Origin of the sequence: Actinobacillus delphinicola, assembly GCF_900638385.1 — a bacterium.
GTDB classification, from domain to species: domain Bacteria; phylum Pseudomonadota; class Gammaproteobacteria; order Enterobacterales; family Pasteurellaceae; genus Actinobacillus_C; species Actinobacillus_C delphinicola.
In genome coordinates this window covers 1-115,343 of sequence record NZ_LR134510.1, presented here as the reverse complement: position 1 = coordinate 115,343, position 115,343 = coordinate 1, and the positions used below count along the sequence as shown (strand labels likewise).

The 115,343-nt window shown below is 37.0% G+C and carries 108 protein-coding genes, 2 tRNA genes and 1 other RNA gene (1 of these 111 running past the window's edge); 65 read left to right on the top strand and 46 right to left on the bottom strand.

Features of this window, described 5'->3' with window-relative positions; all coding sequences use genetic code 11:
* The 3 genes in view from folE to moaE are tightly spaced (at most 55 nt apart) and all read left to right on the top strand, a layout consistent with a single transcriptional unit that may run on beyond the window.
* A protein-coding gene (folE, locus tag EL259_RS00550) for a GTP cyclohydrolase I FolE (protein WP_126598009.1) crosses the window boundary here: on the top strand, positions 1 to 51 show its 3' portion. 609 nt of this gene lie to the left of the window's left edge; 51 of the gene's 660 nt are visible here — the last part of the coding sequence; its start codon lies beyond the left edge, outside the window; it ends in the stop codon at positions 49 to 51.
* 55 nt (positions 52 to 106) lie between these two features.
* The gene (gene moaD, locus EL259_RS00545) at positions 107 to 352 is read left to right on the top strand and encodes a molybdopterin synthase sulfur carrier subunit (protein ID WP_126598007.1); all 246 of its coding nucleotides are present in this window, start codon (positions 107 to 109) and stop codon (positions 350 to 352) included.
* A gap of 1 nt (position 353) precedes the next feature.
* Entirely contained in the window at positions 354 to 812 is a 459-nt protein-coding gene (moaE, locus tag EL259_RS00540; RefSeq protein WP_126598005.1) for a molybdopterin synthase catalytic subunit MoaE, read from the top strand.
* Positions 813 to 869: 57 nt separating this feature from the next.
* On the opposite strand, the gene tldD is transcribed toward moaE, so the two are convergent.
* Complete coding sequence (gene tldD, locus EL259_RS00535; protein ID WP_126600787.1) at positions 870 to 2,318, bottom strand: metalloprotease TldD; 1,449 nt, start codon at positions 2,316 to 2,318, stop codon at positions 870 to 872.
* Between the two features lie 64 nt (positions 2,319 to 2,382).
* A complete protein-coding gene (gene rng, locus EL259_RS00530) occupies positions 2,383 to 3,858 on the bottom strand; it encodes a ribonuclease G (protein WP_126600786.1) in 1,476 nt (491 codons plus the stop codon).
* 115 nt (positions 3,859 to 3,973) lie between these two features.
* On the opposite strand from rng, the gene cmoB reads away from it, so the two are divergent.
* The 7 genes from cmoB to glmS all read left to right on the top strand — a co-directional run bounded on the left by cmoB (position 3,974) and on the right by glmS (position 12,069).
* On the top strand, positions 3,974 to 4,960 hold the full coding sequence (gene cmoB / locus EL259_RS00525) for a tRNA 5-methoxyuridine(34)/uridine 5-oxyacetic acid(34) synthase CmoB (protein ID WP_126598003.1): 987 nt from the start codon (positions 3,974 to 3,976) through the stop codon (positions 4,958 to 4,960).
* A 132-nt stretch (positions 4,961 to 5,092) separates the two neighbouring features.
* Positions 5,093 to 6,127, top strand: a complete 1,035-nt coding sequence (locus tag EL259_RS00520; protein WP_126598001.1) for an OmpA family protein — start codon at positions 5,093 to 5,095, stop codon at positions 6,125 to 6,127.
* Between the two features lie 377 nt (positions 6,128 to 6,504).
* Positions 6,505 to 7,530 carry a porin OmpA gene (ompA, locus tag EL259_RS00515; protein WP_126597999.1) on the top strand — a complete coding sequence of 342 codons (1,026 nt, stop codon included), beginning with the start codon at positions 6,505 to 6,507 and terminating at the stop codon, positions 7,528 to 7,530.
* Positions 7,531 to 7,739: 209 nt separating this feature from the next.
* Entirely contained in the window at positions 7,740 to 8,993 is a 1,254-nt protein-coding gene (locus EL259_RS00510) for a peptidoglycan DD-metalloendopeptidase family protein (protein ID WP_126597997.1), read from the top strand.
* Between the two features lie 92 nt (positions 8,994 to 9,085).
* Entirely contained in the window at positions 9,086 to 9,676 is a 591-nt protein-coding gene (locus tag EL259_RS00505) for a YjaG family protein (RefSeq protein WP_126597995.1), read from the top strand.
* Between the two features lie 148 nt (positions 9,677 to 9,824).
* Positions 9,825 to 10,097 (top strand): HU family DNA-binding protein, encoded by a 273-nt coding sequence (locus tag EL259_RS00500; protein WP_126597993.1) that lies wholly within the window; start codon positions 9,825 to 9,827, stop codon positions 10,095 to 10,097.
* A gap of 139 nt (positions 10,098 to 10,236) precedes the next feature.
* Positions 10,237 to 12,069 (top strand): glutamine--fructose-6-phosphate transaminase (isomerizing), encoded by a 1,833-nt coding sequence (glmS, locus tag EL259_RS00495; protein WP_126597991.1) that lies wholly within the window; start codon positions 10,237 to 10,239, stop codon positions 12,067 to 12,069.
* Positions 12,070 to 12,151: 82 nt separating this feature from the next.
* On the opposite strand, the gene rbsD is transcribed toward glmS, so the two are convergent.
* On the bottom strand, positions 12,152 to 12,571 hold the full coding sequence (gene rbsD / locus EL259_RS00490; RefSeq protein ID WP_126597989.1) for a D-ribose pyranase: 420 nt from the start codon (positions 12,569 to 12,571) through the stop codon (positions 12,152 to 12,154).
* A gap of 237 nt (positions 12,572 to 12,808) precedes the next feature.
* Between rbsD and rpiA the strand changes: the two genes are divergently transcribed.
* Entirely contained in the window at positions 12,809 to 13,465 is a 657-nt protein-coding gene (gene rpiA, locus EL259_RS00485) for a ribose-5-phosphate isomerase RpiA (RefSeq protein WP_126597987.1), read from the top strand.
* Positions 13,466 to 13,512: 47 nt separating this feature from the next.
* Here rpiA and dnaX read toward each other — a convergent pair whose 3' ends face one another.
* The 9 genes from dnaX to seqA form a co-directional block, all read right to left on the bottom strand.
* Positions 13,513 to 15,537, bottom strand: coding sequence for a DNA polymerase III subunit gamma/tau (dnaX, locus tag EL259_RS00480; RefSeq protein ID WP_126597985.1), 2,025 nt, complete (start codon positions 15,535 to 15,537; stop codon positions 13,513 to 13,515).
* Between the two features lie 36 nt (positions 15,538 to 15,573).
* Positions 15,574 to 16,113, bottom strand: a complete 540-nt coding sequence (apt, locus tag EL259_RS00475) for an adenine phosphoribosyltransferase (protein ID WP_126597983.1) — start codon at positions 16,111 to 16,113, stop codon at positions 15,574 to 15,576.
* A 68-nt stretch (positions 16,114 to 16,181) separates the two neighbouring features.
* Positions 16,182 to 17,135 (bottom strand): lauroyl-Kdo(2)-lipid IV(A) myristoyltransferase, encoded by a 954-nt coding sequence (gene lpxM, locus EL259_RS00470; RefSeq protein ID WP_126597981.1) that lies wholly within the window; start codon positions 17,133 to 17,135, stop codon positions 16,182 to 16,184.
* Positions 17,136 to 17,145: 10 nt separating this feature from the next.
* On the bottom strand, positions 17,146 to 17,928 hold the full coding sequence (locus EL259_RS00465) for a TSUP family transporter (protein ID WP_126597978.1): 783 nt from the start codon (positions 17,926 to 17,928) through the stop codon (positions 17,146 to 17,148).
* A gap of 8 nt (positions 17,929 to 17,936) precedes the next feature.
* Positions 17,937 to 18,791, bottom strand: a complete 855-nt coding sequence (gene mepA / locus EL259_RS00460; RefSeq protein WP_126600784.1) for a penicillin-insensitive murein endopeptidase — start codon at positions 18,789 to 18,791, stop codon at positions 17,937 to 17,939.
* Positions 18,792 to 18,844: 53 nt separating this feature from the next.
* Positions 18,845 to 19,921, bottom strand: a complete 1,077-nt coding sequence (aroC, locus tag EL259_RS00455) for a chorismate synthase (RefSeq protein WP_126597976.1) — start codon at positions 19,919 to 19,921, stop codon at positions 18,845 to 18,847.
* Between the two features lie 10 nt (positions 19,922 to 19,931).
* Positions 19,932 to 23,300 (bottom strand): mechanosensitive channel MscK, encoded by a 3,369-nt coding sequence (gene mscK / locus EL259_RS00450; RefSeq protein WP_126597974.1) that lies wholly within the window; start codon positions 23,298 to 23,300, stop codon positions 19,932 to 19,934.
* A gap of 8 nt (positions 23,301 to 23,308) precedes the next feature.
* Positions 23,309 to 24,766 (bottom strand): o-succinylbenzoate--CoA ligase, encoded by a 1,458-nt coding sequence (gene menE / locus EL259_RS00445; RefSeq protein ID WP_126597972.1) that lies wholly within the window; start codon positions 24,764 to 24,766, stop codon positions 23,309 to 23,311.
* 16 nt (positions 24,767 to 24,782) lie between these two features.
* Entirely contained in the window at positions 24,783 to 25,364 is a 582-nt protein-coding gene (gene seqA, locus EL259_RS00440; RefSeq protein ID WP_126597970.1) for a replication initiation negative regulator SeqA, read from the bottom strand.
* 82 nt (positions 25,365 to 25,446) lie between these two features.
* On the opposite strand from seqA, the gene EL259_RS00435 reads away from it, so the two are divergent.
* The 4 genes from EL259_RS00435 (at position 25,447) to fur (ending at position 27,687) form a co-directional block, all read left to right on the top strand.
* Positions 25,447 to 26,238 (top strand): alpha/beta fold hydrolase, encoded by a 792-nt coding sequence (locus tag EL259_RS00435; protein WP_126600782.1) that lies wholly within the window; start codon positions 25,447 to 25,449, stop codon positions 26,236 to 26,238.
* A 133-nt stretch (positions 26,239 to 26,371) separates the two neighbouring features.
* On the top strand, positions 26,372 to 26,656 hold the full coding sequence (gene ybfE, locus EL259_RS00430; protein WP_126600780.1) for a LexA regulated protein: 285 nt from the start codon (positions 26,372 to 26,374) through the stop codon (positions 26,654 to 26,656).
* Positions 26,656 to 27,180 (top strand): flavodoxin FldA, encoded by a 525-nt coding sequence (gene fldA / locus EL259_RS00425; RefSeq protein ID WP_126597968.1) that lies wholly within the window; start codon positions 26,656 to 26,658, stop codon positions 27,178 to 27,180. The genes ybfE and fldA overlap by 1 nt, the downstream gene beginning before the upstream one ends.
* Positions 27,181 to 27,228: 48 nt before the next feature.
* Positions 27,229 to 27,687, top strand: a complete 459-nt coding sequence (fur, locus tag EL259_RS00420; protein WP_126597966.1) for a ferric iron uptake transcriptional regulator — start codon at positions 27,229 to 27,231, stop codon at positions 27,685 to 27,687.
* An 88-nt stretch (positions 27,688 to 27,775) separates the two neighbouring features.
* Here fur and uspA read toward each other — a convergent pair whose 3' ends face one another.
* Entirely contained in the window at positions 27,776 to 28,198 is a 423-nt protein-coding gene (gene uspA / locus EL259_RS00415) for a universal stress protein UspA (protein WP_126597964.1), read from the bottom strand.
* 138 nt (positions 28,199 to 28,336) lie between these two features.
* Between uspA and mazG the strand changes: the two genes are divergently transcribed.
* A complete protein-coding gene (gene mazG, locus EL259_RS00410) occupies positions 28,337 to 29,125 on the top strand; it encodes a nucleoside triphosphate pyrophosphohydrolase (RefSeq protein ID WP_126597962.1) in 789 nt (262 codons plus the stop codon).
* 48 nt (positions 29,126 to 29,173) lie between these two features.
* Here mazG and EL259_RS00405 read toward each other — a convergent pair whose 3' ends face one another.
* A complete protein-coding gene (locus EL259_RS00405) occupies positions 29,174 to 29,716 on the bottom strand; it encodes a DJ-1 family glyoxalase III (RefSeq protein WP_126597960.1) in 543 nt (180 codons plus the stop codon).
* Between the two features lie 169 nt (positions 29,717 to 29,885).
* On the opposite strand from EL259_RS00405, the gene EL259_RS00400 reads away from it, so the two are divergent.
* Positions 29,886 to 30,293: a hypothetical protein gene (locus EL259_RS00400; RefSeq protein WP_126597958.1), complete on the top strand. Its 408-nt coding sequence runs from the start codon at positions 29,886 to 29,888 to the stop codon at positions 30,291 to 30,293.
* An 80-nt stretch (positions 30,294 to 30,373) separates the two neighbouring features.
* Here EL259_RS00400 and mpl read toward each other — a convergent pair whose 3' ends face one another.
* Complete coding sequence (gene mpl, locus EL259_RS00395) at positions 30,374 to 31,732, bottom strand: UDP-N-acetylmuramate:L-alanyl-gamma-D-glutamyl-meso-diaminopimelate ligase (RefSeq protein WP_126597956.1); 1,359 nt, start codon at positions 31,730 to 31,732, stop codon at positions 30,374 to 30,376.
* A gap of 115 nt (positions 31,733 to 31,847) precedes the next feature.
* Between mpl and fbp the strand changes: the two genes are divergently transcribed.
* Positions 31,848 to 32,849, top strand: coding sequence for a class 1 fructose-bisphosphatase (gene fbp, locus EL259_RS00390; protein ID WP_126597954.1), 1,002 nt, complete (start codon positions 31,848 to 31,850; stop codon positions 32,847 to 32,849).
* A gap of 233 nt (positions 32,850 to 33,082) precedes the next feature.
* On the opposite strand, the gene ssrA is transcribed toward fbp, so the two are convergent.
* Positions 33,083 to 33,448, bottom strand: a transfer-messenger RNA (tmRNA) gene (ssrA, locus tag EL259_RS00385).
* A 166-nt stretch (positions 33,449 to 33,614) separates the two neighbouring features.
* Here ssrA and trpR point away from each other — a divergent pair.
* Positions 33,615 to 33,908: a trp operon repressor gene (gene trpR, locus EL259_RS00380; protein WP_126597952.1), complete on the top strand. Its 294-nt coding sequence runs from the start codon at positions 33,615 to 33,617 to the stop codon at positions 33,906 to 33,908.
* A gap of 109 nt (positions 33,909 to 34,017) precedes the next feature.
* Here the strand turns inward: trpR and EL259_RS00375 are convergent.
* From EL259_RS00375 to ribD, 4 genes are all read right to left on the bottom strand, one after another.
* A tRNA-Gly gene (locus tag EL259_RS00375) sits at positions 34,018 to 34,093 on the bottom strand.
* 17 nt (positions 34,094 to 34,110) lie between these two features.
* Positions 34,111 to 34,186: transfer RNA gene (locus EL259_RS00370), tRNA-Gly, on the bottom strand.
* 432 nt (positions 34,187 to 34,618) lie between these two features.
* The gene (gene degS, locus EL259_RS00365; protein ID WP_126597950.1) at positions 34,619 to 35,662 is read right to left on the bottom strand and encodes an outer membrane-stress sensor serine endopeptidase DegS; all 1,044 of its coding nucleotides are present in this window, start codon (positions 35,660 to 35,662) and stop codon (positions 34,619 to 34,621) included.
* Positions 35,663 to 35,721: 59 nt separating this feature from the next.
* Positions 35,722 to 36,849: a bifunctional diaminohydroxyphosphoribosylaminopyrimidine deaminase/5-amino-6-(5-phosphoribosylamino)uracil reductase RibD gene (gene ribD / locus EL259_RS00360; protein ID WP_126597948.1), complete on the bottom strand. Its 1,128-nt coding sequence runs from the start codon at positions 36,847 to 36,849 to the stop codon at positions 35,722 to 35,724.
* Positions 36,850 to 37,043: 194 nt separating this feature from the next.
* On the opposite strand from ribD, the gene tehB reads away from it, so the two are divergent.
* Positions 37,044 to 37,907: an SAM-dependent methyltransferase TehB gene (gene tehB, locus EL259_RS00355; RefSeq protein ID WP_126597946.1), complete on the top strand. Its 864-nt coding sequence runs from the start codon at positions 37,044 to 37,046 to the stop codon at positions 37,905 to 37,907.
* A 91-nt stretch (positions 37,908 to 37,998) separates the two neighbouring features.
* On the opposite strand, the gene hfq is transcribed toward tehB, so the two are convergent.
* The 7 genes from hfq to sfsA all read right to left on the bottom strand — a co-directional run bounded on the left by hfq (position 37,999) and on the right by sfsA (position 45,065).
* Complete coding sequence (hfq, locus tag EL259_RS00350; protein ID WP_126597944.1) at positions 37,999 to 38,274, bottom strand: RNA chaperone Hfq; 276 nt, start codon at positions 38,272 to 38,274, stop codon at positions 37,999 to 38,001.
* 90 nt (positions 38,275 to 38,364) lie between these two features.
* Positions 38,365 to 39,300, bottom strand: coding sequence for a tRNA (adenosine(37)-N6)-dimethylallyltransferase MiaA (gene miaA, locus EL259_RS00345; RefSeq protein ID WP_126597942.1), 936 nt, complete (start codon positions 39,298 to 39,300; stop codon positions 38,365 to 38,367).
* On the bottom strand, positions 39,297 to 41,171 hold the full coding sequence (gene mutL, locus EL259_RS00340) for a DNA mismatch repair endonuclease MutL (RefSeq protein WP_126597940.1): 1,875 nt from the start codon (positions 41,169 to 41,171) through the stop codon (positions 39,297 to 39,299). Before mutL ends, miaA begins: the two co-directional genes overlap by 4 nt.
* 11 nt (positions 41,172 to 41,182) lie before the next feature.
* The gene (locus tag EL259_RS00335; protein WP_232019052.1) at positions 41,183 to 42,382 is read right to left on the bottom strand and encodes an N-acetylmuramoyl-L-alanine amidase; all 1,200 of its coding nucleotides are present in this window, start codon (positions 42,380 to 42,382) and stop codon (positions 41,183 to 41,185) included.
* A 5-nt stretch (positions 42,383 to 42,387) separates the two neighbouring features.
* Positions 42,388 to 42,855, bottom strand: a complete 468-nt coding sequence (gene tsaE, locus EL259_RS00330) for a tRNA (adenosine(37)-N6)-threonylcarbamoyltransferase complex ATPase subunit type 1 TsaE (protein WP_126597936.1) — start codon at positions 42,853 to 42,855, stop codon at positions 42,388 to 42,390.
* A gap of 34 nt (positions 42,856 to 42,889) precedes the next feature.
* Positions 42,890 to 44,083: a tyrosine--tRNA ligase gene (tyrS, locus tag EL259_RS00325; protein WP_126597934.1), complete on the bottom strand. Its 1,194-nt coding sequence runs from the start codon at positions 44,081 to 44,083 to the stop codon at positions 42,890 to 42,892.
* A gap of 250 nt (positions 44,084 to 44,333) precedes the next feature.
* On the bottom strand, positions 44,334 to 45,065 hold the full coding sequence (gene sfsA / locus EL259_RS00320; RefSeq protein ID WP_126597932.1) for a DNA/RNA nuclease SfsA: 732 nt from the start codon (positions 45,063 to 45,065) through the stop codon (positions 44,334 to 44,336).
* A 277-nt stretch (positions 45,066 to 45,342) separates the two neighbouring features.
* On the opposite strand from sfsA, the gene pntA reads away from it, so the two are divergent.
* Positions 45,343 to 46,878, top strand: coding sequence for a Re/Si-specific NAD(P)(+) transhydrogenase subunit alpha (pntA, locus tag EL259_RS00315; protein WP_126597930.1), 1,536 nt, complete (start codon positions 45,343 to 45,345; stop codon positions 46,876 to 46,878).
* A 15-nt stretch (positions 46,879 to 46,893) separates the two neighbouring features.
* The gene (pntB, locus tag EL259_RS00310) at positions 46,894 to 48,267 is read left to right on the top strand and encodes a Re/Si-specific NAD(P)(+) transhydrogenase subunit beta (RefSeq protein ID WP_126597928.1); all 1,374 of its coding nucleotides are present in this window, start codon (positions 46,894 to 46,896) and stop codon (positions 48,265 to 48,267) included.
* Positions 48,268 to 48,438: 171 nt separating this feature from the next.
* Here pntB and ansB read toward each other — a convergent pair whose 3' ends face one another.
* From ansB to potA, 7 genes are all read right to left on the bottom strand, one after another.
* Entirely contained in the window at positions 48,439 to 49,485 is a 1,047-nt protein-coding gene (gene ansB / locus EL259_RS00305; RefSeq protein ID WP_126600778.1) for an L-asparaginase 2, read from the bottom strand.
* 36 nt (positions 49,486 to 49,521) lie between these two features.
* Positions 49,522 to 50,283 carry a glucose 1-dehydrogenase gene (locus tag EL259_RS00300; protein ID WP_126597926.1) on the bottom strand — a complete coding sequence of 254 codons (762 nt, stop codon included), beginning with the start codon at positions 50,281 to 50,283 and terminating at the stop codon, positions 49,522 to 49,524.
* A gap of 3 nt (positions 50,284 to 50,286) precedes the next feature.
* Positions 50,287 to 51,390 carry a linear amide C-N hydrolase gene (locus EL259_RS00295; RefSeq protein ID WP_126597924.1) on the bottom strand — a complete coding sequence of 368 codons (1,104 nt, stop codon included), beginning with the start codon at positions 51,388 to 51,390 and terminating at the stop codon, positions 50,287 to 50,289.
* A 110-nt stretch (positions 51,391 to 51,500) separates the two neighbouring features.
* A complete protein-coding gene (locus tag EL259_RS00290) occupies positions 51,501 to 52,577 on the bottom strand; it encodes an extracellular solute-binding protein (protein ID WP_126597922.1) in 1,077 nt (358 codons plus the stop codon).
* A gap of 105 nt (positions 52,578 to 52,682) precedes the next feature.
* Entirely contained in the window at positions 52,683 to 53,459 is a 777-nt protein-coding gene (gene potC / locus EL259_RS00285) for a spermidine/putrescine ABC transporter permease PotC (RefSeq protein WP_126597920.1), read from the bottom strand.
* The gene (gene potB, locus EL259_RS00280; protein WP_126597918.1) at positions 53,459 to 54,319 is read right to left on the bottom strand and encodes a spermidine/putrescine ABC transporter permease PotB; all 861 of its coding nucleotides are present in this window, start codon (positions 54,317 to 54,319) and stop codon (positions 53,459 to 53,461) included. Before potB ends, potC begins: the two co-directional genes overlap by 1 nt.
* Entirely contained in the window at positions 54,303 to 55,421 is a 1,119-nt protein-coding gene (gene potA, locus EL259_RS00275; RefSeq protein ID WP_126597916.1) for a spermidine/putrescine ABC transporter ATP-binding protein PotA, read from the bottom strand. The genes potB and potA overlap by 17 nt, the downstream gene beginning before the upstream one ends.
* A 438-nt stretch (positions 55,422 to 55,859) precedes the next feature.
* On the opposite strand from potA, the gene proQ reads away from it, so the two are divergent.
* The 3 genes from proQ to EL259_RS00260 all read left to right on the top strand — a co-directional run bounded on the left by proQ (position 55,860) and on the right by EL259_RS00260 (position 59,582).
* Positions 55,860 to 56,546: an RNA chaperone ProQ gene (gene proQ / locus EL259_RS00270; protein ID WP_126597914.1), complete on the top strand. Its 687-nt coding sequence runs from the start codon at positions 55,860 to 55,862 to the stop codon at positions 56,544 to 56,546.
* Between the two features lie 40 nt (positions 56,547 to 56,586).
* Positions 56,587 to 58,632, top strand: a complete 2,046-nt coding sequence (prc, locus tag EL259_RS00265) for a carboxy terminal-processing peptidase (protein WP_126597912.1) — start codon at positions 56,587 to 56,589, stop codon at positions 58,630 to 58,632.
* 176 nt (positions 58,633 to 58,808) lie between these two features.
* Entirely contained in the window at positions 58,809 to 59,582 is a 774-nt protein-coding gene (locus tag EL259_RS00260) for a (S)-acetoin forming diacetyl reductase (protein WP_126597910.1), read from the top strand.
* A gap of 137 nt (positions 59,583 to 59,719) precedes the next feature.
* Here EL259_RS00260 and EL259_RS00255 read toward each other — a convergent pair whose 3' ends face one another.
* The gene (locus EL259_RS00255; protein WP_126597908.1) at positions 59,720 to 60,490 is read right to left on the bottom strand and encodes a TOBE domain-containing protein; all 771 of its coding nucleotides are present in this window, start codon (positions 60,488 to 60,490) and stop codon (positions 59,720 to 59,722) included.
* Positions 60,491 to 60,626: 136 nt separating this feature from the next.
* On the opposite strand from EL259_RS00255, the gene modA reads away from it, so the two are divergent.
* The 8 genes from modA to EL259_RS00215 all read left to right on the top strand — a co-directional run bounded on the left by modA (position 60,627) and on the right by EL259_RS00215 (position 70,024).
* A complete protein-coding gene (gene modA, locus EL259_RS00250) occupies positions 60,627 to 61,388 on the top strand; it encodes a molybdate ABC transporter substrate-binding protein (RefSeq protein WP_126597906.1) in 762 nt (253 codons plus the stop codon).
* A gap of 170 nt (positions 61,389 to 61,558) precedes the next feature.
* The gene (gene modB, locus EL259_RS00245; protein WP_232019051.1) at positions 61,559 to 62,296 is read left to right on the top strand and encodes a molybdate ABC transporter permease subunit; all 738 of its coding nucleotides are present in this window, start codon (positions 61,559 to 61,561) and stop codon (positions 62,294 to 62,296) included.
* Entirely contained in the window at positions 62,283 to 63,350 is a 1,068-nt protein-coding gene (gene modC / locus EL259_RS00240) for a molybdenum ABC transporter ATP-binding protein ModC (RefSeq protein ID WP_126597904.1), read from the top strand. Before modB ends, modC begins: the two co-directional genes overlap by 14 nt.
* Positions 63,351 to 63,541: 191 nt before the next feature.
* Positions 63,542 to 63,841 (top strand): preprotein translocase subunit YajC, encoded by a 300-nt coding sequence (gene yajC, locus EL259_RS00235; protein WP_172594197.1) that lies wholly within the window; start codon positions 63,542 to 63,544, stop codon positions 63,839 to 63,841.
* A 36-nt stretch (positions 63,842 to 63,877) separates the two neighbouring features.
* Complete coding sequence (gene secD, locus EL259_RS00230) at positions 63,878 to 65,728, top strand: protein translocase subunit SecD (RefSeq protein ID WP_126597902.1); 1,851 nt, start codon at positions 63,878 to 63,880, stop codon at positions 65,726 to 65,728.
* A gap of 11 nt (positions 65,729 to 65,739) precedes the next feature.
* Complete coding sequence (gene secF, locus EL259_RS00225; RefSeq protein ID WP_126597900.1) at positions 65,740 to 66,708, top strand: protein translocase subunit SecF; 969 nt, start codon at positions 65,740 to 65,742, stop codon at positions 66,706 to 66,708.
* Between the two features lie 90 nt (positions 66,709 to 66,798).
* Positions 66,799 to 68,835: a transglycosylase SLT domain-containing protein gene (locus tag EL259_RS00220; RefSeq protein WP_126597898.1), complete on the top strand. Its 2,037-nt coding sequence runs from the start codon at positions 66,799 to 66,801 to the stop codon at positions 68,833 to 68,835.
* A 91-nt stretch (positions 68,836 to 68,926) separates the two neighbouring features.
* Positions 68,927 to 70,024, top strand: coding sequence for an LPS O-antigen chain length determinant protein WzzB (locus EL259_RS00215; protein WP_126597896.1), 1,098 nt, complete (start codon positions 68,927 to 68,929; stop codon positions 70,022 to 70,024).
* Positions 70,025 to 70,093: 69 nt separating this feature from the next.
* On the opposite strand, the gene dolP is transcribed toward EL259_RS00215, so the two are convergent.
* Genes dolP through EL259_RS00195 form a run of 4 tightly spaced genes read right to left on the bottom strand, consistent with a single transcriptional unit; the run spans position 70,094 to position 73,730 of the window.
* Complete coding sequence (gene dolP / locus EL259_RS00210) at positions 70,094 to 70,678, bottom strand: division/outer membrane stress-associated lipid-binding lipoprotein (protein ID WP_126597894.1); 585 nt, start codon at positions 70,676 to 70,678, stop codon at positions 70,094 to 70,096.
* Between the two features lie 32 nt (positions 70,679 to 70,710).
* Entirely contained in the window at positions 70,711 to 71,298 is a 588-nt protein-coding gene (locus EL259_RS00205; protein ID WP_126597892.1) for a D-sedoheptulose-7-phosphate isomerase, read from the bottom strand.
* Positions 71,299 to 71,335: 37 nt separating this feature from the next.
* Complete coding sequence (locus EL259_RS00200) at positions 71,336 to 71,713, bottom strand: YraN family protein (RefSeq protein ID WP_126597890.1); 378 nt, start codon at positions 71,711 to 71,713, stop codon at positions 71,336 to 71,338.
* A 37-nt stretch (positions 71,714 to 71,750) separates the two neighbouring features.
* Positions 71,751 to 73,730: a penicillin-binding protein activator gene (locus tag EL259_RS00195; protein ID WP_126597888.1), complete on the bottom strand. Its 1,980-nt coding sequence runs from the start codon at positions 73,728 to 73,730 to the stop codon at positions 71,751 to 71,753.
* Between the two features lie 81 nt (positions 73,731 to 73,811).
* Between EL259_RS00195 and rsmI the strand changes: the two genes are divergently transcribed.
* The 5 genes from rsmI to lolE all read left to right on the top strand — a co-directional run bounded on the left by rsmI (position 73,812) and on the right by lolE (position 78,949).
* On the top strand, positions 73,812 to 74,657 hold the full coding sequence (gene rsmI / locus EL259_RS00190) for a 16S rRNA (cytidine(1402)-2'-O)-methyltransferase (RefSeq protein WP_126597886.1): 846 nt from the start codon (positions 73,812 to 73,814) through the stop codon (positions 74,655 to 74,657).
* A 129-nt stretch (positions 74,658 to 74,786) separates the two neighbouring features.
* Positions 74,787 to 75,731 (top strand): 2-hydroxyacid dehydrogenase, encoded by a 945-nt coding sequence (locus EL259_RS00185; RefSeq protein ID WP_126597884.1) that lies wholly within the window; start codon positions 74,787 to 74,789, stop codon positions 75,729 to 75,731.
* 60 nt (positions 75,732 to 75,791) lie between these two features.
* The gene (locus EL259_RS08555) at positions 75,792 to 77,000 is read left to right on the top strand and encodes a lipoprotein-releasing ABC transporter permease subunit (RefSeq protein ID WP_172594196.1); all 1,209 of its coding nucleotides are present in this window, start codon (positions 75,792 to 75,794) and stop codon (positions 76,998 to 77,000) included.
* 9 nt (positions 77,001 to 77,009) lie between these two features.
* On the top strand, positions 77,010 to 77,699 hold the full coding sequence (gene lolD / locus EL259_RS08550) for a lipoprotein-releasing ABC transporter ATP-binding protein LolD (RefSeq protein WP_172594195.1): 690 nt from the start codon (positions 77,010 to 77,012) through the stop codon (positions 77,697 to 77,699).
* Complete coding sequence (gene lolE / locus EL259_RS00175; RefSeq protein ID WP_126597882.1) at positions 77,696 to 78,949, top strand: lipoprotein-releasing ABC transporter permease subunit LolE; 1,254 nt, start codon at positions 77,696 to 77,698, stop codon at positions 78,947 to 78,949. Before lolD ends, lolE begins: the two co-directional genes overlap by 4 nt.
* Before the next feature lie 82 nt (positions 78,950 to 79,031).
* Here the strand turns inward: lolE and EL259_RS00170 are convergent, their stop codons facing one another.
* Positions 79,032 to 80,489, bottom strand: a complete 1,458-nt coding sequence (locus EL259_RS00170) for an aminoacyl-histidine dipeptidase (protein ID WP_126597880.1) — start codon at positions 80,487 to 80,489, stop codon at positions 79,032 to 79,034.
* A 137-nt stretch (positions 80,490 to 80,626) separates the two neighbouring features.
* Between EL259_RS00170 and gpt the strand changes: the two genes are divergently transcribed.
* The 5 genes from gpt (at position 80,627) to artM (ending at position 84,103) form a co-directional block, all read left to right on the top strand.
* On the top strand, positions 80,627 to 81,091 hold the full coding sequence (gpt, locus tag EL259_RS00165; RefSeq protein ID WP_126597878.1) for a xanthine phosphoribosyltransferase: 465 nt from the start codon (positions 80,627 to 80,629) through the stop codon (positions 81,089 to 81,091).
* 175 nt (positions 81,092 to 81,266) lie between these two features.
* Positions 81,267 to 82,007 (top strand): arginine ABC transporter ATP-binding protein ArtP, encoded by a 741-nt coding sequence (gene artP / locus EL259_RS00160; protein WP_126597876.1) that lies wholly within the window; start codon positions 81,267 to 81,269, stop codon positions 82,005 to 82,007.
* A gap of 9 nt (positions 82,008 to 82,016) precedes the next feature.
* Positions 82,017 to 82,736, top strand: a complete 720-nt coding sequence (locus EL259_RS00155) for a transporter substrate-binding domain-containing protein (RefSeq protein WP_126597874.1) — start codon at positions 82,017 to 82,019, stop codon at positions 82,734 to 82,736.
* A gap of 3 nt (positions 82,737 to 82,739) precedes the next feature.
* Positions 82,740 to 83,414: an arginine ABC transporter permease ArtQ gene (gene artQ, locus EL259_RS00150; RefSeq protein ID WP_126600772.1), complete on the top strand. Its 675-nt coding sequence runs from the start codon at positions 82,740 to 82,742 to the stop codon at positions 83,412 to 83,414.
* Positions 83,415 to 83,425: 11 nt separating this feature from the next.
* Positions 83,426 to 84,103 (top strand): arginine ABC transporter permease ArtM, encoded by a 678-nt coding sequence (gene artM / locus EL259_RS00145; RefSeq protein WP_126597871.1) that lies wholly within the window; start codon positions 83,426 to 83,428, stop codon positions 84,101 to 84,103.
* A 73-nt stretch (positions 84,104 to 84,176) separates the two neighbouring features.
* Here the strand turns inward: artM and yfbV are convergent, their stop codons facing one another.
* Positions 84,177 to 84,626 (bottom strand): terminus macrodomain insulation protein YfbV, encoded by a 450-nt coding sequence (gene yfbV, locus EL259_RS00140; protein WP_126597868.1) that lies wholly within the window; start codon positions 84,624 to 84,626, stop codon positions 84,177 to 84,179.
* Between the two features lie 219 nt (positions 84,627 to 84,845).
* Here yfbV and EL259_RS00135 point away from each other — a divergent pair, with 219 nt between their 5' ends.
* The 6 genes from EL259_RS00135 to EL259_RS00110 all read left to right on the top strand — a co-directional run bounded on the left by EL259_RS00135 (position 84,846) and on the right by EL259_RS00110 (position 93,489).
* Entirely contained in the window at positions 84,846 to 86,042 is a 1,197-nt protein-coding gene (locus tag EL259_RS00135; protein WP_126597866.1) for an acetate kinase, read from the top strand.
* A gap of 63 nt (positions 86,043 to 86,105) precedes the next feature.
* Positions 86,106 to 88,247: a phosphate acetyltransferase gene (gene pta / locus EL259_RS00130; RefSeq protein ID WP_126597864.1), complete on the top strand. Its 2,142-nt coding sequence runs from the start codon at positions 86,106 to 86,108 to the stop codon at positions 88,245 to 88,247.
* A gap of 209 nt (positions 88,248 to 88,456) precedes the next feature.
* The gene (locus tag EL259_RS00125; protein ID WP_126597862.1) at positions 88,457 to 89,440 is read left to right on the top strand and encodes an HlyD family efflux transporter periplasmic adaptor subunit; all 984 of its coding nucleotides are present in this window, start codon (positions 88,457 to 88,459) and stop codon (positions 89,438 to 89,440) included.
* A gap of 2 nt (positions 89,441 to 89,442) precedes the next feature.
* On the top strand, positions 89,443 to 91,251 hold the full coding sequence (locus EL259_RS00120) for an ATP-binding cassette domain-containing protein (protein ID WP_126597860.1): 1,809 nt from the start codon (positions 89,443 to 89,445) through the stop codon (positions 91,249 to 91,251).
* Complete coding sequence (locus EL259_RS00115; protein ID WP_126597858.1) at positions 91,245 to 92,369, top strand: ABC transporter permease; 1,125 nt, start codon at positions 91,245 to 91,247, stop codon at positions 92,367 to 92,369. The genes EL259_RS00120 and EL259_RS00115 overlap by 7 nt, the downstream gene beginning before the upstream one ends.
* Before the next feature lie 13 nt (positions 92,370 to 92,382).
* The gene (locus EL259_RS00110) at positions 92,383 to 93,489 is read left to right on the top strand and encodes an ABC transporter permease (protein ID WP_126597856.1); all 1,107 of its coding nucleotides are present in this window, start codon (positions 92,383 to 92,385) and stop codon (positions 93,487 to 93,489) included.
* Between the two features lie 96 nt (positions 93,490 to 93,585).
* Here the strand turns inward: EL259_RS00110 and EL259_RS00105 are convergent, their stop codons facing one another.
* The gene (locus EL259_RS00105; RefSeq protein WP_126597854.1) at positions 93,586 to 94,149 is read right to left on the bottom strand and encodes a superoxide dismutase family protein; all 564 of its coding nucleotides are present in this window, start codon (positions 94,147 to 94,149) and stop codon (positions 93,586 to 93,588) included.
* A gap of 24 nt (positions 94,150 to 94,173) precedes the next feature.
* On the bottom strand, positions 94,174 to 94,731 hold the full coding sequence (gene pgsA / locus EL259_RS00100; protein WP_126597852.1) for a CDP-diacylglycerol--glycerol-3-phosphate 3-phosphatidyltransferase: 558 nt from the start codon (positions 94,729 to 94,731) through the stop codon (positions 94,174 to 94,176).
* Between the two features lie 200 nt (positions 94,732 to 94,931).
* On the opposite strand from pgsA, the gene sohB reads away from it, so the two are divergent.
* From sohB to EL259_RS00060, 8 genes are all read left to right on the top strand, one after another.
* Positions 94,932 to 95,981 carry a protease SohB gene (sohB, locus tag EL259_RS00095; RefSeq protein WP_126597850.1) on the top strand — a complete coding sequence of 350 codons (1,050 nt, stop codon included), beginning with the start codon at positions 94,932 to 94,934 and terminating at the stop codon, positions 95,979 to 95,981.
* Positions 95,982 to 96,124: 143 nt separating this feature from the next.
* Positions 96,125 to 96,937 (top strand): OmpA family protein, encoded by an 813-nt coding sequence (locus EL259_RS00090; protein WP_126597848.1) that lies wholly within the window; start codon positions 96,125 to 96,127, stop codon positions 96,935 to 96,937.
* A gap of 60 nt (positions 96,938 to 96,997) precedes the next feature.
* Positions 96,998 to 97,501: a CvpA family protein gene (locus EL259_RS00085; RefSeq protein ID WP_126597846.1), complete on the top strand. Its 504-nt coding sequence runs from the start codon at positions 96,998 to 97,000 to the stop codon at positions 97,499 to 97,501.
* Positions 97,502 to 97,567: 66 nt separating this feature from the next.
* A complete protein-coding gene (gene topA / locus EL259_RS00080) occupies positions 97,568 to 100,165 on the top strand; it encodes a type I DNA topoisomerase (RefSeq protein ID WP_126597844.1) in 2,598 nt (865 codons plus the stop codon).
* Between the two features lie 179 nt (positions 100,166 to 100,344).
* Positions 100,345 to 101,616 (top strand): serine/threonine transporter SstT, encoded by a 1,272-nt coding sequence (gene sstT, locus EL259_RS00075; protein ID WP_126597842.1) that lies wholly within the window; start codon positions 100,345 to 100,347, stop codon positions 101,614 to 101,616.
* A gap of 86 nt (positions 101,617 to 101,702) precedes the next feature.
* A complete protein-coding gene (locus EL259_RS00070; protein WP_126597840.1) occupies positions 101,703 to 102,302 on the top strand; it encodes an NAD(P)H-dependent oxidoreductase in 600 nt (199 codons plus the stop codon).
* Between the two features lie 3 nt (positions 102,303 to 102,305).
* Entirely contained in the window at positions 102,306 to 102,866 is a 561-nt protein-coding gene (locus tag EL259_RS00065; RefSeq protein ID WP_126597838.1) for a TorD/DmsD family molecular chaperone, read from the top strand.
* Between the two features lie 166 nt (positions 102,867 to 103,032).
* The gene (locus tag EL259_RS00060; protein ID WP_126597836.1) at positions 103,033 to 103,629 is read left to right on the top strand and encodes an NAD(P)H-dependent oxidoreductase; all 597 of its coding nucleotides are present in this window, start codon (positions 103,033 to 103,035) and stop codon (positions 103,627 to 103,629) included.
* A gap of 30 nt (positions 103,630 to 103,659) precedes the next feature.
* Here EL259_RS00060 and EL259_RS00055 read toward each other — a convergent pair whose 3' ends face one another.
* The gene (locus EL259_RS00055; protein ID WP_126597834.1) at positions 103,660 to 104,265 is read right to left on the bottom strand and encodes a DedA family protein; all 606 of its coding nucleotides are present in this window, start codon (positions 104,263 to 104,265) and stop codon (positions 103,660 to 103,662) included.
* Positions 104,266 to 104,557: 292 nt separating this feature from the next.
* Here EL259_RS00055 and EL259_RS00050 point away from each other — a divergent pair, with 292 nt between their 5' ends.
* The 8 genes from EL259_RS00050 (at position 104,558) to EL259_RS00015 (ending at position 111,708) form a co-directional block, all read left to right on the top strand.
* Positions 104,558 to 105,391: a DNA/RNA non-specific endonuclease gene (locus EL259_RS00050; RefSeq protein WP_126597832.1), complete on the top strand. Its 834-nt coding sequence runs from the start codon at positions 104,558 to 104,560 to the stop codon at positions 105,389 to 105,391.
* Positions 105,392 to 105,556: 165 nt separating this feature from the next.
* The gene (locus EL259_RS00045; RefSeq protein ID WP_126597830.1) at positions 105,557 to 105,979 is read left to right on the top strand and encodes a hypothetical protein; all 423 of its coding nucleotides are present in this window, start codon (positions 105,557 to 105,559) and stop codon (positions 105,977 to 105,979) included.
* 157 nt (positions 105,980 to 106,136) lie between these two features.
* On the top strand, positions 106,137 to 107,258 hold the full coding sequence (locus EL259_RS00040; RefSeq protein WP_126597828.1) for a bifunctional tRNA (adenosine(37)-C2)-methyltransferase TrmG/ribosomal RNA large subunit methyltransferase RlmN: 1,122 nt from the start codon (positions 106,137 to 106,139) through the stop codon (positions 107,256 to 107,258).
* Between the two features lie 19 nt (positions 107,259 to 107,277).
* Entirely contained in the window at positions 107,278 to 107,850 is a 573-nt protein-coding gene (locus EL259_RS00035) for a type IV pilus biogenesis/stability protein PilW (protein ID WP_126597826.1), read from the top strand.
* A gap of 170 nt (positions 107,851 to 108,020) precedes the next feature.
* Complete coding sequence (locus tag EL259_RS00030) at positions 108,021 to 108,629, top strand: helix-turn-helix domain-containing protein (protein WP_126597824.1); 609 nt, start codon at positions 108,021 to 108,023, stop codon at positions 108,627 to 108,629.
* Between the two features lie 59 nt (positions 108,630 to 108,688).
* Positions 108,689 to 109,792, top strand: a complete 1,104-nt coding sequence (gene ispG / locus EL259_RS00025; RefSeq protein WP_126597822.1) for a flavodoxin-dependent (E)-4-hydroxy-3-methylbut-2-enyl-diphosphate synthase — start codon at positions 108,689 to 108,691, stop codon at positions 109,790 to 109,792.
* Between the two features lie 10 nt (positions 109,793 to 109,802).
* The gene (gene hisS, locus EL259_RS00020) at positions 109,803 to 111,080 is read left to right on the top strand and encodes a histidine--tRNA ligase (protein ID WP_126597820.1); all 1,278 of its coding nucleotides are present in this window, start codon (positions 109,803 to 109,805) and stop codon (positions 111,078 to 111,080) included.
* A 19-nt stretch (positions 111,081 to 111,099) separates the two neighbouring features.
* The gene (locus EL259_RS00015; RefSeq protein ID WP_126597819.1) at positions 111,100 to 111,708 is read left to right on the top strand and encodes a YfgM family protein; all 609 of its coding nucleotides are present in this window, start codon (positions 111,100 to 111,102) and stop codon (positions 111,706 to 111,708) included.
* 141 nt (positions 111,709 to 111,849) lie between these two features.
* Here EL259_RS00015 and EL259_RS00010 read toward each other — a convergent pair whose 3' ends face one another.
* Together EL259_RS00010 and mrcB are read right to left on the bottom strand one after the other, a co-directional pair.
* Positions 111,850 to 112,821, bottom strand: a complete 972-nt coding sequence (locus tag EL259_RS00010) for a calcium/sodium antiporter (RefSeq protein WP_126597817.1) — start codon at positions 112,819 to 112,821, stop codon at positions 111,850 to 111,852.
* Between the two features lie 167 nt (positions 112,822 to 112,988).
* Positions 112,989 to 115,343 carry a penicillin-binding protein 1B gene (gene mrcB / locus EL259_RS00005; RefSeq protein WP_126597815.1) on the bottom strand — a complete coding sequence of 785 codons (2,355 nt, stop codon included), beginning with the start codon at positions 115,341 to 115,343 and terminating at the stop codon, positions 112,989 to 112,991.

The following is a 115,343-nucleotide window of genomic DNA, read 5'->3' as shown; positions in this document are numbered from 1 at the left end:
AATGATCGTGAAGAGCGTAAAGAGTTTTTAGCTTGCGTTCGTCATAAATAAAAAATTTCCGAGAAAATCGGGGCGTGATTTTAAAAATTAAAAAAGAGAGAGCGATATGTTAAAAGTTCTATTTTTTGCACAAACGAGAGAACTCGTAAACTGCGATAGTTTAGAAATGCCCGCTGAGTTTGCAGATGTAGAGGCTTTGCGCCAAGCACTTGCACAAAAAGGAGAAAAATGGGCATTAGCGTTACAATCTGGCAAATTACTTGTCGCTGTAAATCAGAAACTAACAGGATTTGATACTGCATTACAAGACGGCGATGAGGTTGCCTTCTTCCCGCCTGTAACAGGAGGCTGATATGGCAGAAAACAATACAATTATCCTTGTTCAAGAGGCAACTTTCCAACAACAAGATACTTATCAATGGTTGTCTGAACCTGCAAATGTCGGGGCAACTGTGATGTTTGTTGGAAAAGTGCGTAATCTTAATATGGGCGATAATGTATCAGGATTACATCTTGAACATTATCCCGAAATGACCCAAAAATCATTGAAGGATATTGTTGAACAAGCCCGTGCTCGTTGGGATTTAGAGCGTGTAGCCGTGATTCATCGTATTGGTTCGCTTAAAATTAATGATGAGATCGTGCTGGTGGGAACCAGTTCTATGCACCGAGAAGATGCCTATCATGCCAATGAATTTATTATGGATTACCTAAAAACCCGAGCGCCTTTCTGGAAGAAAGAGCAAACCGATAACGGTGAGCGTTGGGTCGAAGGGAAAGATAGCGATCAGGAAGCAGCAGCTAAATGGTAATTCCGACTATTTAGAAGATAATAAAAAGGCGAGTAATAGTAACTCGCCTTTTTTTATTTAATCGGTTCCGCCAACGGTAATTTCATCAATTTTAACCACGGGTTGACCTACGCCAACAGGCACAGATTGTCCTGCTTTACCGCAGATTCCAATACCATGATCAATTTCAACATTTTTTCCAACCATTGAAATTTTGCTCATAATATCAATTCCTGAACCAATTAAGGTTGCACCTTTGATAGGATGAGTAATTTTACCGTTTTCAATTAAATAAGCTTCTGCGGTTGAGAAAGTGAATTTACCCGATGTGATATCTACTTGACCACCGCCAAAGTGCGAGGCAAAGACACCATAATCAACGCTTTTAATCATGTCTTCAAAATCACTTTCACCTGCTTGCATATAGGTATTCGTCATGCGTGGCATTGGTAAGTGTGCATAGCTTTCACGGCGACCATTTCCAGTCGGTGCGACACCCATTAAGCGTGCATTCATTTTATCCTGCATGTAGCCCTTTAAAATACCATTTTCAATTAAAGTATTACATTGTGTCGGTGTGCCTTCATCATCAATATTCAATGAGCCGCGGCGATTTGGTAGCGTTCCGTCATCCACAATGGTGCAAAGAGGGCTTGTGACTAATTCGCCAATTTTCCCTGTGAAAACAGAGCTTTCTTTGCGGTTGAAGTCGCCTTCTAAACCATGCCCAACCGCCTCATGTAATAAAACACCTGGCCAGCCTGCGCCAAGGATTACAGGCATTGCGCCTGATGGTGCGGCTTTGGCTTCGATATTAATTAAGGCTTGGCGGACAGCTTCTTTTGCGAAAAAGACCGCACGTGGTATGCCTTGGAAATCGGCAAGGAAGTAATCCAAAGGTAAACGACCGCCCACGCCACTACGACCGACTTCACGTTTTCCATCTTTTTCAACTAATACAGAAATAGAAAGGCGAATTAATGGGCGAATATCTGCCGCCAAGGTACCATCTGTCGCTGCCACTAAAATTTCTTCATAAACGGCACTGAGGTGTGCATTCACTTGAGTAACATAAGGACTTTCTGCCCGTGCGGTTTGATCGACTAAACGGAGGAGGGCAATTTTTTGTTCTTTTTCTAAACTTTCAAGTGGATTGAAAACTGCATAGCGTGCTTGAATTTTCGGAGAACGGTAACGAGGCGGAGTAATTTTGACATTCTCTGCCTGTGTTGCAATACCTTTAACCGCATTCGCACATTGGATAAGGTTAGCGAGATCAATTTGATCGGCATAAGCAAACCCTGTTTTTTCACCGCTTACAGCACGCACACCAACACCACGATCAATGTGGAAACCGCCTTCTTTGATGATGCTATCTTCAAGTGACCAACTTTCATCTTGGCTTAACTGGAAATACAAGTCAGCATAATCCAATTGGCGTTGTGACATAGCATCAAAAACCTTATTTAAGGCATTACAATCAAGTTGACTTGGAGCTAAAAGCGAGTCAGATACTTTCTGTAAAATCATATTTTTTCCTATTAAACGTCATCGTTTAGATAAATTTTTCTGAAAATCGGGGCGTGATGAATTAAATCACGACGACATCAAATTGTTCTTGCGTATAGAATTGTTCCGTTTTAATTTGGATTTGCTTACCAATGAAAACCTCTAGTTCGGCAAGTAGTCCGTGGCATTCTTCTGTAATCAAATATTCCGCTACTGCATGCGATGCGTACACGATAAATTGTGTAGATTTGTATAAACGATTAACACGGATAATTTCACGACTAATTTCATAACAAACTGTTTCAACACTTTTTACGCTACCACGTCCTTTACAAGATGGACATACGCAACAAAGCACATGTTCAAGGCTTTCACGGGTGCGTTTGCGTGTCATTTCCACTAAACCAAGTTGTGTAAAACCATTAACGTTAGTTTTGACACGATCTTGGGCAAGTGCTTGTTTTAGTGCTTCTAGAACACGTTCTCGATGGTCATCAGATTGCATATCAATAAAATCAATCAAAATCATGCCACCTAGATTGCGTAATTGCAGTTGGTGGGCGATCGCTTTGGTCGCTTCGATATTGGTATTAAAAATGGTTTCTTCAAGGTTACGATGACCAACGAAAGCACCTGTATTGATATCAATTGTAGTCATAGCCTCGGTTTGCTCAATAATGAGGTAGCCACCAGATTTTAAATCAACACGAGGTTGTAAGGCTTGTTGGATACCTGACTCCACACTATGCAAATCAAACAAAGGTTTTTCGCCTTTATAATGATAAAGTTTATCCGTAAGTTGTGGCATAAAACTACGAGTAAACTTTTGTACATCAGTAAAACATTGTTGAGAATCGATGTAGATGATATCGAATTTTTTTCCAATAAAATCACGTAATAGGCGTTGGGTAGGGGCAAGTTCCTCGTAAAGAACCGCAGGCGCAGTCTTACGGGCTTTACGTTCTAAGATTTTTCGCCAAAGACGTTTTAAAAATTCTGCGTCTTGAATGAGTTCTTCTTCGGTAGCGCCTTCAGCTGCTGTGCGTACAATAAATCCCCCTAGCTCATCGCACAGGGGTAAAACAAGTTCTTTTAATCGATTACGTTCTTCTTCGCTTTCAATACGTTGCGATACGCCGACGTGACTATTTTCTGGCATAAAAACGAGATAGCGAGAAGGTAGGGTAATATCCGTGGTGAGTTTTGCCCCTTTTGTCCCGAGTGGATCTTTTACGACTTGGACTATAATGTCTTGCCCTTCGCGCACGAGTTCACTGATATCTTTTGCTACAAATTGTTTTTTTTCATTTTCATCAACGCATTCAGTATGTGAAACAATATCGGATACATGTAAGAAACCTGCTTTATCTAGTCCAATATCAACAAAGGCGGATTGCATGCCAGGCAAGACACGCATGATTTTACCTTTATAAATATTGCTCACGATACCAAGTTTAGCGGTGCGTTCGATATGAATTTCTTTGAGTGTTCCTGCTTCAACAAGCGCAAGACGTGTTTCATTTGGGGTAACGTTTACCAATAATTCAACAGTATTCATCATTTTTATTCTTTTAAATTTAAAATTTTATCGTCTTAGTCTAACTAAAAGGGAAATAGAATAACAGGAATAAATATTGTAGAATTCGGGTTTTTTATCATCTTTAAGTAATTTTATGACAAATAAACCAATTGATTTTAGACATTTTTATCAGCAAATTGCATTAAGTCCGCTTTCACACTGGTTAGAAACGTTACCAGCTCAGCTTCAGCAATGGGAAAAGCAACCTCATGGCGAATATGAAAAGTGGCAGAAAGTAATTGATTTTCTACCTACGCTTGACATTGAGGACGTGGATTTAAAAAATGCGGTAAAAGTGACTGGGAAAGCGCCATTATCTTCAGGCGAGAAACAACGCATTATTCATCATTTAATGCAACTAAAACCTTGGCGAAAAGGTCCTTATCATTTACATGATATCCATGTGGACTGCGAATGGCGGAGTGATTTTAAATGGGATCGCTTATTGCCCCACCTTGCACCATTAAAAGATCGCTTAATTTTGGATGTTGGTTGTGGTAGTGGTTATCACATGTGGCGAATGGTAGGGGAAGGCGCAAAAATGGTGGTGGGAATCGATCCGACAGCTTTATTCTTGTGTCAATTTGAGGCAATACGTAAATTTTTAAACAATGATCGTCGTGCAAATTTAATCCCATTAGGCATTGAGGAAATGCAACCACTTGGTGTATTTGATACTGTCTTTTCAATGGGTGTGTTATACCATCGTAAATCTCCACTCGATCATTTAACACAATTAAAAAATCAGCTTGCGAAGGGCGGAGAGTTGGTATTAGAAACCTTAGTGGTTGATGGTGATGAGAATACAGTGCTTGTGCCAATGGATCGCTATGCCAAAATGAAAAACGTTTATTTCATTCCTTCTGTACCTGCTTTAATAAAATGGTTAGAAAAAGTGGGCTTTACAAATGTACGTTGTGTAGATGTAGCGGTTACTACGACGGAAGAACAACGTAAAACAGATTGGTTAGATAATGAGAGCCTATCTGACTTTCTTGACCCAGATAATAGCCAATTAACTATTGAAGGGTATCAATCGCCAAAAAGAGCCGTTATATTAGCTAATAAGGCTAATAATTAATAGATTTTTATATAAAAAATGATCTAAAAGGGGTTTTATTTTGTAGAAATTTGAGTAGAATCTGAGGTGCACGTAACGTGTATTGTCTAATTCATAAACAGTAATTTCTTAATTATTTAAGAGGAAACTAAAATGAAAAGAACTGCAATCGCATTAGCATTAGCAACTATTGCTACTGCATCTGTACAAGCTGCACCTCAACCTAACACTTTCTATGTTGGGGCTCGTGCAGGTTGGGCTTCTACTCATCATGATGTAAAAAAACTTGCTCAAGCATCTGAAATGGATGATGGTTATAATGACGCAGGTTTTCATCGCAATAGCTTTACCTACGGCTTATTTGGCGGTTATCAAATCACTGATAATTTCGCAGCTGAATTAGGTTATGACTATTTTGGTGGTGTGAAATTCCTTCATCAGGGTAGTACCGCATTCAAAATGCATAACCATGGCGCTTCTTTGAGCTTAAAAGGTAGCTATCCAATCCTTGATAACTTAGATGCATATGGTCGTATTGGTGCAGCATTAGTTCGTTCTGATTATAAAGATAAAGATCATGGCGACGTAACTTATGAAACTCACAGCTTAAAAGTTTCTCCAGTGTATGCTGCGGGTTTAGAATATGCACCAATTCCAGAACTAGGCTTACGCCTTGAATATTCTTGGTTGAATAATGTAGGTAAATTCCGCAATGAAGCAGGTGAACGTGTTCACTTTGCTCCGAATATTGGTGCGGTTACCTTTGGTGCATCTTATCGCTTCGGTCAATCTGCACCAGTTGCACCAGTTCAAGTATCACAAAGCTTTGCTTTAAATAGTGATGTGACATTTAGCTTTGGTCAAGCGCAGTTGAAACCAGATGCAAAAGTGATTTTAAATGATGTTTCTACACAACTAGCAAATTCTAATGTGAGTAATCTAAATGTAGCAGGCTATGCAGATCGTATTGGTCCTGAAAAATACAATATGAAACTCTCAAAAGAACGTGCTGATGCTGTTGCAAAATATTTAGAAAAACAAGGGGTTTCTTCAAATATTATCCATACGGCAGGTTATGGTTCAGCAGATCCAATCGTTCAATGTAATGATAAAACTGGGCAAGCATTAATTAAATGTTTAGCACCAAACCGCCGTGTAGAAATTACTGCTGATGGTATGGCTAACTAATCGTAATGCCATCACTGTTATTAAATTAAATGTTAAATAAGGTTCTAAGGTACAAATTAGAACCTTTTTTGTATATATGAAAGCTATTTTTTTATTAATTTAAAAAAGATTTTAAACATAAAAAAGAATGTATCAGGATGATGATTAATTAGGGTTATTTAGTAAAAAAATAATTATTATAAGGTAAGTTATATATAAAAGAGAAGTTATTTTATATCTTTAGATTGAAAAATATACGAATAATTAATAAAAAAAGGATTTTTAACTGATTCTATTTTTTTTTTATTTAAAATGAGTAGAATAAGAGTTGCACATAGAGAGTGTAACTGTTTCTCAAGAAACAAAAAATTTCTTTATTTTTACTAGAGGAAGATAATATGAAAAAAACTGCAATCGCATTTGCTGTAGCTGCTCTAGCTACCGCTGCTGTGCAAGCTGCACCACAAGCGAATACTTTCTACGCTGGTGCGCGTGCTGGTTGGGCTTCAATGCACAACGATGTTAAAAAACTAGCTGATCAAATGCAAGATCAAGATGAACACCTTGGTATTCATCGTAATAGTTTTACTTACGGTTTATTCGGTGGTTACCAAATCACTGATAACTTTGCGGCTGAATTAGGCTATGATTATTTCGGTGGCTTAAAATATAAATCAGAAGGTCATACTGTGTTTAAAATGCATAACCACGGTACTTCTTTAACCTTAAAAGGTAGCTACCCAATCATTGATGGTTTAGATGCTTATGGTCGTATCGGTGCTGCATTAGTACGTTCTGACTATAAAGTAAAAGACGAAGGTAAAGTAACTTACGAAACTCACAGCTTAAAAGTTTCTCCAGTATATGCTGCAGGTTTAGAATATGCACCAATTCCTGAATTAGGTTTACGTCTAGAATACTCATGGTTAAATAACGTAGGTAAATTACGTGATGAAGACCACAACCGTGTTCACTTCGCTCCACACATTGGTGCAGTAACATTCGGTGCATCTTACCGTTTCGGTCAAGAAGCTCCAGTTGCTCCAGTACAAGTTAGCCAAACTTTCGCTTTAAACAGCGACGTAACTTTTGGTTTCGGTAAAGCAACTTTAAAACCACAAGCTGAAACTGCATTAAACGACATCTATGCTCAAATCGCTAGCGTTCATGCTCAACAAGTAACAATCAACGGTTACACTGACCGTATCGGTTCTGCAAAAGGTAACTTACGTCTTTCTAAAGAACGTGCTGAATCAGTAGCAAAATACTTAGAAGGTAAAGGTCTTCCAGCAGATATCGTTGCAGTAAATGGTTACGGTTCAGCAGATCCTGTTGTTCAATGTGCTAAAGAACACGGTAAAGCATTAATCAAATGTTTAGCGCCAAACCGTCGTGTTCAAATTTCTGTTAATGGTACTAAATAATCGTCATTTTATAATGGCAATTTAGTAAAAGCACCCCGTAATTTTTAAGAGTTACGGGGTTGTTTTTTATGAGGTAAAGGAATAAATTTTACTATTTTTATTAATATATTCCCTACTAATTTTATGTTAGAATGTGGAATAGATCATAGGAATTATCTTATTACCGACTGAAGGAGTATATAAGCTCCTTAGTTACTGGAGAAAAATCGATGAAGAAATTATTTATTTTACCTATTGCTGCAACGGTACTTTCTGCTTGTTCAATGCAAAAACCTGCTCCTGTTGTGAATGTAGGTAGCGGCGATCAAGGGTTAAACAATCCGGCTACAACAAATAGTCAAATTATAGATACTCGCTGGAATGAAGAAGTGAAGCAGTTGCCAATGGCAGATAATATGCCAACAGATGTGGCATATAATAAAATGAGTTCTTCTCGTAACGATTTGATTTTAGATAATAATTTCTATATTCCTCGTACTGTACAAGGAACACCGAATTATAACAAATTAGTGAAAGGCTCATATAAAGCTCGTCAATATCAAGTTAAACAAGGTGACAGCTTATTCTTAATTTCTTATATCTCTGGTATCCCAGTCGATCAAATTGTTAAGCTAAATCATTTACCGAAGCCTTACAGCTTACATGTGGGACAAGTATTAATGTTAGCACCTAATGAAAGTCACGTGACTGACAAAGATGTGGCATCTGTTCAACCTATAGCCGATAAAAAAGTTTACATTCCTCGCAATCCTCGTACAAATAAACCAGAATATAACCGTATGACGAAAGGTTTTTATCATGGGAACACTTATACTGTAAATAAAGGTGATACGTTATATCTTGTATCCTACATTTCAGGACAAGATGTTAAAGAGATTGCACGCCTTAACCATTTACGCCCACCGTATGATTTACATGCTGGACAAGTAATTAAGCTATTACCAACCTCTGGAAATTATCGTCCAGTGCCAGAATCATCAGTTGAAACTCGTCGTGAGGAAGTCCGTCATCATGTAGCACCTGCAATTACACATTCCGCACGTGTAGCACAAACTACGAAGAACACATCTCAACAACACTTCATGAATACGTTATTATGGCAATGGCCAACAACGGGTAAGATTATTGATTCTTACTCTTATGCTGATGGCGGTAATAAAGGGATTGATATTGCAGGACAGTTGGGGCAACCTGTTCGTGCAGCAGCAGCAGGACAAGTTGTTTATGCAGGTAATGCATTACAAGGTTATGGTAATTTAATCATTATTAAACATAATGATGATTATCTCAGTGCTTATGCTCATAACCAAAAAATATTAGTTAAAGATAAACAATGGGTAAAAGCAGGGCAAGAAATTGCAACAATGGGGGATTCAGGATCTAACCGTGTAGAACTTCATTTTGAAGTGCGTTACAAAGGACAATCTACCGATCCAATGCGATATTTACCAAAACAACAATAGTGAATTGATAAATAAAAAGCGATAAAATTATTTATCGCTTTTTAAATTTTGTAGGATAGAAAAGGGCTCTATCCATTTAGATAAGGAAAATTATGCGTAATCCTATTCATAAACGTTTAGCAAATTTATCGCCATGGAAACAATATACTTTTATGGCTTGTCTTTGTGAAAGAATGTATCCAAATTTTTATTTTTATTGTGATTTAGAAAATAATCACACTTTTGCTAAGCGATATAGAAATATTTTAGATTTAGTTTGGGAATTTTTAACAGTAAAAAATGCTAAAATCAATTTTGATAATCAATTAGAAAAATTAGAAAACATTATTCCACAGGTTGAAGATCCAAAAAATTATGCGATTTTTCCTGCAATTGACGCATGTAGAGGTCTTGCGGATCTTTTGCATAGTATTATTGCGGGTGAAACATTAGATCAAGCTATTTCTATTAGTCAATTAAGTTTAAAAACAATTGTTGAATTGTTAGAAACACAATCAGAAAAAACATTTAATGATGAAGAATTGAAACATCAACCATTAATTGAACAAGAACTTGATGTGCAATGGGAAATTTATCGAGTTTTAAAAGATTGTGAAAAGCATGATGTTGAACTTATTTTAGATTTAAAAAATGAACTAAAAGAGGTTGGAATATCGAATATTGGAATTGAATTACGCAAATAATGTGATTTAAAACACAAAAATATAAGATAATACTTTGTAAATTTCCTAATTTAGGTTATCTTTGTAACGGCTGTAATAACAGTTTTTTTATAAAAAAATAAAAAATGTTTTTTACCATTTAAATCAAAAAATATAGAGGAATTGATTTATGAACAAGACAGATTTAATCGATGCAATTGCACAAAAAGCAGGATTATCTAAAAAAGACGCTAAAGCAGCATTAGAAGCAACTTTATCTTCTGTAACTGAAAGTTTACAAAAAGGTGATGCTGTGCAACTTATCGGTTTTGGTACTTTCAAAGTAAATGAACGTAAAGCACGTACTGGTCGTAACCCACGTACTGGCGAAACAATCAATATCGCTGCGGCTAAAGTACCTGCATTTGTTGCTGGTAAAGCATTAAAAGATGCGATCCAATAAGAAAGATTTTTTATGTAAGACCCTGTTTTTTAAACAGGGTTTTTTATTTTTTAATCTATTTTAAATTTTGTGCAAATCAAAGTATAATGCAATTTTTACAGTAGTATTTACTAGAAAATATAAAAAATAAGGATAAATTATGTGTGGAATTGTGGGTGCGGTAGCACAACGAGATGTAGCCGAAGTGCTAATCCATGGATTACAGCGACTAGAATATCGTGGTTATGATTCAGCTGGACTTGCAGTAGTTGATAAAGAACATCATTTAGAACGTTTACGTGCAGTGGGTAAAGTACAAGTTTTAGCAGATAAATTAGCAGAACATCCATTAGCAGGTACAACAGGGATTGCGCATACACGTTGGGCAACCCATGGCGTTCCAAGTGAAGCGAATGCTCACCCACATATGTCTGGTGATTTTGCTGTTGTACATAATGGTATTATTGAAAATTACCAAGAATTACGTGCGGAGTTACAAGCAAAAGGGTATGTCTTTACTTCTGAAACAGATACCGAAGTGATTGCACATTTAGTAAATGAGGAAATGAAAACTGCATCTTCATTGTTAGAAGCAGTCAAAGCGACAGTAAAACAATTACGTGGTGCTTATGGTATGGCTGTGATCAGTCGTCGCACTCCAGAACGCCTTGTTGCAGCACGTTCAGGTAGTCCTCTTGTGATTGGGCTAGGCGTTGGTGAAAATTTCTTAGCATCTGATCAAGTGGCACTTTTAAATATTACTCGTCGTTTTATGTATCTTGAAGAAGGCGATATTGCTGAAATTACTCGTCATCAAGTCGATATTTACAACGCAGAAGGACATAAAGTAGAACGTAAACTACATACTGTTGATACAGAATACGATGTAGCGGATAAAGGTCCTTATCGTCACTTTATGCAAAAAGAAATTTTTGAACAACCTGTTGCACTTGCTAATACAATGGAAGGTCGTTTAACGAATGATAGTGTATTAGTAAATAGTCTTGGACAAGGTGCTGAGGATATCTTCAAAAAAGTTGAGCATGTTCAAATCGTTGCGTGTGGGACTTCATATCATGCGGGTATGGTTGCTCGTTACTGGTTTGAATCTATCGCAGGTGTGAGCTGTGATGTGGAAATTGCATCTGAGTTCCGTTACCGTAAATTTGTAACTCGTCCAAATAGTCTTTTCTTAACCTTATCACAATCTGGTGAAACCGCAGATACGTTAGCAGCATTGCGCCTGGCTAAAGAAAAAGGTTTTATGTCAACAATGACAATTTGTAACGTACCAACATCATCATTAGTACGTGAATCAGATTTAGCATTAATGACCCGTGCAGGGACAGAAATTGGTGTAGCGAGTACTAAAGCATTTACTGCACAATTAGTGGCAATGTTAATGTTAGTGACCGCAGTAGGTAAATGTACAAATCATTTATCACAAGATGCAGAATCCAAAATTGTACATTCATTACACAGCGTTCCAGCACAAATTGAAAATGTATTAAGCTATAGCACGAAAGTTGAAAAATTAGCCGAAAACTTTAGTGACAAAAACCATTGTTTATTCTTAGGTCGTGGTGAATTTTATCCAATCGCTTTAGAAGCAGCATTAAAATTGAAAGAAATTTCATATATTCATGCTCAGGCATATGCGGCAGGTGAGTTAAAACATGGACCGCTAGCATTAATTGATTCTGACATGCCAGTGGTTGTGATTGCACCAAATAATGAATTACTTGAAAAAGTAAAATCAAATGTGGAAGAAGTACAAGCACGCGGCGGTGAATTATTCGTGTTCACTGATCATGAAAGCAGTTTTAAAACTGGCAGCAATATGACAATTGAAAAAATGCCAATGGTAGATGAAATTACGGCTCCAATCGTATATACCGTTCCAATGCAGTTACTTGCTTACTATGTTGCTTTGATTAAAGGGACAGATGTCGATCAACCACGTAACCTTGCAAAAGCGGTAACCGTAGAATAACTTTTACCCATTAAATAATATAACACGCCCCAATTTTCATAAAATTTTTCGAAAATTGGGGCGTTTTTATAAAGTTATCTTTTTAGAATGGTACACCTGAATATAAGATAATATTTGCAAATGGTGTAAATTCTCCCGTTCTTACAATCCCTTTACTTTGATTAGCAAGTTTTTTAAAGCTATCATGAAGAACATGGTCAATTTTGATTTGATTATTTTGTTGTTCAGACATTTTCTCTAGCCATTCAATAATGGTGGCATAAAGAGCAGGATTTTGCGTTTTGATTTCTACTGCAAGCACCGCACGTTCAATAAACATTTCGGAACCTACTGCTTCAAGTGTTTGTAAAAAACTAGGAATGCCTGCGCTTAAAGCGAGATCAATGCGTGTAGTGTCTTTGCTGATAGGTAAACCCGCATCGCAAATAGTTAAGCTATCGCCATGCCCTAAGCAGGCAATTTCATAGGAAAGTCTTCCATTTAATAATGCAATTTTTTTCATAGCGTCTCCCGAACTGAATAAAAATTTGAATTTCTTTATTGTGCATTGTTCTCTTCAAAAGGCAAGGGAAGGGATGAGAATTATCTTCAAATATGTGAATTTGATCACAATAAAGTATAAGAATTTTTGAAAAAAAAATGATGTAAAACTATTTTTTCATTGTGTTATGTATGAAAACTTTTACAATAAAACAGAGTTAATTAAGTTTATATTTTTATTTGTAAAAAGGAGTAGTCAATGAGTCAATTAGCAATGAAAAAAATGGCAGCGGAAGCCGCATTGGCTTATGTAAAAGATGATTCTATTATCGGTGTAGGAAGTGGCTCTACTGTAAATTGTTTTATTGAGGCATTGGCAACAATTAAACACAAAATAAAAGGTGCCGTGGCAGCATCTAAGGCTTCCGAACAATTATTAAGAAAGCAAGGCATTGAAGTTTTTTCAGCAAATGATGTAACAGAACTAGATATTTATGTCGATGGTGCTGATGAAATTAATCCTCAGAAAATGATGATTAAAGGTGGCGGTGCAGCACTAACTCGTGAAAAAATCGTTGCTGCTTTAGCAAAAACTTTTATTTGCATTGTTGATCAAAGTAAACAAGTTGATGTATTAGGATCAACCTTTTCTTTACCTATTGAGGTTATTCCAATGGCACGATCACAGGTAGCGCGTCAGCTTGTTGGATTAGGTGGTTTTCCTATTTATCGTGAGGGGGTAGTAACGGATAATGGCAATGTGATTTTAGATATTGCTAACTTTACTATTTTAGAACCGATGGCAATGGAGCAAGCGCTTAATAATATTGCGGGTGTCGTGACTAATGGGATTTTTGCTTTGCGTGGTGCAGACATTGTTATTGTCGGTACGCCAGAAGGTATCAAAACACTGTAATTTCTAATATTTCATAAAAAGCGGGATATTTCCCGCTTTTTGTATAATTAGACTGGACAAATACTATCGGTAATGAGCGTTGCATCAAACTCGGAAAGTAAAGTTGCTAACTTAGTATCGTTGTGTAAGTTTTGACGTGCCTGTTCGCATAATTCATCATAAATTTTAGTGCGATATTCACTTGGCGTTACCCATTGTGCATCACTGCTTTCTGTAACAGTAAGTGAGATATCCTTTTTATAGAAATCTCGAACCGCTTGTTGAAGAGCAGTAAAGTACTTTTCTTTCAAATAGGATTTTTCTGGACGGATGATTAATTGAATATTTTCATCATTTTCAGCAACCTTAGCAGTACTTAATGCCATCTCTTTTATAAATCCTTGGATCCCCATTTCTTCAATGATATTTGCCCAATTATCACGTTGCGTTACTTCTTGAATAACTCGTTTTTGTAGTGCAGGGGTAATGCGACGTGCTAAGGCTTGCTTAATATCAGAAAGCTTTGTTGTTCCTGAAAGATCTTCCGCCATTTCTGGATTAATCCACTGCCAGCGATAATCTTCAGCTTGAATTGGCTTTTCAACTTCAACTGTTTCTTGCTGATATTGAGGAACCATCGTTGATGGTTTATTCGGAACTGAAGTGCTAGTTCTCGGTTGAATGGCACTGTTTTGTGCTTCATTCAATGAACGGCGAAATGCCGATAATTCAGTTGTAGCTTGTTTGCTTACCGAGTTACTATGGGGCTGTGGCTTTTTTTTTTGCTCGCTAGCAAGCTGATTTAGCCTATTCATCATTTGTAATGATGACAAAGGATTTTCAGTCACTGTATTAGTTTTGGTATGGCTTGGTCTTGATACAGTAGTTTCCGCTGGAGATGCTACCTGTCTAGGCTTCGATAGGGGCGCTTGGACTGGCGCAACTTGTTGTACGGGAGTAGCCTGTTGTGTTTGAGGAATATGGTTAAATTGAATATTCTCATAAAAGTCAACTTGGCTAAATTTAGGATGAAAGGCCAATGCTCTTAAAAAGAGCATTTCTACTGCCATGCGCTGATTAGTAGCGTTCTTAATTTCATCTTTGCCTTGTAATAAAATTTGGTAAAAGAATTGGACATCTTGCGGAGCAATATTTTTAGCTAAGAATGCAATACGCTGTGATTCTTCCGCCGTTGTTGGAAGAAATTGTAAAATCGCAATTTTATGTAGATGTTCAATAACCGCCGAGATAAGCGCAAGCCAATCTACACCATTGTTACTTGCTTCTTGAATTGCATGCATAAGATCTTCGCCGTTACCTGCTTGGAGAGCTGAAATAATGGCGAGAGGCTGATTATCATCAAGTAAACCAAGCATATCTTTGACAATAGCATGTGTGACTTTACCATCACCAATAGCAATTGCTTGATCGGTAAGGCTTAAACTATCTCGGATACTTCCTTGGGCTGCAATAGCGAGATCGTCTAGTGCTAAAACTTCATAAGGAATTTCTTCAGCAGTTAATACATGTTGTAAATGCTGGCTAATTTCATCAGGTTGTAAGGCTTTAAGATTAAACTGCATACAACGTGATAAAATCGTAATAGGTAATTTTTGTGGGTCAGTCGTTGCTAGTAGGAACTTAACGTATTCAGGTGGTTCTTCCAATGTTTTAAGCAAAGCGTTGAAAGAATGGCGAGAAAGCATATGGACTTCATCGATGAGATAAACTTTATAACGACCTTGAGTGGGCTTATATTGAACATTATCAAGTAACTCACGGGTATCTTCGACTTTGGTACGAGATGCCGCATCGATTTCAATAAGATCAATAAAATGTCCATTCTCAATCGCAACGCAGTTTTCACAATGACCGCAAGGCTCAGCAGTGACACCATTTTCGCAATTAAGACCTTTAGCAAAGAGGCGTGCAATGGAAGTTTTGCCGACGCCTCGAGTGCCAGAAAATAAATAAGCATGATGTAAACGGTTATCTTTTAAGCCATTAGAAAGGGCAGTGAGAACATGCTTTTGACCCACTACTTCAGAAAAAGTCTTTGGACGATATTTTCTTGCTAAAACTTGATAACTCATTATTTTCCTTATTTATTTTTGTTTGTTATGAAAGGATTAGTGTCCTGCAAAATCAACTAAACAGAATGGTGTTACGCCCATTTCTTTAAGACGTTGTTCGCCACCAAGTTCTGGTAAGTTAATGATGAAAGCGGCATGTTTTACATCACCTTTTAAAGCACGAACTAATTTAACGGTTGCATCGACAGTACCGCCTGTTGCGAGAAGATCATCAATAATGAGAACATTATCACCTTCTACAATAGAATCGGTATGGATTTCTAAGGTATCTTGACCGTATTCTAACTCATAAGATTGAGCGAGGGTTTCACGTGGTAATTTACCTGGTTTGCGTACTAATACGAATGGTAAACCAAGCGCTAAGGCAACAGGCGCACCGAAGATAAAACCACGACTTTCAGTACCGATTACTTTGGTAATCCCTTTATTTTTAAATTCTTCAGTAATGATATTAATACAAGCATGGAAAGCTTCTGGCGTTTCTACTAAGCTTGTGATATCACGGAAAACGATCCCTGCTTTCGGATAATCAGGAATAGATTTAATTGATGATTTAATCAATTCTAATTTGTTCATGTTTATGACCTAATCGGTATTGTTAATTTAATAAAAAGCTTTAACGATTCTAGCATAAAAAATTTATGCTAACGATAAATATCTTCACCATCTTTGCGTGTTTTTAGTAGACGTAATATCCAAACGTACTGTTCTGGACGTGGGGTAACAAAATCTTCAATAATTTTGTTCATTGCACGAGCAGCTTGTTCTGGTTCGTCTGTTAGTTCTAATGCAGGACGAATATCAACGATATATTTTCCTTTTTCTGCATCGTAACTAGGAAACATCGGAATAACGACCGCTTTAGCAAATTTTGCCATTTTATTTAAGCCAGGTAGTGTGGCTTTATATGTAGCAAAAAAATCCACATAAACACTGAGTTCCTCACCGTGATCTTCATCAGGTAAATAATAACCAGCCTCACCGCTACGAACCTCTTTTAAGAAAGGTTTAATACCATTTTGGCGTGCGTGCGGCATACTCCCAAAACGTGAACGAACTCCAGTCCATAACCAATCGACTAAAGGATTACGGTGTGGATTGTACATAGCGGTTCCTTGTAAACCGAAACAGCGAAGTAGGATACCTGCTGTATCAATAGCCCAGCCATGTGGCACCATGAGAATAATATTTTTTCCCTCGTCTCGTGCTTGTTGGATATTTTCCCAACCAAGCAATTCACAACGATTTCTTAAATGTTTTTTAGAGAAAATTGCACTTTCACCAATCCCCAACATGACTTGAGTAACGACAATGAACATTTTATCAATTACGTCTTCACGTTGTTGTTCAGTCCAATCAGGAAAACATTGTTGTAAATTTACACGAGCACGGCGACGCTGTTTTTTTGCCTTGTTTCCAATAATAATACCAAGTTTTGCCGCAAATTTATCACGAAGACGAAATGGTATTAACCCTAGAATAAGTAAACAAAAAACGCCTACCCAAACGCCCCAATATTGGGGCAATAAAAAAGACCAGCGCCATTGTGGTTGATAACCTACACGCGCGGTTAAACGAGTATTTTTTTGATTTTCCATTGATAATTAATTATAAAATGTGTGATAAGTGATTAAACCAACCCTGATCATAAACTATTTTTAAGGTTAAGAGAAATGACATTACCACTACAAGCGGACGGATAAAGGTTTGACCTCGATTAACGACTAATTTTGCACCAAGACGTGCGCCGATTAATTGACCAGCAAGCATTGTAAAGCCGAGTGGAAAATACACTTCTTTGCCGATAATAAAGCAACAAAGTGATGCGAAACTGGAAGCAAAGTTTAAGACTTTCGCATAAGCCGTTGCTTTAGAGATGGAAAAACCAAGAAGGGTAATAAAAGCAAGGCATAGCATTGAGCCAGAACCCGCACCAAATAGCCCGTCATAAAATCCGATAGTTAAACTCATTGAAAATGCGAATGTTACATAGGATATGCGACGACGAGAAGGCTGTTGACCAATATTAGGGGTAAATAGAAAATATAACCCGATAATAAAAGTTAGGAATGGGAGTAAATTTTTAAGGATATCCGCATGAATAACTTGTACCAGCGTTGCACCACAGATACCTCCGACGAATGACATGAGAACGACTAATTTAATATCACGTAATTCAATCATACCAGAGCGGTAAAAATATAAACTAGCAGAGAAGGCGCCAGCAGTTGACTGGAGCTTATTCGTACCAAGTACCATTGAGGGTGGAAGTCCAGCCATAAATAATGCTGGAATAGTAATAAGACCGCCACCGCCTGCCATTGCATCAAGAAAACCTGCAAAGCAAGCGACGAAGAATAAAATAATGAAAATTTCTATACCAAATGACATTTTTTCACCTAAGGATTTTTCTTCAATTGTTCAATTTTTTTTGCCTGTTCATCAAGTAATAACTGACAAAGTGGCGGTGGGGGTGGAATTACCACAGGTTTTGGTTTTCCAGGTTTAGTTGGTTTAGGTTTCGGTTTTAACCAAGCATAAAGGCTTTGATCGCAACCATCACCAACTGGGATTGCCGCTTGGTTATGGCAATATTGTGCGCCTTTAGGGCAACTTAAACGTACATGAAAATGAGAATTATGCCCATACCATGGACGGATTTTGTGTAGCCATTGACGATCTCCTTTTACGGTCTGACAAAGATGAACTTTAATCAGAGGATTAACAAAAATACGTGCAACATGAGGATCACTTGCAGCAAGTTTGAGTAAAGTTTCTTGTTGATTTGTCCAATCTGATGTCATTTTTTTTGTCGTTGGATTTGCCATTAAATTAGCGAGTCCAGTCGAGTGATAAGCCTCTTTGGCAGTCAATTTGCCCATCCTAAACCAGATATCTACATCTAGCCCCATTTGATGGCTATGATGCCCGTCAACAAAGCGTCCTCCTGCTGGCATTGCGACATCACTAATTAACATGGCAGGCAAATGGGCAGCATGAAGTTTTTTACCAAGGTTTTGCAGATATTGTAACATTTCTGGGTGTGCGTAATAGCGATTTTTTTCTTGGCGAACGACTTGATATCCTACGCCATTAAATGGGACTTTTTCTCCCCCAATTAAACAACCATTTGTATAGTTACCGATTGGATTGGGTTTTCCTGCTACTGGTGCTTTAAAATTAAGCCATTCAGCTGGCGAATATGATGCCAACGCACTAGTTGCGGCAAGGGCGAAAATAAAACACGCCCCCATTTTCGAAAATTTTTTTGAAGAATGCCAAATTTGCATAATACAACCTAAATTTTTTATAAGCATTGTGCTTTATAACGTAAAAAATGATCCATTAAAACAATTGCCATCATGGCTTCCGCAATTGGAACAGCACGGATACCAACGCAAGGATCGTGTCTTCCTTTGGTGACAATTTCGCAATTTTCATTCGCAAGATTAATTGTCTGTCCTGGAATTTTGATACTAGAAGTAGGTTTTAGTGAGATGCTTGCCAGAATAGGTTGCCCAGTAGTGATTCCTGCTAAGATACCACCAGCATGGTTGGAAAGAAAACCTTGCTGGGTTATTTCATCACGATGTTGAGATCCTCGTTGTGAAACGATATCTATTCCGTCACCAATTTCAACGGCTTTTACAGCATTAATTGACATTAATGCGTAGGCAAGTTCTGCATCTAAACGATCGAAAACTGGTTCTCCTAAGCCAACTGGTACGCCTGTCGCGACAAGTTGAATTTTTGCACCAACCGAATCACCAGATTTTTTTAGTTCTCTGATTAAAAATTCGTAAGATTCTGCGGTTTTCTCATCAGGCGCAAAAAAAGGATTTTGATTGACATATTGCCAATTTTCAAAATCATTAACAGGGAGTTGTGGAGCTTTGATATTGCCCATCTGACTTAAATAACCACGGATTTCAATTCCAAGAACTTCGCGCAAATATTTTTTTGCAATGGCTCCAGCTGCAACACGAATTGCAGTTTCACGTGCAGAAGCACGACCGCCACCACGATAATCACGAATACCGTATTTCTTTTGATAGGTAAAATCGCCATGACCTGGACGGAATTTATCTTGAATATCACTATAGTCTTTAGAGCGTTGATCTTCATTTTTGATCAAAAGCCCGATACTTGTTCCTGTTGTTTTACCTTCAAATACACCAGATAAGATCTGAACCGCATCTGTTTCTCGACGTGCTGTCGTAAAGGGAGAATTTCCAGGTTTACGGCGATCGAGTTCAACTTGGATATCCGCTTCACAGAGCGGAAAATTAGGAGGCATTCCATCTATTACTCCTCCGAGGGCGATGCCGTGAGATTCGCCAAAGGTTGTGAGTTTAAATAACTGCCCGATACTATTTCCTGCCATATAAAATTCCTTATTTAGTTGGCATTTGTACTGATTTAGATTGGCTGCTTTCCTGCATTAAATCATAGGTTGCCACTTTGATTTCTTCATTGTTTTGAGTGTTTTTTATGTAAACATCCAATTGATTGAATGCAATGTCGATATTATGTTGGGCAAACAAGGCATTGATACGATGATTGATATAATCAATGCTTTTATTGCGATGTCCAATATCATTTACGTAAACCCTTAATTCATGATCAAGAGTACTTGCACCAAAAGTCATAAAATACACGGTTGGTTTAGGATCTTTAAGTGCATATGGACATTCGTCAGCAATTTGTAGCAAAAGTTTTTTTACAAGCTCAAGATCTGAGCCATAAGCAACACCAATAAAGACTTTTACTCGTGTGATAGAGTTGGATAGTGCCCAGTTTACGATACGCTCAGTTACGAACGCCTTATTAGGAACAATAATTTCTTTACGGTCGAAATCCACTAGAGTAGTAGAGCGGATACGAATGCGTGATACTGTACCTGAAAAATTACCGATAGTAATGACGTCACCAACACGTACGGGACGTTCAAAAAGAATAATTAAACCAGAAACAAAGTTTGCAAAAATTTCTTGTAAACCAAAACCTAAACCTACTGATAATGCGGCAAAAAGCCATTGTAATTTATTCCATGATAGCCCTAATGTTGCGAAAGCTAGGGCAGCCCCCATTGCAAAAATGAAATAGGTGGATAAAGTCGTGATCGTGTACGGGGTTCCCTGAGAGAACTTAATATGCGTAAAGAGTAAGACTTCTAGTACACCTGGTAAGTTTCGGATAAGTGCGTAAGTAGTCAAAATGATAATAAGGGCGACCATTAAATTCCATAACGTAACGGCCTGAAGTACTGGTCCCGTCGGTGTCATGGTAGTGTGTTGCCATAAATTAATACTTTCTAGATAGTAAGCAACAGTAACGAGGTCAGACCAAACCCAATATAAAAGGGTGAGGAGTGTTAAGAATAATCCAATATTCACAACCCGTAGAACTTGAGCTTTAATTTTTGATACGGCAAGTACTTCATCTTCTATCATTTGTGCTTGAATAAAGCTTTCATCATCAGCAGGAAGGTTTGCGCCTGTTTCGTCTTCGTGTTGTAATTTTTCTTGTTTCTCTAATAAACGGCGATATGACAAATGGCGAGAGAATACGAGCATGGCACGATAAGTAACGTCACGCAAGATACTCCATGAACCGAGTACAAAATAGGAAATAATCAAATGGTGCATCAAATTCAGCGCAGTGTAGTAGTAACCTAATACAATGAGAACCATTAATCCGATTGGTGCTAAATATGAAATAACAGCAATGATTTTGAATAAGATAGTGAGATTGCCTTCAGAATCAGAAGAAATTGATTCATAAAGGTGTAATGCTTTATGGATTTTAGGTGAACAATAAAATAATGAGAAAATAAGTATAATAATTGTCGCAAACTGCCCGATTACATCATTATTTACTCCACCATCTAAATGGGTAAAGATTGAGGCATTGATCCATAAGTAACTAACGATGATAAAACTTTTTAGAAAACGGGTAAATGCTTCTAAGTTATTCTTTTGTAATCCAAAATGGCGATAACCAATACTGTACGGATCGGGGGAGAGAATACGTAAAGTTGTTGCAAAGAATAGCCAATAAAGACTCATCTTCGTAGCCCAACCCCATACATATACAGGATTCTCAAACAGGAAAGTTGAAATAAGAATGAGGATCGCCAGTAAGAAAAAAGTACTTGGTAAAGATAATATCACTGTCCAAGCAAGCGCTTCTGGTGTAAAGCGTTGGCGATCTTTTTTCAATGTATTAACGCAATTATTAATATGGCGTAATCGTGAGTTAATTGTTTTACGTTGCCACTCAATTAAAAAACCGATAAAAGCTAATATGATACTGATTGCTGCCGCAGGGATAATATAAAAATGCCATCCAGTAAAATTGAATGTTCTATAAATATTACGGACTTCAATCTGAAATTTAGGGATAAAATTTGCAAACCAAGTTGTATTCATCGTTGGATTGCTTTTAACCCAAAAACTTTGTAGTTGCAGTTTATTTTGTAGTGCATCACTAATTGAAATCACTTGTTTTTGATTTAATTCAACATTGATCGCTAGATTAAGTTGATTATTTAATAATTCAATTTCATTAGAAATTAAACGATAACGTTCTTGTAAAATAGGTATAAGCTGAGCTCGTTCTTCGTCTGTAATAGGTTTATCATTATTTGATGAGAGTTTATCAATAAAACTGTTTACATCATATAAATTGTCACGGGTTTCGGTAAGATCAAAAATTTTGATACGAAGTGATGTAATTTGTTTTGATAAGCCATTGATTAAAGTATCTTCAGGAAGTAATTGTTTTTGTTTATTAATAATACGTGAGAGAACCAATGTCCCTTGGAGAGCACTAATTTGCTCATTAATATTACGTTCTGTTTGTTTTAAATTATTTAAAACAGCGGTAATACGTAGATTATCTTGAGTAAGATTATTTAAACTTGTTGTCTGTTTTATTAGCTCTTGGCTAATATTCAAGTTCATGGATTGTTGTTTTAAAACAAGGGGAGAAACGTTTTTATCTTTTTGTTGAGCTTGTTTTAATTGTTCTGCTTGTTGTTGTGTTTCTTCTAATTTTTTCTTATTAATAAGTTCTTGTAAGGTACTTTGTTTAAGTTGAAGTTGTTGTTGCTCAATATTTTTTTCTTCAAGTTGAACAGAGTAGAGAGATAATAAACTACTATCACCTTGTAGGAGGTTTTGATTATAGTCATTTTGTAGTTTAATCAGTGCTAGTTGAAGTGTAAGCTTTATTTTTTCAGAATGAGAAATTCCATCATTAAAGAGAGATTTTTCTAATTTTTGATATTGGATAAGATTATTACTTAAAATCTTTTGCGATTTTTCTGGCGTTGCACGTTGATTTACCAGTTGTGAATTGAGTACAACTAAATCAGTTTGTACCGTTTGTAATTGAGTTTGAATTTTATTTAATTGTGACTGTAATTGATCAAGATTAAATTTTGAATACTCGTTGATATCTAAGTTATTATTTTTCAAGGAATTAATATTATCACGAGTATGCGCTAGCGTTTTAGGTGCATTCGCAATGAGCTTGGTTAATGCCTCATTTTCTTTTTTTTGATTTGATATTTGATCTAGTAACTGTAAAGCCGTTGTTAAATTAGTTACGTCGGCTTTTGATGCATCACCTGATTTTTTTAATTGCTGTAATTGTGACTCCAAATTCGCTTTTGTTGGTAAATTTGTTGCCATAACATTGGCGGAAACAAAAATTAAAACAAAAGAAAGTACTAGGGATAGAATAAAATGACGTTTCATAATATTACCTAAATTAATTTTTCTAATTCTTTTTGTAATAGATTACGTGAAATTTTGATACTACCTTGACTCTGAAATTTTTCACTTTCTAATAAATAGTAGGCGATAGGGTGTTTGAATTTTTCCAATTTTCCCTTTAACCATGCTTTAATGATAAGAATGTTTTCTTCATTAAATTCTGTATTTAACTCTATCATTGCTACTGGGCGATGTCCAAACTCTTTATCCGCAATAGGCAATACGAATACTTGTTTAACTAAAGGATGTTCTTTTAAAATCGACTCAATTTCTTCGGGTTGAATATTTTCACCACCTGAAATAAATTGATTATCGACTCGACCAATAATAAATAACTCGTTATTTTTCCATACGCCTTTATCTTTTGTTGCAAAGAAACCATCGCCATTAGTTAGCGGATGAATTCCATCTTTTTGCCAATAGCCCAATGCGAGTCCTGCACCTTTTAAGCAAATTTCATCATTCACCAGTTTAAAGATACGTTTTGGTAAAGGTTGCCCAACACCAGAACTTGCATCTGCTTTTTTAGCAAAAATGGTTGAAGCCATTTCTGTCATACCGTATCCGCAATAGCTTTGAATATTTGCTTGGGCTAATGCCTGAGTGAGCGCAACTGGGATACTTGCTCCTCCTAATAGAAGATGTTTAGTTCGGTAAGTTTTTGTAGGATGTTCTACCAAATATTGTAAAAACCGTTGGGCTTGGGTAGGGACAAGCGAAGCATGAGTGACTTGACTTAAACTATCGTAAAAATCATCTTGAACAAAATGCAGTACAGCGCCACGTTGTAACCAGCGCCATATAATTCCTTGTCCAGAAACATGGTAGATAGGTAATGATAGAAGATAACTATCTGTTGCCTGGAATTGCATTAAATCACAAACGCCCGCTGCATTTTCTAAATGCGCTTGCAGTGAATGAACAACGGCTTTAGGTAATCCTGTTGATCCCGATGTAAGTGTCATCGTAATAGGTAAATGATGGTAATCATCTTCTGTAAAATTAGATATAGCTGTATTATCGGTGTTATCTGTAGGAGAAATGAGATCAAGATAAGGTGGTAAATTTAATTCCACGCCTCGATTTTCGTAAAATTTTTTAAGATCCTGTTGCAAATGGATAGCAGTTGGATCCAAATAATAGAAATCAATTTGACTATTTTCAAAAATAGAAGCACATTTTTGCGCTGAAAATGCGGGGTTTATGCCTAATGCTCTTGCACCTAGTTGAATTGTGGCAAGATAAAGAAATACAAGATTTTCACTATTACGTCCGCAAAGCGCTACACCAGAGCCTTTTTTGATCCCTTGTTGTTTTAATTGCTCTGCAAAGGTACTAATTAATCCAGTTACCTCTTTCCAAGAAAAAAGATTGCCTTGCGAATCTCGCAAAGCAATACGATTTTGGTTTTTTCCGCAATTAGCGAAATCTTGCCATAATAAATTCATTTATATTCTCGTGTGATTAGAAAAATTGACGGACTTTCTCGACTAGAGATTGAGGAAGTTGCATTTCAACCATCGTTCTTTCTAACATTAACATTTTACGCTGGCTATTGGTATTGGTAATTACCCAGAATGGACTTTCTGGAATTTGTTTTGGTTTAGTATGAGTACCATAACTTAATAAAGTTGCTTCATCACGAGCGAAGTAAACACGAGTGTGACCCTGTAATGGTTCTACAGCATTTGCAAAGCTCTCAGGGTTTGTACGGTATAGTACGCTTAAAACACGTAAGAAACGGTTGACCCCTTTTGTTTCTTGCAAAAATGTATCTGTTTTTAAAAGTGCTTCAACTTTTTGAGTTAGCTGCTGAACAGATTTTACGGGTTGTTTTTTTTGTTTAGGTTGTACAGGGGCTACGGTTTCATCAATAGCATCGAAAATAGAAATATTTTCACCAATGTGATCGGCATTAGGATCCATAGTACATTGTGGAAAATTTAAAAGGCGACGCAAGATGTCCGATGGACTTTCTTCACCAATTGCTGTCGTTTGGCTAGCAATATATTGATAAAGTTCGTCGTCAAGTTTCACTATTTTCATTGTTAATTATCCTTGTGGGTTGATCTAATTCAAATTTTGCCACATTATAACGGCTTATTTATAAATACTCTATGCAAAAATGATGTCTGAAAAAAATTTACTTAACTTTGCGTTCTCGAATGAACAAAAAGATCCAACATTACCTGTCCTTGTTTTTATGCATGGCTTATTTGGCGACTTAAATAATCTTGGTGTGATTGCACGTGCGTTTTCGGATCAATATCCTATTCTTCGAATAGATCTGCGGAATCACGGGCAAAGTTTTCATAGTGATGACATGAACTATGATTGTTTAAGCGAGGATGTGATTACTCTTTTGGATCATTTAAAGATCCAAAATGCGGTCCTTATTGGTCATTCAATGGGAGGCAAAACAGCGATGATGGTGGCAGGGAAACGTCCAGATCTCGTTTCTAAACTTGTCGTGATTGATATTGCGCCAGTAAATTATGGTGAACATGGACATCGTGAAATTTTTAAAGGCTTAAAAGCGGTGGCGGCAGCGCAAGTAACAACACGTCAAGAGGCAAAGCAAATTCTTGCTCAGTATGTTCAAAGTGATGCGGTACAACAGTTTATGCTAAAGTCTTTTGATGCTCAGTCACCACAACGTTTTCGCTTTAATGTAGATGTTTTAGAAGATAATTACTTGGCGATTATGGATTGGCAAGAGGTTCTATTTACTAAACCTACTTTATTTATTAAAGGTAACGATTCGGATTATATCTTACCGCAATACCAAGTTGCGATTTTACGACAATTCCCAAAAGCGAAAGCCTTTGTGGTACAAGGAAGCGGGCATTGGGTACATGCAGAAAAAACACAATCCGTTATTCGAGCAATTACGCAGTTTTTAACGGTGAATAAAAGTTAAACTTGAGTAAATAAATAAGGTTTTATTCGTGGGGGAGGCGTGTTATACTGCCTCCACTTTTGAACTTGTAGCTTATCATTCTCAATTAGAATGCTAACTTTGAATGAAACTACGTAAAATCAGTGATTTGACAATGGCGAAACAAGATGCAGATTGCATAACTCTAGATCTGTTCGCTACTACCTCTAAAATCGGACGCCCTCGGACAAATCCACTGAGTCGTGAACAACAACTTAGAATCAATAAACGCAATCAACTAAAACGGGATAAATCAAGCGGATTACGTCGCGTAGAGTTAAAGTTGCATAAAGATTTAGTCAAACAACTCGAAAATTTAGCGTCTGAACAGGCAGTTAGTCGTTCGGAAATGATTGAAAAAATTTTACAAAACTATTTTGCACTTCAAGGAAACAAATAATGGCAATTATTGGTTTATTTTATGGAAGCGATACAGGTAATACTGAAAATATCGCAAAAATGATTCAAAAAAATTTAGGAAAAGATGTTGTTGATATTTTTGATATCGCAAAATCAAGCAAAGAAGATATTCAAAAATATGATTTCCTTATTTTGGGTATCCCGACTTGGTATTATGGCGAAGCGCAATGTGATTGGGATGATTTCTTCCCAACTTTAGGTGAAATTGATTTCACTGATAAACTTGTTGCTATCTTTGGCTGTGGCGATCAAGAAGATTATGCAGAATATTTCTGTGATGCAATGGGCACGATTCGCGATATTATTGAACCTAAAGGAGCAATTATTGTGGGTAACTGGTCCACTGAAGGTTATAGTTTTGAATCTTCACAAGCATGTATTGATGAAAAAACATTTGTTGGACTTTGCATCGATGAAGATCGTCAACCAGAATTAACTGATGAACGTGTTGCAACTTGGTGTAAGCAGCTTCAAGATGAGATGTGTTTAGCAGAATTGGTCTAATCATTAACCAGATAACAATAACGAACTATGATGAAAGGGGAGCACATAATGTCTGAAGAAAATATTCAACGCTTAAAAAAAGCGGGTCTAAAAATTACGGAACCACGTTTAACAATTTTAGACTTAATGCAGAAGAATCGTGTTGATATGCAACACTTTACTGCAGAAGATATTTATCGTCTTTTGATTGAAGAAGGTGAAGAAATTGGTTTGGCGACAGTGTATCGTGTATTAAATCAATTTGATGAAGCAGGTATTTTAGTGCGCCATAATTTTGAAGGGAATAAGTCCGTTTTTGAAATTAACCCTACAGAACACCATGATCATATTATTTGTCTTGATTGCGGACAGGTATTTGAATTTAAAGATGAAGTGATTGAACAACGTCAACGACAAATCAGTGAGGAGCATGGGATCACTCTTGAGAATCATAGTCTTTATCTTTATGGCAAATGCAAAGATAAGGAAGCGTGTAAGGCTTATCAACAGCAAGCTAAAAAGAGATAATCTGAGAAAGGTAATGCGGTTTATTTAAACCGCATTATTTTTATGTAGATTAAGATAGGTTAAAACAATCTAATATACTTTTTATAAATTAGTCATCTAATGGAACGACAAGCATATCAACTTTGACATTATTCATCACTTGACGAGTAGATGACATTAATTTACTCCAGAAATCTTGGTGATGTCCTGTTACGAGTAAATCAATTTGATATTTTTCAACTGCATCTTCTAACGCTTGCACAAGATCACCATTACCGCTAAGTTCTTCTGTAACAGGATAATCGATAGATTGAGCAAGTTGTATTAATGCTTGATGACTTTCATCGTTAACACGTTCTTGCATTGATGTCATATTTACATCAATTAAACCGGTATATAAATCTGAAAAATTCACATCTACGTGAATAATGGAAAGTTTCGCATTATGTAGTTTGGCAATAGTTGCTGCTTTCTTTACCAGTATTTCGCTGTCTTCAGAAAGATCTACTGCAACAAGAATATGTTGGTACATCTTAATCTCCTTTAGGTTAGCTTAATTAACTTTCTTGAATCATATCAAACTGAATCATAAAAAACAGCTGGAAAGATCACATTTTTGATAAAATATTTTATAATTTTTAAAGAATTATATAAAAGCGTAGGAGATAAGATGCGGTATTCTATTCAAGATTTTATTCAAATTATTGCACAATTACGCAATCCAAATGGTGGATGTCCATGGGATTTGAAGCAGAATTTCAATACAATGATTCCACATTTATTAGAAGAAAGCTATGAAGTTGTTGAATCCATTGAAAAACAAGACATGGCTAATTTACGTGAGGAATTAGGTGATTTATTGTTACAGGTTATTTTTCTTAGTCAATTAGCCAAAGAAGAAAAGCTTTTTGATTTTGAGGATGTTGTTAATGATGTGAGTGAGAAAATCATTCGTCGTCATCCTCATGTATTTGGCGACCTACAGGCAAATAATGCCGAAGAAGCATTAGCTAGCTGGAACAATATTAAAGCTCAGGAACATAAAGAAAAAGGAACAGCATCTATTTTAGATAATATCCCGCATGCTTTTCCTGCATTGATGCGTGCTGAAAAAATTCAAAAACGTTGCGCTAAAGTAGGCTTTGATTGGCAAAATTTAGAACCAGTGGTGGATAAAGTAGAGGAAGAGTTGCAAGAAGTGAAATCTGAAATTGCACGCTCTCCACAAGATCAAAATGCCATTCAAGAAGAAATGGGAGATTTATTTTTTGCTACTGTAAATCTTGCTAGACATCTCAAATGTAAGCCAGAAGAAACATTACGTGCAGCAAATGCTAAATTTGAGCGTCGTTTCAGACAAGTAGAACATAAATTAACTCAGCAAAGTAAAAGCTTTAATGATGTCAGTCTTGATGAAATGGATGCGTTATGGGATGAAGTAAAAAAAGAGGAAAAATAAATAAAGAATGCCGTGAGAGATTCACGGCATTTTATCGGATTAAACCATTTAGAATAACAGACCATTTTTGACTTTAGTTGCAATCTCATCACCGACTAAATTTGCCAAAATTGCTAACGCAAATTCCATAGCTGTTGCTGGACCACGAGAAGTGATAACATTTTTGCAAATAACGACATTTTTATCGGTTTCATATCCTGGTTTCAACACTGTTTTTTCAAAGCCTGGATAACAAGTATAGTGAGATTTTAATACGTTAGCCGTTGCAAGCGCCCAAGGGGCTGCACAAATTGCAGCGATTAATTTTCCTTTTTGATCGAATGCTTTGAGAACACTTTGAAGTTCTACACTTTTTGCTAGGTGTTCACTACCTGGTAAGCCACCCGGTAGAATAATAGCATCAAGATTTTGCGGATCGATTTCAGTTAATAGGCAATCTGTGTGTAATTGGATTTGATGGGCGCCAGTGACAGGACGTTCCTTTAAGCCTGCAATAACCACTTCCACACCGCCACGACGTAGCACATCAATGACGGTAACTGCTTCAAGTTCTTCAAAGCCTTCAGCTAAAATAATTGTTGCTTTTTTCATATACATCTCCTTGGTGGATAGAACTTTTATAAACATGGTATTTTTATCGAAAAATTCAAGTGGACAGATTTAACTTGAGTTTAAATCCTACATAAATCGATCTATAATTACACAGCGTAACGAGGGTATCGTTATGTATTTAGTTTTAAGCTAAACTGGAGTTAATACTATGACACAAGAAAAAACAACCCCATCAACAAACTCTTCTGAAAATTCAAAAAAATGTTTTAAATCAAAAAGTTATTTTTGGATCATCTTATTTATTATTTTTATCGTCGTGATTTTCTATTATTGGTATAAATTACCTCATCCTACGATGGTAGAGCCAGTGGCTACCCAAAATGTCGTGGCTGAACGAGCGGTAACTACATTTGTAAATCATGATACATCTTCTCAAAAAGATGAGTTGCAATATGCAGAAACTAATCAAAATCAAGTCGTAAAACAAGTTACGCAAAATGCTACTCAGAACGATATGCCACTTCAAGGTGAGAATTTTAAGGTTCCTTCTGAAGAGGGAAATATTGCACAACCCGTCAATATTATTGCACCTGCTAAACAAGATGCACAAAAATAATTCATAGCAAAATAAATAATAACGCCCCAATTTTCGCAAAAATTTTTATGAAAATTGGGGCGTTTTATTTAAACAGTATTTTATTTAAGTAAATCAATAATTTTTTGATGAATTCCACCAAAGCTACCGTTAGACATAATCAGGATATGATCGCCTGCTTTAGCAGATTGTGCGACTTTTTGGGCGAGGGTATCAAGATTATCGCATGTAAATGCGGGTTGTTTACATTGTTTGGCAATGTCTTCTACTTTCCATGGAATCGTATCTGGTTGGAAAATAAAGACCTCATCGGCAATGGCAAGTGATGGCGCCAGAGTATCTTTGTGAATTCCCATTTTCATGGTGTTAGAACGAGGTTCAAGTACCGCTAAAATACGGTTATTACCAACTTTACCTTTTAATGCTGCTAATGTTGCTTGAATAGCTTCTGGATGGTGGGCAAAGTCATCATAAACAGTGATTCCGTTTATATTGGCTTTCACTTCTAAACGACGTTTTACATTTACAAAACTTGCTAATGCCTTGCAAGCTACATCAACCGGGACATCTACGTAACGCGCGGCAGCAATTGCCATTAATGCGTTATGCATATTATGTTCACCGACGATATCCCATTTCACTTCACCTGCCTTTTCACCTTTATAGAAAACTTCAAAATGACAATAATCTGCAGAAAGTGGTTTTGCGAACCAATCTTGATCTTGACCTAAAAATTGTGTGCGCGACCAAACGCCCATGGCTAGGGTTTGTTGGGCGGATAGTTCATTCTTTTGACTAAGAACTAAGCCATTTTTAGGAACAAGGCGAATCATATGATGGAATTGACGTTGAATAGCCGCTAAGTTTTCAAAAATATCAGCATGGTCAAATGAAATATTATTGACGATAGCAACATGTGGATTGTAATGCACAAACTTGGAGCGTTTATCAAAAAAAGCTGTGTCGTATTCATCAGCTTCAATGACAAAATAATCACTTTCACCTAAGCGAGAGGAGCATCCAAAATTACCTGATATTCCACCGATTAAGAAACCAGGGGCTTTACCTGCCTTTTCTAAGATCCAACTTAGCATTCCCGTTGTTGTTGTTTTACCGTGTGTACCTGCAACAGCTAAAACTTTACGTTTCCAAAGCAAATGATCATGCAACCATTGAGGACCAGACGTGAAAGGAAGGTTGTGTTCTAACATATATTCTACACAAGGATTACCACGTTTCATCGCATTCCCCACGATGATCAAATCTGGGTGTGAGTTGAGCTGTTCAATGTCGAAATTCGGAATGATTTCAATGCCATTTTCTTGTAAAAATGTACTCATTGGCGGATAGATTCCCGTATCGGCACCAGTGACTTTATATCCCATTTCTTTAGCTAACATAGCTAAACTACCCATAAAGGTGCCACAAATACCGAGGAAGTGAAGATGTTGTTGTTTCATAAGCGCAACCTTTCAAAAAAAATTAATAACTTAACGTTGTTAAATGGTGATGAAATATGTAAGTATAATAAAACAACTCAATTGGAGTGTAAATTCATAATGATAAGGAGTAAATGTGAAAACATTAGGGCAATTTATAATTGAGAAACAACATGAATACCCAGAGGCGAAAGGAGAGCTTTCTGGTATTTTGTCATCAATTCGCTTAGTTGCTAAGGTGATTCATCGTGATATTAATCGTGCAGGCTTAACGAATAATATTATTGGGGATTCTGGTGTTGAAAATGTTCAAGGTGAATGTCAGAAAAAACTGGATTTATTCGCCCACAATACGATGAAAGAAGCACTTATGTCACGAGAAGAAGTGGCTGGCTTTGCAAGTGAAGAAGAAGAGAATTTTGTCGCCTTTGATACAGAAAGAGGACGTAACGCTAAATATGTTATTCTAACTGATCCATTAGATGGTTCATCAAATATTGATGTCAACGTGGCCGTTGGGACGATTTTTTCAATTTATCGACGTATTACCCCTGTTGGTACCCCAGTTACGCTACAAGATTTTTTACAGCCTGGTCATCGCCAAGTTGCAGCGGGTTATATTGTTTATGGTTCATCGACTATGCTTGTTTATACGACAGGGAATGGTGTTAATGGATTTACCTATGATCCGTCATTAGGTACTTTCTGTTTATCGCATGAAAATATTCGTATTCCAGAAGACGGAAGAATTTATTCCATTAACGAGGGGCAGTATCTTAAGTTCCCATTGGGCGTGAAAAAATATATCAAATATTGCCAAGAAGATGTACCTGAAGAAAATCGCCCATACGTTTCCCGTTATATCGGTTCTTTAGTATCAGATTTCCATCGTAATATGTTAAAAGGCGGAATCTATATCTACCCAAGTGCAACGAATTACCCTTATGGTAAGCTTCGCTTAAATTATGAAGGTAATCCGATGGCTTTCCTTGTAGAACAAGCTGGTGGCAAAGCAAGTGACGGATTTACTCGCATCCTTGATATTCAACCAACTGAACTTCACGAACGAGTACCACTTTTCATCGGTTCTAAAAATATGGTCGAAAAAGCTGAAAAATTTATGCGTGAAAATATCTAGTTCCCTCTAATACGAAACCCCGCCAAGTGCGGGGTTTTTTATGAGTATAAAAAATAACTACGCATTTTATCTAACAAGGTCGTAGTTATTTTTGTAGTTCATTTTATAGATGTCCAGATTAAGAATGGGTGTATTTCATACATTATAAAAATAAATAGATTGAATTAACTTGTTGATTTTAATTGATTTATTATTTTTTTGAGATTTGTAGATTTAGATTGGAAAGGGGGTAGTGGTGGAGCTGGGGGGAGTTGAACCCCCGTCCGAAATTCCTCTACTGTCAGTACTACACGCTTAGTCTGTTTTTAAATTCATTACATCACTGCCAACAGACAGGCGCTGATGTAACTAGCTTGATTCAATTTAGTGCTTCGATCCACAAGCGGAGGCGTCCACACGATCTCGTTTGGGTTTGACTCCTCTTAATCCCCGTCTTACGAGCGGAAGCTAGGGAGAGAAGGCTCTGAGCAGGTTATTAAGCTGCTAGTGCGTATTGTTCGTCGTTTGCGACTATTATTTTGCGGTTTATTAACGAGGCCTACCGCACCTCGGCGTGCACTTCGAGCTTTGCTAATCTCGTCGAATCCAAAATCAGCCCCGAAATGTTTAGGCGATTATAACAAAAATTATAAAATAAAAAAGGAATTTTGTAGAAAAACAGCTTGGCAATCATATAGATGCTTAAAAAATAATAGAATTTTTCTATTTAGCAAAGTATAGCGACTTGCGGTAAAATTCTATAAGAAAAAATAACTGGGAAAAAATATGTATATTAGTAAAGATTTAGCCACTTGGCAGACATTATTAGATTTTGTAGAGCGTGCTAGTCACGAAGGTAAGTTAAGCGAAACATTGACGTTATTATTGACGCCAGATGAACGGGATACATTGAGCTTACGTTTACAGATTATTACAAAATTATTAGAAAAGAATGCTTCACAACGAGAAATTCAACAAGAATTAAAAACTAGTGTAGCGACGATTACACGTGGATCAAATATGATAAAAAGTATGCCACCTGAATTTTTAGAGTGGGTAAGAGAAACATTAAGAAAATAAAAATCACGCCTCAATATTCAGAAAAAATTATGAATGTAATGAGGCGATTGATATTTTTTCAAAAAAATAGAAATTAATAAATGAGAAGATAGTCTAAAGATTTAAAAAATGGAGCGGGAAACGAGGCTCGAACTCGCGACCCCGACCTTGGCAAGGTCGTGCTCTACCAACTGAGCTATTCCCGCGTATGAGGTTTTAAGATTGGAGCGGGAAACGAGGCTCGAACTCGCGACCCCGACCTTGGCAAGGTCGTGCTCTACCAACTGAGCTATTCCCGCTTTGTTTTCGTTGTTACGAAAGAACGAGGCGAATTATACGAATTTTTTAAAAGGGTGCAAGTCTTTATTTAATAAAAAAAATTGTTTGCTTAGATATTCAGCTAACTAATGAATATTTATGCTAAAATGAGGTAATTTTTAGGCATAAAAAAGCGTTCTTATGAAAGAACGCTTTTCTTTTATTTTATACATTATCCTTGATAGAAGATTGAGGCAGATAAAAATACCACAACTGCAAGAGAAAGGATTGTAATAATTAGTGAATAAGCAAAGGCTTGGTTCATAGCACCCTCCGATAAAAAACGATCTTATTCTTAGAAAGTTTAGTTAATTAGAGGTAAAATAAAAATACCTATCATTAGGTATAAAGTGATTTATTTTTGTCATTGAACAAAAGTGTAACTTTCTTCATACAATATTACTTATACAAAGTTAACCATTGTCAGTATTTAATTCACCAATCATCACAGGGAGGTCTAAAACTTTGCCCAAACGTCGAATTTGAATGTTTACTGTTGTATTTGGTCGAGTATCAATAACAAGTCGCATCAATTGAGCTGGCGACGTGATGTCAGTTTTACCATATTTTAAAATTACATCATTTGGCATAATATCCGCAACGGCTGCTGGACTTTGTGGAGCAATAGCGGTGACAAGTACACCTTCACTTTCTTTTCCTGTTCCGTTATTGAATAAAATATTACTTTGTACGCCTAAATAACCACGAATAACACGCCCATCTTTAATGATGTCACGCATAATGCGGGTTGCTAATTGAATAGGGATGGCAAAGTTTAAACCTTCAGCGAGATCTTGGGTATTTTTCCCAATGCTTAGGGTATTAATAGCAATCAGCTCACCGAGTGAATTAATGAGCGCCCCACCTGAGTTACCACGATTGATGGACGCATCCGTTTGAATTAAATCTTGTCGTCCTGCATAGTCACCAATAACATTGCGTCCCAATGCACTCACAATACCCTGTGATACACTTTGCCCTAAGTTATAAGGGTTACCAATGGCTAAAACAACATCTCCGACTTGTAAAGGACGGCTTGGATTTTGTGGAATAGTAGGCAATTTTGTTGTTGAATGGATTTTTAATACGGCTAAGTCGGTGAGAGAATCTGATCCCACGAGTCGAGCAGTAAAAATACGTCCAGATTGCAATGCCACAATAATTTGTTGTGCATTCGCAATAACATGCTTATTCGTTAAAATGTAACCATTTGGCGACATGATGACACCAGAACCAAGGTTGGTAATTTGGCTTTGGGGATCTTGTAAGTTTCCCTCAAAAGATTGGCTATAAACATTTACCACTGCTGGTGATGCAATGCGCACCGCTTGGTTAAACGACATGGGTTGCGGTGCGAATAGATTTTTAATGGCTAATTTATCTTGTGGGGATAAGGCGATTACGAGAGCTGCAGCAACGAGTCCTAAGATGATAGATTGTACAATTCTTTTCCACATAAGTTATCCCTACCTTATAAAATACGCCCTGATTTTCGTTAAAATTTATGATGAATTTATTACTTCGGATAATACGTTAATTTAATGTCACTGCCAAACGTTTCTATTTGTTTACATTCCCAATTTGATGCGTCTGCAAGATGAGTTAAATGAGGTAATTTACAAAATCCACGCGCCTTATCACCGAGAATTTTGGGTGCAAGGTAAACGATTAATTCATCAACGAGTTTATTTTCAATAAAAGCACCAGCAAGTGTTGCGCCTGCTTCCAGCCATAGAGCATTGATTTGGCGTTCTGCAAGAATACGAAGTAGGGCAGGAAGATCAATAAAATCATGATTCGGCACGATGATTTGATCGCAATTCGCGGGATAATCAGCTAAATCACGGGGGGTTGAACTGATTAACCAGACGGGTGCATCACATTCAAAAAGGCGTGCCGTTGGGCGCACTTTATGATGATTATCTAAAATAATACGGACAGGTTGACGCAATTTTTCTTGTGGATATTGGGCTTTTAAATCATCGGGAAACTGCTCATAGCGAACGTTCAGGCGAGGATCATCGTGTAATACGGTTGCACTCGTAGATAAAATAGCACAGCTTGCCGCTCTTAGTTTTTGGACATCGGCACGGGATTGCTCATTGGAGATCCATTTGCTTTCACCACTTGCCATTGCTGTACGGCCATCTAAGCTAATTGCCATTTTTAATTGTACGAATGGGCGGTTTTGGCGCATTCGCATTAAGAAAGGACGGTTGAGCAGCTCTGCTTGTTCGGATAGTAACCCCACCTGCGTTTCAATACCCGCATCTGCGAGCATTTTTAAACCTCGTCCTGCTACTTGAGGATTAGGATCTTGCATGGCCGCGACAACACGACTTACACCAGCATTAATAAGCCCAAGTGCACAAGGAGGGGTACGCCCATAATGCGAGCAAGGCTCAAGCGTGACATACGCTGTGGCACCTTTGGCATTTTCGCCTGCATCTTTTAATGCCATGACCTCTGCATGTCCTTTACCTGCTTTAGCATGGAAACCTTTTCCCACAATTTCACCATTTTTGACTAAAACACAACCTACTCGCGGATTTGGGGATGTGGTATAAATTCCTTGCTTGGCGAGTTCGAGTGCAAGTTGCATAAATTGTTGATCTTCTTTGGAGAATTGTGATGTTGTTGGCATAAATATTCCATAAATTTTTACGATTATTGTGGCGTCATTGTAACAAGCTCAACAAATTTTTGCGATTTTTTATCAAAAAAATCCGACTTAATTCGTCAATTAATATAAAATAGTTATAAATGTAAATCTTTGCATTGTAATCTAGGTAATGTAAATCTAGTATATTCATACTTTTATCATATTAGGAGAAGGCTATGTCATCAGATCTTATTTGTTATAAAAAAATGCCAGAATGGACAGCAACTACTCTGCCAGAAGGCTTTCAAACTAAACATAATACTCAGGCGGGGACTTGGGCAAAATTAACGATATTTTCAGGTGAACTACGTTTTTATTTATTAGATGATGATGGCAATGTATTAAGCGAACACGTTTATGACAAAGAACATCAACCACCAATGCTTGAACCACAAGTTTGGCATAAAGTGAAACCAGAAAGTTCGGATCTTCGTTGCCAATTATCATTTTATTGTGATAAGTCCGTGTTTTATACTAAAAAATATGCGTTAACTGCAACCCATTCCGAAGTGGTAGCAGCAAGTAAAATTATTGCACCTTGTAAAACATTGGACTTAGGTTGTGGGCGTGGACGTAATTCGCTTTATTTAGATTCATTAGGATTTAATGTTACATCTTGCGATCAAAATCAATTAAGTATTGATTTTTTACGTAATGTAATTAAAGAAGAAAAACTAAATATTAATACTTATGTTTATGATATTAATAATGCGGATATTCAAGAAAATTATGATTTTATTCTATCAACAGTCGTAATGATGTTCTTAAATCGTGATCGTTTACCAATGATTATTAATAATATGCAAGAACATACGAATGTGGGAGGTTATAATTTAATTGTTGTTGCGCTAGATGCGAAAGATTATCCTTGCACAATTGGTTTTTCTTCTCCTTTCCAAAGTCAAGAATTAGCGAATTATTATAAAGATTGGGAATTAATTAAATACAATGAAGATATTGGTGAATTGCATCGTACAGATGCGAATGGTAATCGTATCAAATTACGTTTTGCAACAATGTTAGCGAAGAAAATAAAATAATTTATAAATAAAAAGAGAAAGTTTAGACTTTCTCTTTTTTTGGTAACATTTCATGAGAATATTTTTTATTAAACGACAAAAGAATAAAAAATTATTCAGCAGAAATGGTTGTTTCCTGTTCCTCTGTTGAAGCATGCCCCGTAGCAGTCGTACTATGATGAGATACAGCACGAGCTGGTACAACGGTTGAAATTGCGTGTTTATAAACCATTTGATTAACAGTATTTTTTAATAAAATTACAAATTGATCGAAAGATTCGATTTGACCTTGTAATTTAATACCGTTAACTAAATAAATTGATACAGGAATACGTTCACGACGTAATGAATTTAAATAAGGATCTTGTAGTGATTGCCCTTTTGCCATTTTGATTTCCTTTTTTCGTTTATTTTATGATATGAGGAGACCTCATTGACTAAATATAACAATAAATTAGTTACTTGTCATTACTCAAATTTATAAATTTAAATATTCTATTTTTTGCGCAATAATATTACGAGCAATATCTGGGTGATTACTGTCTAGCCAAGTAAGTGGTGTATTCCAACCTCTTAGCCAAGTAATTTGGCGTTTTGCTAATTGTCTGGTTGCACAAATTCCACGGAATACCATTTCATCATGATTATAATCACCACGTAAATATTCCCACATTTGACGATAGCCTACACAACGGATGGAAGGTAAATTTTCATGTAAATCTCCACGTTGATAAAGTTTTTCTACTTCTGCCTGAAAACCTAGATCAATCATTTTATGAAAACGTTTTTCTATGCGGTCATGTAAAATATGGCGCTCTGGCGGTGAAATTGCGAACTGTAGAATATTGTATGGTAATTCTTCGCCTTTTTGTTGGCTAAGTTCTGTAAGTGTTTTACCGCTAATATAGAAGACTTCAAGCGCACGATTGATACGTTGGCTATCATTTGGATTAATGCGTTTAGCAGATACAGGATCAATTTCTGCCAATTTTTGATGAAGATGTTGCCAACCAAATTTTTCTGCTTCATGTTCAATTTCAGCACGAATATTTTCATCAGCAGAGGGGAGCGGAGAAAGTCCTTCTAATAAACTTTTGTAATACAGCATGGTTCCTCCGACAAGTAGAGGAATTTTTCCTTGTTGGGTAATCTCATGCATCTCATTTAATGCATCCTGACGGAAATCGGCCGCTGAATAAGTTTGTGCGGGATCTTTGATGTCAATGAGGCGGTGTGGCGCTTGTGCTAATTCTGCAGCGGTCGGTTTTGCTGTCCCGATATCCATGTCTTTATAAATTAAAGCAGAATCAACACTGATAATTTCTACGGGTAAATGTTTATAGAGATCAATTGCGAGATCAGTTTTTCCTGCCGCAGTTGGTCCCATAAGGAAGATACCTAAAGGTTTGTTCATAAATGTTCCAAATAAGGTTGTAAATCAATGGGAATAAGCAAGGACGTAAGAGATGATTTATCTTGCGTTAAATGCTGTTCCACATCACTTAAAATTCTGACACCATCACAAAATTGCGTAATTGGAGATAACGTTATTTGTTGACAGAGTGCTTGAATAAAATCATTAAAATTCTCAAAAGAATGGGAGAGAAGTTTTAATATGAGTTGTTGTAAGTTTTGTTGGCGTAAACTTTTAGGCACATGTGTAATGCTAATACGCTGTGCTTGTTGAGGGATAACGACAAAACCAATTTGATTAAAGAAGGTTTTTTGTAACTCCCAACATTGATGTTGTTTATTATCCAGACGCAAAGTAATTGGAATCAATAATGGAGTTGTTTCTACCTTCGCTTTTGACAATTGTAATTGGATATCAAGTTGTTGTAATTTACGGAGTGATAGTAAATAACAGGTTTCTTGCCATTGTAATAATAATGCACCAGAAATAAGCGTAAGTGCTTTTAATAATCCGTCAGCCTGTAAAGTAGAAATACTAGCGGTAGTTATGGTAGATGACGCTATTACGTCCGTATTCTTACTCTTTGTCTCGTTAATAACAGAGGTTTTTGGTTTTACCTCTTTGACTAATTCATTATAAAGCGTATTTTCAAGTTTTGTTGAAGAAAGTGATTTTTTCTCAAAATGATTATTTTGCACATCGGTAAAAATATTTTTACCTGCAGCTTGGCGATTCGTCGATTTTTCTACAAAAAGCGGAGGAGTGTGAGGATGAGTGGCGGTTTGCCATACTCCTTTTTGCTCATGAATTTCATTTTGACTACTTTCCATATCTTGTATTTGGGGTTGAGCAAGTTTAGTTGCTTCCACAAGCGATGGTTGCTGATTAAAGGCATCAGAAATGGCTTGATAAATGAAATCATGGATTAAACGAGCTTGATGAAAGCGTACTTCATGCTTGGTTGGATGGACGTTTACATCCACTTCAGTAGGATCAATATCCAGAAATAAAACAAATTCTGGTTGTTGTTCGCCTTGCATAAAGGGTGCGTACGCTTGACGAATGGCATGTAGAATGACTTTATCTTTAACCATACGCCCATTGATATAGCTATATTGAATTTCACTATTATTTTTTAATGGAATTTGGCTAATCCAACCGTGAATATGTAGAGGACCATGTTGCCAATCTAATTGCAACGCTTTTTTGACAAAATTTTCACCGCAAATTGAGGCGAGACGCTTTAAAATTTGTCTTTCATCTTGGGCTATTTTGTATTGGCGCAAAATCTTCCCATTATGAGTCAACTGAATACCAATACGGGGTTTAGCAAGTGCAATACGGCGAATCACTTCATCAATATGCCCAAATTCTGTTTTTTCAGTACGTAAAAATTTACGGCGTGCGGGCGTATTAAAAAAGAGGTTAGCAACTTCTATAGAGGTGCCGATAGGATGGGCGGCAGGCTCAATAATCGCATCCATATTCGGACCTTCGGTATGAACTTGCCACGCTTCTGATTGTGCCTCTGGACGAGAGGTGAGGGTAAGACGAGAAACGGCACTTATACTGGCTAACGCTTCACCACGAAAACCGAGGCTTAAAATATTTTCTAGATCATCTAAGGTATGGATTTTACTCGTAGCATGGCGGGCAAGTGCAAGGGCTAATTCTGCCTTAGGAATACCAAAACCATTATCACGCACTTTGATTAATCTTGCTCCACCATTTTCAATATCAATAAAAATTTGGCTAGCACCCGCATCTAAACTGTTTTCTACCAGTTCTTTTACTACCGACGCAGGACGTTCTACTACTTCGCCAGCTGCTATTTGGTTAGCAAGTTGCGGGCTTAATAATTTTATTGACATATTTTAAAATCCTATTGTAGATGTAAACGTTGACCAATAAATACCTTGCCATGACGACTATAAGGATTTAGTTTTTCAAGTTTACTTAACGGTACACCATATTTACGTGAAATTGACATCAAGGTATCGCCACGTTTAACAATATAAATATCCGGTAGTGTTTTTTCTTTTTGCATATTCAAAACAGAAAAAGGATCGACCAGTTCTTTTTTCACGGATTGTGACTGTGATGGCGATGTTTTATTTACAGGTGCTTTCGCTGGAATTTTAAGTAATTGTCCTACCCAAATATTTGGACGTTTTAGATGATTAAATTCTTGTAATGCTTGCACCGAGACATTGTATTCACGAGCAATAGACGATAAGGTTTCTCTCCGTTTTACACGGTGACGTTTTCCGCTATCAACTAGCGAACTATTGATACGGTTTTGACGCTCAAATCTTTCTTTTATTGCCATTTGTTGGTTGTAATATTGTGCAAGACTTTCATAAATCATGAAAGCAAGCTTTTTCCGATAGGCTAAAGAATTAAGTTGGCGTTCTTCTTGTGGGTTAGACACAAATCCTGTTTCAACGAGAATTGAAGGAATATCTGGAGAACGTAATACACCAAGGCTTGCATGTTGTGGTGTGTTACGGCTAAGTGGAGTAATTTTTTTAAAGTTTCTTAAAACAATTTGCCCTAGTTGATAACCAACACGTTGGCTGTGGCGGAATTGTAAATCTAGTACCGTTTTATTTAAATATTTTTCATTATGTGATGCTAAAACAGCACCTGCACCCCCTAAGAGTTCTGAACGTTTTTCATGATCTTCCAGCCAACGCCCCATTTCACTATTGGCACGGCGTGTTGAAAGCACCCAAACGGAAGCGCCTTTTGCGTGGGGGTTACGGGTACTATCCGCATGGATAGATACGAGATAGTTTGCTTTTGCTTTACGAGCAATTTCAGAACGTTCTGGGACAGGAATAAAATAATCGCCGGTACGTGTTAAAACGGGTTTAAAGCGAGGATCTTTATCTAATAACGCTTTTAACTGTTGTGCCACTGAAAAAGTGACATTTTTTTCATAAATATGTAAGCGTCGTCCAATTGCCCCAGGATCTTTACCACCATGACCTGGATCGATTGCAATCGTCCAAACATCAGCTGCCCAGACAGAGCTAGGCAGCATAATACAGAGTAAAAATAAGCGAATAAGGTTACGCATTGATCTCATCTCAATTGATTTAAAATATTATTTCCCATAGGGGTATTTGCACGTATAGCTAGGGAACGTGCATCATCGACATATTGAAGATCAATTACCAAATCCGCAGGTGGTAAAAAGCCTTGACCTTGAGAAGACCATTCGATTAAGCAGAGTGTATTAGCATTAAAATAATCCCGAATACCCATGAATGCGAGTTCCTCAGGATCGGCTAATCGATATAGGTCAAAATGATAAATAAATATTTCTGGAAGATCGTATTCTTCAACAAGCGTATAAGTTGGACTTTTTACACGACCTTGAAAGCCCAAACTTTGAATCATGGCACGACTAAGACACGTCTTCCCAGCCCCAAGATCACCATTTAGATAAATGACAACGCCCTGAGTGCGAGGGGTATTCAAAATTGCATGCATGAGTTTTTCACCCCATTGACGAAGTTGAACCTCACTTGGTAAATAAATATTTTCCATTCTTTTTTCTCTAAATAAGTCGTCTAATTTGGGGTTAGTTTAAGGTGATACGTGCAAATTTACGTTTACCAACTTGATAAACCGCAGTTCCTTTTGCTAAAGGTTGTTTTGCTTGTTCATCAGAAACTTTTTCACCATCAATTTTTACTGCACCTTGTTTAATCATGCGATTTGCATCAGAAGTTGAAGCAACAAGGTTTGCTTCTTTTAATACGTTTGCAAGCGGGAGTTCATGAGATAATGTTAATTCAGGCATTTCATCAGGAATTGCACCTTTTTGGAAACGATTAATGAAGTCTTGTTCTGCTGCGTCTGCTGCAGCTTCATCGTGGAAACGGGCAATAATTTCTTTGGCTAGAAGAATTTTTACATCACGAGGGTTGCGACCATTCGCTACTTCTTCTTTAAATTGAGCAATTTCAGTTAATGGGCGGAAAGAGAGTAGGTTGTACCAATCCCACATTAATTCATCAGAAATTGACATCACTTTGCCAAACATATCATTTGGTGCTTCATCCACGCCAATATAGTTACCTAATGACTTAGACATTTTTTTCTCGCCGTCTAAACCAACAAGAAGCGGAAGTGTCATAGCAACCTGTGGTTTTTGACCAGCAGCTTTTTGTAATTCACGCCCCATTAATAGGTTAAAGGTTTGATCGGTACCACCAAGTTCTACATCTGCTTCTAATGCAACGGAGTCTTGACCTTGTAGAAGTGGGTAAATGAACTCATGAATTGCGATAGATTGGTTGTTTGCAAAACGTTTTTTGAAGTCGTCACGTTCTAGCATACGAGCAACAGTGTAGTTAGACGCAAGACGGATCATGCCTACTGTACCTAATTCATTTAACCATTGTGAATTGAATACAACGTGAGTTTTAGCAGGATCTAAAATTTTGAAAATTTGTTCCTTATAAGTTTCCGCATTTTTTAATACGTCTTCACGAGAAAGTGGCGGACGAGTTGCATTTTTACCAGATGGATCACCAACAGTTGCAGTGAAATCGCCGATAAGGAAATAAACATCATGACCAAAGTTTTGGAATTGGCGAAGTTTATTAAGTACAACGGTATGGCCTAAATGAATATCAGGTGCTGTTGGATCTGCACCTAATTTTACACGGAGTGGGCGCTTTTCTTTTAGTTTTTCAATTAAATCATTTTCAGAGTAAATTTGATCAACGCCACGTTTAAGTTCAACGAGAACAGTTTCAATATCGGTCATTTAAAAATCCTTTATAATTTTTTTATATAAAACTGCCTCATTATAAGGATTATGATTAAAAATTAAAGATCTGAGTATAAGAAGTCTAATAAAATTATGTAATAGAGAATTTTTATAAAAAAGAACGCCTGACTATTGGGGGAGACAGCAGGCGCTAATATGGAGTGAGTGCTATTTGTATTTTCACTAACGAGGTTGGGATGCATTATATAAAATAAAAAATGCATGTCAATATTAATGATAATAATTATCATTTATTTTTGTAATTATTTATAACAGGGACGGTATGAGTGAGTTGCATACCTGTTGGGTATTGACCATCACGCATAAATTTACAAGCGTAAGCATAAACCTCAACACCTTTTGCCATAGCTTCCATTAAAAGAGAAGAATACTCAGGATCGTTTTGTATAGATGGCTCAAAACTTTCAATCCCTTCATGTAAACCGCAGAAAAAAACAATTGCACGATAACCCTTTTCATGTAATTCAATCAGTTCACGGAGATGTTTTTGATCACGAGTTGTTTCTGTATCAGGAAACATACCTGTATGGTTGTTCACTAAGGTGACAGACTTTACTTGCATATAACAATCGGGTTGGGGACCGTTAGTTAATAGTACATCAATTCGACTGTTTTCTATTCCTGATTTGACATTTGTAACAATATGTTCATAGCTATCTAATTCTGGCACTAAATGATTATGAATCGCTTCAATAGCCAAAGCATTTGCACGTTGCGTATTGATGCAGACTAAGTCACCATTATTTAGTTGTGTTAATTCCCAAGAACAAGGATATTCACGCGTTGTACTATGTGAATCTGAATACCAAATTGTATCTCCAGGATCGGCGCAACCTGTCATTTTCCCCGTGTTGGCGCAGTGTAGTGTCAGTTGAGAGCCATTAGGTAGCTCAACATCTGCCATAAATCGTTTGTAGCGGTGGATAAGCTTTGCTGATTTAAGTGAAGGAAATTGCATGTTAATCCTCCTTAGTAATAGAAAAATTACACAATTGTTGTATGTTTTTAAACCGTTTTTAAGCATAATATAAAAGGAATAAAAAAGCATGCTTTTATTATAAATTAAAGTATATTATTCATTTTAGAATGGAGAGGGTTTTTAGTTGACCTATTGAATAAATTGAATATTTTCCACTTTTTAATATTGGGAATTAAATGTATAGTAAGAATAGTTGACTAAACTCAATGGGGTAAGCGAATAGCTTATTTTTTATTAATTATTTTGAGGAAACATTATGCAAATTGGTGTACCTAAAGAAAGGCTAAAAAATGAAAATCGTGTTGCAGCCACACCAAAAACCGTGCAACAACTGTTGCAACTCGGTTTTGAAGTGATGATAGAAAAAAATGCTGGCTTAAATGCAGATTTTGAAGATAAAGCCTATGTAGCGGCGGGCGCGACTATTGAAAAAACCGCTGAAGTTTGGCAGTCAGATCTGATTTTAAAAGTTAATCCGCCAGAAGATGATGAAATTGCCATGATGAAAGAAGGTGCAACCTTAATTAGTTTCATTTGGCCAGCTCAACATCCAGAACTAATGCAAAAATTAAAAGATAAAAAAATCAATGTATTAGCAATGGATGCTGTTCCTCGAATTTCACGTGCACAATCAATGGATGCACTAAGTTCAATGGCAAACATTGCAGGCTATCGTGCAGTTGTAGAAGCCGCAAATCAATTCGGTAGTTTCTTTACAGGTCAAATTACTGCGGCAGGTAAAGTACCACCAGCAAAAGTATTAGTTATCGGTGCAGGTGTTGCAGGTTTAGCTGCAATTGGTACTGCACATAGCCTTGGTGCGATTGTTCTAGCTTTTGACTCTCGTCCAGAAGTAAAAGAACAAGTTGAAAGTATGGGCGCAAGCTTCCTTGAAATTAATTTCAAAGAAGAAGGCGGCAGTGGCGATGGTTATGCAAAAGTAATGTCAGATGAATTTAACCGTCGTGCTGAAGCACTTTATGCAGAGCAAGCTAAAGAAGTGAATATTATTATCACGACAGCACTTATTCCAGGCAAACCCGCTCCACGTCTTATCACTAAAGAGATGGTGGAAAGCATGCAACCAGGTAGCATTATCGTTGACCTGGCGGCTGCAACAGGTGGTAATTGCGAATTAACCAAAGCGAATAAAATTGTTACAACTAGTAACCAAGTAAAAATTATTGGTTATACTGATTTACCAAGCCGTTTACCGACACAATCTTCACAACTTTACGGTACAAACTTAGTAAATTTATTAAAACTACTTTGCCCTGAAAAAAATGGGGAATTAGTGCTTAATTTTGATGATGTGATTATTCGTCATGTTACCGTAGTAAAAGATGGTGAAATTACTTGGCCAGCACCACCAATTCAAGTTTCTGCACAACCAAAAACACAACCGCAAGCAGCGCCTGTTGCCAAAAAAGCAGAAAAAGAACCAATGAGTGCGAAGAAAAAATATGGATTAATGGCATTAGCTGCAATTATTTTCTTATGGATTGCGGCAATGGCGCCAATGGCCTTCTTAACACACTTCTCTGTATTTATTCTTTCTTGTGTAGTGGGTTACTACGTTGTATGGAATGTTAGCCATGCGCTACATACACCATTAATGGCGGTAACCAATGCAATTTCGGGGATTATTATCGTCGGCGCATTATTACAAATTGCACAAGGCGGATTCTTTATTAGTTTACTTGCCTTTATTGCAATTTTAGTTGCAAGCATCAATATTTTTGGTGGCTTTAAAGTGACTCAACGTATGCTTGCTATGTTCAAAAAAGGATAATAAGGAGAAACAAATATGTCATTAAGTTTTGTTCATGCGGCGTATATTGTTTCCGCATTACTTTTCATCATGAGTCTGGCTGGACTCTCTAAACACGAAACGGCGAAAGCAGGTGCGTGGTATGGGATTATTGGTATGGCAATCGCCCTGATTGTTACCATTTTCTCTCCAGAAAGTCGTGGAACCGTGTGGATCATTTTAGCGATGCTTATCGGCGCTATTATTGGTGTACGTAAAGCAATGAAAGTTGAAATGACAGAAATGCCAGAGTTGGTGGCAATTTTACACAGCTTTGTTGGTTTAGCAGCCGTTCTTGTTGGTTTCAATAGTTATGGTTTACACGAAACGATGGCACCAGCAATGGAAAATATTCACAATGTTGAAGTTTTCCTTGGTATCTTCATCGGTGCGGTTACTTTCACAGGTTCATTAGTGGCTTACGGTAAATTAAGCGGTAAAGTAAAATCACGTGCATTGATGTTACCACATCGCCATAAATTAAATTTAGCGGCGTTAATCGTATCAGCACTTTTACTTATCGTATTCGTTAAAGATCCAAGCAACTTGTTCCCAGTACTTTTAATGCTCATTATTGCATTAGCATTTGGCTGGCACTTAGTATCATCAATCGGTGGTGCAGATATGCCAGTGGTAGTGTCTATGCTTAACTCTTACTCTGGTTGGGCAGCGGCAGCGGCAGGTTTTATGCTAAATAATGACCTTCTTATCACAACTGGTGCGTTAGTAGGTTCTTCTGGTGCGATCCTTTCATATATCATGTGTAAAGCGATGAATCGCTCATTCATCAGCGTAATTGCAGGTGGTTTTGGTAACGATGTTCAAGTTTCAAGTGATGTTGAACAAGGTGAATATCATGAAACAAGTGCAAAAGATGTAGCAGAATTATTGAAAGATTCACAATCTGTTATCATCGTTCCAGGATATGGTATGGCCGTTGCACAAGCACAATACCCAATCGCAGATTTAACTCAAAAATTACGTGCAATGGGCAAAGAAGTTCGCTTTGCGATTCACCCAGTTGCAGGTCGTTTACCAGGACACATGAACGTATTATTAGCGGAAGCTAAAGTACCTTACGATATCGTTCACGAAATGGATGAAATCAATGAAGATTTCCCATCAACAGATGTTGTATTAGTTATCGGTGCAAACGATACCGTAAACCCAGCAGCGGCAGAAGATCCGAATAGCCCAATCGCAGGCATGCCAGTATTGGAAGTTTGGAAAGCAGCGCATGTTGTTGTCTTTAAACGTTCAATGGCAGTTGGTTATGCAGGGGTACAAAACCCACTATTCTTTAAAGATAATACTGAAATGCTGTTTGGCGATGCAAAACAAAGCGTAGAAGAAATCGTTAAAGATTTATAAAAATAACAAAAGGTCACAGCGATGTGACCTTTTTATTTTTACTTTAATGGGATACAAATTCAGACGACAGTTCAACTCCCCCCAGCTCCATCAATATTAATTAAATAAAAATTAATCAATCACGCCCCGAAAATCATAAAATTTTATGAAAATTGGGGCGTGATTTTTTATTTAATATTTATCAAAATCCTGTTGGATTTTTTGCCAATCATGGGTTTGGGTAAGGGCGAGTTGGAGGAGAATACGGGCTTTTTGTGGGCTGAGATCGCCAGCAGCTACCCAGTGTTGAGCTTTATCATCAACTTCACCTGATTTTGTAGTTGGACCACTTGGTACACGAGATGAGCGTACCACAACGATGCCGTCTTTGGTTGCTTTTTCAAGTGCCTTCCAAATATTTTTGTGGATATTACCATTACCCACACCAGCACTTACAATACCTTGATAACCTGCAGCAATAAGTGCATTCGTTTGTACGGCTTGTGCGCCTGCGTGATTATAGACGATGCCGACTTTCGGTAATTCAGTGATATTTGTGATGTTAAATGGAGCCGTTTCATAGAGACGAGCAGGTTGGCGCTCATAGTGGACTTTACCATTGATGATAGTCCCAAGCTTGCCGTAATTCGCACCTTTAAATGCATCAGTCTGTAATGTATTGGTTTTAATGACATCGCGGGCGCTGAGAATGATGTTATTCATGCTTACTACCACACCTTTGTGTGCGGTTTCTGGATCACTAGCTGTAACCACGGCATTGTAAAGATTACGTGGACCATCAGCACCAAGTGCGGTAGAAGGGAGCATTGCACCGACAAGGACAATAGGTTTTTGGCATTGCGTGGTAAGTTGTAGGAAATAGGCAGTTTCTTCCAGTGTATCGGTACCATGTGTAATTACAAAACCATCATAATCGCTACAATCACGATTAATCGTTTTGGCAAGTTCTAATTGCACATCATCTGTCATGTCTTGGCTACCGATTTGTGCGACTTGAATCGGGGTGATATCTGCTATTTTTGCAAGTGCAGGTACAGCAGTAACGAGGTGATTTACACTTAATTTACCTGCCGTATAATTGGATTGTGTTGCCGATTCTCCCGCGCCAGCAATGGTTCCCCCTGTGGCAAGGACGGCAATATGCGGAAGGGCGAGTGCATTAGCACTCGCTGTCGCAATACAAAGTGTGAAAAAAGTGGGTTTTATAAATTTTAACATCATAGACTCCTATATTATTTATTACCCTGAAATGATTTAATCTAAACTTTGACTACCGCCTCCATTTACGGCAAGAATTTGCCCACTTGTCCAAGCACTCATTGGGCTTGCGAAGTAAAGCACGGCATTAGCGATATCTTCGACATTACCTAACCGTTTTAGCGGAGTGTTGGTAAGCATTTTTTCTTCCATTTCTGGCGTTAAAACGGAGTTGAGGGCGTCCGTTTTGATTGCACCTGGGGCGATAGCATTTACACGGATGAATGGACCAAGGTCGACTGCCATATATTTGGTTAATTGATTGAGGGCTGCTTTCGAACTTCCGTATACACTCATATTGTGCGTCGCCATTTCACCTGCCATGGAGGTGATATTGATGATAGAACCGTATTCTGCTTTTTCCATATAAGGTGCGCATAATTGAGAAAGTTTGTAGATACTGAAAACGTTTAAGCGGTAAATTTTTTCAATATAATCTAAAGTAAGCCCCGCAAAATTTTCACGACCGCCACCGCCGCCTCCTGCGTTATTGACAAGGATTTCAACACTTCCAAAATTCGCAACGGCAGTTTTAACGAGATTTTCTAGGTCTTTTTCATTAGTGACATCGCATTGAACGCCACAAGCATGTACACCAAATTTTTCGGCAAGAGCCGCAGTTTCTTTAGCTGTTTCAATATGTAAATCACCACAAACAACATTGGCACCATATTTCGCTAAAATTAGGGCTGATGCTTTACCGATTCCGTTACCTGCCCCCGTAACGATGGCAGTTTTTCCTGTTAAATCAGTTAACATAATTTAGTCCTCATTTAGGTTTATGGAATGAAAAATTTTATCTTTATCTAACGGCAAGATTTTCGGAGAAATTTTTGCAAAATCAATTTTCTTCAAATCAACCATTTTAATTTCTGGGTTGTTCATGGATTTATAATAGAAAATATCATTAGACAAATCGCTCACCGTCGTCCACTGCGTTGCGGTTAGTAAATCTTTCGGAATATAGCGTTGGTGCGCATGGCTATATTCTACGCCGATTGGAATATCAAAGTTATTTAGAATATGGAAAGCGCTTAAAACACCTGATTCTGCGTTATTTGGAGTAGGGAGTGTTTTTACATAGAAAAATGCACGGACAAATCGTGATGGTGGCGTGATATCACCAGGTAAACCTAACATGCCAGTTCCTGCACCAAATGAGAAAAGTTGTTGGTTATCTTGTTTATAGTCTGGTGCATTGCCTGCGTAGAGGTTAATGTAGTTATTTAAGTTTTTGATTTGCCAATCATAATCTGGACTATTGGTTAGTACGCCAACTTTATTATCGTAAAAGTGGATTTGACCTTTATTTGTAATTTCTAAAACGACGTTTGCACCAGTCTTATCAGCAATGCGCCAGTGTCCAGTTGGCAGAGGTTCACCATTTTGTTCACCGAGGGAAATGATACGAATCTTTTTCAGCGCTTCTTTTACTTCTGCAACTGTTGCAAAATTTCCTAAAACCCATTTTACAAATTCCATATCAGAAAGGGAGCTACTTGCTAATTTAGACTGATAAGGAGCAAGACTGCCGTAATGCGGGAAGTAGAAAATACCTGCATTTAATCCCTTTTCATTTAAGCCTTCTCCAATAAAAATTGGGAACATCATTGAAATACCAACGTATCCATAACGGTTAACCCATTTCAAGCCATTCGGTTTTTTATCTGGTGTATAGGATTGGAACGTTTGTCCACGTGGCGTAATGATAAGCTCGCTATTAAGATGTCCCTCTCCGTATTCAACGGTACGTGCTTGGAGAAGATCATTTTGTGTGGTTTTAATGCTAATGCCAGTACATGCGAGTGAGGTAACAGCAAAAAAGATGGAGAAAGAGATGAGAAATTTTTTCGAGATTAATTTCATAAGCTATCCTTCAAAGTATGAGACTTTTTGCATACTAGCATAAAAAATAACAAAATAAATAGGGATAAAAGAAAAGCCAGTTTATTTAAACTGGCTTTTGATTAGGAAGATTATTCTGCGGCTTTAAGTTGTTGATAATAGTCTTCGTAGTAACGAATTGCATCACCTACATCTTCTTGCCAGTAACTATTTTTTAAGATCTCAGCTGGTGGATAAATTGCTGGATCTTCAGTAATAGATTTAGGAAGAAGTTTTAACGCTTCCATATTTGATGTTGGGTAGCCAATTGCGAGCGTAAGTTTGGCTGCTGCTTTCGCACCTAACATATAGTTAATTAATTTAAGTGCGCCTTCTGGATTTTTGGCTGTTTTAGGAATGGCAAGGGTATCTACCCAAAGTACAGGACCTTCTTTTGGATACACAAGATTAACTGGTGCACCTTCTTTTTTAGCAATACGGATAGATCCATTCCAAAGTTGACCTAACTCTACCTCACCTGAAATAAAAGAATTTGCAGGATTATCGGAACTAAAAGCGAGGACATTTGGACGAAGTTTTAATAGTTCTTCATAAGCAGCTTTAATAACTTTAGGATCACGTGTATTGGGATTTTCACCCATTTTTAATAGTGCAATATTAAAGACTTCACGTGCATCGTCAAGTAACTGAATTTTATTTTTATATTCTGGTCGCCATAAATCCCCCCAGCTGGTAAAGTCTTTACCATTATAAACTGTAGTATTGTAAGCGATACCTGGTGCACCTAATAATTGAGGAAGAGAATATTTGTTACCTGGATCGTAAGATTTGTTTAACCAATCAGGATTTAATTCTTTGATAACGGGTAATTTACTATGGTCAAGCGGTAAAAGCATACCTTCTCTTGCCATTTTAGAAACGAAATAGTTAGATGGTGCGATTACATCATAAGTTGCACTTTTGCCTAAAGTCTTGAGTTTTGCGTACATAGTTTCGTTGGATTCAAGACTAGATACGATAACTTTGATACCTGTTTGTTTCGTAAAGTCATCTAATAACCCATCAGGAACATATTCAGTCCAAGTATAAAGATAAACCGTATTGTTGGCAGGGGCGTTTGTTTTTGTCGTATCTTTGTCTTGGTCATTACAACCCGTTAAAGCTACAGCGATTAGCCCAAGACCACAAAGTCCAGCAATTTTTTTCATCGCTTTATTCTCCAAATTTTAATAAAAATAAAATATAAAAAAACGCCTCAATGAATCATTAAGGCGTTATGTATTTTAAGCTATCTCTAATGGTGTGTGAAGACTTTAGGCAACTTTATTTTTACGGCGTAAAATTAATTGACTTCCAATCACGAGTACGAGAGAAAGTACAATCATAATAGTTGCTAATGCATTTACTTCTGGTGTTACACCAGTTTTAACCAATGAGAAAATACGTAATGGTAAAATTTCGTAACTTACACCACTCACGAAAGATGAAACCACTACGTCATCCAATGAGATGGTGAAACTTAATAACCAACCAGACACGATTGCCGGTAATGCAAGCGGTAGAATAATTTTTCCTAAAATAACAGGTTCACTTGCACCTAAATCACGTGCTGCTTCTAACATTTTGTCATCAAAACCTTTCAAACGCGAAAGAATAGTGACCACAACATATGGTAAACAGAAAGTGATGTGAGCTAGCAATAAAGACCAAAAGCCTAAAGAGATGCCAACAATCATAAATAATGCAAGTAATGATACCGCCATAACGATATCTGGAGACATCATTACCACGAATAACATACCATTTACTGCTTGTTTACCATAGAAACGATAGCGATAGAGTGCGATAGCAGTTAAACCACCGACAATGGTTGCTAAAGTTGCCGCAAAGAATGCAATAGTCACTGAGTGAATGGCAGCTTGAATTAGGGTATCGTTATTCCATAAACGCTCATACCATTTAAATCCAAAACCTCGCCAATGCATCCCATAGCGATCAAGGTTAAACGAGTTAGTTACTAAAATAATAATTGGGATGTACAAAAAAGCGTACACCAAAAGCATAAAAGATCCGTGTAAAAAGCGACGCATTATTCAAGCTCCATTTTCTTATTCAATAATTTGCTGGTTTTCCAGTAAACTAAAATTAGTAATGCCATAAGTACGGTTAAACCGATACTGATTGCTGAACCGAATGGCCAGTTACGTGACATTAAGAATTCACTCTTAATGACGTTACCGACAAGTAATACTTTTGCACCACCAAGTAAGTCTGCTACATAGAACATTCCCATCGCTGGTAAAAGTACCAATAAACAGCCCGCAACGATGCCTGGCATAGTTAATGGCAGAATAATACGGGTGAAACGATGGAAACCGTTTGCACCTAAATCTTTTGCTGCTTCTAATAAACGACCATCTAATTTATCGATTGCACTGTAAAGTGGCAAAATCATAAATGGAAGTAATAAATATACTAAACCAATGATTACAGCAACCTCAGTATTTAATATACGTAGCGGTTTATCAATGATATGTGTCCATAATAAAAATTGGTTTAATAGTCCGCGTACCCCAAGGAAAATCTTTAATCCATAGATACGGATTAGAGAGTTTGTCCAGAATGGTAGTACTACTAAAAATAATAGTAACGGACGGTATCTTACAGGCATTTTTGTAACAAAAAATGCAAAAGGATAACCCACAATCAAGCAGATAATGGTTGCAATCCCTGCCATATAAAGGGAATTCCAAACCACTTGTGCGTAAAGTGGATCAAATAAATGTAAGTAGTTTTGTAAAGTAAATGGCATTTTATAAAAATTACTACCATCACTAGACATAAAACTTACAGCTAAAACTAAAATGTTGGGTACAAGAACGAAAAACAGCAACCAACCAAAAATAACTGCAACAGTTGAATGTTGAAATCTATTACTTGCTATTTTCATCTTTTAATACAACCTCCCAGCCTTCATACCAAGTGAGTGCAACACGTTGCCCCACATTGTGATCGATATTTGGATCATCTTCATTAAAGAACTCGCTTACTAAAACTTTTTGACCATTATGATCAAGTTGAACAGTTGACTCTAAAGTCATACCTTTATAACTACGATCAACAATATAGCCTACGATAGCTTTAGATTTTTCGTTTTCATCTAATTCTTCGATAACAATATCTTCAGGACGAAGAAGGATTTTTAATTTTTCGCCAGTTTCAACAGGAAGATCTGTTGTCACTTCGCAAAGTTTACCTTCAACGTTGGCTTTTAATTTATTTTCAGAGGTACGTTCAATAACAGTTGCATCAAATACATTGATTTCACCGATAAAGCGCGCAACGAAAAGATTTTTCGGATCTTCGTAGATATCACGAGGAGAGCCATCTTGTTCGATATTACCTTTATTTAATACGATAATTCGATCAGACATTGTTAATGCTTCTTCTTGGTCGTGAGTAACGAAAACGAAGGTAATACCAAGTTTACGTTGTAACGCTTTTAATTCATTTTGCATTTCTTGACGAAGTTTATAGTCAAGTGCAGAAAGAGATTCGTCCAATAATAAAACTTTTGGTTTATTAACAACCGCACGAGCAATTGCAACACGTTGTTGTTGACCACCAGAAAGTTGGTCAGGTTTACGCATTGCCATTTCTTCCAAACGCACCATTTTTAATGCTTCCATGACACGAGTCTTAATTTCAGCATTAGGCACTTTTTGCATACGCAGACCAAAAGCAACATTTTCAAAAATGGTCATATGCGGGAATAGGGCGTAACTTTGGAATACCGTATTAATATGACGAGCTTCCGCAGGAACATGAGTAACGTCTTTACCGTCCAAAATAATTGAACCTGAATCCAATTCTTCAAATCCAGCCATTAGACGTAAAACAGTTGTTTTACCACAGCCTGAAGGACCGAGAATTGTTAAAAATTCGCCGTGATTGATGGTTAAATTAAAGTTATTAATAATAGATTTACCATCAAATGATTTACTAAGAGAACGGAGTTCAATAACTGGTTTTTTTTGAATGGTCTTTTCCACTAGCTTTGGTTTTCTCCCTAAACATACCGGAAAGGTAATGATAATTAATACTTGCTAACCATAAGCAAGTCCCCAAAAATTTGAAGGGTAATGATAAAGGTATTGGGGGGGAATGAAAAGGAATAATTTCTTTTTTTGATTAATTTTTAACAATAAACAGAAATAAATTTATATTCTCTGATATTTTTGAAGAATATTTATACGTAACTGATTAAAAAAGAAAGAAAAATTGACATTATTTAATTTGTAGCTATTTGAGGGTAGTTAGGTAATATTTAAATGCAGTATAAAAAATAATCACAAAAAGGTCCGACATGTTGTTCTTCGCTTGACAAAGATTGCCAATTAAAAATTTTTTGCGATAAAATAGGATGAGCTTTTCTCAGCATTGTGAGAGAGATTTTTAAAATTTTATAACAAATGAACAGGAATAAACCTATGACAGAAATGGAAAAGATGGGAACCGTTGTGGAAAACACTGCTACCACCTCCTCCGAAAAATTTACTAATAACAAAGCAGTTTTGACTTATTTAGCGGAGAAATTTCCTCGCTGTTTCATTTTAGAAGGTGAAGCAAAACCTTTAAAAATTAATATTTTCCAAGATCTTGCTGCTAGATTAGCTGATGATTCTAAAGTAAGTAAAACACAATTACGTCAAGTATTGCGTGCATACACAACAAATTGGCGTTACTTACATGGTTGTCGAGAAGGGGCAGAACGTGTGGATTTAGATGGTAATCCTTGTGGCGTTTTAGATGCAGAACATGTTGCGTTTGCTGCACAACAATTAGCAGAAGCAAAAGCGAAGGTTGCAGAAAAACGTGCAGCAGAACGTAAAGCTGCTCAAGCGGAAAAAGCGGCAAAACGTAAAGTAGCACCATCTAAAACAAAACGTACACAATCTCAACATTCAAAAACACGTCAAAATCGTCAATTACCGAAACTAGAAGTTCTTTCTTTAGAAGCTATTTCACAATTAGAAAAAGGCAGTCTAGTCAAAGTTAAAGCAGGCGAAAAAGTGCAACAAGCAACAGTGCTTGAAACAAATAAAGAAGGAACTGTTCGAGTTGAATTTAGAAATGGCCTTGTTATGAGCGTAAGTGCAGATCGTCTTTTTGCATAATAAAATCTTCAGTAGCGATTGAGTGAATTTTTTAATTAATATGAAATTGAATTCTTATCGTAAAGTTATTTTCTATTCGATGTTAGGTGCAGTATTTGCTTCATTACCAACAGTAGGCTGGAGTATAGAGCCCACTATTAAAGAAGATGTAATACATTTACCACAACCAACAATGTCGAATAAAGTCGCAACGGCTCGTGTAACTCGACGATTAATGACGTTTCATTACGAGAAAATACATTTAGATGATGCTTTTTCTTTAAAAATACTGAATCGCTACTTAGATAATTTAGATTATAACCATGATATTTTCTTACAAAGCGATATCGATGCGATAAGAAAAGAATATGGTGACAAATTTGATGACGAATTGCCAGCAGGTAATTTACAAAGTGCGTTTGCTATCTATGATTTAATGGCAAAACGACGTTATGAACGTTATCAATATGCTTTATCCCTTTTAGCACATCAGCCTAATCTTAATAATAATGATAAAATTCAAGTGGATCGGACAAAAGCAGCGTGGCCTCAAACAGTTGCTCAAGCTGATATGCTTTGGAAAGAAAGGGTTGAAAATGACATCATTCTTCAAAAATTAAAAGGAAAATCGTGGCGTGAAATTAAAGCGAAATTAGAAAAACGCTATAATTTAGCGATTCGTCGATTAACTCAAACCTATCCTGATGATATTACTCAAACATTCTTAAATGCATTTGCACGTAGCCTTGATCCGCATACGAGCTATCTAGCTCCACGGGTAGCAAAAAGTTTCAACGAAACAATGAATTTATCCATTGAAGGCATTGGTGCAACATTACAAATGAATGATGATGAAACTGTTATTCGTACTATTGTACCTGGTTCCCCAGCAGCTAAAAGTAAACAACTGAGACCTGGTGATAAAATTATTGGCGTAGGGCAAGCTCGAAATAAGATTGAAGATATTGTTGGCTGGCGCTTAAGTGATGTTGTCGATAAAGTCAAAGGGAAAAAAGGAACGAAAGTTTATTTGGAAATCGAGCCAGAAAAAGGCGGTAAAACACACATCGTTTGTTTAGAAAGGGAAAAAATTAGATTAGCCGATCAGGCTGCGAAATTAACAGTAGATATCGTCCATGGCAAAAAAATTGGTGTTATTAAAATCCCAAGTTTTTATGTCGGTATCGCTCAAGACGTCCGTAAACTTCTCGCTGAAGCAAAGGCTAAAGGCATTCAGGCATTGATTATTGATTTGCGAGAAAATGGAGGCGGTTCACTTAGTGAAGTCATTGAACTTAGTGGATTATTCATTACGGATGGACCTATCGTACAAGTTCGTGGAACCGATCATCGTATTGATATTTATGAAGATCCTGATAGACAACTTGTTTATGATGGACCACTTTTCATTATGATCGATCGATTCAGCGCATCAGCATCTGAAATTTTTGCTGCGGCAATGCAAGATTATCATCGTGCGATTATTTTAGGGCAGAATTCTTATGGCAAAGGGACTGTTCAGCAAAGCCGACCATTAATTAATCCATTATTTGATGATCCGCTTAGAGTGAAACCTTTAGGAATTTTGCAATATACTATTCAGAAATTCTATCGTATTAATGGCGGAAGTACGCAAATTAAAGGGGTTACACCAGACATCTTTTTCCCCGCAATTATCGATGAAAAGGAATATGGTGAAAGTACTGAAAAAAACGCATTACCCTGGGATAAGATTTCTTCTGCATTTTATATGCAATTACCTTCATTGAAACCTTATTTGCCAACTTTAATTAAATTGCACCAAAAACGGATTGTAAAAAATCCAGAATTTAAGGCTATTGAAAATGACATCGCCCTTCAAGAGGCATTTAATAAAAAACGTTATTTATCACTTAATTATTCTGAACGTAAAAAAGAATATGATAGAATAGAAAAACGAGAATTAGATGAAATTAATGCTCGTTTTAAAAGAGAAGGAAAACCATTACTTAAATCATTGGATGATTTACCTAAAGGTTATGAGCCTCCTGATTTTTATCTGCAGGAAGCAGAGAATATCGCTGTAGATTTTTTACAGCTAACAAAAAAGAACGTAAATTTTTCTTAAAATTTATGAACTGGAAAACATGATTCTTGTCTAAGTTAATGTTGTGATAACGATAACTTTTTGTAATTATACAAAAGAATTGTTGTTTGTTATTATGTAAATGGAGAGTTTGTACTGAGTGTATGACTCGTATTACAATTTTTACTCATAGAGTAATAAATTTGGGAGAGACTAGTATGACCAAAAAAGTCGCATTTGTAACAGGTGGAGCACAAGGAATTGGTGCAGCAATTTGTCATCGTTTAGCCAAAGATGGTTTTGCCGTAGCGGTGGTAGATATGAATCTTGATGGCGCTAACAGCGTTGCTCAAGAAATTGTTAAAGCAGGAGGAACTGCAGCAGCTTATCAACTCGATGTAGCAAATCGAGATCAATTTTTCCAAGTAGTGGAAGAAGCGGCAAATAAATTTGGTGATTTTAACGTTATCATCAATAACGCAGGTGTTGGTCCAACTACACCAATTGATACTATTACACCAGAAATGTTTGATAAAGTTTATCACATCAATGTAGCAAGTATTATTTGGGGTACCCAAGCAGCGCATAAAATGTTCAAAAAATTTGGACATGGCGGTAAAATTATCAATGCAACATCACAAGCAGGTGTTGTTGGTAATCCGATGCTTTCTCTATACTCAGGTACAAAATTCGCCGTTCGTGGTATTACACAAGTAACTGCACGTGATTTAGCTCCAGAAGGCATTACTGTAAATGCATTTGCACCAGGAATTGTTAAAACACCAATGATGTTTGATATTGCTCATCGCGTTGGTGCTGAAGCAGGTAAAGACGATGAATGGGGAATGCAACAATTCTCTAAAAACATTGCATTAGGTAAATTGACTGAACCAGAAGAAATTGCAAACGCAGTATCTTTCTTAGCAGGTTCTGATTCTGATTGTATGACTGGCCAAACTTTAATTATTGATGGCGGTATGCAATTCCACTAAGAATTGATTGACCTAAAAAAACCGACACCGCATTTAAAGTGCGGTGTTTTTTTATTATTTTGAGTTGAGGTGAATGCTACGCCTCAATTTTCGGAAAATTTTATGACCGAACATCGATTAGAGAAGTAGCAGTACCGTTAAAGTAAACTCGCAATAATAATTTGATCTGGATCGATTGTGAAATAAACAATATCACCGACACGGTAGCCCGTTTCACGTAACCCTACAACACATTCCGTTGCTTGGCTTCCTTTACCAAATTCAATCACCATTTCATGATCATGAACAGATTTTACGATAGCTTGGAATTGGTTATATGGTGTATCAATTGGCGATTTGTGAACACGAATCCATGGCGCTTTCACCATAAACATGACATCTTTATCAAGTGATAGTTGTAAGCGGGCAGCACTTTGTGGGGTAATACAAGCACATAATTGCGTTTTTAAACCAGCAATATTAATTCCTACATAGTAGTGACCATTTTCTTTCTTCAATTCACTCACACGACCAAAAAATTGGTTTCTAGCACTCGTTTGTAAAGAGAATAGCGAGGTAGCAAAGAGTGGATTATCCAGCGGAATATCTTCTTTTTGTAGAATCTCAAAAGCAGTATTCTGCGTATCTTCTAGGAGTTGATAAAGTTTAAGTAAGCGATGAGCATAAGCGGTAAGTCTAGTACCACCACCTTTTTTCCCACCTGCATTTCTTTCTAGGAGTGGTCGTGGACTAACACGATCCATCATTTCAAGATGATCCCATGCACTTTTATAACTTACTTGTGCAAGTTTTGCACCTTGATTAATAGAGCCTGTTTCATCAATTGCTTTGAGTAGCCGAATCCGTTTTGGATCGACAAAGATTTGCTGATGTAATTTAATCGTAAGAAGTATTTCATTTACTGACATATGCAGTCCTATATTTGGAGTTAAGAGACAAGGTAATTCTACAAAAAAAAACAATTTTTATGTAGCTTTTTCCTTTACAAATGACATATAATTATTAAGCATTATGTAATGTTTTATATAAAATTTGGAGAAAAGTATGCCTTTCTTTAAAAAAACTTTAATCGCAGCAACATTTGCAGCGGTTATTTCTGTTAGTGCTCAAGCTAAAATTACGGTATTTGCTGCATCTTCAATGACCAATGCAATTGAAGAAGCTACATTAGAATTTTTGAAATCTCATCCAAAAGATCAAATTTCACTTTCTTTTGCATCTTCATCAAAATTAGCTCGTCAAATTGAAAATGGCGCGCCTGCAAATATTTATATTTCAGCTAACCAAAAGTGGATGAATTATTTACAAGATAAAGATGCGATTGTAAAAGATTCTCGTATTGATTTAGTAAGTAATTCACTGGTTATGATTGCACCAGAAAATAGTAAAGTTTCTAAGGTGGATTTAAAAAATCCTGCATGGGTAAAATTATTAGGAAACAGTTACTTAGCTGTAGGCGATCCAGATGCAGTACCAGCAGGTCGTTATGCTAAAGAAGCATTGACTTACTTAAAAGATTGGGATGCCGTGAAAGCTAAATTAGCACGTGCGCAAAATGTTCGTGTGGCGTTAGCTTATGTCGAACGTGGCGAAAGTCCACTCGGTATCGTATATGCGACAGATGCAAAAATGAGTAAACAAGTAAAAATTGTAGCGACATTCCCAGCAGAAAGTCATGCAAAAATTCTGTATCCAGCATCAATTATTAAAGGGCAAGATAATAAAGAAAGCCGTGAATTTCTTTCTTATTTAGCCTCTGCTGAAGGTAAGAAAATTTTTGAACGCTATGGTTTTGTAGCAAAATAAAATACTCCTAACATAGGATTAATCGTTAAGTAAATTTGGAGATAAAGGCTAATATAATGATCTTTATCTCTCTTTTATTTTATTTTGATTATATTCTTTGTATGATACGCCCACATTTTCAGAAAAATTTATGTTTTTTTACCTATAAAAAATTATTTTGAATCATTTTAATGTTTATGACACTTCAAACTTTTTATCATTCCCTTGCTTTATCTACTACTGAGTTAGATGCTATTAATTTGAGTTTAAAAGTAGCATTGACAGCAATGACGGTGAGTTTACCTTTTGCAATATGTGTCGCATGGTTATTAGCAAGAAAACAATTTTATGGAAAATCTATCTTAAATGGACTTGTGCATTTACCTTTAGTTTTACCTCCTGTTGTTGTTGGATATTTATTATTGGTAAGTATGGGGCGGAATGGTGCGATTGGGAAGTACTTGCTGAAATGGTTTGACTTTAGCTTTGGATTTAGTTGGTATGGTGCAGCACTTGCCTCAGCTATTGTTGCTTTCCCTCTAGTTGTTCGTTCTATCCGTTTAGCATTAGAACAAATCGATCAACGTTTGGAAGAAGCCGCTCGTACATTGGGAGCAAGTAATATTCGGACATTTTTTACAATTACGTTACCGTTATCCTTACCAGGCATTTTAGCTGGATTTGTATTGGGGTTTGCTCGTTCTTTAGGTGAATTTGGGGCAACTATTACCTTTGTTTCTAACATTCCTGATGTTACACAAACGATACCGCTTGCAATGTATTCATTAATTGAGACACCTGGGGCGGAAGGTGCTGCTGCGCGACTTTGTGTGATTGCTATTGCAATAGCACTAATTTCGTTAATTATTTCAGAATATTTAGCTCGCCAAACACAAAAAAAATTAGGACAAATTGATGTTAGAAATTAATGTAGAAAAACAATTAGGGCAGATGCAATTAAAGGCTAATTTAAATGTTCCTGCAAAAGGTGTGACGGCATTGTTTGGATTATCAGGATCGGGGAAATCTTCGCTGATCCAGCTTATTAGCGGTTTAACTAAGCCTGATCACGGAACGATTATCCTCAATAATCGGACTTTAGTTGATACAGATAAAAATATTTTTATTCCTGCAAACAAAAGACGCATTGGTTATGTATTTCAAGATGCACGTTTGTTTCCGCATTATCGTGTGTTAGGTAACCTCACTTATGGAATGCCCAAGGAAAATATTAAGCAAGTTGATTATATTGTTGAATTATTGGGTATCTCTCATCTCTTAAAACGTTATCCTATTACATTATCAGGTGGGGAGAAACAAAGGGTAGCAATTGGGCGTGCGTTGTTAACTTCGCCAGAAATTCTGCTTATGGATGAACCATTGTCGGCATTAGATTTACCTCGTAAACATGAATTATTAGATTATCTTGATACATTGGCTCAAGAGATCAATATTCCTATTCTTTATGTTACGCATAGCCTTGATGAATTACTTCGACTTGCTGAACGGGTAGTGTTACTTGAAAATGGTAAGGTCATTGCATATGAATTATTAGAACAAATTTGGCATAGTCCTGTTTTTTCAACATGGCAAAAAAATATGGAGCGGAGTAGTGTATTGGCTTTGCCATTGGCTCATGAGTTATCACATTCTGATACGATTGCTTTACGGATAGATGATCAATTGCTTTGGATTATTAAAGGCGATATTTCTCCCGCTGACCATGACAAAATCAGAGTATGTATTTTTAGTTCAGATGTAGCCATTAGCTTACAGAAACCATTAAGTAGTAGTATCCGCAATGTACTTTATGGGCAAATTTACGATATTGTTGAACAAAAACGCGGGTTAGTGGAAGTGTATGTGGCTGTTGGACAATATAAACTTTGTGCCAGTATTACTCGCTGGGCCTTAGATGAATTAGCTTTACATAATGGACAGTTTGTATATTTACAGATAAAAACGGCTTCAATCGTAAAATAAATTTTTTATAAAAAAGATTTTGTGATGATTTTAATTAACGTAGTCGAGTTTTATGCCAGTATAAAAACTTGAATATATATTAAACAATAAGGTGTTATCAGCTCTAAAAGGGTTTTCACATTTAGGTGGTTTTATGGTATGTTAACCGCCTAATTTTTCGCATTTTTCACTTAAATTTAAGAGGTAAGATTATGCAACAGCAAGGTAGTCCACTTTCAATGATTTTTATTTTTATCATCTTTGGGCTTATTTTTTATTTTATGATTTACCGTCCTCAAGCTAAACGTAATAAAGCACATAAACAACTTATGGCTGAATTATCAAAAGGAACTAAAGTTTTAACTTCTGGTGGGCTTGTTGGTCGTATTGTCAAAATTACCCCTGATAGTGACGATATCGTGATTGAGCTAAACGCTAATACTCAAGTAAGCATCAAACGTAATTTTATCGTTTCAATTTTACCAAAAGATCAACCAATCTCTGATCTTTAATTCACGTTTCTAATAATAATTCCACAAGGGAAATTTATGTTAAATCGTTACCCTTTATGGAAGAATCTGATGGTGATCATTGTGGTCGCCATCGGTGTGCTTTATTCTCTTCCAAATCTTTATGGCGAAGATCCTGCCGTTCAAATTACGGGTACTAAAGGTATTCAAGCCGACACAGCCGTTCTTGCGGATGTTCAACAAGTCTTAACTAAAAATCATTTAGACGCTAAGTCAATTTCTCTTCATGACGGCAATATCCTCGTTCGTTTCAAAAACACTGATGTACAATTGCTAGCAAAAGATGATATTGCACAAGCATTAGGTGATAATTACTCTGTTGCTTTAAATCTTGCACCAGCAACACCAAAATGGTTAGCCGATATTGGTGGTACACCAATGAAATGGGGGCTAGACTTACGTGGTGGTGTGCGTTTTCTTATGCAAGTTGATATGAATGCTGCTTTGAAAAAACATCAACAACAACTCGAAGATAGTTTACGCACTGATCTTCGTAAAGCGCATTTCCGTTATCGTAGCATTGTTCCTGCCGCTGATTTTAGTACAACCATTACGTTAGCAAATTCTGATAACCTTTCAGATGTAAAAGATTTACTTCATAAAAAATATCCAAATATGGATGTTAAAGTTTTAGGCGATGATCAATTATCCCTATCACTTTCTGAAAACGCATTAGTGGAAGAACGTAATCACGCAGTAGAACAAAACTTAAGTATTTTACGTCGCCGTGTTGAAGAACTTGGCGTTGCGGAACCTGTCATTCAACGTCAAGGTGCTGATCGTATTGTTGTAGAATTACCAGGTATCCAAGATACAGCGCGAGCAAAAGAAATTTTAGGTGCAACAGCAACGTTGGAATTCCATCTTGTGAATCAAAATGCGAATTTAGATGCTGCGCTACATGGATTAGTTCCTGCTGATTCAGAAATTAAATATGATAAGAATGGTCGTCCAGTTGTACTTTATCGTCGAGCAGTACTTGGTGGTGAGCATATTACAAATGCGAGCGCAGGTTCAGATCAACAAACTGGCCGTCCAGATGTAAATGTAACACTAGATAATGAAGGTGGTGAAATTATGGCAGAAACCACTAAACTTAATCTAGGTAAACCAATGGCAACGTTATACGTAGAGTATAAAGACAGCGGTAAAAAAGATGCATCAGGTAAGCCAATTCTTGAAAAACATGAACAAGTGATTAATGTTGCAACTATTCAAGGTCGTTTCAGTAATCAGTTTCAAATTACAGGTATTGATAGCCCTGCAGAAGCACAAAATCTTGCAGTATTATTACGTTCTGGCGCATTAACAGCACCAATTCAAATTGTTGAAGAACGTACAGTTGGACCATCACTTGGTGCACAAAACGTTGCTCAAGGTCTAGAAGCGGGATTATGGGGCTTAGGTATTACCATCCTCTTTATGTTGGTTTATTACCGTTTGTTTGGTTTATTCTCTGATCTTGCGCTAATTGCAAATATGGTGTTGTTAGTTGGTTTAATGTCATTATTACCAGGTGCGACTTTAACGATGCCAGGGATCGCAGGTATCGTATTATCAGTAGGGATGTCTGTGGATGCGAACGTACTTATATTTGAGCGGATTCGTGAAGAAATTCGTAACGGGCGTTCTGTACAACAGGCGATTAATGAAGGGTATAGCGGTGCATTCAGTAGTATTTTCGATGCTAACTTAACTACAATTTTAACCTGTGTAGTGTTATATGCGATCGGAACAGGACCAGTTAAGGGCTTTGCAATAACACTCTCTCTTGGTGTCGCTATTTCAATGTTTACTGCAATTACTGGTACGCGTATGCTTGCAAACTGGGTATATGGCGGTAAACGTGTTAAGAAATTATCTATTTAAAGGAATGTATCGTGGGCTTATTTAATCGCAATGAAGAAATTCATAGATATAAAGGGGTTGTTTTACCTTTTAAACTTGTGAATTTCATGAAATATAGAAAGTTTGCGTACGCTTTCTCAATCATTCTTACAAGTTTATGTGTTGTGTGTATGTGTGTGAAAGGGTTCAACTGGGGGCTAGATTTTACTGGCGGTACTGTTGTTCAAACGCAATTTTCACAACCTGCAAATTTAGAAAAAGTACGTACTATTTTACGTGATAATCGCATAGAAGGGGCTGTTGTACAGACAATGGGCGATGCAAAAAATGTCATGATTCGCCTACCAGCCTCTGCTGGAAATGCAAAAATTGGTAATCGTATTCAATTAATGCTCACTAATTTAGATCCGCATATCAAGATTGAAAGTGTAGCATTCGTTGGACCAAATGTGGGTAAAGATTTAACCGATAGTGCAATTTATGCGACTTTTGCAACGTTGTTAATGTTACTTGTATATATTGCAGTACGTTTTGAATGGCGTTTAGGTGCAGGAGCAGTAATCGCACTAGCACATGACGTTATCGTAACACTCGGGGTATTTTCATTCTTCCAAATTGAAATGGATTTAACCTTTGTGGCTGCAATTTTATCGGTGGTAGGTTATTCATTAAACGATAGTATCGTGGTATTTGACCGTGTACGTGAAAATTTCCGTAAAATTCGCCGTATTGATACGGTAGAAATTGTGAATGTTTCATTAACACAAACCCTCGCGCGTACGTTAATGACATCTATTACGACATTATTTACTGTTGTTGCACTATTCCTATTTGGTGGACCTTCTATTCATAGCTTCTCGCTAGCGTTATTAGTAGGGATTGCATTTGGGACTTATTCTACAATCTATGTTGCAATTAGTATTGCTTTAGATTTAGGATTGAAACGTGAACATATGCTTGTTCAGAAAGTTGATAAGGAAGCTATCGAGGAGTTACCTTAATCAAAAAATAGTACAAATAATCATTCGCTTAGCCATATTGGCTAAGCGAATTGTAGATAACCATCATGCTATTAGGAGGAATACTTAAAAATGAGTGTAGTAAAAAATCATTTCACGTTATCTGTTAAAATGCTTGCTCCTTGTTTAAGTTCGTTGTTCTTTTTTATTCCCGCTTTTGCTAATGAAGTTCCTCATCATTCATCAACTCACATTGTTAGTCATTCTCAATTAGCACTTTATCGACAACACTATCACGAATTAGAAAAATTGCTGACAACGCCTCAGAAAAAAGATGTCACAGCAAAAATTCAGCAATTATTAAATAGCATAAAAGGGTATGAGCTATATCCTTTTGCTGAATATAGATGGTTATTACAGAAACCAAATTTAACATTGCAAGAAATATCTGCTTTAAAGAAAAGACTGCCATCTTACTTGTCTATTAAGCCGATTGAACAACGTTGGCTAAATCAACAAGTTAAATATAAAAACTGGACAGCAATTTATGCCAATCGCGGAAATTTACCTAAAAATATCTATTCTCAATGTTTAGTATTGCAGGCTCAGCAACAAATGGAGCATACATTAACAGCTGGAATGATTGAGTCGTTAAATAAATTGTGGCTTACAGGGCATAGTTTACCAGTAAGTTGTGATCCTCTTTTATCAGCATGGACTCAAAATGGACACTTATCCGATCAACTTCTGTTAGAACGGGGAAAACGTGCATTTCAGTCTTATAATCAAGGGTTATTGCGTCATTTATTAAAACAAGCTAAATCGCCGCAAACAAAGAAAGTACTGAACCAATATTTGCAACTTGTACAAAATCCAATGATTTTGTTAAACACTAAAAGTGTATTAAGTGCTACCCAATTGATGAAAAATCCTGATCAAAATAAACATTTAATTTTGGTGATGTTTCCAAGATTAGTACGCTCATTATCAACGACACAACTCCCGCAAAATGTCACCTTTAATACATTTCAACATTGGGCGAAAGGTTTTAAATTAACGGATGCTGAGCAAAAATCGTGGGAGAAATTACTTGTTAAACATTTCTTTGATAGCACTGCTCCTGAGATTATGGCATGGCGAGATAAAACGTTATTAAAATTAAAAAATGATGCATTGTTTGAACGTCGCATTCGTGTTGCTTTACGTAATAACAATAATCCTTTGCCATGGATAGCACATTTATCGCCAGCAGTTCAGCATAAATCTGAATGGGAATTTTGGCGTGCTTTTGGCTTATTAAAATATAAAAATCAGCGCCATGAGGCACATAAAATTTGGTACCAATTAACAAAAAAACGTGGATTCTATCCAATGCTTGCGGCGCAAATGCTTGATATTACTTATCGTCCACCAATGGAACATTTTAAAGGAGAGCGTTTACATTTAAACCATCAGCAAGAAAAAGAATTAGGTGTCATTCGTGAATTACATCTAATGCAGGAAAATCATTTTGCAGCGTTGGCGTGGGCGAGATTACTTTCAAATATGCCTGCAAAAGAAAAACTCGCTATGGCACGTTATGCAGAAAAAGAAAAATGGTACGATTTACAAGTTGAAGCAACAATTCTTGCCAAAGCGTGGGGCTACTTACCACTTCGTTTACCTGAAGCTTATATTCCTTGGTTTAATCTTTATTTAAAAGATAAAAATATCCGTCGCACGTTTGCGATGGCGATTGCACGTCAAGAAAGTGCATGGCGACCACAAGTTAAATCACATGCCAATGCATACGGATTAATGCAATTGATTCCAAGTACCGCGAAGATGACGGCACAAAAGCAAAAATTGAATTACAGTTATCCGCAACAATTATTTGATCCAAAAACAAATATTATGTTGGGCGTGCAACATTTAGAGGATTTGTATAGTAAGTATGGCAATAATCGTATCTTAATTTCAGCCGCATACAATGCAGGGCCGCATCGTGTAGATAAATGGTTGGCTAAAAGTAATGGAAAATTGACCATGGCTGAGTTTGTTGCCACTATTCCATATCGTGAAACACGGAATTATGTAGAGAATGTTTTAATCTATGACTATTATCATCAAATTTTACAAAATTACCGTTTACAAAAATTTACTAAAAGCGAATATTCTCGTAAATATTAATAAAAAAGAGTGAAGTTCTAGTACAAAAAGTGGTAGAATTTTGCTCTTTGAGATTTTTTTATTTTTATTTTTTTATTAAGAAGGTGTGATAATGACCCAACAGAGCAATAATGTCGTTACTCAAGACGATGAAATTGATTTAGTTGCACTTATGTTTTCTTTATGGAAACGTAAATGGACGATTGTTTGGACTACAATTATTTTTGCAATTGGGAGTATTGGTTATGCGTTATTTGCTCCTCAAGTATGGACATCAACAGCAACGATAACGCAACCACAAATGAAAAATATTGTTAATTATTTAGGACAAATACAACAATATACCTCAATTGGTAACCAATATACTAAGATGCCTTCTTATCTATTTGATCAAAGTTGGCTATTTGATAAGTTTAAAAATGTTTTATTGTCTAGAGAATATCAAGCATTTTATTTAAAACAAACTGATTTCTATAAAAAAGCACTTCAGAGCGGGGAAAGCTCGCATCGAATCTTAAATACTTTGTTTAAAGATATCAAAATTAATAAATTTGATGCTAAAGATGCACCTGTGGCATTTAATGGTATTACAGTTTCTTTTAGTGGACCAACACCTGAATTAGCTCAAACCTTACTTAAAGGGCTGATTGAAAATGCGGATAATTATGCAAAACAGAATATTTTTGAAAACCAAGTCGCACGTGTGAATGATTTGCATGCTGGTTTAGAGTTAGAGCTCAATCGTATTCAAGAAAATGTTAAAGCAACAAAAGAAAATAAAATTCAAGTCTTGGAACAAGCTTTACAAATTGCGAAAAAAGCGGGCATTAAAGATTACCAACCTATTGAAGATGCTAACGGAAGATCTAAACCATCTATTAATGATAATTTACTTTTTATGTTAGGTGAAAGAAATTTAACTGCACAGTTAGAAAGTTTAAAAGCTTCGCCATATATTTATCCTACTCGTTATTATCAAATTAAAGCACAACTAGATGCATTAACTGAATTAACAGAGCATGATAAACCTGTAAAATTCCAAACCTATACATATCAAGATGCACCAAGTTATCCAGTAAATCGTACTAAACCTAAACGTGCAATTATCGTGGTGGCGGGGACCGTTGCTGGTGGCGTTATTGGGGTACTACTTGCGCTATTTATGAACGCAATTACAACTTATCGCCGTAAAGAAGATTTATCAAAATAATAAAAGTGAAATAAAAAATGCCAATTTACATTGGCATTTTTTTTTATCCATATCTCATAAAATTTATATTTAGTTAGATACCAAATGCATTGCATTAAAGACTTGTTTTACGCCCTCAACTTGTCGGGCAATATTAACGATAATTTTTGCTTGTCCTGGCAGTACATTACCCATCAAGTAAACATTACCATTTTCAGTAATGACTTTAACATTGATACTATTAATATTAGGGGTAACAAATAGTTTTGATTTAATTTGTGATGTAATGCGTACATCTGTTAATACTTGGCTTGCAGAGATAGGTTGGTTAACCAATAGTTCATTATATATTGCACGAACGTATTGGACACCTCGTGTAATATTACCTGCTTGTACTTTTAGTTCTTCAGATGGTACTTGTCCAACAAGTAAAATATCATGATTATACGAAATCGCATCAATACGCGCTTCTTTTTTGAGTTGTGGATCTTTATTTAACGCAACCATAACACGATGTTCCAGAACATCATCGCTTAATTGTGTTTTAAGCGAACGTGGGTCATTGATGATTTTTCCTGTGACTGCGGTGCCACCAATAATTGCAGCAGGTACACAAGCTTGTAACATCATGGCAGAGCCAAGGATAAGAAGGCAAGAGTTGAGTTTACGTTTCATAAAGTTCTCCATCAAAGGTAGTGGTAAGTGAATTACATATTATGTGCAAACAATGAATAATCAATTAATTCACATAAGCTATTCGTGATAAATAGATGTTGCTCTAATATTCGACTTTCTTTATGCACAGGGACTGATATTTCTAAATCTTGTTCAGTTAAAAAACCTTTAACGTGATCATTATTACTACCAGTTAAAACAATAATACGCAATTCTCGGTTATTCGCACAGTGCATTAAATTAAATAGGTGATTTTCATTCCCACAAGGTGCGAATACAACCAGAAGATCACCACTTTCAGCAAGCGTTTCAAATTGTCGTAGATAAAGGTTATCTTCAGAATTATCGGCATAAATTGCAGAGGCAAGAACACCATCTAGAGATAAAAGTACGGCAGGAAAACTTGGTCGAGTAATTTCATATTTGTGAAGTAAGTTTGTCACGAGAAATTGCGCATTTGCATATGCACGACCTTGCCCACAAACAATGATCTTCTTTTCATTTAATAGAGTATCTACCATCGTCTGGGCCGCATTCACAATAACTTCTGGAAGAAGTTTTGAGGCCGAGATCTGACTTTGAATACTTTCTGCATAAAGATGGTTAATTTTTTCTAACATATTTCTATAGTTTTATTGAGATCGGGCATTTAAAAGATTAATCATCTAAAAAATTTGGTAGCCATTCCATATCATGAATATCTTTTCCAAATGCAATGAGATCAAAACGGCAATCCGCATCTTCAAGGCTGAGGTGTTTTTGAGCTAACCAAAGCTCAGCCGCATGTAACCAACAACTCTGCTTTTGTTTATCGACACTTTCAATCGCAGAACCAAAGTTTGCATTACTACGTTGACGAACTTCGACAAAAACGAAGGTTTCACCATCCAACATTATAAGGTCGAGTTCTCCGCCTTTAAATGTAACATTTTTGTCAATAAAACGCAGACCCTGATGTTCTAAGAATTGCCGCGCGGCATTTTCAAAGAATAGCCCTTGTTGACGATGAAACCTTTTTTTTAATGCAGTAAGCACACTAGCACGCCCTGAAAATCGTTAAAAATTATGCAGATTAATATGCCTGAAGCATATTTTGATCCGCAGAAGTTGGCTGATTTTTAGCATCATTTATTGCATCTGTTACAGTAGCAATATTATTCGTTAGAGTCGCATTAGGATCTGTAGAATTTGTATCGCTATTAGTTGTAGATGTAGAAATAACAGATGAACTTGGTTGTGCAACAGGATTATTATCTGCGACAACTAAGGCGCCATTCTTATAAGAATACCATGTCATATCACGGTTTATGTGGCAACCATAATTTGCAGAGAGATTACCTGTTAAACCTTGAACGTGGAAGCCTGTAATAGTGCGTAGAGCATTCATATTATTAATGATTGTCCAAGCATCTTCACCCATTGCATAAAGACGCATAAGGGAATAATCGCCTTTATTTGCCTGGAGAATTTGTTGGAATTGAGCAGAATTACCTTGGCTAAATAATGGTAAATCCGTAAATTGTGTACCATTCATTGATAAACGATACGTACCCAAATTATTTGGTGAGTTAATGCGAGATGTCGTAAATAATGGAATAGCTACGTTAGTGTTATCAAGCGCATTTTTGATATTACCAAGTTGCGTATTATTTCCTAATGCAAAGACACCATCGACTGGTTTGAAACTTGGATCAATTTCTTGGCGTGAACGTGGGGCAGTTGCTGCATCTTTCGTATCTTTTGAAACATCAATAATTCCTAATGCTTTAACAAAAATTGGGCGCAAGTCATCTGCATCATTATAGTAAGATACTTCTGTATCACCACCGCCTAGGGCTTGCCAACGTGTATTGAAGGCTGTTGCGATACGTTGACCTAAATTATTTTGAGGGACAAGTATCAATGGTAAGCGAACATTTTGTTGCCACATTCTATCAGCCGCTGCACGAGCTTCATCTTCAGGTGCTAATCCAAAATAACAGACTTGTGACAATGCTGGATCATCTTGCGTTGAATTTAGCGTAAGTACTTGTAATCCAGAAGTCCAACTTGGATGGCTAATTAATTGATCAACATTTTGTTTTAATAATGGACCAACAACAGTCGTAATACCTTGTGCTTTAACTTGATCCATAATATCGGACATACTCATTTTCATGGTATCAAAAACGGTTACAGGTACGCCTGACCCTTTATTTGCAGCATCAAAACCCTTTTCTACAGTTTGCCCAATTAATTGAACATTTCCACTTAGTGGTAAGAGTAAAGCAACATTATTAATATTGACATGTTGATAGTTAAGAATACCTTTTAATTCAGATGGTAGGAGATCATCTGTCACTTGCATCCCATAATTAGTACGCCATATTTGTAAATTTTGGCGAAGTGTTTCAGGCGAGTGAATATTCTTATTATAAAGATCAGCAAGTGCTAACCAACCTTGTAATACAGGTGGATTTTCAGGATTACCCATTGCATTTTGGATAATAGAAGGATCAGTTTTGCGTAAAACCGCCCAAATAGCATCATTATTTTGCTGATGTGCAGTATTGCTAGAAAGATAGGCATCTGCTTGAATCAACGAATTAATTGCAGCAAGGGAGTTATTTTGGGCTTGCTGAATTTTTGCCGTGATTCGCAAGAAGCGTACTTTTTGATTATTGGTTAAGCTGGAAAAATCCACTTGTTGCAACAATTGTTGAGCTTTAGCCGTATTATTTAATAATATTGCTAAACGTGCTTGAATTAATGTTCTATCTAAAGATTGCTCTGAATCTAGACCTTGTAAACCAGTTAATAAACCTTGCGCTTGTGCAAATTTGTTTTCATGTAACATAGCACGAGCTGCCAATAATTTATAATCATTGCGTATAGTAACGTCTTGCGTTTGCATACTATGACGTAAATAATAATCTGAATTAGCGGTCGCTTCTTGAGATAATAAATCGCCAGAATTGTCGAATAGGTAGTTGAGATTACCACAACCTGCCAAAAAAAGACTCAAAGAAATCGGCGCTAAAAGATGTTTAAAGGATTTACGATGTGATAGCATAACGGCATTTTCTCCTTAACGAATTTAAGGTAAAGATCTTACTTGTCTAATAGACTAAAAGCAAATAAAAGCGAAGGAATTATGCAAAAAACAGCTGGAATTTTATACATTGTTCCCACTCCAATCGGGAATTTACAAGATATTACGCAACGTGCATTACAAATTTTTGAAGAAGTAGATTTAATTGCAGCGGAAGATACACGGCATTCAGGCTTACTTCTTTCACATTACGGAATTAAAAAACCTTTCTTTGCTTTGCATGATCACAATGAACAACAAAAAGCAGCAGCATTGGTTGAAAAATTGTCACAAGGTAGCAATATTGCATTGGTATCAGATGCGGGGACACCGTTAATTAGTGATCCAGGGTTTCACCTCGTTCGAGCTTGTCGCCAAGCGGGAATTAAAGTTGTACCTTTAGCGGGGGCATGTGCAGCCATTACCGCACTTTCGGCAGCAGGTATTCCTTCAGATAGATTCTGTTTTGAAGGATTTTTACCCGCTAAAAGTAAAGGACGTTTAGATCGCTTAAATACCGTGGCGGATGAAACACGTACGATGATTTTTTACGAATCTACGCATCGTATCTTACAAACTTTGGCAGATATGAGAACAGTTTTCGGCGGAGAACGTTACGTTGTTTTAGCACGAGAATTAACTAAAACTTGGGAAACGATTGTGGGCGATACGTTTGATAATCTAATTCCATGGCTTGAAGAAGATGCGAATCGCACTAAAGGTGAAATGGTGGTGATTGTGGAAGGCAAGACGGAAGTGGAAAATGACGAAATTCCTGCAAATGCACAAAAAGCCCTAGCACTTTTAGTAAAAGAACTTCCGCTAAAAAAAGCTGCAGCCATTACAGCAGAATTGTATGATGTTAAGAAAAATCAGCTTTATCAATGGGGACTTGAAAATCTTTCATAATTTAAATTACGCCCCAATAATCGAAAAAATTTATTGAAAATTGAGGCGTAACAAAAAGAAAAGGAATATGGCGTGCTACACTGAACAGACTATCAGGAAGATACGCATATACATATAGGAGCAAATATAATGTTAAATATTGTTTTTCTAGATCGCACTTCATTACCTGCGAATGTAAATATACCAAGACCAACTTTTTTACATAATTGGGTAGAGTATGATAAAACAGATCATAAGCAAATTATTGAACGAGCAAAAGATGCGGATATTATCATCACTAGCAAAGTTCCTTTAGATCGTGAAATCTTACTGCAATTACCTAAGTTAAAATTTATCGCTATTACCGCCACTGGGATGAATAATGTGGATTTAAATGCGGCAAAAGATTTAGGAATTGAAGTGAAAAATGTCACAGATTATTCCAGAGAAAGCGTTGCAGAACATGTTATTGGCATGATTTTCTTGTTAAAACGACATTTAATGAACTGGTATGCTGATCAGCGTGAAGGTAAATGGGCAGAAAGCCCACAATTCTGCTATTTTGATTACCCAATCCAAAATATTCGAGGCTTAACGTTAGGTATTATCGGTAAGGGTAGCATCGGAAAAGAAGTAGCACGTTTAGCCGAAGCGTTAGGGATGAAAGTGATTTTTGCAGAACATCGTTACGCTATGCGTGTGCGTTCGGGATACGTTGCATTTAATGATGTACTGAAAATGGCTGATGTAGTAAGTTTACATTGCCCGCTTATGCCAGAAACAGAAAATTTAATTAATGCTGAGACGTTGGCATTAATGAAATCCACTGCAATCTTAATTAATACAGGACGTGGTGGTTTAATTGATGAAGATGCACTACTGCATGCATTAGAAAATGGCAAAATCGGTGGTGCGGCATTAGATGTTTTAAAACAAGAACCTCCTCGTGCAGATAACCCATTATTTGTTGTCGCACAACGATTACCTAACCTGGTCTTAACCCCTCATATTGCTTGGGCGGCGGAGAGTGCAGTTGAAACTTTAGTACAAAAAATTCATCATAATTTAGAATCATTTGTAGCGAATGCAAACTAATTCAATGATATAAAACTTAAATGGCGGATAGACATATTCGCCATTTTTTTGAGATTTTTTATGAAATTACCTATTTCCCTTTACATTGCTTTACGCTATTGGAAAACCAAAAGTAGCGACCGATTTGGTAAATTAATTACTCGCCTTGCAAGTATCGGTATTGCCCTTGGTGTGATGGCTTTAATTATTGTTCTTTCGGTTATGAATGGATTAGAGCATATGCAAAAAGTGCAACGTTTGGCGGGATTACCTCACATGCTAGTGGAAAGTAAAACGCCATTTTTATTAAAAGATACGGCTAAGATTGAAAAGCAAATATTGACATTGGCACCACAGGTCCAAAAAGTCGTGCCAATTAATCAAGATAATGTGATTTTACAAACGCCAGAAAATATTACTGCTGCTCAAATAATTGGGATTCGCCAATTTAGCGATGCTCCACAACTTATAGAATTTTCGCGTGAAAATCTAAATAATCTCTTACCACCTAAACAATTTAAATTATTAATCAGTGCTTCATTAGCTGATCGCACGCATTTACAAGTGGGCGATAAGGTACGAGTAATGTTGACGGATTACAGTCAATATACGCCGTTTGGGCAAATACCTGTTGAGCGATTATTTACCGTCAGTGGTATTTATTATGCCCCTGATGTTTCGGAACAGGGACAAGTCTTTACCAATCTTTCGGATATTGGTCGATTAATGCGAATTTTACCAACGCAAGTGAAAGGGTTTAGATTATATTTACGTGATCCATTCGCTGTCCAAGACGTGAGAGATGAATTAAGTCAAGTTAAAACCTGGCAATTGCACGATTGGCGTGAACAACGTGGTGAATTTTTCCAAGCGGTTAAAATGGAAAAAAATATGATGGGATTGCTTGTGAGCCTCATCATTATTGTCGCTATTTCCAATATTCTGACCTCATTAAGTTTAATGGTGGTGGACAAGAAAAATGAAATTGCCATTTTGCAAACGCAGGGCTTAACACGCCGCAAAATTAGGCAAATTTTTATTTGGCAAGGGCTACTGGTCGGTATTAATGGTACATTTTGGGGAACATTAATTGGTACGCTCATTGCGGCGAATTTTCAAAAAATTTGGCAAATGATTATGCCAGATGGGCTTTATTTACCAACACTCGTTGAGCCATTACAGATCGTTATTATTGTGATCTTTGCATTATTATTTACTTTATTATCAACACTTTATCCTGCATATCGAGCAGCTAAAGTACAACCTGCTCGTGCATTGCGAGATGAATAAGGATAAAAGATGAATTCAGAAAAATTATTAGATTGTCAGCATGTCAGTAAAACATTTCAAAGTGGTGATGAAAAAACACGAATTTTGCATGATGTGAATTTTTCCATTAAAAAAGGCGAAATGATTGCCATTTTAGGAAGTTCAGGCTCGGGAAAGAGTACGTTATTGCATATTTTAGGAGGCTTGGAACAGGCAACAGAAGGCGATGTATTACTACTTGGCGAATCATTACAGAAGAATAATGACGAAAAATTAGCACGTTTACGCAATGAACATCTCGGCTTTGTTTATCAATTCCATCATTTGATGATGGATTTTACGGCGCTTGAAAATGTCATGATGCCAATGCTAATTGGACGAAAAAATAAAAAAGAGGCGAAAGCACGCGCTGAAGAGCTTTTGAAAGCAGTAGGATTAGTACATCGTATGCATTATAAGCCAGCCATGTTATCAGGCGGTGAACGCCAGCGTGTTGCGATTGCACGGGCTTTGGTTAATAACCCAGCATTAGTGCTAGCTGATGAACCGACAGGTAATCTTGATCATAAGACAACCGAGGGTATTTTTGAATTATTACAAAAATTAAATCGAGAACAGAATACGGCATTTTTATTGGTGACACACGACACACAATTAGCTAATAAATTACCACGTCGCTTGATGATGCGTGACGGCATTCTAGGGGAACACGTAGAATGAAAAATGCGTTTGCCATTAGTTGGCGCTATCAACAAGGTAGAAAAAGCCATCTTGTCAGCTTAATCTCTTGGTTTTCTATGATTGGTATTGCCCTTGGTGTAGCTGTGCTTATCATTGGGTTGAGTGCCATGAATGGCTTTGAAAAAGAGTTGAATCAACGGATTTTATCGGTCGTGCCTCAAGTTGAAATTACAAGTTATGCTTTTGGTCCAGAATCTCAACCGATAGAAAATTATCCGCAACTACAAAGCGTGTTACAACGTAACAAATCAATTGTAGCTTCTGCTCCTTATGTGAGTTTTCAAGGGTTGCTTGAAAATGGTACGCATCTTAAAGTGGCACAAGTCCGAGGTATTGATCCGCAATCGCAGGAACAGGTGAGCCGATTACGATATTTTGTATTGGATAATGGATGGCAAACTTTTAAAACAGAAGGGGGCGTGATTCTGGGGGCAGGCATTGCACAAGCATTGCATGTCAAAGCGGGAGATTGGATTAGTTTGTTATTAGCACAAAAAAATGCCACACAACAACTGAGTCAGCCTCAAGAAATTCGCTTAAAAGTTGCGGGTATTTTACAGTTACACGGTCAATTGGATTATGTTTATGCTTTAATGCGCTTAGATGAAGCGCAAGCACTTTTAGGCTATACCAAAACTCAAGCCACAGGTGTAGAGCTCAAAGTGCAGCAGCCATTCTTAGCAAATCAGATTCGCTATCCACAATTACAGACCTATCCGCAAGGGTTACAAGCACAAACTTGGATGGCGCAGTTCGGATATATGTACCATGATATTCGCCTTATCCGTATGGTAATGTATTTAGCGATGGCTTTAGTCATTGCCGTTGCCTGTTTTAACATTGTATCTACGCTCATTATGGCGGTAAAAGATAAACAAGGGGATATTGCCGTATTAAGAACACTTGGTGCGAATAGTCGTTTTATCCGGCGGATTTTTATTTATTATGGGTTAATAGCTGGATTAAAAGGTTGCGTGGCAGGGATTATCCTAGGTGTCCTCGTTTCCCTTAATTTAACTAACTTAATCAAAGGGTTGGAACATTTGATTCACCACAAATTTTTGTCAGGCGGGATCTATTTTATTGATTTCATGCCAAGCGAATTACATTGGCAAGATGTTGGATTGGTGTTTGTCTGTGCACTAGTATTGAGCTTAGTTGCAAGTCTTTATCCTGCTCGTCGAGCGGCCCAAATTCCACCTGCTAAAGTCTTAATGAATAAAGGCTAAACAAGAAATTGGAAAAATATTACGCCCCAATTTTCGTAAAAATTTTTATGAAAATCGGGGCGTGTTTTTTTATGTTTTAAATCTATTTATCTGCCATGTTAGCTAATAAACGGGTTAAAACATCCCAGTAAGTTGCTACTGCTGGAATATGAACTTTTTCATCAGGTGAGTGTGCATTACGAATGGTTGGTCCGATAGACACGACTTCAAGGTTTGGATAGTGTTTTTTCAATAAGCCACATTCTAAACCAGCATGGATAACTTTAATCGCAGGTGCTTCACCTAATACATCTGCATAATGTTGTTTGGTTAAAGCAAGGAGTTCGCTATCTGGTTGTGGTGTCCAACCTGGATAGTAGCCAGAGAATTTCACTTCACCGCCCGCTAAATCCATTAGTGATTGAAGTTGAGCACGGATTTGAACCGTACCGCTTTCGATAAGTGAACGAATAAGAATAGTACCAACGACTGCATTCCCTTCCATACGAAGAACACCAATGCTTAATGATGTTTCAACAGTATCTTTTACTGCATCACTTTGGCGCATCACACCACAAGGTAATACGTTGAGTGTATCAATGATTTTACGGGCAGAGGCTGGAGTGAAAACGTCTTTTACTGCGTCAAGTTTTGTTAACGCAATTTCCATATTTTCTTCAGTCGCTGCATATTCAGAAGCAACCGTGTTGGTAAAGTCTGCGACGGCTTTTTCTAAGATTGCTACGTCGCCATTGAATGCGATACTTGCAAAAGCTTCGCGTGGGATAGCATTACGGATAGTCCCACCACGGATTTCACTTAGGGTAAAGTCAAATTCTGGATGAGCACAACGGAATTCTGCAAGGAAGCGCACCATCATTTTAATCGCATTACCGCGGTTTTTATGGATATCACATCCAGAGTGTCCGCCACGTAATCCTTTCAAACTGAATTGATAGTGGTGTGCAAAAGTATTTGCTTCAGTAGTAAATGGTAAGCTAATGTTTGCATTTTCCCCACCAGCACATCCTACATAGATTTCACCGTTTTCTTCAGTATCTAGGTTAATCATTAAATCATGTGTTAACCAATTTGGACGTAAACCAACAGCGCCTTCCATACCTGTTTCTTCAGACATTGTTAACAATACTTCAAGATCAGGATGAGGAACATCGCTTTCTAAAATTGCGAGGGCAGAGGCCATCCCAATTCCGTTGTCTGCACCTAATGTCGTGCCTTCAGCGGTTACCCATTCCCCATCAATATAGGCTTTAATCGGATCTTTTTGGAAATCATGCACGGTCGCTTCATTTTTTTGAGGCACCATGTCAACGTGTGCTTGTAAAATCACGCCACGTTTGTTTTCCATGCCTTTAGTTGCTGGTTTACGAATAAGAACATTACCCGCTTCATCACGTTCAGCGAAAAGACCTTTCGATTTCGCCCAATTTACGATGAAAGTAGCAAGTTCATTTTCATGGTAAGACGGATGTGGAATACTGCAAATATCGGCAAACCATTTCCAGACTAATTGTGGTTGTAATTGTTTAATTTCTGACATTTTTATCCTGCCTTATTAAGAGAATATAAAAATTTTGATAAAAATCCCTAAAATAATAGCATAAAAAACAATTTCGGGTTATCCTACGGCAATTTTATTTACATGTAATACTATTTATAAAAAACTTAAGGTGAATTATGAGCGAAAAATATATCGTTACTTGGGATATGTTCCAAATGCACGCCCGCAAACTTTCTGAACGTCTAATGCCAGCTAGCCAATGGAAAGGCATTATTGCTGTGAGCCGTGGCGGCTTATTCCCAGCTGCGGTATTAGCGCGTGAATTAAACTTACGTCATATCGATACCGTGTGTATCGCAAGCTATGACCACGATAAACAAGGTGAATTAAATGTACTTCATGCTGCACAAGTAGAAAATGGCGGTGAAGGTTTTATCGTTGTTGATGATTTAGTAGATACAGGAAATACTGCACGTGCTATTCGTGAAATTTATCCAAATGCACGTTTTGTATCAGTTTTTGCAAAACCAGCAGGTAAATCATTAGTAGATGAATATGTTATTGATATTCCTCAAGATACTTGGATTGAACAACCTTGGGATATGGGAATTTGTTTTGTCCCACCTTTGGCAAGAAAATAATCCGCATAAACTGTTAATAGGTTTACTCTTAAAATACCCTGATCACTCGGTCAGGGTATTTTTTTGTTCAAAACAAATTAATGAATAAAAAGTCATAAAAATGAATAAAAATATATTGAATAATTATTTTTACAAGAGTAGTATTTAGACATAGTTTTAGAAAAGGTGATAATAAATGGGAATTAATGTACAAAACTTAAACTTTTTTTACGGAAATAATCAGGCATTATTTGATATTAATTTGCATGCAAATGCTGGTGATGTCATGGTACTGCTTGGACCGAGTGGAGCGGGGAAAAGTACGCTAATTCGTACGTTGAATTTATTAGAAAAGCCCGCATCAGGTGAAATCAAAATTGCCGGGTGTGAATTCAATATCGCAACGAAAAAATCTTTGTCTAAAGATATTCAGCAATTGCGTAAAGAAGTTGGTATGGTTTTTCAACAGTATTGTTTATGGCCCCACCTTACCGTTATGCAAAATTTAATCGAAGCACCAATTAAAGTGCTTGGTATGAGTAAAGATGAGGCCAAGAAAGAAGCGATGGCTTTATTAAAACGTTTGCGAGTTGAGCAGTTTGCAGATCGTTATCCTTTGCATTTATCAGGTGGTCAGCAGCAACGTGTGGCGATTGCACGTGCATTAATTATGAAACCCAAAGTATTACTTTTTGATGAGCCGACAGCCGCACTTGATCCAGAAATTACCGCACAAGTTGTTTCTATTATTGAAGAATTAAAAAGTTTCGGGATTACACAAATCGTTGTGACGCATGAAGTGGGGGTCGCTCGTAAAATTGCAACGCAAGTTGTGTATATGGAGCAAGGACATATTATTGAAAAAGGGACAAATGATTGTTTCTTTAATCCTCAAACACAAGCATTTAAACAATATCTTTCTCATTCAGCTGACTAGGAGTTTAAGATGAAAAAATTACTATTAACGACATTATTATTAACAAGTACAACCGCTTTTGCACAAAATATTACCTTTGCGATGGAAGCCACTTACCCTCCTTTCGAAAGCACAAATGTTAAAGGTGAGATTGTCGGTTTTGATGTGGATATTGCGAAAGCAATCTGTAAACAAATTGATGCGACATGCTCATTTAAAAATGAACCATTTGATGCACTTATCCCAAGTTTAATCCGTCACCGTGGTGGTTTTGATGCCGCAATTTCAGCGATTGATATTACACCTGCACGGGCACGCAAAGTGGCTTTTTCTATTCCATATTACACAGGTGGTGCCGCATTCATTGGTAATAAAGCAGATGAAACCATGGCTCAAGTCAAAAATGTGGGCGTACAAAATGGGACTACTTATCAACAGTATATCGAAAATCAGGGCGATCGCTATAACATGAAATCCTATGCAAGTATTCAAGATGCGATTTTGGATCTTACAACAGGGCGGATTGATGCGGTATTTGGCGATGCTTCAACATTAGGAGATGCAGTTAAAGCACAGAAAGGCCTACATTTTATTGGTGATAAAGTGACAGATCCAAAATACTTTGGACACGGTTTTGCAATTGCAGTAAATAAAAATAACACTGCATTGCTTGAGCAATTAAACAAGGGTATTACGCAAATTAAAGCAAATGGCGAATACCAAAAAATTTATAATCAATGGTTTAAATAGATGATGTTTTTTGATTATCTTCCGCTAATGTCATCGGCTTTATTGATGACATTAGCTCTTTCAGTGTGTTCGCTCGGTTTCGGGCTTGTTTTAGCGATTATCTTTGTGGTCTTAGAAGATACCAAATGGCGCACATTTAACAAAATTTTTTCGATTATTGTGGCGTTATTGCGTGGCTTACCAGAAATTTTAGTGGTTTTCTTAATTTATTTTGGTTTGCCCGAATTGATTCAAATGATCTTTGGAGATTATTTGGAATTAAGTGCTTTTTCATCAGGGGTTATTGCGCTTGGGATTATTTTTGCTTCGTATGCATGCCAAACGCTACGTGGAGCAGTGAAGGCTGTTCCGCGAGGGCAGTGGGAATCGGCACAAGCATTAGGATTAAGCAAGGGTTATACGTTTATCCATGTTATTTTGCCTCAGGTCTGGCGCCATGCTTTACCAGGGCTAAGTAATCAATGGTTGGTGCTTTTAAAAGACACAGCCTTGGTATCTTTAATTGGAGTGACGGATCTGACTCGCCAAGCCCAATTAATTACTACCTCGACCCATCAGCCTTTTACTTGGTATGTAGTGGTGGGATTAATTTATTTACTCATTACCTTATTTAGCCAAGCGATTATAAAACGTTTAGAACGTTATTTTACGCGTTTTGATAAACACTGTTATGAATAGGAATTGCAAAGATGGATTTTGATTATTTAACTTTTATCGCAAGAGGGATTCCAACTAGTTTACTCTTAACGGTTTGTGCGCTCGTTATCGCATTTAGTTTAGCGATTTTGTTTACTTTTGTATTGGCATCTTCTAATCGAATGTTAAAAGGGCTAGTGAATATTTATGTCACGATATTTACAGGTACGCCATTACTCGTTCAATTTTTCCTGATTTATGCAGGTCCAGGACAATTTCAATGGATCGTGCATAGTCCTGCCTGGCATTTATTATCCAGTGCATGGTTTTGTGCAATGTTAACGCTTGCTTTAAATAGTGCTGCCTATTCGACGCAATTATTCTATGGGGCAGTCAAAGCCGTACCGCAATCGCAATGGGAAGGGTGTGCAGCACTGGGATTATCCCGTTTTCAGACCTTAAAAGTGCTTGTTCCGTACGCATTAAAACGCGCCTTACCGTCTTACAGCAATGAAATTATCCTTGTATTTAAAGGCACATCTTTAGCGTCAACCATTACCGTAATGGATATCATGGGCTATGCTGATAGACTTTACGGAACAGAATACGCCGCTTTACCAATTTACGGCTTAGCGGGCGTCATTTATCTTGTTATCACTGGTATTGCTACCTTTATTCTTCGTAAAATCGAAAATCGTGTTTTAGCGTTTGAGCGCGTAGAGGTGGTGTAAACCCCAGAGATGAAATTGAAAAACCACGCTTACTGGCGTGGTTTTTACATAAATTTTTCCGAAAATTGGGGCGTTAGATTTCTTGCCAGAAATCGCTGGGGAAGTGTTCTTTGGCTTTGTTGAGTAAATTTGCTAGATCTTGATAGTTAGGCTGATGGTTACTTGGCAGCGTGGTAGAAATGTTAAATTCTTTTTCTAATTGTTGGGCGATTTTGTCGTACCAGTTTTGTGTGATAGGCGATAGTGTAGTGGTAGCACGTTTTCCGAGCCAGGATAGCCCTTGGATAGGCAGACCTAGCGCAACGAGTGCAGTGATAATGGCTAATACCAATGCAGTGGTGTCATGGGGAGCATAAATTTGTTGCCAAACGATCGCAAAGGCGGCAAGAAAAGGCATAAATTTAATTGCGAATTGTGTTGCCTTTATAATTCTGACTTCTGGAAAAATAAGACTTAATTGTTTGATATTAGGCCAAGATTTTAGATAAATATCGCCCTGTTTTAATCGTGTCGTAAATTGCATAACTCATCCTTACATCTAAATAAAAAGGAAAAAATTGCTGGAAGTAAGTAGATTTAACAGAAAATTTACTTTTTTTTAGCACTTTTTTTCACTTTTAGTGCGAGATAATTTATTTTTCCTTTGAAAAGGTGTATCCTACCCGCCACAATTTTGTTGTCAACCCATCTAATACCTATAGGGAATTAGGTGTTCTTTTTAACTTCATTAAGTAGGTTATGTATGTCTAAAAAATTAGTTCTTATTCTTAACTGTGGTAGTTCTTCTTTAAAATTTGCGATCCTTGATCCTGCCACTGGCGAAGAATTTTTATCAGGTTTAGCGGAAGCTTTTTATTTACCTGATGCTCGCATTAAATGGAAATTAAATGGCGAAAAAGGCAATGCTGAATTAGGCGCGGGTGCGGCACATAGCGAAGCATTAAACTTTATCGTAAGTAATATTCTTACTGCAGAATTAAAAGATAGCATTGGCGCTATCGGTCACCGTATCGTTCACGGTGGTGAAAAATATACTTCTTCTGTAGTGATCAACGATGAAGTGCTTAAAGGAATTGAAGAAGCAGCACAATTTGCTCCATTACATAACCCAGCACATTTAATCGGTATTCAAGAAGCTTTCAAAGCATTCCCTGAATTAAAAGCTAACAACGTAGCTGTATTCGATACTGCATTCCACCAAACAATGCCTGAAGAAGCATTCCTTTATGCACTTCCATACTCTCTTTACAAAGAACACGGTGTTCGTCGCTATGGTGCACACGGTACTAGCCATTTCTTTGTTAGCCAAGAAGCTGCAAAACGTTTAGACATTCCAGCAGATAAAATTAATGTAATCACTTGCCATTTAGGTAATGGTGGTTCTGTTTCTGCGGTTAAACACGGTAAATGTATTGATACTTCTATGGGCTTAACTCCACTTGAAGGTTTAGTAATGGGGACACGTTGTGGTGATATCGATCCAGCAATCATGTTCTACATGCACAACAACCTTGGTATGTCAGTAGATCAAATCGAAGAAACTTTAATCAAAAAATCTGGTTTACTCGGTTTAACAGAAGTAACTAGCGACTGCCGCTATGCAGAAGATAACTACGAAAAAGAAGAACCAGCACGTCGTGCATTAGATGTTTACTGCTACCGTTTAGCGAAATACATCGGTGCGTACATGGTAGCTATCGGTGAAAAACTTGATGCAATCGTGTTCACTGGTGGTATCGGTGAAAACTCTGCACACGTTCGTGAATTAACTTTAAAACACTTAGAAGTGTTTGGTTATAAATTAGATGAAGAACGTAACTTAGCAGCACGTTTTGGTAACGAAGGTATCATCACTGCGGATAACTCACCAGTTGCTATCGTTCTTCCAACTAACGAAGAATTAGTGATTGCACAAGATACTGCAAAACTTTGCATCTAATAAATAATGTAGAACTGTCGGCTTAGCCGACAGTTTCTTTTTTAAACAAAAAAAGGTTTTATTATGTCAAGAACGATTATTCTTATTCCTGTGAGCAACGGGGTTGGCTTAACAAGTGTAAGCCTAGGATTACTTAAATCTTTAGAAGCAAAAGGCGCAAAATTAGGTTTTATGAAACCGATTGCAGATCCACGTTGCTGCGAAGATGCGTTAGATCGCGGTACTGCGATTGTACGTACTACAACTGATATCGAAACCGTTGAACCATTCTCTTTAGAATGTGCTGAACAATTCATCGCAAATGATCAATCTGATGTGTTAATGGAAAAAATTGTTGATAAATTCCAACAATTAAGCAAAGACAAAGACGTCGTTGTGATTGAAGGTGTTGTACCAACTGCGAAAAAATCTTACGCAAACAAATTAAACTACGCAATGGCGCAAGCACTTGATGCGGATATGATTTTCGTTGCTGCACCACTTGATGATTCTGCTGAAGAATTAAAAACACGCGTTGAAGCAATCGCAAGCGAATTTGGTGGTAAAACTAACCCAGATATCCTTGGTGTTATCGTAAATAAAGTAAATGCACCAGTAGATACTGCATGCCGTACTCGCCCAGATTTAAGCGAAATTTTCGGTACTAACCAACACAATCAAGGTAGCGAATTAGAGTTTTCACACGTATTTGCGAAAAGCCCAATCAAACTTCTTGCTGCTATTCATTGGAACGCAGATTTAATTTCTACTCGTACTATCGATCTTGTAGATTATTTAGATGCAAGCATTATCAATGAAGGTGCAATTGCTGATTGCCGTATTAGTAACATCGTGTTTTGCGCACGTAGCTTACCAAATATGCTTGAACACTTTAAAGATGGTAGCTTAATCGTTACTTCTGGTGATCGTGCAGACGTTTTGACTGCTGCTGCATTAATGGTTAGCAAAGGTGTGAAACTTGCAGGTATTTTATTAACTGGTGGTTTCAAACTTGAAAAAGACGTACAAAAACTTTGCTCTCCAGTATTTGAAGCAAACAATCTTCCAGTTGTTCGTGTTGAAGGAAGCTCTTGGCAAACTGCTTTGGCATTACAAAACTTCAACCTTGAAGTGCCTGTAGAAGATACAGCACGTATCGATACTATTCGTGCATATATTAGCAAACATTTGCCAGCAAGCTTAATTGATACCCTAACTGCAGGTATGCAACGTGATGCACGTTTATCTCCGCCAGCATTCCGTTTCAACTTAACTGAAGCTGCACGTAACGCACATAAACGTATTGTTCTTCCTGAAGGGGATGAACCTCGTACAATCAAAGCAGCTGTACTTTGTGCAGAACGTGGTATTGCGGAATGTGTACTTTTAGCAGATCCAGCAAATGTTGAACGTGTTGCTAAAGAACAAGGCGTAAGCTTAGTTAAAGGTATCACTGTTATCGACCCTGCTAAAGTACAAGAAGATTACGTTGCTCGTTTAGTTGAACTTCGTGCGAAAAAAGGTATGACACCAGAACTTGCACGTGAACAATTAAAAGACACTGTAGTACTTGGTACTATGATGCTAGAAGCAGGCGAAGTTGACGGTTTAGTATCAGGTGCAGTTCACACTACTGCGAATACTATTCGTCCACCGATGCAAATCATCAAAACTGCACCAGGTAGCTCAATTATTTCTTCTATCTTCTTTATGTTATTACCAGACCAAGTATTGGTATATGGTGACTGTGCGGTTAACCCAGATCCAACAGCTGAACAATTAGCAGAAATCGCAATTCAATCAGCAGACTCTGCAAAAGCATTTGGTATCGACCCACGTGTTGCAATGATTTCTTACTCAACTGGTACTTCTGGTAGCGGTGCGGATGTAGAAAAAGTGAAAGAAGCAACTCGTATTGCACAAGAAAAACGTCCAGATCTTCTTATCGATGGTCCACTACAATACGACGCAGCGGTAATGGCAGATGTGGCACGTGCTAAAGCGCCAAACTCTAAAGTAGCTGGTCAAGCAACAGTATTCGTATTCCCTGACTTAAACACAGGTAATACCGTTTATAAAGCAGTACAACGTTCTGCGGACTTAATCTCAATCGGTCCAATGTTACAAGGTATGCGTAAACCAGTGAACGACTTATCTCGTGGTGCACTTGTAGATGATATCGTTTACACCATTGCTTTAACTGCAATTCAAGCAACCCAAGAATAATTTAGATTATTTCTTTATCAACCGCATAAGCGTAAGCCTATGCGGTTTTTTTATTTCACGCCCTAATTTTCCGCAAAAATTATGGTCTTTCTGAGATTTTTAGGCTAACTGCTTTATTTTGTACAAAAAAAGAGTAGTATTAAATCACTGCTAGTTGTTCAGTGCATTAATCCTTTCTTGCCGTCACTAAATCTTTTAGGAGAATTTTAATGACTAAAAAACTGCTTGCCTTTCTCATTTTTATTGGGGTCCTCATTTGCTTATTCTTTATCTGCGCTTATCTTTTTAGTAGTAAAACGCCACCATATCGTGCATGGGGAAATGTGGATACGCGAACGGTTGCGTTATCTTTCCAAATTCCAGGTCGTATTCAGACATTAAATGTGGATGAAGGAACGATGGTAAAAAAAGGTGAAATTCTTGGTGTATTAGATCCGCGACCGCTCATTTTAGAACGTAATACAGCACAAGAATTAGTTAAACAAGCTCAGGCTAATTATGATTTAGCAAAAGAAGGATTTAGGAAAGAAGATATTGAAAAAGGCAAGGCAGCTGTAACAGCACTTGAAAGTAAAGTCGCATTAGCAAAATTAACATTAAAGCGAATGACGGATCTTTATAAAAGACAATCGGCAAGTGAGCAAAATTACGATACGGCAAAATATACCTATGATGGACTTGTTGCGGAACTTGCCAGTGCCAAAGCACAATACGCTATTTTGCAAGGGGGTTTAAGACCTGATCAAGTTAAAGCGGCGAAAGCGGAGTTGGCACAAGCACAAAGTCGCCTTGCATTAGCGAATTATAATTTAAATGTCGGGGCAAAGCTGATTGCACCTGTTGATGGGTTAATCCGTGGGCGTTTGGCTGAAAATGGAGATATGGCCGCCCCTAATCGCATTATTTATGATATTTCTCTTATTACGCCAAAACATTTACGCGTGTATGTGTCTGAACCGCAATTACGCTACGTTCACCCAGGAGATAAAGCAACCGTATTAACCGATACCACAAGCCCCATGACAGCAACGGTTGCGAGTGTTTCGGATAAAGCAGAATTTACACCGAAGACCGTGCAAACGCAGGATCTACGTACACTATTAGTTTATGAAGTACGTCTTACCTTACCCGATCCAGATAATCTCTTAAAACTTGGTCAGCCTATTACCGTGGATTTTGATGACGGGGAATAATTATGGATTTCAATGCGCCTGTTTTAGCTATTCATAATGTTTGTAAAGATTTTAAAGGATTAGCCAAAAATACGACTATACACGCATTGACGAATTTAAATTATCTGATCCAAGGGGCGCCTGCAATTCATGCGGTTGCAGGACCTGATGGGGCAGGGAAATCTACATTTGCCTCTTTAGTCGCAGGTATTCAAACACCTACTTCTGGCACGGTTGAGATTTTTGGTATTTCCCCTGATTTAACCAACGATGAATTTATTCAAACTGTGAGTTATTTGCCTCAAGAATTGGGATTATATCGAGAGCTTTCAGTTTGGGAAAATTTAGAGATTTTTGCATCCATTAAAAATGTGCCCGAACGAGAACGTGAAAAACGTTTTAATGAACTCTTGAAAATGACGGGACTAAATGGCTTTGAAAAACGAGAGGCTCAACATTTATCAGGTGGAATGCGGCAAAAATTAAGCCTTGCATGTGCATTGGTAGGCACACCAAAACTATTAATCCTTGATGAACCTACAGTGGGAGTTGATCCCTTATCTCGTATTGAAATCAGTAAAATTATTGCTGATCGGGTTAAAAATGGGCAAATGCATTGCTTGTTAATGACGACACTGCTTTCTGAGGCTGAGAGTGCCGCTGATGTTTTATTTTTACAAAATGGGCATACATTAGCGATAGGAACACCAGCACAATTAAAATCACAGGTTGCACAACGCACATTTTCCATTCCTAGGAAACCGTATGAACCACAGCGGCGGCAATTTGATCGTGAGATGCAGGCATTTGTGCGGGCAGAAGATGCCAAAAGTCCTTATTTAGATGTTGTGCCAAGTGGGGAATTTTTGAATGTATTGCTCGCAGAGAATGTAGATAAAAGCACGTTACCAACAAATATCGTTTCTCGTCCACCTAATCTTGAAGATGCTTATTGTGCTTTGACATTACCTTATTTCACAGAAAAAAATCAGAGTGACAGTGTCACGTTATCTAAAATTCCATTAGAAAATATAGAACAAAATCCAATCGTTATAAAAACGCAAAATATTATGAAAAAATTTGGCGATTTTGTCGCCGTGTGGGACAGTTCATTTGAAGTTAAAAAAGGTGAAATTTTTGGTCTTTTAGGTCCGAATGGTGCAGGGAAAACAACGACTTTCCGTATGATGTGTGGACTATCGGCTCCAACTAAAGGGGAGGTATTTCTAGAAGGAAAAAATCTCAATACGGCACTTTCTGAATTAAGGATGAAGATTGGTTATGCAGCACAAAAATTTTCACTTTATGCACTATTAAGCGTAGAGGAAAACCTCCTGTACTTTGGGCAAAGTTATGGATTAGGAAAAAAGGCGCTACGTGAACGTATTGAAAACTGTTTACAAACCTTAGACTTGGTGGCGTTTCGTGATACCCGTGCAGGGTTATTACCGCTTGGTGCTCAACGATCGCTGACGATGGCTGTCGCTCTAATTAATTCGCCTGATATTTTATTTTTAGATGAACCTACTTCTGGAGCAGATACTGCCTCTCGGCGCGAGTTTTGGCGAAGAATTGCCAGTTTAAGTCAGCAAGGTACGACAACCATTGTTACAACACACTTTATGGAAGAGGCTGAATATTGTGATCGGATATTAATTCAAGATGCAGGGCATGTTTTGGCGCTTGGTTCACCACAAGAAATACGTGAAAAAAGTTTGGTAGATGGATATCCTGCCCAAACAGTAGAGCAAGCATTTGCAGTTGTAGTTGATAATTTTAGACATCAACAGAATGAGTGTGTAGAAAAAACAAAGGAGGATAAAGTATGTTAACGTTTTCCTTTGAGCGATTTTTTACCTTATTTATTAAAGAATGCAAACAATTACGCAAAGATCCTTCTCCATTTTGGGTTGGAGTAGTTGTACCTGTTTTTATGTTAATTTTATTTGGATATGGACTTTCTTTAGATTTAAACCGTATTTCTACGGTCATTGTTACGCAGGAACGGACAACTATTGCTGAAGATATTGTGGCAAGATTTAGAGGTTCTCCATACTTTGATGTTATTGTGACACCGTCACAACATCAAGCTGAACAGTTAATGCATGAAAGGAAAGTGAATTTAATTATCGATATTCCACAGGGATTTACGCAAAATGCTGTATTAGGTCGTGGAAAATTAGGTGTCATTATTCATGGTGTAGATGCCAATGCAGCAGCCATTACACGTTATTATGTGATGAATGTCATCGCACAAGAAAATCTTTCATTTTTGAATAAAACACTTCCTACAGAAATTCCAAAGGGAATTTCTATTAATACACGGGCTCGTTTTAATGAAGCAGATCGGTCATCTTGGTATTTGGTGCCAGGATTGATTGTCGTTATCATGACTTTAGTAGGAAGTTTTTTAACCAGTACCGTCATTGCTCGGGAATATGAACGTGGCACTATGAATAGTCTTATCATTTCAACGGCTACACCATTAGAAATTGGCTTAGCAAAAATTATGCCATATTTTTTTGTAGCTTTTGCGGGTTTTATGTTATGTCTTATTGCTTCTATCGCAATATTTCATGTGCCTGTTCGAGGGTCATTAATCTTGCTCGTTTTGACATCTGTAGTGTATCTAAGTTGGGCGTTAGCCTTTGGATTATGGTTGTCTGCACTTGTGAAAAAACAATTCTTAGCAAATCAATATGCGATTATTGGTAGTTTTATGCCTGCACTTATTTTATCAGGATTCCTTTTTGATTTACGTAGTATCCCAACCCCCCTTGCTGTAATTGGGCATTTAATGCCACCAACATATGCGATTGAATCCTTTAAAATTCTTTATTTATCGGGTATGCCGATGTTTGTGGTTTGGCGAAATATTGGGATTTTATTAGTTTGTGCGTTAATATTTTTTATCGCTACATTGCGATTATTGCGTAAGGTGGCAAGATAAAGTGGGGCAGAATATGTGGCAATCGTGGATAATAAAAATTAGACGCTTAAAAGCCTTAATTATTAAAGAATTAATTGTACTTTTAAAAGATCCAGGTTCACGGAAAATCTTAATTGTTCCTGCTCTTGCTCAGGCGGTGTTATTTGGCTACGGAGCAACTTATAATTTATCGCATGTACCTTGGGTACTTTATGATGGTGATCATAGTGTGCAATCGGCACAAGTTATCAGAACTTTTACCCATAATCCTTTTTATGAATTGGTAACAAATGCCCAAAGTTTGTCTGATTTTCAAAATACGATTGATAAAGGGAATGCTTTAATTGGGATTGCCATTCCTCCTGGATTCTCAAAAGATTTCCAAAATGGGCATGGGCAAGTATTTATCATCGCAGATGGGCGTAATATTACGACAGCTAATGTTGCAATGAATTACACTGTTGATGCATTATTGAAAGCATTTCCACCGCAGTTAGCGCCGATAACTATTGAGTCAAGATTGCGTTATAACGAGAATAATATCACTCGTTGGTATATTATGTCAGGCATGATTTTGGCTATTAGCATGATTCAAGTCTTGATTCTTTCAAGCCTTACCGCTTCTCGTGAAAAGGAAAATGGTAGTTTTGATATGATGTTAATGACACCGACCACGCCAGGTGAAATTTTCATTGGGAAAGCAATTCCACCTATTTTAGTGGGAATTGTTCAAGGATTGATGATTTTTGCTGTCTGCTTATTTTGGTTTAAGATTCCCTTGCGTGGCTCGCCATTTACCATACTAGCGCTTATCGCCTTATTTTCGCTAAGCTGTGTATCAATAGGGATTGCCATTTCGACAATTACGGGAACAATTCTTGCATCCCTCGTAATTTCCTTTTTATTACTTGTACCGATGATTGTTTTATCTGGATTGATGACCCCTGTAGAATCAATGCCACAATGGCTACAAGAAGCGACAATTTTTAATCCTATTCGCAATCCTATTGCTGCACTACGTCTAGTATATTTTGAAGGGGCAAGCTTTGCCGATATTATCCCGTATCTATGGCCAATGGGATTATTGTTTATCATTACCACGCCGATAGCGATTTATCTATTTCGTCGTAAGGTTTCATAATAATGCATAAATTTTGCAGAAAATGGGGGCGTGATATTTTTAAAAAGAAAAAGGCACTGAATGAAGTGCCTTTTTGTGTTTATCTAAAGGGACAAATTATTTAATTACACCACAAATCATGCGAGCGCCACCGCCACCAAGTTTTTTCGGTACATCGCTATAGTTATCACCACCTACATGAACCATGAGTGCATGACCTTTTAACTCATTGATATTCTTGATTTTAACAGCAAGTACAGGGTGGGTTGCATCACCTTGAGCATTTATATAAAGCGATGGTAAATCACCTTTGTGTCCATTGTTATCCCAAGGCACAGAATGTTGACCAGAGTGCGTTGGATCCCAGTGACCACCTGCTTGTTTACCAAGTCCACCATCAATTGCACCACAGCTTGGATTCATATGAACGTGGAAACCATGTAATCCTTCAGCATTTTTTAAGCCAGAGAGGTGAGGGTAGAATGCTACACCGTATGGGGTGTCTGCTGCGATGATATATCCAACAGGCATATCCTTTTTCTGACCTAATAGATTCATGTTAATACGAACATGAGGAACGGCTTCTGGATTAAAAGTTGGTGCTTTTGTATCAGCTGTCGCATTTTGTACCAATGCTAAACTTCCGATAGCGGTAGCAAGAAGAAATAATTTTTTTTTCATAAAATGTTTCCTTTATTCAATATATTACAAATTATTTTGTTCCAATAAATTCTCTTTTGCGGCAATTAAATAGTGCATCATAGACCATACAGTTAATACCACAGCGATATAGAGTAAAATAACGGCAAGAACTTCCATTGTGAAACTTTGACGCCACAGTAACCCGCCCAGTGCAAACATTTGTGCTGTTGTTTTTACTTTACCAATCCAGGATACGGCGACTTTGCTACGACTACCAATTTCTGCCATCCATTCACGTAGTGCAGAGATAATAATTTCACGAACAATCATGATAATTGCAGGGATACTGATCCAAAAAGCATGGTAGTGTTCTGTAACCAAAACAAGCGCAGTCACAACCATAGCTTTATCCGCAACAGGATCGAGAAATGCCCCAAAAGGTGTGCTTTGATTCCATTTCCTTGCTAAATAACCATCAAACCAGTCAGTTACGGACGCAATACCGAAGATAAGCATTGTCACGAATGGCGACCATTGAAATGGTAAATAGAAAACAAGGATAAAGAACGGGATGAGAATTACCCGAAATAGGGTCAAAATTGTCGGTATATTAAATTTCATTTCTAGACACTAAGTAGACTAATATGTGTTTGTTATTGTAAAACAAAAAATACCCTTTAAAAACGTATAAAGCGGGGATTTTATTAATAAAAATAAATTTATTTATATTAGACTTTTAAAAATTGCACTTCTAAAAAAAATCATTAAGATAGGTAATTTGGTTTTAATTTTAATCTAGTTTTAATTTTAGGAAATTGAATATGAGTTGGACGATTTTTATTAGTGATTATGGATTATTTATTCTTAAATTAATCACTATCATACTGATTCCTGTTGTGGCATTTTTTATTATTTTTTCAATGAAACAAGCAAATCACGATGGAGAACTCGTTATTACTGATTTATCAGAAAAATTTGCGGAAGATACAAAAAAATTAAGTGATTTTCATGTAGATGAGAAAACGCTAAAAGATTTAGAAAAACAACAGAAAAAAGCTGATAAAAAGTTAGCAAAACAAAAGAAAAAAGAGAAAGGTGTTTCTGTACGTAAACCGCACCTTTTTGTGCTAGATTTTAAAGGTGACATTGCTGCCTCTCAAACCGCAGCCTTACGAGAAGAAATTAGTGCGATTATTGCCGTAGCGAAAGCTGGTGATGAAGTATTATTGCGCTTAGAAAGTCCAGGTGGGATGGTGACTGGCTATGGGCTTGCAGCTTCACAGCTAATGCGTTTAAAACAACATAATATTCCATTGACTGTCGCTGTTGATAAAGTTGCTGCCAGTGGCGGTTATATGATGGCTTGTGTGGCGGATAAGATTATTGCGGCACCGTTTGCTATCCTAGGATCTATTGGTGTTGTTGCTCAGGTGCCAAATATTCATCGTCTCTTGAAAAAACATGATGTAGATGTTGATGTAATGACAGCAGGCGAATATAAACGTACTGTTACAATGTTGGGTGAAAATACGGAAAAAGGAAAAGAAAAATTCCAACAAGAGCTCAATGAAACGCATGACTTGTTTAAGCAATTTGTTGCTGAGAATCGACCAGCGGTTGATATAGATAAAGTAGCGACAGGTGAACATTGGTTTGGACAACAAGCGCTTGCCTTACAGTTAGCTGATGAAATTAATACGAGTGATGATGTTCTTGTTGCAGCATTCCAGAAAAATACACAAAGTATTCTTTCTGTAAAATATCAAGTAAAGAAAGGATTATTACAAAAATTTGGTAAACAAGTTGAAGAAAGTAGTGAAAATATTGTTACTAAATTGATGAGTAAACAACGACAAGACTTTATCTCATAACATCATAAATTAAGGTTATTTTTTTGAAGATAACATAAAAATTTATACAATATTTTTTTGCTATGTATAAGTATTGATCTATACTAAAAGAAAAGCTATGTTTCTAAATTAAACTTTCTGTTAAGTAAATGAGGATTTTATTGATGAAATACTATCAAATCTTAGTGCCGGCTTTAGTTGCGGCATCAGTTGTAGGATGTGGTAACTTAAGCGAAGTTAATGCTGATGGCACATCAAATCATCTAGTGTGGCCAAAAATTTCACAAGACACTTTTAACCATGATGGCAGTGAGTTTGGTTCTTGGCCAAATTGGGCTAATGTTCGCACCATTCATCGTGGAATGAACAAATCGCAAATTCGCCAATTAATTGGTAACCCGCAATTTAATGAGGGCTTCTTTGGCGTAAGAGAATGGGATTATGCGTTTAATTATCAAGAAAATGGCGTAGATAGAATCTGTCAGTACAAAATTCTTTTTGATAAAAACATGAATGCTCAATCTTTCTATTGGTTCCCGAACCAATGTAAGTTTACCCAACAAGCTGCACCATTGAAAGCTGAAGTGTTATTTAACTTTAATAAGTCAAATTTAACACCAAATGCACAAACCACAATTCAAAAAGTAGCTAAAGAAATTAATGCAAAAAATTTACAAAACATCACTGTAACAGGTTATACCGACCGTATTGGTACAAACGCTTACAATTTGAATCTTGCTAAAGAACGTGCAATGACTGTAAAACAGGCATTAATTGCAGACGGCGTACGAGATCAAATTGCAACTTTTGCTAAAGGAAAGCTTGATCCGGTGAAAGATTGTCAAATTTCTTCACAAAATAAATTAATTGCTTGCTTAAAACCAAATCGTCGTGTAGAAATTACGGCGAAAAGTCTTGGACAGCCAAGTACTGAATTAAAAGCAGGTACACAAGGTCCAGCGATTTTGTATAAATAATATAAAATATAAAACTCCCCAAGCTATTACTTGGGGATTTTCTGTATCTAAAGGAAGAATATGAATAATTATATTGATTGGGCCATTATTGCTATTATCGGATTATCCATTGTTGTTAGTTTATGGCGCGGTTTTATTCGTGAAGTGGTTTCTCTTGCGACTTGGATCGCAGCTTTTATTATTACTGTTCAATTCTATCCCTATCTTGCGACACATTTTACAAATATCGCTAATAATTATGTGCGTAATGGTACAGCGATGGTTGCGTTGTTTATCGGAACGTTAATTGTCGGCGGAATAATTAATTTCTTGTTAGGGCAATTAGTCGATAAAACGGGACTTAGTGGAACTGATCGAGTGTTAGGCGCCTGTTTTGGTTTCTTACGTGGAATTTTAATTGTATCGGCTTTACTTTTCTTTACTGATTCTTTCACTCAAGTGCATAACACAGAGATGTGGAAAAGTTCCCAATTAATACCACATTTTCATTTTATCGTTGATTGGTTTTTTCAACAAATGCAAGCTAACTCAAGTTTGCTGAGTCATATTCAATCGGACATGTAGGGCATATGCCCCTTATTTGGAAAGAATAAATTTAACTGTAGTTATATAAATAAAATAGGAATGAGCATGACAAAATCCTTAGTGATTGTAGAATCTCCAGCTAAAGCAAAAACAATTAATAAATACCTGGGTAATCATTATGTTGTGAAATCAAGTGTGGGACATATTTGCGATTTACCCGTTTCAGGAGCAAGTAACAAAGAAAAGGAAAAAGCGAAACCTATCTCCACTCGTGGACTCAACTCGGAAGAAAAAGCAGCGATTAAAGCAGAGCGTGACCGAAATGCATTGGTAAAGCGTATGGGGGTAGATCCATATGATGGTTGGAAAGCGCATTACGAAATTTTGCCTGGTAAAGAAAAAGTTGTATCTGAATTAAAATCACTTGCTAAAAAAGCCGATCATATTTATCTTGCAACCGACTTGGATAGGGAAGGAGAAGCAATCGCTTGGCATTTAAAAGAAGTGATTGGCGGTGATGATGCACGTTTTAGCCGAGTAGTATTTAATGAAATTACCAAAAATGCTATTACTCAAGCGTTTGAACATCCTACACATATTAATATGGATTGTGTGAATGCTCAACAAACACGTCGTTTTCTTGATCGTGTAGTTGGGTTTATGGTTTCACCACTACTTTGGAAAAAGGTTGCACGAGGGCTTTCAGCAGGTCGTGTTCAATCTGTTGCAGTTAAATTATTAGTAGAACGTGAGCGTGAAATTAAAGCATTTCAGCCAGAAGAATTTTGGCAAATTGCAGCAGAAGTTAAAAATCTAGCTGATGCACAAATCCGTCTTGAATTAACTGATTATCAGGGGAAAAAATTAGCCCTGCACAATGCACAAGAAACGGAAATTGTAACGCAATTTTTAAAAACGGCTACCTATGAAGTCAGTAATATTGAAACAAAACCAACCTTATCGAAACCTAAAGCGCCTTTTATCACCTCTACTTTACAACAAAGTGCTAGTACGAAATTAGGCTTTGGTGTAAAGAAAACCATGATGCTTGCTCAGCGTTTATATGAAGCTGGATATATTACTTATATGCGTACCGATAGTACGAATCTAAGTAAAGATGCTCTTAACATGGTCCGTGGCTATATTAAAGATCATTTTGGTGATGCATATTTACCCGAAAAACCTAATTACTATTCGAGTAAAGAAAATGCGCAAGAAGCTCATGAAGCGATCCGCCCATCAGATATTCATACTCTAGCAACTGATTTAAGTGGTGTTGATCGTGATGCAATGCGCCTGTATGAATTAATTTGGCAACAATTCGTTGCTTGTCAAATGCCACCAGCACGCTACGATAGTACGACACTTCAAGTTATGGCAGGGGACTACTTATTTAAGGCAAAAGGACGTGTATTACGTTTTGATGGTTGGACAAAAATGATTGCTCAAGTCACAAATAAAGATGAGCAAGCACTTCCTGAATTACATGTTGGCGATAAATTATCACTTATTGAACTTGATCCTCAACAACACTTTACAAAACCACCTGCGCGCTTTAATGAAGCAGCACTGGTTCGTGAGTTAGAAAAACGTGGCATTGGTCGTCCATCTACGTACGCAACAATTATTTCTACTATCCAAGATCGTGGTTACGTGCGTGTTGAAAATCGTCGTTTCTATGCAGAAAAGATTGGAGAAATTGTAACTGATCGTTTAAATCAATCTTTCCCTAATTTTATGAATTATGACTTTACTGCGGATATGGAAACCGTCTTGGACCAAATTGCCGATGGAAAGAAAAATTGGAAAGAGGAATTGAACCAGTTCTTTGGTGATTTCTCTGAGCGCTTAACCACAGCAGAGCTTGATGAATTAGAAGGTGGAATGAAACCAAATAAATTGGTTGATACCGATATTCATTGCCCAACATGCGGACGAGATATGGCAATTCGTACGGCAAGCACAGGTGTATTCTTAGGTTGTACTGGTTATGCATTACCGCCAAAAGAACGTTGTAAAACAACGATTAATCTTATCCCAGAAGAAGAATTATTGAATGTGTTAGACGATAGTTCTGAAACAAAAGCATTGTTAGATAAAAAACGTTGCCCAATTTGTCAAACCGCAATGGATAGCTACATTATAGATGCTCAACGTAAACTTTATGTTTGTGGGAATAACCCAAACTGCGATGGCTATATTGTAGAAAATGGCGATTTTAAAATTAAAGGCTACGATGGACCAGTTATCGAATGTGATAAATGTGGTGCCGATATGCATTTAAAACTAGGACGTTTTGGTAAATACATGGGTTGTACACAATGCGATAACACACGAAAAATTTTAAAAAGTGGAGAAGTTGCGCCTCCGAAGGAAGATCCAGTTTTATTCCCAGAATTAAAATGCGAAAAATCAGATGCATATTTTGTGTTACGTGATGGGGCAAGTGGCGTGTTTATGTCTGCACATAATTTCCCGAAAAGTCGTGAAAGCCGCGCTGCGAAAGTAAGTGAATTGGCACGTTTTGCGGATCGCCTTCCTGAAAAATTGAAATATCTTGCCCTTGCACCACAACAAGATCCAGAAGGAAATGAAGCTATCATTCGTTTCTCTCGCAAGGAAAAACGCCAGTACGTGACCTCTGAAAAAAATGGTAAAGCGACTAAATGGCAAGTCCATTTTATAGACGGTAAGTGGCAATAAAATTTTTATCTAAGAAATAAACGATGTTTTTAGATAATCTTCTGAAAACATCGTTTTTCTTTTTATGCTAACAAAATATTATTATTTAATTTAAATATTATTTATGGTACGTTTTTGGAACTAACTCCCAAAATAACTTCAATGTACCGATAATTCTCGGCAAATGTTTAAGGATTACAATGAACCGATTTCGATTATTTCAATTTTTTTTCCAAGGCAGTTTAGTTAAGAAAGTGGGTATTGGATTGGTGAGTGGCGTTATTTTAGCGATTATTTCACCGATATTACAGCCTATCATTGGACTAAATCTCGCCGCCGAAGCAGGTTTCCTAGGGAAACTGTTTGTTCGCTCTTTACGCTCTGTTGCACCTTTACTGGTTTTCTTATTAGTAATTGCAGCGATTTGTAATAAAAAAGTAGGGGCAAAAAGCAATATGCAAGATATTGTTGTCCTTTATCTTTTAGGAACTTTTAGTGCAGCACTCGTTTCTGTACTGTTTAGTTTTGCAATGCCAACAAAACTTGTTTTAAATGCGGTGCAAACTGGATTAACGCCACCTAATAATGTTACGGAAGTATTAGGACAAATGGTGCTTAATGTTGTTGATAACCCTGTGAATGCGTTATTTAGTGCAAATTTTATTGGTATTCTTGCTTGGGCGATTGCACTCGGAATTGTGCTACGCCACTCATCGGATACGACAAAGATCGTAATGAATGATTTAGCCGAAGGGGTATCTAAAATTGTATATTTTATTATCAATTTTGCTCCAATAGGCGTTTTTGGTTTAGTTGCAGAAAGTTTTGCGAGCAAAGGTTTTGGCGTTTTAGCAAACTATGCTCAGTTACTCGTTGTTTTACTTGGATCAATGTTGCTCACCGCATTTGTTGTGAATCCGATTTTAGTATTTTGGAAAACACGCTGTAATCCATTCCCATTGATTTGGCTTTGTATTCGTGTCAGTGGCGTGACAGCATTCTTTACTCGTAGTTCGGCTGCTAATATTCCAGTCAATATGGATTTATGTAAACAACTCAACCTTGATGAAGAAACCTATTCGGTATCGATTCCATTAGGTGCCACTATTAATATGGGTGGAGCGGCGATTACCATTACTGTTCTCACATTGGCTGCAGTGCATACTTTAGGAATTCCTGTAAACTTTGGAACAGCATTCTTACTGAGTTTGGTTGCAAGTATTTGTGCGTGCGGTGCATCTGGTGTTGCTGGTGGATCGTTATTACTTATCCCGCTTGCGTGTAGTTTATTTGGTATTTCTAACGAAATTGCAGCACAAGTCATGGGGGTAGGTTTTATTATTGGTGTGATTCAAGATAGTGCTGAAACCGCACTTAATTCCTCAACGGATGTTGTCTTTACGGCTGCTGCCTGTGAAGGTGAGCAACGAAAATTAGCTCAAAAAAGTGAAAAAGCCAAAGATCTTACGTAATTAAACACGCCCCGATTTTCGCAAAAATTTATGCCTTTTATCAATAATTTGGTAAAAGGCTTTATCACATGAATTAGGAAATTTAGATGAAACATTTAATTATTTTTGCACATCCAGATAGCGAAAAAAGTTTCAATGCGGCAATTTTACAAAAAGTTGTCGTAACAAGCCAAAAATATGGCGTAGATACACAAATCCGAGATTTATATCAATTAGGATTTAATCCGATTTTATCCGCCGAAGAACTGGTTGGTAGCAAAAAAGCGGAAACCCCAGAAGATATAAAACAAGAACAACAGTTAATTGATAGTGCCGATTTAATCACACTTATTTATCCACTATGGTGGATGGGATATCCTGCCATTTTAAAAGGGTATCTCGATCGTATTTTAAGCCACGGTTTTGCATATAAAACAGAAAATGGGAAGTCTGTTGGTTTATTATTTGGCAAAAAAATGCAGCAATTTATTACGATTGGTAATAAAGAAGAAAAATATCAAGCATTGGGCTTTGATAAATCATTATGTGATTGTTTAGTAGATGGACTTTTTAATTTTTGTGGGATTGAAGATATTCAGCATCAATTATTAGGGAATATCCATGGTCTTACACACGAGGAACGTCAAGCACTTTTAGAAAAAGTTGCTATGCAAACTGAACAAAATATTACGTCTTTAATGGAATAAAAAATGCAAAATCAAACGAATAACTTTAGCGAATTTTCCTTATTAAGCCGCCTTTTTGGTAATTTATATTATCGAGATCCTAACGATGCGGTATTAACGAATGTCTTTACATGGCTTCAACAGGGCGGTTTACAAAATGCTTGGGCTTTAGAAGAAGATAAGGCGACAAAAGATGCTTTGGCATCATTACAAATGAAAATTGACTCTAAGGCTTTATCCGAAGAATATCATTATCTATTTGATGCAGATGGCAAAGTAGGAACAGAAATTTCTAGTATCATTAATTTAGATGAATTAAAAGCTTTCCGTGAAGAACGAGCAATGCCAGAGTTGGAGCGTATTGATCATGTGGCGGGATTGTTATTAACGGCAGCATGGATCGAAGATAATCTTGATTCGACACAAGCACAAACTCAGTTTTTCCAATACTTTTTATTACCTGTTAGTGCGAAGTGGTTACCGCTTATTGAGCAACATGCACGGTTACCTTTTTACCGCCAATTAGCGTATCTCACTCGTGAGTTATTATCAGCGATGGCAGATGAATTGGAAGAAACAGAATAATCAGTATATAAATCCCCATATTGGGGATTTTTTATAGCTAGCATAAATCAAATATTAGATGCCTTATCATTTATCAAGGTCAGTCGTGAGAAAAAGTGATTTAGTTACGATCGGTATTTCATATCACATAGACATGAAGTCTAAAAAAAGAAATGAGGACGAACTAATGAAACATCTTATTATTTTTGCACATCCTGATGATAAGACGAGTTTTAATGCCGCAATTCTAAATGCAGTCATTAAAGCTAGCCATGATAAAGGGGTGGACGTAGAGATTAGAGATTTATATTTGATGAATTTTAATCCCGTTTTATCTCATCAAGAAATTATAGATAGCAAGCAGGGGATTATTTCACAAGAAATTAAAAATGAACAATGTTTACTTGAAAAAGCACAACTTATCACTTTGATTTATCCATTATTTTTAATGGGATATCCCGCTATTTTAAAAGGATATTTAGAGCGTATTTTAGCGCATGATGGTGCATATAAATTGCAAAAGAATACGCAAAGTGGCATTTTTGCAGGCAAAAAAATTCAAGAATTTATTACGGTTGCTAATACGGAAGGAAAATATCATACGCTTGGCTTTGATAAGTCTTTAGAGGATTGTTTAGTGAATGGTTTGTTTCACGCATGGGGAACTGAAGATGTACGAACGCAGATATTCTATAATGTACATGGTGTAGATGATAAAACACATCACCAAATGTTAGAAAAAGTTTATTTTGAAACTGAAAAGAATCTTGATTTATTGAAATAAATAAAAAATCCCAGCTTAGCTGGGATTTCTTTATGCTTTCTTATTTTTACGTGTTTTAAACCACTTCCAAGCAACAAAAATGATAACGGCAATCACAACGCCCCATACTACTACTTGCCCCTTTTCAATTTGTTGACTTAACCATTCACGGTTAGTTGCACCAAAATGGCCAAGATAAACCCAGATTGGTACAGAAATACAGGCAGCAATTAAATCAATAATAACAAAGCGGAGATAACTAATTTTATTTGTAATACCTGCAATTACATAAATAGGTGCACGAAGTCCAGGTAGGAAGCGTGCAAAAAAGAGGACCCAATTACCGTATTTTGCAAATTTTTCCCGTACAAGACGCAAACGCTGTAAAGTAACGACTTTCTTCATTAAACGAAAACGAAGAATTTTTGTGCCATAAATTCTTCCAAGCCAATACATTGTGCTATCGCCAACAATAACACCCATAAGACTGACTACTAACATAATATGTGGATTGGTATCACTATATAAACCAGAAATGACGCCACCAGAAACTAAAGTAATATCTTCAGGAATCGGAACACCAAAGCCACAAATGACTAAAACTAAAAAAACAGCCCAATAACCGTATTCAGAAAAAAAACTAATTAAAATATCCACTAAGAATAATCCTTATCATTTTTACTTTGAGGTACGATCTCCTATTCTACCTATTATTGACAAAATAAACTATATTTATCATGTATACTAACTCTCATGAGGTAATGGATTATAGTTTAAATAATGTATAATCCTAAAGAGGGATAAAGATATCGTTATAAACATAAAATAGGCAAGCATCTTAATGCTTAATAGATTGATAAATAAACGATAATTTATGGAAATCATTATGTATAATTGTTGTACTAACATTGGTTAGTCGTTATACTTAACACCATGTTTAGGAATAACTATGGCGAAAAAACCAAAAGTTCCTCAATTTGGACGAGGAAAAAAATTACTATTATTAATGATTATTTTAGGTGCTGGTTATTTTTTTAGGAACACACTTAATGTTCAATCAGCACTGACAGAAACAAAATATCAAATTGCAGGTGTTTTGGAAGGAAAATCGGTTGATATTTCTAGAATTTTTTCTAAATTAACATTGCGTTCCGCAAATGAACACCGTAATTACCATGGAAAACGTCCAGCTGAACATATTAATGGTTCTGATATTGGTGGGAGCTGTGCTTTAAATCTTTATGAAAATAAAGCACCCGTGATTGAAATTCCTAAAATGGCTCAGGAAAGCAAAATTATTTGTAATTATGCTTATGCTGGGAGAGCGAGTTTTATTTCAAAATCGACACTTTATAGTGCTGAACATTTAACAAAAGCAAGAATTTTAGCTGCCCAAAAAATTGAGCGGATTAATCCTTTCCATCCAGATGAAAGGTTAACACCAAGTGAACGATCAGAATTAGCCGATTATCGGGGTAAAGGCTATGATCGAGGACACTTGGCGCCAAATGCAGATATGGGAGACGCAATCTCGCAGTATCAATCTTTTTCGCTTGCGAATATGATGCCAGAAGTACCAGAGCATAATCGTAAAACGTGGGCAGAGATTGAGAAAGAAACACGAAAACTTGCGTTAAAATATAATAATGTTTATACGGTTACCGTGCCAGTATATGAAAATGTAAATGGTCAAATGCCAAGTCACATTAATACGATTGGCAAAAACCATGTATATATCCCAAATTACATTGCTAAGGCGATTTATATCCCCGAATTAGAGTAGGCTGTTGTTATTTTTACGCCAAATGATGCAAGTCATAGAATTACTTTGATGAGTTTGGCAAGATTTCAGCAAATAGCACATATGGATGTTTTTCCTACCCTTAGTGCGACCATTAAGGCAAACGAAGGACATTTTTTTCATTGGCAATCCGTATGGTAATTAGTTATGAAAGAAACGATTGAAAATCTCGAAAAAACCTTGCCTCCCAGTGCGTTTTTCTCAACGAATTTACAGGATTTTTCTTATAATCCGAATACGCATATAACTATTGAATGCGATGAACTGAGTTTAAAAATTTATGGTTATGAAGGGCGGTTATCGATTGATATCGATCGTACACAGGTAGGGCTGAATATTGTTGAGGCATTACTTGCAAAAATTCGGCTTTTGGCAGATGAAGAGTATCCCTTCCCGTGGAATGAAAAAATAGATGGGAATGCTATCTATATTGTTGATGAAAGAGATTTTTTAATCGTAACTTATAGTTTAGTCAATGCAGAGCATTTATTGTTAGAACGAAAAGCACAGGATTTGCTACCTGAAAAATTAAATTCAGTCGTGCAAACAACAGCAAATGGCTTTTTATAAAAAAGTAGGATAACGCCCCAATTTTCAAAAAAATTTATGAAAATTGGGGCGTTATTTTTGTAAATTGTACTGGCGCAATACGGAATAAATCAGTAGAATTGCACGCTTATTTTAACCAACCTTTACTTGCCGTAATGTGTAATAACAAGGCCTATTCATGACAACAAATAAAATCAATTTAATGAACTTAACACGCCCGCAAATGCGTGAATTTTTACAAGAACTCGGGGAAAAACCGTTCCGTGCAGATCAATTAGTAAAATGGATATATCATTTTGGCGAAGATAACTTCGACAATATGACCAACATTAATAAAAAATTACGTGAAAAATTAAAAGCCGTTGCTTATATTCAAGCACCAGAAGTTGCTGTCGAACAAAGAAGTAGCGATGGTACAATCAAATGGGCAATGCAAGTAGGCGATCAGCAAGTAGAAACCGTTTATATTCCAGATGGTGATCGTGCGACGTTATGCGTATCCTCTCAGGTGGGTTGTGCGCTAGCATGTACTTTCTGCTCAACGGCACAACAAGGGTTTAACCGTAACTTGACCGTATCTGAAATTATCGGGCAAGTGTGGCGTGCCTCTAAAATCATCGGTAATTTTGGGGTGACAGGTGTGCGTCCTATTACCAATGTCGTGATGATGGGAATGGGGGAACCACTTCTAAATGTAGCAAATGTGATTCCAGCAATGGAAATTATGCTTGATGATTTTGCGTATGGATTATCTAAACGTCGTGTAACGCTTTCTACTTCAGGTGTCGTGCCTGCCTTAGACAAATTACGTGATCAAATTGATGTAGCATTAGCGATTTCATTACACGCTCCGAACGATAAAATTCGTGATGAGATTGTGCCGATTAATAAAAAATATAATATTGAAATGCTAATGCGTTCGGTAAATGAATATCTGAAAGTATCTAATGCTAACCACGGTAAAGTGACTATTGAATATGTGATGCTCGATCATGTAAATGATGGAACAGAACACGCTCACCAGTTAGCGGAAGTGTTGAAAAATACACCGTGTAAAATTAACCTTATTCCATGGAATCCGTATCCAGAAGCACCTTATGCGAAAAGTTCTAATTCTCGTATTGATCGTTTTCAAAAAACGCTTATGGAATATGGATTAACAGTAACAATTCGACGTACACGTGGTGATGATATCGATGCAGCTTGTGGGCAGTTAGCGGGGGATGTGATTGACCGTACAAAACGGACATTACAAAAACGTCAATTTGGTCAAAACCTAGATGTTAAAACTGTAAATTAATTAACTGAGGAGTAGAAGAATGTTAAAGATAAAGTCAAAACTTGGATTTATTGGTTTAGTGCTTTTGTCTGCTTCTTTGACAGCGTGTTCCAATGATGTTGCATCATCGCAAGATGCGTTTAATAAGCAAGCAGCAGCAAAAGCAAGAGTCGATCTTGCCTTAGGTTTTTTAACAGTAAAAAACTTTAGCGAAGCCAAACGTAACCTTGATAAAGCCGCATCTTATACTCCAAATTCACCTTTAGTTTCTGTTGGTTATGCTTATTTTTATCAGTTACAACGTAACATTCCGCTTACTGAAAAATATTATCAAAAAGCGATTAATGAAGCACCTCAACAAGGGGACATTAAAAATAATTATGGGGTGTTCCTTTGTGAAACTGCTCAATATTCAAAAGCTTATCATCAATTTGATTTAGCACTTGCTTTACCTAACTATTATCATCAAATGGATACTTATGAAAATATTGCAGTATGTGCTTATTCTGAAAAAAATATGACTAAATTTAATCAGTATTATACAAAAATACAAAAAATTTCGCCGAATGCTGCGAAACAATTACAGCAAAAACTAAAAGAATTATCCCAATAAAATAAAAACGCCTTACTTTTGTGAGGCGTTTTTGTTATCTAAAAAGAGGATTGATAGTGAATATGTACAGTAAATTGAGGAAAACGGTTGCAAAACAATAAGGGGAACTTTAAAATTTAGCAGAATTAAATAGAAGTAATCGAAATTATCTCAATTAAAAGGGCAATCTTGTGCATAAAGACGAACAATTAAACTCTCATTCAAATAACGCTACATCAGAAAGTTCTCCAGTTTCTGATGAGCAAAGTTTAGGTCAGCTTTTCCAAAAAACACGTAACTCGTTAAATTTATCATTGGAAGATGTAAACCGAAGAACTCAAATTCGCCCAGTTATTTTAAAGGCATTGGAAGATGATCAATTTGAAATTGAAGGAATTCCATCAACCTTTATTAGAGGTTATATTCGTAGTTATGCTGCCTGCTTAGGTATTCCTGAAGATAAATATATCGACTACCTCTCTCAATTACCTGAAGAACCCGTATCTGATTTGCAGAAACATCATTCTATTAATGGCGTTGTTGGGTTGCGTGAAAATGCACACGGTGGACGTTGGATTTCTATCATCACTGCCATTGTTATTATCGCTGTTTTATTTGTTACCGCATTATGGTGGTGGGAAAGTTACAAACAGAAATCAGATTCACGTGCTCAGTTAGTTTCTCAGTATGATGCACAACAAGCAACGAAAAAAATAGAATCACACCTTTTATCATTACCGACAGCCTCACTGCCAAGTAATACCATAGATTCAAAAGATGCAATCAGCTCATCTAATTAATGAGATCTGTATTGCATAAAGAGTAAAATAAAAAAATCTAGTTAATAAAAGAGATCTTTATGTCAACAGAACCAAAAATTACACGCCGCAAATCCACTAAAATTTGGGTGGGAAATGTTCCGATCGGCGGCGATGCACCTATTGCTGTGCAATCAATGACAAATACACGTACAACAGATGTAGAAGCTACTGTTGCACAAATTAAAGCATTAGAACGTGTCGGCGCAGATATCGTCCGTGTTTCAGTACCAACAATGGATGCAGCAGAAGCATTCAAACACATCAAACAACAAGTCAATGTTCCTCTCGTTGCAGACATCCATTTCGATTATCGTATTGCTCTAAAAGTGGCTGAATATGGCGTGGATTGTTTACGTATTAATCCAGGTAATATTGGGCGTGAAGATCGTATTCGTGCCGTTGTTGATTGTGCAAAAGATAAAAATATTCCAATCCGCATTGGGGTGAATGCAGGTTCTTTAGAAAAAGATTTACAAGAAAAATATGGTGAACCTACACCTCAAGCATTGTTAGAAAGTGCATTACGTCATGTTGATATTCTCGATAGACTGAACTTTGATCAATTTAAAGTTAGTGTAAAGGCATCTGATGTTTTTCTTGCTGTAGAAAGTTATCGTCTATTGGCAAAAGCAATTGAACAGCCAATTCACTTAGGTATAACTGAAGCGGGTGGCGCACGAGCTGGTGCAGTGAAATCAGCAATCGGTCTAGGCTTATTACTTTCTGAAGGTATCGGAGATACATTGCGCGTTTCACTTGCAGCCGATCCAGTAGAAGAAATTAAAGTCGGTTTTGATATTTTAAAATCACTACGTATTCGTTCTCGTGGGATTAACTTTATCGCTTGCCCGACCTGTTCACGCCAAGAAATTGATGTGATTGCAACGGTAAATGCCCTAGAACAACGCCTTGAAGATATTATTACTCCAATGGATGTGTCTATCATCGGTTGTATCGTGAATGGTCCAGGTGAAGCATTAGTGTCTAATCTTGGTGTAACAGGCGGAAATAAGAAAAGTGGTTTTTATTTAGATGGCGTTAGACAAAAAGAACGTTTTGATAATGACCAGCTAATTGATCAATTAGAAGCAAAAATTCGTGCCAAAGTCGCACAACAAGATCCGAAAAATCGTATTATTTAAAGGAAGTACCGTGGCAAAAATTATTCAAGCAATTAGAGGGATGAATGATTGTCTCCCAACTGAAACACCAATTTGGCAGTGGGTAGAAAATCAAATTCGTAATACTTTAGCAAGTTATGGCTATAGTGAAATTAGAATGCCAATCGTTGAAAGTACGCCACTTTTTGCGCGTGCAATTGGGGAAGTGACAGACGTTGTTGAAAAAGAAATGTTTACTTTCAACGATCGTGATGATGAAAGCTTAACCTTACGTCCAGAAGGAACCGCAGGTTGTGTGCGTGCGGGGATTCAAAATGGTCTATTGTATAACCAAGAACAACGTTTATGGTATATGGGACCAATGTTCCGTTACGAACGCCCACAAAAAGGACGTTATCGTCAGTTCCACCAAGTAGGCGTGGAAATTTTTGGTATTTCTAATCCTGATATTGATGCAGAGCTTATTTTATTAACCGCTCGTTTATGGCGTCAGCTTGGCATCATTGATCATGTAAGTTTACAACTTAACTCAATTGGTTCTTTAGAAGCTCGTCGTAACTACCGTACTGCGTTAGTAGAATACCTTCAACAATATTACGATATCCTTGATGAAGATTGTAAACGTCGTTTAACGACAAATCCATTACGTATTCTTGATAGTAAAAATCAAGCGGTACAAGCGGTTTTAGATAATGCTCCAAAACTGCAAGATTATCTTGATGAAGAAAGCAAAGCCCACTTTGCTGAACTTTGTCATTTATTAGATCAACTTGGTATCCGCTATGAAGTAAACCAAAAATTGGTTCGTGGACTAGACTATTATAATAAAACTGTATTTGAATGGGTAACGGACGCACTTGGTGCACAAGGGACTATTTGTGGCGGTGGTCGTTATGATGGTCTAGTTGAACAATTGGGTGGACATGCAACCTGTGGCGTAGGTTTTGCAATGGGATTGGAACGTCTTGTATTACTTGTACAAGAAGTAAATAAACACATTCCAGTCGCAAATCCAGTTGATTTCTATGTTGTTTTTGCAGGAGAGAATACGGCTGTGCCAGCATTCCAGCTTGCTGAAAAACTACGTAATGAATTACCGGGTAAACACACTATGCTAAATTGCAGTGGCGGTAACTTTAAGAAACAATTTAAACGTGCAGATAAAAGCGGTGCAACAATTGCACTTGTTGTTGGTGAAAGTGAAGCAATGAACAATGAAGTGGTAGTGAAATTCTTACGAGAAGATCGTCCGCAACAAACAATTGCTTTAAATGATATCGCACAGTTTTTAGTCTCTTTAGAAAACTAGTAAACCAGAAGGAAGAATTATGGCTTATTCCATTGAAGAAGAACAAGATCTTGATCAACTGAAAAGATGGTGGAGAGAAAACTATAAAGCCATCATCGCCGTCGTTATCATTGCGTTAATTGCGGTTTTTGGCTGGCGCTATTGGAAAAATTATCAAATGAGCCAATCTATCCAACAATCTATGCAATATGAGGCACTGATTGTTAGTGATAATGCAACCAATAAGCAGGCTTTTGAAGTTTTCACACAAGAAAACAAAGGCAGCACTTATAGTGAATTTGCATTATTAGAACGAGCAAAAGATGAAGTTGCAGCGCAACATTTTGGTCAAGCTGAAACTTTATTGCAACAGGCCGTTAACCAAGCAAAAGACAATGTGATAAAAGATATCGCGACATTGCGTTTAGCTGCTGTTCAATATCAGTTAAAACAATACGATCGTGCGCTTAAATCATTACAAGGTGTTCAATCTAATGTATGGCAAGGTCAAAAATTGCAACTTCAAGCGAATATTGAATTAGCACAAGGTAATAAAGAGGCGGCTAAAAAAGATTTCCAGCAAGCACTTTCTTTAGTTGATCCGTTGGAAAAAGCTATGATTCAAATTCAGTTAAACAACCTACAATAAGTATAAAAAGTCCCTTAAATCATAAGGGACTTTTTTTTATCATAATTTTTTACGAAAAATGGGGCGTGATTTATTTTAAAAATGCCTGATTTTATTTTTGAGATAAAAAGAAAGCCCCTGAGTTCGGGGCTTTGATATGGTCTAAAGGAATTTTCTGAGTAACACATAACTGTAGGCAATATAGCCGATGAGTAGGAGTGTACCATCAACACGGCTGATGCGTCCTGGTTTCGTTTTACCATCGTATCCTAGAATAAAGAGTGATAATGTAAAGGTAATAATTACCATCATATCTCGTTCAAAAACCTCAGGATTTAAATGAGCAGGTAGAATAACGCCTGATATTCCAACAACGGCGAGAATATTAAACATATTTGAACCGATTAAATTCCCCATCGCTAAATCAGTTTCGCCACGTCTGGCAGCAATGATAGAGGTTGCTAATTCAGGAAGTGATGTACCTACGGCAACGATTGTTAAACCGATAACGAGATCGCTGACACCAAAATATTCTGCAATTTTTACGGCTCCCCATACCAAAGCCTCAGAACTTGCCATAAGAGCAATTAATCCTCCGAGCATATAAACAATAGCACGGTTAAGCGACATGTCTGGCTGGTTATCTAGATTTTCTGTAAAGGATGTACTGAGTGGATCCTCTTGTTGGCGGTTGGCATTCCAAATACTCCAGAGAATATATAATCCAAAAAGAAGTAAAAGGATCCATGCATTATCACGGGATAAACAATTATCCGCAATCATCCAAGCGGAAATAAGCGTGGCGACAAAGAGGATAGGGAGTTCTTTTTTGATTACCGTAGAGGTTACGGCGATAGGTTTAATTAAAGCAGTAATCCCGAGAATTAGTCCGATATTAGTAATGATGGAGCCATAAGCGTTACCTAAAGCCACAGTGGGGGAACCGTTTAAACTAGAAATGGCTGAAACGATCATTTCTGGAGCTGAAGTACCGAAACCGATAATGAGAATCCCAATTAAAAGAGGCGACATTCCCATTGTTTTAGCAATACTTGACGCACCTTTTACAAAGTAATCGGCACTTCCGACCAGGATCACCAAACCTGCAATCAGTGCAATATAAGGAAGTAACATAACTATCCCATCCTATAACTATTTATTTAAAATCGATGCTTATGCGTTGTATTTATGGATGTACAGTAATAAATATAACGTTATAGAGGTATTATTTATTAAAAATAACTAAAATACAAGCAGATAAAAAGATTCTAAAATAAGTTAAGTTTTAAGATAGAAAAATTTTATTTACCCCAGAAAAAATCCCAGATACTCCGTGTAACAGATTTTTTACTGCCATCACAAACAGAAGAATTATCTGTTTTCCAATATGGAATTTTATACGGTAAATCGCATTGCCAATCCCCATTATAATTAATTCCTGCCCAGTCGATATCAGCAGGTTGTGCTAACTGTAATGGGGTGACAGGGTAACGAGTTAAATATTGCTTATAAATTGGCAGTGCTCCAGTCGCACCAGTGAGGTTAGTTGGATCATTATTATCACGCCCAACCCAAATGGTGGTTACATCTTGCCCATCAATTCCTACGAACCAAGCATCGCGAGAACGATTAGTTGTGCCTGTTTTTCCCGCTAAATTTAGATTTGCAAATTGTGATTGTAAATTGCGTGCCGTTCCATTTTTGACAACATTTTGCATGGCAAAAAGAGTTAAAAAACTTGCTTGGGGTGGAACGACCTGATCTGCAGTTATTTTGTTATGATAAAGTACGTCACCTTTTCGGTTAGTAATATCGGTAAAAACGTGTAGGGGAATTTTTTTACCCTCGTTTGCGAGCGTTTGATATAACCGTGTGACTTCGTATGGTGAAAGCGAATAAACACCGAGTAACGCAGATGGAACTTGTGGAATATCCGCATTTTCCCATCCCATGGCTTTTTGGGTGGCAATAATTTTCTTCAAGCCAACCTCTAATCCCAAATTAACTGTTGGAATATTCATAGAATGCGTTAACGCATTAATCAGTGTAACGGGTGCACTGTATTGACGATCATAGTTACGTGGTTGCCAATAGGTCCCATTAGATTGTTTAATGCTGATAGGCTGATTATCAAGTTTAGTATTAAGAGCAAAACGGGTAGGTTCACTTAAAGCGGTTAAATACACGGACGGTTTTACCAGGGAACCAATTTGACGACGCGAATCAACAGCACGGTTAAACCCTGCAAATTGGGTATTTGCCCCTCCAATTAGCGCACGGATACCGCCTGTTTTATAATCGGCAATAACGATAGCACCTTCTAAAGGAACACGACGACGTTTATTGATATTTTGAAGTTGTTGTGTCAATGCAGCTTCTGCCGCTTTTTGTTGATTGACATCAAGCGTGGTGAAGATACGTGTACCTGATAGCTGGCTAACATTTGCACCCAGATCGGCCTGTAATTCACGGCGTAAAAGTTGAATAAAAGCAGGGAAAGATTGGGCTATTTGTCCTTTTTCTTGTACGCCTAAAGGTCGGTGTGAAAGCAATTCATATAGCGAATTATCAATGACTTTTTGATCTCGTAAAATACCCAGTACTACGTTACGACGTTTTAACGCATTCTCTGGATGTCGCCAAGGATTATACAGTGATGGACCTTTTACCATACCAACTAATAAAGCGATTTTATCTAGACTAATTTCATTAATTGGTCGGTTAAAGTAAAAGAGACTTGCCAGTGCAAAACCATGAATTTGTGTATCACCCATTTGCCCCAAATAGACTTCATTTAAATAGGTTTCAAGAATACGATTTTTACTGTAACGGTAGTCCAATAATAGCGCCATGTAAGCTTCATTAAACTTACGAATAAATGAACGTTTATTGGTTAAAAATAGGTTTTTTACAACTTGTTGTGTTAACGTACTTCCGCCTTGCACACTATGTCCTGCACGAAGATTAGCAAGAGCCGCCCTAGCAATACTAACTGGATTAATCCCATCATGTTCAAAAAAGTCCCGATCTTCCGTGAGTACTAATGTATCAATTAATAATCGTGGGAAATGGTTTAAAGACAAAGCAAGACGGTCTTCTTTATCCGACTGCAGCATGGCAATAAGTTTAGGTGCCAAGGAAAAGTGATCGAGTAATTGATATTTATTTAAATCTTCAATTCTGACCAATTGATCCTGTGAAAAATGGAGGCGTAATAAACGTTGTGGTTCAACATCATTTGGAAAGGCAAAAGCACGTGTCAATAATAAAAGATTGCCGTCTTGCCATTGATAATCACCCGGATTAGCAATCATATTGGTTTGCTGATAGCCGTTTTCTTTAAGAATACGTAAAACATCTTGTACTGATACCTGATTTTTTAGAGCAATATCAGGGATTCTAGCATAGACTTCAGCGGGTAATTGCCAAAGAGGACCATCCATGCGATGACGAATTTTACCATCTAAATAAACACCATAAATACCAAGTGCGCAGAGCAGGGTTACAGAGATTTTAAGGCTTAATGTAATCCCTTTTTTGTGATTGCTACAAAAATCCCGTAGAGTTTTTAAACGAGATTTTTTGGATTTCTTAGCTTTAGTACGAGTTGTTTTTTTAGTAGTAGTTGTACGACGACGCACGGGGGGTTTAGACAT

What these genes read in the sequence shown, in the direction of transcription:
- moaD (WP_126598007.1), top strand. Translation starts at nt 107, where the DNA reads ATGTTAAAAGTTCTATTTTTTGCACAAACGAGAGAACTCGTAAACTGC.
- moaE (WP_126598005.1), top strand. Translation starts at nt 354, where the DNA reads ATGGCAGAAAACAATACAATTATCCTTGTTCAAGAGGCAACTTTCCAA.
- rng (WP_126600786.1), bottom strand. Translation starts at nt 3,858, where the DNA reads ATGAATACTGTTGAATTATTGGTAAACGTTACCCCAAATGAAACACGT.
- cmoB (WP_126598003.1), top strand. Translation starts at nt 3,974, where the DNA reads ATGACAAATAAACCAATTGATTTTAGACATTTTTATCAGCAAATTGCA.
- EL259_RS00520 (WP_126598001.1), top strand. Translation starts at nt 5,093, where the DNA reads ATGAAAAGAACTGCAATCGCATTAGCATTAGCAACTATTGCTACTGCA.
- ompA (WP_126597999.1), top strand. Translation starts at nt 6,505, where the DNA reads ATGAAAAAAACTGCAATCGCATTTGCTGTAGCTGCTCTAGCTACCGCT.
- EL259_RS00510 (WP_126597997.1), top strand. Translation starts at nt 7,740, where the DNA reads ATGAAGAAATTATTTATTTTACCTATTGCTGCAACGGTACTTTCTGCT.
- EL259_RS00505 (WP_126597995.1), top strand. Translation starts at nt 9,086, where the DNA reads ATGCGTAATCCTATTCATAAACGTTTAGCAAATTTATCGCCATGGAAA.
- EL259_RS00500 (WP_126597993.1), top strand. Translation starts at nt 9,825, where the DNA reads ATGAACAAGACAGATTTAATCGATGCAATTGCACAAAAAGCAGGATTA.
- glmS (WP_126597991.1), top strand. Translation starts at nt 10,237, where the DNA reads ATGTGTGGAATTGTGGGTGCGGTAGCACAACGAGATGTAGCCGAAGTG.
- rbsD (WP_126597989.1), bottom strand. Translation starts at nt 12,571, where the DNA reads ATGAAAAAAATTGCATTATTAAATGGAAGACTTTCCTATGAAATTGCC.
- rpiA (WP_126597987.1), top strand. Translation starts at nt 12,809, where the DNA reads ATGAGTCAATTAGCAATGAAAAAAATGGCAGCGGAAGCCGCATTGGCT.
- dnaX (WP_126597985.1), bottom strand. Translation starts at nt 15,537, where the DNA reads ATGAGTTATCAAGTTTTAGCAAGAAAATATCGTCCAAAGACTTTTTCT.
- apt (WP_126597983.1), bottom strand. Translation starts at nt 16,113, where the DNA reads ATGAACAAATTAGAATTGATTAAATCATCAATTAAATCTATTCCTGAT.
- lpxM (WP_126597981.1), bottom strand. Translation starts at nt 17,135, where the DNA reads ATGGAAAATCAAAAAAATACTCGTTTAACCGCGCGTGTAGGTTATCAA.
- EL259_RS00465 (WP_126597978.1), bottom strand. Translation starts at nt 17,928, where the DNA reads ATGTCATTTGGTATAGAAATTTTCATTATTTTATTCTTCGTCGCTTGC.
- mepA (WP_126600784.1), bottom strand. Translation starts at nt 18,791, where the DNA reads ATGGGGGCGTGTTTTATTTTCGCCCTTGCCGCAACTAGTGCGTTGGCA.
- aroC (WP_126597976.1), bottom strand. Translation starts at nt 19,921, where the DNA reads ATGGCAGGAAATAGTATCGGGCAGTTATTTAAACTCACAACCTTTGGC.
- mscK (WP_126597974.1), bottom strand. Translation starts at nt 23,300, where the DNA reads ATGAAACGTCATTTTATTCTATCCCTAGTACTTTCTTTTGTTTTAATT.
- menE (WP_126597972.1), bottom strand. Translation starts at nt 24,766, where the DNA reads ATGAATTTATTATGGCAAGATTTCGCTAATTGCGGAAAAAACCAAAAT.
- seqA (WP_126597970.1), bottom strand. Translation starts at nt 25,364, where the DNA reads ATGAAAATAGTGAAACTTGACGACGAACTTTATCAATATATTGCTAGC.
- EL259_RS00435 (WP_126600782.1), top strand. Translation starts at nt 25,447, where the DNA reads ATGTCTGAAAAAAATTTACTTAACTTTGCGTTCTCGAATGAACAAAAA.
- ybfE (WP_126600780.1), top strand. Translation starts at nt 26,372, where the DNA reads ATGGCGAAACAAGATGCAGATTGCATAACTCTAGATCTGTTCGCTACT.
- fldA (WP_126597968.1), top strand. Translation starts at nt 26,656, where the DNA reads ATGGCAATTATTGGTTTATTTTATGGAAGCGATACAGGTAATACTGAA.
- fur (WP_126597966.1), top strand. Translation starts at nt 27,229, where the DNA reads ATGTCTGAAGAAAATATTCAACGCTTAAAAAAAGCGGGTCTAAAAATT.
- uspA (WP_126597964.1), bottom strand. Translation starts at nt 28,198, where the DNA reads ATGTACCAACATATTCTTGTTGCAGTAGATCTTTCTGAAGACAGCGAA.
- mazG (WP_126597962.1), top strand. Translation starts at nt 28,337, where the DNA reads ATGCGGTATTCTATTCAAGATTTTATTCAAATTATTGCACAATTACGC.
- EL259_RS00405 (WP_126597960.1), bottom strand. Translation starts at nt 29,716, where the DNA reads ATGAAAAAAGCAACAATTATTTTAGCTGAAGGCTTTGAAGAACTTGAA.
- EL259_RS00400 (WP_126597958.1), top strand. Translation starts at nt 29,886, where the DNA reads ATGACACAAGAAAAAACAACCCCATCAACAAACTCTTCTGAAAATTCA.
- mpl (WP_126597956.1), bottom strand. Translation starts at nt 31,732, where the DNA reads ATGAAACAACAACATCTTCACTTCCTCGGTATTTGTGGCACCTTTATG.
- trpR (WP_126597952.1), top strand. Translation starts at nt 33,615, where the DNA reads ATGTATATTAGTAAAGATTTAGCCACTTGGCAGACATTATTAGATTTT.
- degS (WP_126597950.1), bottom strand. Translation starts at nt 35,662, where the DNA reads ATGTGGAAAAGAATTGTACAATCTATCATCTTAGGACTCGTTGCTGCA.
- ribD (WP_126597948.1), bottom strand. Translation starts at nt 36,849, where the DNA reads ATGCCAACAACATCACAATTCTCCAAAGAAGATCAACAATTTATGCAA.
- tehB (WP_126597946.1), top strand. Translation starts at nt 37,044, where the DNA reads ATGTCATCAGATCTTATTTGTTATAAAAAAATGCCAGAATGGACAGCA.
- hfq (WP_126597944.1), bottom strand. Translation starts at nt 38,274, where the DNA reads ATGGCAAAAGGGCAATCACTACAAGATCCTTATTTAAATTCATTACGT.
- miaA (WP_126597942.1), bottom strand. Translation starts at nt 39,300, where the DNA reads ATGAACAAACCTTTAGGTATCTTCCTTATGGGACCAACTGCGGCAGGA.
- mutL (WP_126597940.1), bottom strand. Translation starts at nt 41,171, where the DNA reads ATGTCAATAAAATTATTAAGCCCGCAACTTGCTAACCAAATAGCAGCT.
- EL259_RS00335 (WP_232019052.1), bottom strand. Translation starts at nt 42,382, where the DNA reads ATGCGTAACCTTATTCGCTTATTTTTACTCTGTATTATGCTGCCTAGC.
- tsaE (WP_126597936.1), bottom strand. Translation starts at nt 42,855, where the DNA reads ATGGAAAATATTTATTTACCAAGTGAGGTTCAACTTCGTCAATGGGGT.
- tyrS (WP_126597934.1), bottom strand. Translation starts at nt 44,083, where the DNA reads ATGACCGATATTGAAACTGTTCTCGTTGAACTTAAACGTGGCGTTGAT.
- sfsA (WP_126597932.1), bottom strand. Translation starts at nt 45,065, where the DNA reads ATGCAATTTCCTTCACTTAAATCAGCAAAGCTTATCCACCGCTACAAA.
- pntA (WP_126597930.1), top strand. Translation starts at nt 45,343, where the DNA reads ATGCAAATTGGTGTACCTAAAGAAAGGCTAAAAAATGAAAATCGTGTT.
- pntB (WP_126597928.1), top strand. Translation starts at nt 46,894, where the DNA reads ATGTCATTAAGTTTTGTTCATGCGGCGTATATTGTTTCCGCATTACTT.
- ansB (WP_126600778.1), bottom strand. Translation starts at nt 49,485, where the DNA reads ATGTTAAAATTTATAAAACCCACTTTTTTCACACTTTGTATTGCGACA.
- EL259_RS00300 (WP_126597926.1), bottom strand. Translation starts at nt 50,283, where the DNA reads ATGTTAACTGATTTAACAGGAAAAACTGCCATCGTTACGGGGGCAGGT.
- EL259_RS00295 (WP_126597924.1), bottom strand. Translation starts at nt 51,390, where the DNA reads ATGAAATTAATCTCGAAAAAATTTCTCATCTCTTTCTCCATCTTTTTT.
- EL259_RS00290 (WP_126597922.1), bottom strand. Translation starts at nt 52,577, where the DNA reads ATGAAAAAAATTGCTGGACTTTGTGGTCTTGGGCTAATCGCTGTAGCT.
- potC (WP_126597920.1), bottom strand. Translation starts at nt 53,459, where the DNA reads ATGCGTCGCTTTTTACACGGATCTTTTATGCTTTTGGTGTACGCTTTT.
- potB (WP_126597918.1), bottom strand. Translation starts at nt 54,319, where the DNA reads ATGAAAATAGCAAGTAATAGATTTCAACATTCAACTGTTGCAGTTATT.
- proQ (WP_126597914.1), top strand. Translation starts at nt 55,860, where the DNA reads ATGACAGAAATGGAAAAGATGGGAACCGTTGTGGAAAACACTGCTACC.
- prc (WP_126597912.1), top strand. Translation starts at nt 56,587, where the DNA reads ATGAAATTGAATTCTTATCGTAAAGTTATTTTCTATTCGATGTTAGGT.
- EL259_RS00260 (WP_126597910.1), top strand. Translation starts at nt 58,809, where the DNA reads ATGACCAAAAAAGTCGCATTTGTAACAGGTGGAGCACAAGGAATTGGT.
- EL259_RS00255 (WP_126597908.1), bottom strand. Translation starts at nt 60,490, where the DNA reads ATGTCAGTAAATGAAATACTTCTTACGATTAAATTACATCAGCAAATC.
- modA (WP_126597906.1), top strand. Translation starts at nt 60,627, where the DNA reads ATGCCTTTCTTTAAAAAAACTTTAATCGCAGCAACATTTGCAGCGGTT.
- modB (WP_232019051.1), top strand. Translation starts at nt 61,559, where the DNA reads ATGTTTATGACACTTCAAACTTTTTATCATTCCCTTGCTTTATCTACT.
- modC (WP_126597904.1), top strand. Translation starts at nt 62,283, where the DNA reads ATGTTAGAAATTAATGTAGAAAAACAATTAGGGCAGATGCAATTAAAG.
- yajC (WP_172594197.1), top strand. Translation starts at nt 63,542, where the DNA reads ATGCAACAGCAAGGTAGTCCACTTTCAATGATTTTTATTTTTATCATC.
- secD (WP_126597902.1), top strand. Translation starts at nt 63,878, where the DNA reads ATGTTAAATCGTTACCCTTTATGGAAGAATCTGATGGTGATCATTGTG.
- EL259_RS00220 (WP_126597898.1), top strand. Translation starts at nt 66,799, where the DNA reads ATGAGTGTAGTAAAAAATCATTTCACGTTATCTGTTAAAATGCTTGCT.
- EL259_RS00215 (WP_126597896.1), top strand. Translation starts at nt 68,927, where the DNA reads ATGACCCAACAGAGCAATAATGTCGTTACTCAAGACGATGAAATTGAT.
- dolP (WP_126597894.1), bottom strand. Translation starts at nt 70,678, where the DNA reads ATGAAACGTAAACTCAACTCTTGCCTTCTTATCCTTGGCTCTGCCATG.
- EL259_RS00205 (WP_126597892.1), bottom strand. Translation starts at nt 71,298, where the DNA reads ATGTTAGAAAAAATTAACCATCTTTATGCAGAAAGTATTCAAAGTCAG.
- EL259_RS00195 (WP_126597888.1), bottom strand. Translation starts at nt 73,730, where the DNA reads ATGCTATCACATCGTAAATCCTTTAAACATCTTTTAGCGCCGATTTCT.
- rsmI (WP_126597886.1), top strand. Translation starts at nt 73,812, where the DNA reads ATGCAAAAAACAGCTGGAATTTTATACATTGTTCCCACTCCAATCGGG.
- EL259_RS00185 (WP_126597884.1), top strand. Translation starts at nt 74,787, where the DNA reads ATGTTAAATATTGTTTTTCTAGATCGCACTTCATTACCTGCGAATGTA.
- EL259_RS08555 (WP_172594196.1), top strand. Translation starts at nt 75,792, where the DNA reads ATGAAATTACCTATTTCCCTTTACATTGCTTTACGCTATTGGAAAACC.
- lolD (WP_172594195.1), top strand. Translation starts at nt 77,010, where the DNA reads ATGAATTCAGAAAAATTATTAGATTGTCAGCATGTCAGTAAAACATTT.
- lolE (WP_126597882.1), top strand. Translation starts at nt 77,696, where the DNA reads ATGAAAAATGCGTTTGCCATTAGTTGGCGCTATCAACAAGGTAGAAAA.
- EL259_RS00170 (WP_126597880.1), bottom strand. Translation starts at nt 80,489, where the DNA reads ATGTCAGAAATTAAACAATTACAACCACAATTAGTCTGGAAATGGTTT.
- gpt (WP_126597878.1), top strand. Translation starts at nt 80,627, where the DNA reads ATGAGCGAAAAATATATCGTTACTTGGGATATGTTCCAAATGCACGCC.
- artP (WP_126597876.1), top strand. Translation starts at nt 81,267, where the DNA reads ATGGGAATTAATGTACAAAACTTAAACTTTTTTTACGGAAATAATCAG.
- EL259_RS00155 (WP_126597874.1), top strand. Translation starts at nt 82,017, where the DNA reads ATGAAAAAATTACTATTAACGACATTATTATTAACAAGTACAACCGCT.
- artQ (WP_126600772.1), top strand. Translation starts at nt 82,740, where the DNA reads ATGTTTTTTGATTATCTTCCGCTAATGTCATCGGCTTTATTGATGACA.
- artM (WP_126597871.1), top strand. Translation starts at nt 83,426, where the DNA reads ATGGATTTTGATTATTTAACTTTTATCGCAAGAGGGATTCCAACTAGT.
- yfbV (WP_126597868.1), bottom strand. Translation starts at nt 84,626, where the DNA reads ATGCAATTTACGACACGATTAAAACAGGGCGATATTTATCTAAAATCT.
- EL259_RS00135 (WP_126597866.1), top strand. Translation starts at nt 84,846, where the DNA reads ATGTCTAAAAAATTAGTTCTTATTCTTAACTGTGGTAGTTCTTCTTTA.
- pta (WP_126597864.1), top strand. Translation starts at nt 86,106, where the DNA reads ATGTCAAGAACGATTATTCTTATTCCTGTGAGCAACGGGGTTGGCTTA.
- EL259_RS00125 (WP_126597862.1), top strand. Translation starts at nt 88,457, where the DNA reads ATGACTAAAAAACTGCTTGCCTTTCTCATTTTTATTGGGGTCCTCATT.
- EL259_RS00120 (WP_126597860.1), top strand. Translation starts at nt 89,443, where the DNA reads ATGGATTTCAATGCGCCTGTTTTAGCTATTCATAATGTTTGTAAAGAT.
- EL259_RS00115 (WP_126597858.1), top strand. Translation starts at nt 91,245, where the DNA reads ATGTTAACGTTTTCCTTTGAGCGATTTTTTACCTTATTTATTAAAGAA.
- EL259_RS00110 (WP_126597856.1), top strand. Translation starts at nt 92,383, where the DNA reads ATGTGGCAATCGTGGATAATAAAAATTAGACGCTTAAAAGCCTTAATT.
- EL259_RS00105 (WP_126597854.1), bottom strand. Translation starts at nt 94,149, where the DNA reads ATGAAAAAAAAATTATTTCTTCTTGCTACCGCTATCGGAAGTTTAGCA.
- pgsA (WP_126597852.1), bottom strand. Translation starts at nt 94,731, where the DNA reads ATGAAATTTAATATACCGACAATTTTGACCCTATTTCGGGTAATTCTC.
- sohB (WP_126597850.1), top strand. Translation starts at nt 94,932, where the DNA reads ATGAGTTGGACGATTTTTATTAGTGATTATGGATTATTTATTCTTAAA.
- EL259_RS00090 (WP_126597848.1), top strand. Translation starts at nt 96,125, where the DNA reads ATGAAATACTATCAAATCTTAGTGCCGGCTTTAGTTGCGGCATCAGTT.
- EL259_RS00085 (WP_126597846.1), top strand. Translation starts at nt 96,998, where the DNA reads ATGAATAATTATATTGATTGGGCCATTATTGCTATTATCGGATTATCC.
- topA (WP_126597844.1), top strand. Translation starts at nt 97,568, where the DNA reads ATGACAAAATCCTTAGTGATTGTAGAATCTCCAGCTAAAGCAAAAACA.
- sstT (WP_126597842.1), top strand. Translation starts at nt 100,345, where the DNA reads ATGAACCGATTTCGATTATTTCAATTTTTTTTCCAAGGCAGTTTAGTT.
- EL259_RS00070 (WP_126597840.1), top strand. Translation starts at nt 101,703, where the DNA reads ATGAAACATTTAATTATTTTTGCACATCCAGATAGCGAAAAAAGTTTC.
- EL259_RS00065 (WP_126597838.1), top strand. Translation starts at nt 102,306, where the DNA reads ATGCAAAATCAAACGAATAACTTTAGCGAATTTTCCTTATTAAGCCGC.
- EL259_RS00060 (WP_126597836.1), top strand. Translation starts at nt 103,033, where the DNA reads ATGAAACATCTTATTATTTTTGCACATCCTGATGATAAGACGAGTTTT.
- EL259_RS00050 (WP_126597832.1), top strand. Translation starts at nt 104,558, where the DNA reads ATGGCGAAAAAACCAAAAGTTCCTCAATTTGGACGAGGAAAAAAATTA.
- EL259_RS00045 (WP_126597830.1), top strand. Translation starts at nt 105,557, where the DNA reads ATGAAAGAAACGATTGAAAATCTCGAAAAAACCTTGCCTCCCAGTGCG.
- EL259_RS00040 (WP_126597828.1), top strand. Translation starts at nt 106,137, where the DNA reads ATGACAACAAATAAAATCAATTTAATGAACTTAACACGCCCGCAAATG.
- EL259_RS00035 (WP_126597826.1), top strand. Translation starts at nt 107,278, where the DNA reads ATGTTAAAGATAAAGTCAAAACTTGGATTTATTGGTTTAGTGCTTTTG.
- ispG (WP_126597822.1), top strand. Translation starts at nt 108,689, where the DNA reads ATGTCAACAGAACCAAAAATTACACGCCGCAAATCCACTAAAATTTGG.
- EL259_RS00015 (WP_126597819.1), top strand. Translation starts at nt 111,100, where the DNA reads ATGGCTTATTCCATTGAAGAAGAACAAGATCTTGATCAACTGAAAAGA.
- EL259_RS00010 (WP_126597817.1), bottom strand. Translation starts at nt 112,821, where the DNA reads ATGTTACTTCCTTATATTGCACTGATTGCAGGTTTGGTGATCCTGGTC.
- mrcB (WP_126597815.1), bottom strand. Translation starts at nt 115,343, where the DNA reads ATGTCTAAACCCCCCGTGCGTCGTCGTACAACTACTACTAAAAAAACA.